Source organism: Mesorhizobium sp. M0306 (assembly GCF_040321655.1).
Taxonomy (GTDB): Bacteria; Pseudomonadota; Alphaproteobacteria; order Rhizobiales; family Rhizobiaceae; genus Mesorhizobium.
In genome coordinates this window covers 115344-213532 of sequence record NZ_JAMYRY010000010.1, presented here as the reverse complement: position 1 = coordinate 213532, position 98189 = coordinate 115344, and the positions used below count along the sequence as shown (strand labels likewise).

Annotated in this window: 101 protein-coding genes (1 of these 101 only partly in view); 52 read left to right on the top strand and 49 right to left on the bottom strand. The window is 63.1% G+C overall.

Translation table 11 applies throughout. The features are described 5' to 3' along the window. Nucleotides 1–263 precede the first annotated feature (263 nt). Nucleotides 264–569, bottom strand: coding sequence for a hypothetical protein (locus NKI95_RS17185; protein WP_352718268.1), 306 nt, complete (start codon nucleotides 567–569; stop codon nucleotides 264–266). Between the two features lie 236 nt (nucleotides 570–805). Between NKI95_RS17185 and NKI95_RS17180 the strand changes: the two genes are divergently transcribed. The 10 genes from NKI95_RS17180 (at nucleotide 806) to NKI95_RS17130 (ending at nucleotide 8839) form a co-directional block, all read left to right on the top strand. Next, nucleotides 806–2098 (top strand): Nramp family divalent metal transporter, encoded by a 1293-nt coding sequence (locus NKI95_RS17180; RefSeq protein ID WP_352718267.1) that lies wholly within the window; start codon nucleotides 806–808, stop codon nucleotides 2096–2098. Nucleotides 2099–2354: 256 nt separating this feature from the next. Continuing rightward, entirely contained in the window at nucleotides 2355–2597 is a 243-nt protein-coding gene (locus tag NKI95_RS17170) for a hypothetical protein (RefSeq protein WP_352718265.1), read from the top strand. 79 nt (nucleotides 2598–2676) lie between these two features. Beyond that, complete coding sequence (gene msuE, locus NKI95_RS17165) at nucleotides 2677–3234, top strand: FMN reductase (protein WP_352718263.1); 558 nt, start codon at nucleotides 2677–2679, stop codon at nucleotides 3232–3234. 53 nt (nucleotides 3235–3287) lie between these two features. Then, nucleotides 3288–4652 (top strand): LLM class flavin-dependent oxidoreductase, encoded by a 1365-nt coding sequence (locus NKI95_RS17160; RefSeq protein WP_352718261.1) that lies wholly within the window; start codon nucleotides 3288–3290, stop codon nucleotides 4650–4652. A 40-nt stretch (nucleotides 4653–4692) separates the two neighbouring features. After that, nucleotides 4693–5541, top strand: coding sequence for an ABC transporter permease (locus NKI95_RS17155; RefSeq protein WP_352718260.1), 849 nt, complete (start codon nucleotides 4693–4695; stop codon nucleotides 5539–5541). 58 nt (nucleotides 5542–5599) lie between these two features. Next, nucleotides 5600–6598, top strand: coding sequence for an ABC transporter substrate-binding protein (locus tag NKI95_RS17150; protein ID WP_352718258.1), 999 nt, complete (start codon nucleotides 5600–5602; stop codon nucleotides 6596–6598). Between the two features lie 41 nt (nucleotides 6599–6639). Beyond that, nucleotides 6640–7401 carry an ABC transporter ATP-binding protein gene (locus NKI95_RS17145; RefSeq protein WP_352718256.1) on the top strand — a complete coding sequence of 254 codons (762 nt, stop codon included), beginning with the start codon at nucleotides 6640–6642 and terminating at the stop codon, nucleotides 7399–7401. A gap of 170 nt (nucleotides 7402–7571) precedes the next feature. Beyond that, complete coding sequence (locus NKI95_RS17140) at nucleotides 7572–8207, top strand: BA14K family protein (RefSeq protein ID WP_352718254.1); 636 nt, start codon at nucleotides 7572–7574, stop codon at nucleotides 8205–8207. A gap of 149 nt (nucleotides 8208–8356) precedes the next feature. Next, on the top strand, nucleotides 8357–8686 hold the full coding sequence (locus NKI95_RS17135; protein ID WP_352718252.1) for a DUF2934 domain-containing protein: 330 nt from the start codon (nucleotides 8357–8359) through the stop codon (nucleotides 8684–8686). Between the two features lie 3 nt (nucleotides 8687–8689). Continuing rightward, a complete protein-coding gene (locus NKI95_RS17130) occupies nucleotides 8690–8839 on the top strand; it encodes a hypothetical protein (RefSeq protein ID WP_023677295.1) in 150 nt (49 codons plus the stop codon). 101 nt (nucleotides 8840–8940) lie between these two features. Here the strand turns inward: NKI95_RS17130 and NKI95_RS17125 are convergent, their stop codons facing one another. Continuing rightward, on the bottom strand, nucleotides 8941–9102 hold the full coding sequence (locus tag NKI95_RS17125; protein ID WP_352718250.1) for a hypothetical protein: 162 nt from the start codon (nucleotides 9100–9102) through the stop codon (nucleotides 8941–8943). Between the two features lie 213 nt (nucleotides 9103–9315). Here NKI95_RS17125 and NKI95_RS17120 point away from each other — a divergent pair, with 213 nt between their 5' ends. Next, entirely contained in the window at nucleotides 9316–10113 is a 798-nt protein-coding gene (locus NKI95_RS17120) for a helix-turn-helix domain-containing protein (RefSeq protein ID WP_352451460.1), read from the top strand. Then, the gene (locus NKI95_RS17115) at nucleotides 10088–11623 is read left to right on the top strand and encodes a GNAT family N-acetyltransferase (protein ID WP_352718248.1); all 1536 of its coding nucleotides are present in this window, start codon (nucleotides 10088–10090) and stop codon (nucleotides 11621–11623) included. Before NKI95_RS17120 ends, NKI95_RS17115 begins: the two co-directional genes overlap by 26 nt. 144 nt (nucleotides 11624–11767) lie before the next feature. Here the strand turns inward: NKI95_RS17115 and NKI95_RS17110 are convergent, their stop codons facing one another. Next, a complete protein-coding gene (locus NKI95_RS17110; RefSeq protein WP_352718246.1) occupies nucleotides 11768–11947 on the bottom strand; it encodes a hypothetical protein in 180 nt (59 codons plus the stop codon). Between the two features lie 135 nt (nucleotides 11948–12082). Here NKI95_RS17110 and NKI95_RS17105 point away from each other — a divergent pair, with 135 nt between their 5' ends. After that, the gene (locus tag NKI95_RS17105) at nucleotides 12083–12343 is read left to right on the top strand and encodes a hypothetical protein (RefSeq protein WP_352718244.1); all 261 of its coding nucleotides are present in this window, start codon (nucleotides 12083–12085) and stop codon (nucleotides 12341–12343) included. Between the two features lie 3 nt (nucleotides 12344–12346). Further along, nucleotides 12347–12607 carry a hypothetical protein gene (locus NKI95_RS17100; RefSeq protein WP_352718242.1) on the top strand — a complete coding sequence of 87 codons (261 nt, stop codon included), beginning with the start codon at nucleotides 12347–12349 and terminating at the stop codon, nucleotides 12605–12607. On the opposite strand, the gene NKI95_RS17095 is transcribed toward NKI95_RS17100, so the two are convergent. The 6 genes from NKI95_RS17095 to NKI95_RS17070 all read right to left on the bottom strand — a co-directional run bounded on the left by NKI95_RS17095 (nucleotide 12604) and on the right by NKI95_RS17070 (nucleotide 19845). Continuing rightward, nucleotides 12604–13308: an SOS response-associated peptidase gene (locus NKI95_RS17095; RefSeq protein WP_352718240.1), complete on the bottom strand. Its 705-nt coding sequence runs from the start codon at nucleotides 13306–13308 to the stop codon at nucleotides 12604–12606. The two genes, NKI95_RS17100 and NKI95_RS17095, sit on opposite strands and share 4 nt — an antisense overlap. Before the next feature lie 110 nt (nucleotides 13309–13418). Then, complete coding sequence (locus tag NKI95_RS17090; RefSeq protein WP_352718238.1) at nucleotides 13419–13637, bottom strand: hypothetical protein; 219 nt, start codon at nucleotides 13635–13637, stop codon at nucleotides 13419–13421. A gap of 1079 nt (nucleotides 13638–14716) precedes the next feature. Continuing rightward, complete coding sequence (locus NKI95_RS17085) at nucleotides 14717–16501, bottom strand: ABC transporter ATP-binding protein (protein WP_502908341.1); 1785 nt, start codon at nucleotides 16499–16501, stop codon at nucleotides 14717–14719. A 9-nt stretch (nucleotides 16502–16510) separates the two neighbouring features. After that, complete coding sequence (locus NKI95_RS17080; RefSeq protein WP_502908340.1) at nucleotides 16511–17539, bottom strand: glycosyltransferase family 2 protein; 1029 nt, start codon at nucleotides 17537–17539, stop codon at nucleotides 16511–16513. A gap of 6 nt (nucleotides 17540–17545) precedes the next feature. After that, on the bottom strand, nucleotides 17546–18649 hold the full coding sequence (locus tag NKI95_RS17075; RefSeq protein WP_352718236.1) for a glycosyltransferase family 2 protein: 1104 nt from the start codon (nucleotides 18647–18649) through the stop codon (nucleotides 17546–17548). A 2-nt stretch (nucleotides 18650–18651) separates the two neighbouring features. Then, the gene (locus NKI95_RS17070) at nucleotides 18652–19845 is read right to left on the bottom strand and encodes an acyltransferase family protein (RefSeq protein WP_352718234.1); all 1194 of its coding nucleotides are present in this window, start codon (nucleotides 19843–19845) and stop codon (nucleotides 18652–18654) included. Between the two features lie 300 nt (nucleotides 19846–20145). Between NKI95_RS17070 and NKI95_RS17065 the strand changes: the two genes are divergently transcribed. Next, nucleotides 20146–20349, top strand: a complete 204-nt coding sequence (locus NKI95_RS17065) for an ATP-binding cassette domain-containing protein (protein ID WP_352718232.1) — start codon at nucleotides 20146–20148, stop codon at nucleotides 20347–20349. Nucleotides 20350–20404: 55 nt separating this feature from the next. Here NKI95_RS17065 and NKI95_RS17060 read toward each other — a convergent pair whose 3' ends face one another. Continuing rightward, complete coding sequence (locus NKI95_RS17060) at nucleotides 20405–21811, bottom strand: MFS transporter (RefSeq protein WP_352718230.1); 1407 nt, start codon at nucleotides 21809–21811, stop codon at nucleotides 20405–20407. Between the two features lie 206 nt (nucleotides 21812–22017). Here NKI95_RS17060 and NKI95_RS17055 point away from each other — a divergent pair, with 206 nt between their 5' ends. Beyond that, entirely contained in the window at nucleotides 22018–22920 is a 903-nt protein-coding gene (locus NKI95_RS17055; protein ID WP_352718228.1) for a sigma-70 family RNA polymerase sigma factor, read from the top strand. A gap of 138 nt (nucleotides 22921–23058) precedes the next feature. On the opposite strand, the gene NKI95_RS17050 is transcribed toward NKI95_RS17055, so the two are convergent. Further along, the gene (locus NKI95_RS17050; protein ID WP_352718226.1) at nucleotides 23059–24261 is read right to left on the bottom strand and encodes an MFS transporter; all 1203 of its coding nucleotides are present in this window, start codon (nucleotides 24259–24261) and stop codon (nucleotides 23059–23061) included. A 217-nt stretch (nucleotides 24262–24478) separates the two neighbouring features. On the opposite strand from NKI95_RS17050, the gene NKI95_RS17045 reads away from it, so the two are divergent. Next, nucleotides 24479–24901, top strand: a complete 423-nt coding sequence (locus tag NKI95_RS17045; RefSeq protein WP_352718224.1) for a VOC family protein — start codon at nucleotides 24479–24481, stop codon at nucleotides 24899–24901. A gap of 19 nt (nucleotides 24902–24920) precedes the next feature. Here NKI95_RS17045 and NKI95_RS17040 read toward each other — a convergent pair whose 3' ends face one another. Further along, entirely contained in the window at nucleotides 24921–25964 is a 1044-nt protein-coding gene (locus NKI95_RS17040; RefSeq protein ID WP_352718222.1) for a hypothetical protein, read from the bottom strand. Between the two features lie 172 nt (nucleotides 25965–26136). Next, complete coding sequence (locus NKI95_RS17035; protein ID WP_352718220.1) at nucleotides 26137–27030, bottom strand: LysR family transcriptional regulator; 894 nt, start codon at nucleotides 27028–27030, stop codon at nucleotides 26137–26139. A 95-nt stretch (nucleotides 27031–27125) separates the two neighbouring features. On the opposite strand from NKI95_RS17035, the gene NKI95_RS17030 reads away from it, so the two are divergent. Both NKI95_RS17030 and NKI95_RS17025 read left to right on the top strand, forming a co-directional pair. Then, a complete protein-coding gene (locus tag NKI95_RS17030; RefSeq protein ID WP_352718218.1) occupies nucleotides 27126–27875 on the top strand; it encodes an SDR family NAD(P)-dependent oxidoreductase in 750 nt (249 codons plus the stop codon). 150 nt (nucleotides 27876–28025) lie between these two features. Continuing rightward, nucleotides 28026–28409, top strand: coding sequence for a YybH family protein (locus NKI95_RS17025; protein WP_352718216.1), 384 nt, complete (start codon nucleotides 28026–28028; stop codon nucleotides 28407–28409). A gap of 106 nt (nucleotides 28410–28515) precedes the next feature. Here the strand turns inward: NKI95_RS17025 and NKI95_RS17020 are convergent, their stop codons facing one another. Then, nucleotides 28516–28977 (bottom strand): Lrp/AsnC family transcriptional regulator, encoded by a 462-nt coding sequence (locus NKI95_RS17020; RefSeq protein WP_352718214.1) that lies wholly within the window; start codon nucleotides 28975–28977, stop codon nucleotides 28516–28518. A gap of 159 nt (nucleotides 28978–29136) precedes the next feature. Between NKI95_RS17020 and NKI95_RS17015 the strand changes: the two genes are divergently transcribed. Continuing rightward, nucleotides 29137–30144 carry an ornithine cyclodeaminase family protein gene (locus tag NKI95_RS17015; protein WP_352718212.1) on the top strand — a complete coding sequence of 336 codons (1008 nt, stop codon included), beginning with the start codon at nucleotides 29137–29139 and terminating at the stop codon, nucleotides 30142–30144. An 80-nt stretch (nucleotides 30145–30224) separates the two neighbouring features. Here the strand turns inward: NKI95_RS17015 and NKI95_RS17010 are convergent, their stop codons facing one another. Together NKI95_RS17010 and NKI95_RS17005 are read right to left on the bottom strand one after the other, a co-directional pair. Then, nucleotides 30225–31157, bottom strand: coding sequence for a dimethylarginine dimethylaminohydrolase family protein (locus NKI95_RS17010; RefSeq protein ID WP_352718210.1), 933 nt, complete (start codon nucleotides 31155–31157; stop codon nucleotides 30225–30227). A 34-nt stretch (nucleotides 31158–31191) separates the two neighbouring features. Further along, nucleotides 31192–32784 carry a zinc-binding metallopeptidase family protein gene (locus NKI95_RS17005; protein ID WP_352718286.1) on the bottom strand — a complete coding sequence of 531 codons (1593 nt, stop codon included), beginning with the start codon at nucleotides 32782–32784 and terminating at the stop codon, nucleotides 31192–31194. A gap of 75 nt (nucleotides 32785–32859) precedes the next feature. On the opposite strand from NKI95_RS17005, the gene NKI95_RS17000 reads away from it, so the two are divergent. From NKI95_RS17000 to NKI95_RS16975, 6 genes are all read left to right on the top strand, one after another. Continuing rightward, nucleotides 32860–33747: a LysR substrate-binding domain-containing protein gene (locus NKI95_RS17000; protein WP_254819437.1), complete on the top strand. Its 888-nt coding sequence runs from the start codon at nucleotides 32860–32862 to the stop codon at nucleotides 33745–33747. Between the two features lie 251 nt (nucleotides 33748–33998). Then, nucleotides 33999–35093, top strand: a complete 1095-nt coding sequence (locus NKI95_RS16995; RefSeq protein ID WP_352718208.1) for an ABC transporter ATP-binding protein — start codon at nucleotides 33999–34001, stop codon at nucleotides 35091–35093. Nucleotides 35094–35160: 67 nt separating this feature from the next. Further along, entirely contained in the window at nucleotides 35161–36276 is a 1116-nt protein-coding gene (locus tag NKI95_RS16990; RefSeq protein ID WP_352718206.1) for an ABC transporter substrate-binding protein, read from the top strand. 17 nt (nucleotides 36277–36293) lie between these two features. Beyond that, a complete protein-coding gene (locus NKI95_RS16985; RefSeq protein WP_352718204.1) occupies nucleotides 36294–37127 on the top strand; it encodes an ABC transporter permease in 834 nt (277 codons plus the stop codon). 5 nt (nucleotides 37128–37132) lie between these two features. Then, entirely contained in the window at nucleotides 37133–37939 is an 807-nt protein-coding gene (locus NKI95_RS16980) for an ABC transporter permease (RefSeq protein WP_352718202.1), read from the top strand. 89 nt (nucleotides 37940–38028) lie between these two features. Next, nucleotides 38029–38316 (top strand): DUF982 domain-containing protein, encoded by a 288-nt coding sequence (locus NKI95_RS16975; protein WP_352718200.1) that lies wholly within the window; start codon nucleotides 38029–38031, stop codon nucleotides 38314–38316. Between the two features lie 43 nt (nucleotides 38317–38359). On the opposite strand, the gene NKI95_RS16970 is transcribed toward NKI95_RS16975, so the two are convergent. The 4 genes from NKI95_RS16970 to NKI95_RS16955 form a co-directional block, all read right to left on the bottom strand. After that, nucleotides 38360–38668, bottom strand: a complete 309-nt coding sequence (locus tag NKI95_RS16970; protein WP_352718199.1) for a HigA family addiction module antitoxin — start codon at nucleotides 38666–38668, stop codon at nucleotides 38360–38362. 108 nt (nucleotides 38669–38776) lie between these two features. Next, nucleotides 38777–39844: a glycosyltransferase family 2 protein gene (locus tag NKI95_RS16965; RefSeq protein WP_352718197.1), complete on the bottom strand. Its 1068-nt coding sequence runs from the start codon at nucleotides 39842–39844 to the stop codon at nucleotides 38777–38779. A gap of 127 nt (nucleotides 39845–39971) precedes the next feature. After that, the gene (locus NKI95_RS16960; RefSeq protein ID WP_352718195.1) at nucleotides 39972–40214 is read right to left on the bottom strand and encodes a hypothetical protein; all 243 of its coding nucleotides are present in this window, start codon (nucleotides 40212–40214) and stop codon (nucleotides 39972–39974) included. Between the two features lie 96 nt (nucleotides 40215–40310). Next, nucleotides 40311–41642, bottom strand: a complete 1332-nt coding sequence (locus tag NKI95_RS16955; RefSeq protein WP_352718193.1) for a dicarboxylate/amino acid:cation symporter — start codon at nucleotides 41640–41642, stop codon at nucleotides 40311–40313. A gap of 234 nt (nucleotides 41643–41876) precedes the next feature. On the opposite strand from NKI95_RS16955, the gene NKI95_RS16950 reads away from it, so the two are divergent. Both NKI95_RS16950 and NKI95_RS16945 read left to right on the top strand, forming a co-directional pair. Continuing rightward, nucleotides 41877–43736, top strand: a complete 1860-nt coding sequence (locus tag NKI95_RS16950; RefSeq protein ID WP_352718191.1) for a sensor histidine kinase — start codon at nucleotides 41877–41879, stop codon at nucleotides 43734–43736. Nucleotides 43737–43742: 6 nt separating this feature from the next. After that, nucleotides 43743–45098, top strand: coding sequence for a sigma-54-dependent transcriptional regulator (locus NKI95_RS16945; protein WP_352718189.1), 1356 nt, complete (start codon nucleotides 43743–43745; stop codon nucleotides 45096–45098). A gap of 24 nt (nucleotides 45099–45122) precedes the next feature. Here the strand turns inward: NKI95_RS16945 and NKI95_RS16940 are convergent, their stop codons facing one another. After that, on the bottom strand, nucleotides 45123–45866 hold the full coding sequence (locus NKI95_RS16940; RefSeq protein WP_352718187.1) for a 2OG-Fe(II) oxygenase: 744 nt from the start codon (nucleotides 45864–45866) through the stop codon (nucleotides 45123–45125). Nucleotides 45867–46101: 235 nt separating this feature from the next. On the opposite strand from NKI95_RS16940, the gene NKI95_RS16935 reads away from it, so the two are divergent. The 10 genes from NKI95_RS16935 to NKI95_RS16890 all read left to right on the top strand — a co-directional run bounded on the left by NKI95_RS16935 (nucleotide 46102) and on the right by NKI95_RS16890 (nucleotide 57163). Further along, nucleotides 46102–48093, top strand: a complete 1992-nt coding sequence (locus tag NKI95_RS16935) for a tetratricopeptide repeat protein (RefSeq protein ID WP_352718185.1) — start codon at nucleotides 46102–46104, stop codon at nucleotides 48091–48093. A 39-nt stretch (nucleotides 48094–48132) separates the two neighbouring features. Next, nucleotides 48133–49905 (top strand): tetratricopeptide repeat protein, encoded by a 1773-nt coding sequence (locus NKI95_RS16930; RefSeq protein WP_352718183.1) that lies wholly within the window; start codon nucleotides 48133–48135, stop codon nucleotides 49903–49905. Between the two features lie 180 nt (nucleotides 49906–50085). Continuing rightward, complete coding sequence (locus NKI95_RS16925) at nucleotides 50086–50811, top strand: 3-keto-5-aminohexanoate cleavage protein (RefSeq protein WP_352718181.1); 726 nt, start codon at nucleotides 50086–50088, stop codon at nucleotides 50809–50811. Between the two features lie 217 nt (nucleotides 50812–51028). Further along, nucleotides 51029–51886 (top strand): acyltransferase family protein, encoded by an 858-nt coding sequence (locus tag NKI95_RS16920; protein ID WP_352718179.1) that lies wholly within the window; start codon nucleotides 51029–51031, stop codon nucleotides 51884–51886. A gap of 505 nt (nucleotides 51887–52391) precedes the next feature. Further along, nucleotides 52392–52895, top strand: coding sequence for an Lrp/AsnC family transcriptional regulator (locus NKI95_RS16915; protein ID WP_352467630.1), 504 nt, complete (start codon nucleotides 52392–52394; stop codon nucleotides 52893–52895). Then, nucleotides 52892–54055 (top strand): saccharopine dehydrogenase family protein, encoded by a 1164-nt coding sequence (locus NKI95_RS16910; protein ID WP_352718177.1) that lies wholly within the window; start codon nucleotides 52892–52894, stop codon nucleotides 54053–54055. The genes NKI95_RS16915 and NKI95_RS16910 overlap by 4 nt, the downstream gene beginning before the upstream one ends. Nucleotides 54056–54166: 111 nt before the next feature. Beyond that, complete coding sequence (locus tag NKI95_RS16905; RefSeq protein WP_023720608.1) at nucleotides 54167–54955, top strand: ABC transporter substrate-binding protein; 789 nt, start codon at nucleotides 54167–54169, stop codon at nucleotides 54953–54955. A gap of 107 nt (nucleotides 54956–55062) precedes the next feature. Further along, entirely contained in the window at nucleotides 55063–55734 is a 672-nt protein-coding gene (locus NKI95_RS16900) for an amino acid ABC transporter permease (protein WP_023720609.1), read from the top strand. Further along, a complete protein-coding gene (locus NKI95_RS16895) occupies nucleotides 55731–56405 on the top strand; it encodes an amino acid ABC transporter permease (protein ID WP_352718175.1) in 675 nt (224 codons plus the stop codon). The genes NKI95_RS16900 and NKI95_RS16895 overlap by 4 nt, the downstream gene beginning before the upstream one ends. A 29-nt stretch (nucleotides 56406–56434) precedes the next feature. Then, nucleotides 56435–57163 carry an amino acid ABC transporter ATP-binding protein gene (locus NKI95_RS16890; protein WP_376703691.1) on the top strand — a complete coding sequence of 243 codons (729 nt, stop codon included), beginning with the start codon at nucleotides 56435–56437 and terminating at the stop codon, nucleotides 57161–57163. 143 nt (nucleotides 57164–57306) lie between these two features. On the opposite strand, the gene NKI95_RS16885 is transcribed toward NKI95_RS16890, so the two are convergent. From NKI95_RS16885 to NKI95_RS16865, 5 genes are all read right to left on the bottom strand, one after another. Beyond that, a complete protein-coding gene (locus NKI95_RS16885) occupies nucleotides 57307–57729 on the bottom strand; it encodes a hypothetical protein (RefSeq protein WP_352475654.1) in 423 nt (140 codons plus the stop codon). A gap of 299 nt (nucleotides 57730–58028) precedes the next feature. After that, complete coding sequence (locus NKI95_RS16880) at nucleotides 58029–59087, bottom strand: Gfo/Idh/MocA family protein (protein ID WP_352718173.1); 1059 nt, start codon at nucleotides 59085–59087, stop codon at nucleotides 58029–58031. 78 nt (nucleotides 59088–59165) lie between these two features. Beyond that, nucleotides 59166–59951, bottom strand: coding sequence for a ThuA domain-containing protein (locus NKI95_RS16875; RefSeq protein WP_352718171.1), 786 nt, complete (start codon nucleotides 59949–59951; stop codon nucleotides 59166–59168). A 364-nt stretch (nucleotides 59952–60315) separates the two neighbouring features. Continuing rightward, nucleotides 60316–60693, bottom strand: a complete 378-nt coding sequence (locus tag NKI95_RS34445; protein WP_502908345.1) for a DUF2778 domain-containing protein — start codon at nucleotides 60691–60693, stop codon at nucleotides 60316–60318. A gap of 1729 nt (nucleotides 60694–62422) precedes the next feature. Further along, on the bottom strand, nucleotides 62423–63235 hold the full coding sequence (locus tag NKI95_RS16865; protein WP_352718167.1) for a class I SAM-dependent methyltransferase: 813 nt from the start codon (nucleotides 63233–63235) through the stop codon (nucleotides 62423–62425). A 181-nt stretch (nucleotides 63236–63416) separates the two neighbouring features. Between NKI95_RS16865 and NKI95_RS16860 the strand changes: the two genes are divergently transcribed. Then, the gene (locus NKI95_RS16860) at nucleotides 63417–63839 is read left to right on the top strand and encodes a hypothetical protein (protein WP_352718165.1); all 423 of its coding nucleotides are present in this window, start codon (nucleotides 63417–63419) and stop codon (nucleotides 63837–63839) included. A gap of 218 nt (nucleotides 63840–64057) precedes the next feature. Here NKI95_RS16860 and NKI95_RS16855 read toward each other — a convergent pair whose 3' ends face one another. Both NKI95_RS16855 and NKI95_RS16850 read right to left on the bottom strand, forming a co-directional pair. Next, on the bottom strand, nucleotides 64058–64654 hold the full coding sequence (locus tag NKI95_RS16855) for a cation efflux transmembrane domain-containing protein (RefSeq protein WP_023720625.1): 597 nt from the start codon (nucleotides 64652–64654) through the stop codon (nucleotides 64058–64060). Nucleotides 64655–64685: 31 nt separating this feature from the next. Further along, nucleotides 64686–66884 (bottom strand): heavy metal translocating P-type ATPase, encoded by a 2199-nt coding sequence (locus NKI95_RS16850; protein ID WP_352718163.1) that lies wholly within the window; start codon nucleotides 66882–66884, stop codon nucleotides 64686–64688. Nucleotides 66885–66950: 66 nt separating this feature from the next. On the opposite strand from NKI95_RS16850, the gene NKI95_RS16845 reads away from it, so the two are divergent. The 8 genes from NKI95_RS16845 (at nucleotide 66951) to NKI95_RS16810 (ending at nucleotide 72581) form a co-directional block, all read left to right on the top strand. Next, entirely contained in the window at nucleotides 66951–67376 is a 426-nt protein-coding gene (locus NKI95_RS16845) for a MerR family transcriptional regulator (protein ID WP_352718284.1), read from the top strand. 87 nt (nucleotides 67377–67463) lie between these two features. Next, nucleotides 67464–67871, top strand: a complete 408-nt coding sequence (locus NKI95_RS16840) for a hypothetical protein (RefSeq protein ID WP_352718161.1) — start codon at nucleotides 67464–67466, stop codon at nucleotides 67869–67871. A 130-nt stretch (nucleotides 67872–68001) separates the two neighbouring features. Then, on the top strand, nucleotides 68002–69432 hold the full coding sequence (locus NKI95_RS16835) for a multicopper oxidase family protein (protein WP_352718159.1): 1431 nt from the start codon (nucleotides 68002–68004) through the stop codon (nucleotides 69430–69432). 28 nt (nucleotides 69433–69460) lie between these two features. Continuing rightward, complete coding sequence (locus tag NKI95_RS16830; RefSeq protein ID WP_023720628.1) at nucleotides 69461–69901, top strand: DUF411 domain-containing protein; 441 nt, start codon at nucleotides 69461–69463, stop codon at nucleotides 69899–69901. Between the two features lie 7 nt (nucleotides 69902–69908). Continuing rightward, a complete protein-coding gene (locus tag NKI95_RS16825; RefSeq protein ID WP_352718156.1) occupies nucleotides 69909–70436 on the top strand; it encodes a TlpA family protein disulfide reductase in 528 nt (175 codons plus the stop codon). A 67-nt stretch (nucleotides 70437–70503) separates the two neighbouring features. Further along, complete coding sequence (locus NKI95_RS16820; RefSeq protein ID WP_352718154.1) at nucleotides 70504–71187, top strand: SCO family protein; 684 nt, start codon at nucleotides 70504–70506, stop codon at nucleotides 71185–71187. A 51-nt stretch (nucleotides 71188–71238) separates the two neighbouring features. Continuing rightward, the gene (locus NKI95_RS16815; RefSeq protein ID WP_352718152.1) at nucleotides 71239–72018 is read left to right on the top strand and encodes a DsbA family protein; all 780 of its coding nucleotides are present in this window, start codon (nucleotides 71239–71241) and stop codon (nucleotides 72016–72018) included. Next, a complete protein-coding gene (locus tag NKI95_RS16810; RefSeq protein ID WP_352718150.1) occupies nucleotides 72015–72581 on the top strand; it encodes a hypothetical protein in 567 nt (188 codons plus the stop codon). Before NKI95_RS16815 ends, NKI95_RS16810 begins: the two co-directional genes overlap by 4 nt. A gap of 396 nt (nucleotides 72582–72977) precedes the next feature. On the opposite strand, the gene NKI95_RS16805 is transcribed toward NKI95_RS16810, so the two are convergent. The 3 genes from NKI95_RS16805 to NKI95_RS16795 are packed head-to-tail and all read right to left on the bottom strand — an operon-like array spanning nucleotide 72978 to nucleotide 75972. After that, nucleotides 72978–74198 (bottom strand): NAD(P)/FAD-dependent oxidoreductase, encoded by a 1221-nt coding sequence (locus tag NKI95_RS16805; RefSeq protein WP_352718148.1) that lies wholly within the window; start codon nucleotides 74196–74198, stop codon nucleotides 72978–72980. After that, nucleotides 74195–74908: a methyltransferase domain-containing protein gene (locus NKI95_RS16800; protein WP_352718146.1), complete on the bottom strand. Its 714-nt coding sequence runs from the start codon at nucleotides 74906–74908 to the stop codon at nucleotides 74195–74197. Before NKI95_RS16800 ends, NKI95_RS16805 begins: the two co-directional genes overlap by 4 nt. Next, nucleotides 74905–75972 (bottom strand): type III polyketide synthase, encoded by a 1068-nt coding sequence (locus tag NKI95_RS16795; protein WP_352718144.1) that lies wholly within the window; start codon nucleotides 75970–75972, stop codon nucleotides 74905–74907. Before NKI95_RS16795 ends, NKI95_RS16800 begins: the two co-directional genes overlap by 4 nt. A 263-nt stretch (nucleotides 75973–76235) precedes the next feature. Between NKI95_RS16795 and cueR the strand changes: the two genes are divergently transcribed. Next, a complete protein-coding gene (gene cueR, locus NKI95_RS16790) occupies nucleotides 76236–76634 on the top strand; it encodes a Cu(I)-responsive transcriptional regulator (RefSeq protein WP_254819466.1) in 399 nt (132 codons plus the stop codon). Then, complete coding sequence (locus NKI95_RS16785) at nucleotides 76631–77188, top strand: cytochrome c (protein ID WP_352718142.1); 558 nt, start codon at nucleotides 76631–76633, stop codon at nucleotides 77186–77188. The genes cueR and NKI95_RS16785 overlap by 4 nt, the downstream gene beginning before the upstream one ends. Before the next feature lie 5 nt (nucleotides 77189–77193). Here the strand turns inward: NKI95_RS16785 and atzF are convergent, their stop codons facing one another. Genes atzF through NKI95_RS16745 form a run of 8 tightly spaced genes read right to left on the bottom strand, consistent with a single transcriptional unit; the run spans nucleotide 77194 to nucleotide 85467 of the window. Further along, complete coding sequence (gene atzF, locus NKI95_RS16780) at nucleotides 77194–79002, bottom strand: allophanate hydrolase (RefSeq protein WP_352718140.1); 1809 nt, start codon at nucleotides 79000–79002, stop codon at nucleotides 77194–77196. After that, entirely contained in the window at nucleotides 78999–79349 is a 351-nt protein-coding gene (locus NKI95_RS16775) for a cupin domain-containing protein (RefSeq protein WP_352718138.1), read from the bottom strand. Before NKI95_RS16775 ends, atzF begins: the two co-directional genes overlap by 4 nt. Further along, entirely contained in the window at nucleotides 79342–80010 is a 669-nt protein-coding gene (locus tag NKI95_RS16770; protein ID WP_352718136.1) for a cysteine hydrolase family protein, read from the bottom strand. The genes NKI95_RS16775 and NKI95_RS16770 overlap by 8 nt, the downstream gene beginning before the upstream one ends. After that, nucleotides 80010–81548, bottom strand: coding sequence for an ABC transporter ATP-binding protein (locus tag NKI95_RS16765; RefSeq protein ID WP_352718134.1), 1539 nt, complete (start codon nucleotides 81546–81548; stop codon nucleotides 80010–80012). The genes NKI95_RS16770 and NKI95_RS16765 overlap by 1 nt, the downstream gene beginning before the upstream one ends. Nucleotides 81549–81552: 4 nt before the next feature. Next, entirely contained in the window at nucleotides 81553–82254 is a 702-nt protein-coding gene (gene biuH / locus NKI95_RS16760) for a biuret amidohydrolase (RefSeq protein ID WP_352718132.1), read from the bottom strand. A 14-nt stretch (nucleotides 82255–82268) separates the two neighbouring features. Continuing rightward, nucleotides 82269–83195 (bottom strand): ABC transporter permease, encoded by a 927-nt coding sequence (locus NKI95_RS16755; protein ID WP_352718130.1) that lies wholly within the window; start codon nucleotides 83193–83195, stop codon nucleotides 82269–82271. Then, nucleotides 83195–84319, bottom strand: a complete 1125-nt coding sequence (locus NKI95_RS16750) for an ABC transporter permease (protein WP_352718128.1) — start codon at nucleotides 84317–84319, stop codon at nucleotides 83195–83197. The genes NKI95_RS16755 and NKI95_RS16750 overlap by 1 nt, the downstream gene beginning before the upstream one ends. A gap of 20 nt (nucleotides 84320–84339) precedes the next feature. Next, on the bottom strand, nucleotides 84340–85467 hold the full coding sequence (locus tag NKI95_RS16745) for a BMP family ABC transporter substrate-binding protein (protein ID WP_352718126.1): 1128 nt from the start codon (nucleotides 85465–85467) through the stop codon (nucleotides 84340–84342). A gap of 322 nt (nucleotides 85468–85789) precedes the next feature. Between NKI95_RS16745 and NKI95_RS16740 the strand changes: the two genes are divergently transcribed. After that, entirely contained in the window at nucleotides 85790–86449 is a 660-nt protein-coding gene (locus NKI95_RS16740; RefSeq protein ID WP_352718283.1) for a GntR family transcriptional regulator, read from the top strand. Between the two features lie 3 nt (nucleotides 86450–86452). Here the strand turns inward: NKI95_RS16740 and doeB are convergent, their stop codons facing one another. The 10 genes from doeB to ehuR all read right to left on the bottom strand — a co-directional run bounded on the left by doeB (nucleotide 86453) and on the right by ehuR (nucleotide 96173). Next, nucleotides 86453–87454, bottom strand: a complete 1002-nt coding sequence (gene doeB / locus NKI95_RS16735; protein ID WP_352718124.1) for a N(2)-acetyl-L-2,4-diaminobutanoate deacetylase DoeB — start codon at nucleotides 87452–87454, stop codon at nucleotides 86453–86455. 5 nt (nucleotides 87455–87459) lie between these two features. After that, nucleotides 87460–88638, bottom strand: a complete 1179-nt coding sequence (gene doeA / locus NKI95_RS16730; RefSeq protein ID WP_352718122.1) for an ectoine hydrolase DoeA — start codon at nucleotides 88636–88638, stop codon at nucleotides 87460–87462. Between the two features lie 39 nt (nucleotides 88639–88677). Next, nucleotides 88678–89670, bottom strand: coding sequence for a cyclodeaminase (locus NKI95_RS16725; protein WP_352718120.1), 993 nt, complete (start codon nucleotides 89668–89670; stop codon nucleotides 88678–88680). After that, nucleotides 89667–90659, bottom strand: a complete 993-nt coding sequence (eutB, locus tag NKI95_RS16720) for a hydroxyectoine utilization dehydratase EutB (RefSeq protein ID WP_352718118.1) — start codon at nucleotides 90657–90659, stop codon at nucleotides 89667–89669. The genes NKI95_RS16725 and eutB overlap by 4 nt, the downstream gene beginning before the upstream one ends. A 10-nt stretch (nucleotides 90660–90669) precedes the next feature. Next, nucleotides 90670–91443: an ectoine utilization protein EutA gene (gene eutA, locus NKI95_RS16715; RefSeq protein WP_352718115.1), complete on the bottom strand. Its 774-nt coding sequence runs from the start codon at nucleotides 91441–91443 to the stop codon at nucleotides 90670–90672. Then, on the bottom strand, nucleotides 91440–92099 hold the full coding sequence (ehuD, locus tag NKI95_RS16710) for an ectoine/hydroxyectoine ABC transporter permease subunit EhuD (RefSeq protein WP_352718113.1): 660 nt from the start codon (nucleotides 92097–92099) through the stop codon (nucleotides 91440–91442). Before ehuD ends, eutA begins: the two co-directional genes overlap by 4 nt. 16 nt (nucleotides 92100–92115) lie before the next feature. Beyond that, nucleotides 92116–92775, bottom strand: a complete 660-nt coding sequence (gene ehuC / locus NKI95_RS16705; RefSeq protein WP_023720654.1) for an ectoine/hydroxyectoine ABC transporter permease subunit EhuC — start codon at nucleotides 92773–92775, stop codon at nucleotides 92116–92118. 187 nt (nucleotides 92776–92962) lie between these two features. Beyond that, on the bottom strand, nucleotides 92963–93814 hold the full coding sequence (gene ehuB / locus NKI95_RS16700) for an ectoine/hydroxyectoine ABC transporter substrate-binding protein EhuB (RefSeq protein WP_352587308.1): 852 nt from the start codon (nucleotides 93812–93814) through the stop codon (nucleotides 92963–92965). A 65-nt stretch (nucleotides 93815–93879) separates the two neighbouring features. After that, complete coding sequence (gene ehuA / locus NKI95_RS16695; RefSeq protein ID WP_352718111.1) at nucleotides 93880–94665, bottom strand: ectoine/hydroxyectoine ABC transporter ATP-binding protein EhuA; 786 nt, start codon at nucleotides 94663–94665, stop codon at nucleotides 93880–93882. A gap of 122 nt (nucleotides 94666–94787) precedes the next feature. Next, the gene (gene ehuR / locus NKI95_RS16690) at nucleotides 94788–96173 is read right to left on the bottom strand and encodes a MocR-like ectoine utilization transcription factor EhuR (protein WP_352718110.1); all 1386 of its coding nucleotides are present in this window, start codon (nucleotides 96171–96173) and stop codon (nucleotides 94788–94790) included. An 82-nt stretch (nucleotides 96174–96255) separates the two neighbouring features. Here ehuR and NKI95_RS16685 point away from each other — a divergent pair, with 82 nt between their 5' ends. Next, nucleotides 96256–96747: an Lrp/AsnC family transcriptional regulator gene (locus NKI95_RS16685; RefSeq protein ID WP_352718108.1), complete on the top strand. Its 492-nt coding sequence runs from the start codon at nucleotides 96256–96258 to the stop codon at nucleotides 96745–96747. A 127-nt stretch (nucleotides 96748–96874) separates the two neighbouring features. After that, nucleotides 96875–98189, top strand: partial view of an NAD-dependent succinate-semialdehyde dehydrogenase gene (locus tag NKI95_RS16680; protein ID WP_352718106.1) — the 5' portion only. The gene runs 179 nt beyond the window's last position; 1315 of the gene's 1494 nt are visible here — the first part of the coding sequence; it begins with the start codon at nucleotides 96875–96877; the stop codon falls past the right edge of the window.

Here is a 98189-nt window from a genome sequence, read left to right as displayed (position 1 = left end):
CGGCCCGAACCCCGCCACGGCCGCATTCCTGTTCTGAGGGCCGACCGGGACGTTGGCATTCCTTCACACCCCCCTCTGTCCTGCCGGACATCTCCCCCTCAAGGGGGGAGATCGGCAGCTTCAATAGCCGCGCCCTTCTTGCAGCGTCGGAGATTAGCGAAGGCCGCGATGCGGGCCAATCTCCCCCCTTGAGGGGGAGATGTCCGGCAGGACAGAGGGGGGTGCTGTCCCGCCAGCGATCAAGACTACCCTTCTCGCTAGCCTCATATCCCCGAGCCATCCACCAGCGGCACATCTTCCCCTTCCCAGGGGCTCGGCATCGATCCCTTGCTGAGATTGGCCGACGGCAGCGGCATCCAGCACTTCAGTTCGGGTTCGGCATATTCGACGATGCGTCCTGGCGACGAATCGGAAGCGCGCCAGCCTTCGCTGCCGAACTGATCGGCGCGGGCCCAGTAAGCCATGTCGACCTCGGCCGGCCCCTGCTCGGATGGCCGAACCGTGACAAGGATTCTGCTGCCGTCCCTTGGCGCGCTCGACATGTGGCGCCACTGAGCGGGCTCGTCCATTGCATTTCCTCCTGCGATCTTCGCCTCGCACGGATAGTCGCTTCGCGTTCGGAAGCGGTCAACCCGAACTTTTTTGCCTGAGACAAAACCCCTGCCCCGTCGTCGCGGAACAAGTCATGGCGCGCCGGGTTTGGGCAAGTTGTTGAAGGAAGCAAAATGAGACCAGCGCCGCGACCGATCCTTATCATTGTTGCATGGCAGCCCGCGCCTTTCGTTCGCAACCCGGTCCGGTCGCAATGAGGCAGGCCGGTTCCGATCGTTCCATCCCACCTGAGGAGAGGAAAGGCGGCATAGGCCGAGCGCTCGGCCTCGGCCTGATAACAGGGGCGGCCGACGACGATTGCTCCGCGATAGGCACCTACGCCAGTGCCGGCGCCCGCTTCGGACCCGACCTGCTTTGGACGGCTCCGGTGACGTTGCCGATGATGTATGTGGTCGTCTATCTGTCGTCGAAGCTCGGCCAGGTATCCGGGCGCGGATTGTTCCACGTCATCAAGGACTTCTATCCGCGGTGGCTGCTCTGGGCCGTGCTTTTGGGTGTGCTTATCGGAAACACCATCGAGGCAGCGGCGGATCTTGGTGGAATGGCGGCCGCGATCAACATATTCGTACCGCTTCCCATTCCGCTGATCGTGCTGTTCGTCGCCGCCATCATCTTCGCCCTCCAGGTCTTCGGCTCCTATACTTTGATCCGCAACATCTTTCGCTGGCTGGCGCTGGCGCTGCTCGCTTATGTCGGAGCCGCCATTCTGGCCAAGCCGGACGCCGCGGCAGTACTGCGCGGAACGCTGCTTCCCAGGATCGAATTCAACCGTGAGTTCCTGTCGATCCTGGTCGCCATCATCGGTACGACGCTGTCCGCCTATCTCTACACGTGGCAGTCCAATGAGGAGGTCGAGGAGGAGATTGCCCAGGGGCGAACGACGCTCAGCGAAAGAAAGGGCGCCACCGACAGCGAACTCCGTCGCTCTCGCCGGGACATCCTCATCGGCATGATGTTTTCAAATCTCATCATGTATTTTATCATCCTGTCGACGGGTGCTACGCTCTACAAGGCGGGCCACCACGATATCGACACGGCAGCGCAAGCGGCGGAGGCGCTGCGACCGCTCGCCGGCCAAGCCGCAAGCGTCCTGTTCGCAGCAGGCGTGATCGGCGTCGGTTTCCTCGCGGTTCCTGTCATGACCACCGGCGCTGCCTACGACGTGGCACAAGCCATCGGCTGGAAAAACAGCCTGCACGCCCGGGCTCGAGAGGCGCCCAAATTTTATCTCGCCATCGGATTTTTTACGGCGATCGCCGCTGGCCTGAACTTTCTCGGCTTCAATCCGATGAAGGCGCTGGTTTGGTCCGGCATCGTTCAAGGCTTCTCGACGCCGCCCTTGCTGTTGCTCATCATGCTGATGACGAACAGCCGCAGGATCATGGGCGACCAGGTGAACAGCCGAAGCACCAACATACTCGGTTGGGCAACGACCGCCGCCATCTTCTCGGCGACGACCGGCCTGGTGGCAACCTGGTTCATGTGATCAGGCGGAAGCAAAGGGACGCCGCCGGTTGGATTACCCGTTCCCGCTTGCGGATTGTCCCAGCTTTGCCGGTCTTGGAAATTCCACAACGTCGCCTGTGGGCCGCTTGTATTGCGCCGCGACAATTGCATCGATCAGGAGATCCAGTGCCGCACGAGCCGTGCGGCTCGTCTCATCGTCGCCGCTCAAATAATGGCAGGCCCGTTCGAGGTGGAGGTGTGCGGCGGCAAAGTCGCTTGTCATAGGCTTCTCCCTGTTGCCCGCCGGCCGGCAAGATGACCGCCTCGATTTACCCAAAAGCAAATATCCACAGCCGGATTTGAATCAAATTGACCTGACTCACCGCAGCCCGAGGGACAAGGTGCTGGCAGGTCTTTGCATCGCTGGTCGATGCGCTGCGCCGGTGCAGTACGCCGCATGGAATGAACCAATTGCGGGCGATGTGCCGCAAACTCAGTTCGCTCACCGCCCTGCTTTTGAAATTTTCTCGCTCTTTTAATTCTACAAACTCTCTAGACTTAAAATAGATCGCTAGACCCAAGATCTTAAAAAATTGAGCGCTTGAGAGGGAGCCAGGAATGTCGAAGAAGCTCGTTGTGGGGCTGTCGGGCAACTTGACCCGGCCATCGAAGACCAAGGCGTTCGTCAGCCACATTGTCGGGCAGGCCGCGGAAAGCATCGGCGCGGCCTCGGCCGTCTTCGACATCGAGGATCTTGGCGCGTCCCTACCGCAGGCAAGGCGCCTCGGCGACCTCGACCCGGCGGCGCGCAACATCGTCGAACGGCTGCTGGGCGCCGACATCCTGGTGGCCGGCTCGCCGACTTTCAAAGGCAGCTATACCGGGCTTTTCAAGCATTTCTTCGACCTGCTCGATCCGTCGTCGCTGAGGGGCAAGCCCGTCATCCTCGCCGCGACCGGCGGCGGCGAGCGCCATTCGCTGATCGTCGAGCACCAGTTGCGGCCGTTGTTCGGCTTCTTCGAGGCGCTGACCGTGCCGACCGCGATCTACGCCTCCGACAAGGATTTTGCCAATGGCGTGCTGGTGTCGGAAGCCATCCACGCCCGCGCCCGGCAGGCGGTCGCCGAGGCATGCCGGGTAACCGGAGTGCCCTACAGCGTCGGCCTCGCCGCCTGAACGCACCACCGATCCGAGATCCCCTCCCCGGCCAAATCCAGGAGCACGCCGCGATGACCAGATCCACCAAATCCAGGCAAATCAAACTGGGCGCTTTCCTGCCCGGCGGCGGACAGCATATCGCCGCCTGGCGTCACCCCGATGCGCCGGCCGACGGCGCCACCAATTTCGAGTTCCACAAGCAGCTTGCCCTGACCGCCGAGCGCGGCCTGTTCGATGCCTATTTCCTCGCCGACAATCTGACGGTCGGGCTCGGCGCCCGCGAAGGCGGCAATGCCAAGATCGCCGGCTTCGAGCCGGTGACACTGTTTGCAGCGCTGGCGCCGCTCACCACGCATCTCGGCTTCATTGCCACCGCCTCGACCACCTATGAGGAGCCCTACACGCTCGCCCGCAAATTCGCCTCGCTCGATCATCTGTCGAATGGCCGGGCCGGCTGGAACGTCGTCACTTCGGCCGGCGACGAAACCGCGCGCAATTTCAATCGCGAGACGCAGCCTGCCCACGCCGAGCGCTATGCCCGCGCGCATGAGCATGTCGAGACGGTCAAGGCGCTGTGGGACAGCTGGGAGGACGATGCTTTCGTCCGCGACAAGAAATCGGGGCGCTTCTACGACAAGGACAAGCTCCACGACATCGACCACAAGGGCCTGCATTTCAGCGTCAAAGGGCCGCTCAACGTGCCGCGCCCCGTGCAGGGGCACCCGGTGGTGGTGCAGGCGGGGCAATCGGAGGACGGCCGCAAGCTCGCCGCCCACTCGGCGGAAGTCATCTTCACCGCCCATCAGAACCTGGCGTCGGCGCAGGAATTCTATCGCGATATCAAGGCCCGCGTGACGGCCGTCGGCCGCGATCCCGAGCAGGTGCTGATCATGCCGGGCGTAGCACCCTTCGTCGGCCGCACCGAAGAAGAAGCGCGCGCCAAATACCAGCAGCTGAACGATCTCATCTTGCCGGAGGACGGCGTCGCCCTGCTCAACGGGCTGGCCGGCCAGACGCTCGACATCAGGGGCTATCCGCTCGACGGACCGCTACCGCCGAGCAAGGAAACCGAAGGCATGAAGAGCCGCCAGGCGCTGATCCGCCAGATTGCCGACGAGCACAACTTTACCATCCGCCAGCTCTATCAATGGGTGGCGACGGCGCGCGGCCATTACACCGTCATCGGCAGTGCAGTGCAGGTCGCCGACCAGCTGGAGGAATGGTTCGGCAACGAAGCCGCCGACGGCTTCAACATCCTGCCGCCCTGGCTGCCCGGCGGGCTCGACGACTTCGTCGAGCTGGTTATCCCCGAACTGCAGCGCCGCGGCCTTTTCCGCACGGCCTATGAAGGCAGGACGCTGCGCGAGAACCTCGGCCTCAGGCGGCCTGAAAACCCGTGGACCGCCGCTCGCTCGGCCGTGCTGGCTGCCGAATAGTCCCGAGAAGCCCGATACTTTCCAAGCAAGAGGCAAGACGATGACTTTGCAGCACATCGAACAGGCCGCCAGCCTCGGCACGCGTGACAGCACGACAAGCCTCGGCTCGGACTTCCTGCGCCTCGGCGGCCGGGCGGGAATTCGCTTCCTGTCGCGCTACGGCGTCCTCATTGCTTTCCTCGCAATCTGGCAAGTGTCGAGCAGCGCCGGCTGGGTCAACACGGCCGTGCTGCCCCCGATCGACATGATTGTCGCGGCACTTTGGAAGGGGCTGGCCGGCGGCACTCTGCTCGGCGACATCGCCATCAGCCTGCAGCGCGCCGGTCTCGCCTTCGCAGCCGCCGTGCTGGTCGCCATCCCGCTTGGCCTGTTCATGGGCCAGGTGCGCGCGGTCGAGACCGCGCTCGATCCCATCCTGCAGGTCTTCCGCCAGACCTCGGCGCTGGCGCTCTACCCGGTGTTCATCCTGCTGCTTGGGCTCGGCGAGGCCTCCAAGGTGTTCGTCATCTTCTGGGCGACGCTGTTTCCGCTGCTGCTCAACACCATCGGCGGCGTCAAGCAAGTCGATCCGAAACTGCTGGAGATGGCCCGCGTCTATGGTGCCAGGCAGCTCACCGTGTTCCGCCGCGTTGTGCTGCCCGGCGCCGTGCCCTCGATCTTCGTTGGGCTGAGGCTCAGTGCCACCACGGCGCTGCTGCTGTTGATCGCCTCCGAAATGATCGGCGCCAACAAGGGCATCGGCTTCCAGGTGATGAACGCGCAATACAACTTCCAGATCCCGCTGATGTTTGCGGCAATCGTCATCCTCGCCGGCCTCGGCCTGATCGCCAACCAGGCGCTGGTCAGCCTGCAGCGGCGGCTCTGCCGCTGGAGCAATGCCGTCGACTGACCACCCGCCCTTACCAATCTCAACCAGGCCAGAACTCAAACCAGGAAAGACCCGGACCATGAAAATCACCCGCCGTTCCCTGCTTGCCGGCGCGCCCTTCGCCGCCGGCCTTCTCGCCGCCGGCCTGCCGCGCATCGCCCTTGCCGAAGCGGCACCTGTCAAGTTCCGCTCCCTCGCCAGCCGTGGCAGCATCTCTCCGCATGAGCTTGCCGGCGAGCTCGGCTATTTCAAAGGCCTCGGTATCGAACTCGAGAATGTCGGCTACGCCAGCGGCGGCCCGGAATCATTGTTTGCGCTCGCCTCCGGCAGCGTCGATATTGGCTCGGCCGCAACCGCCGCCGTGATCAACTCGATCTCCGGCGGCAACGACTTCGTCGCCGCCTATCCGAGCAACGGCATCAACAGCAAGGTGCGCAGCGTCTTCTACGTGCTGGACGACAGCCCGATCAAATCGATTGCCGACATTGCCGGCAAGACCATCGCCGTCAATACGCTCGGCGCCCATCTTGACTACACCGTGCGCGAGGCGCTGCACAGCGTCGGCCTGTCGCCGGATGCCGCCAATCTCGTCGTCGTGCCCGGACCGCAGCTCGAGCAGACCTTGCGCTCCCGCCAGGTCGACATCGCGGCGCTCGGCTACTGGCAGGCGACGTTTGCCGGGGCCCTCGTCGACAATGGCGGCGTGCGTGGCGTGTTCAACGACACCGACGTGCTGGGCGAGCTGGCCGGCGGCTTCGTCGTGCTCAGGCGAGACTTCATCGCCGCGCATCCCGACGCCGCCCGCAATTTCGTCGAGCAATCGGCCCGCGCCTCCGACTGGTCGCTGCAGAACCCCGACGAAGCGCGCAAGGTGCTCGCGACAATCCTCGACAAGCGCGGCGAAAACGGCGAGCTGGCCCGCTACTGGACCGGCTTTGGGCTGCGCCAGGGGGCCAAGGCAACAGACCGCGACATCGACTTCTGGGTCAGCGTGCTCGAGCGCGACGGCCGCCTGGCAAAGGGTAAGCTGAAGGCAGCGGACATCCTCTACCGGCCCGGCGAAACCAAGACCAACTGACAAGGCCAACCGGCAAGACAATCAGCTGGGAGACTAGCGCGATGAGCAGCACAAGCGGCGGTGAGGTCAGCATCCGCGACCTGTCCAAATCGTTCAGCATCGGTGGGCGTTCGCTTGCCGTGCTGAGAACCCTCAACCTGGACATCCGCTCGGGTGAATGCCTTGTCATCGTCGGCGCCAGCGGGTCGGGCAAGACCACGCTGCTGCGCATCCTTGCCGGGCTGGAGGCCGCCGACAGCGGCGGCGTCGCCATCGACGGCAAGCCGGTGCACGGCGTCGGCGCCGAGCGCGCGGTGATTTTCCAGGAACCGCGCCTGCTGCCCTGGCTGACCGTGCTCGGCAATGTCGCCTTCGGCCTCGAAGTGCGCGTCGTGCCGAAGGCCGAGGCCGAGGAACGGGCGCGCTTCTATATCGCGCTCGTCGGCCTCGCCGAATTCAGCGATGCTTACCCAAGGCAGCTGTCGGGCGGCATGGCGCAGCGCGTCGGCATCGCCCGCGCCCTGACCGTGCAGCCCGAAATCCTGCTGCTCGACGAGCCGCTGGGCGCGCTCGACGCCATGACCAAGATCGGCATGCAGGAGGAACTGGCCCGCATCTGGAGCGAGGAGAACGTCACCATGGTGATGGTGACCCACGACCTCGAGGAAGCGATCTACCTCGCCGACAGGGTGCTGATCCTGCCCAAGGAGAAAGGCGGCGCGGCGCGGCTGATCGACATCGACCTGCCCCGCCCGCGCGAGCGCAGCGAAAGCCGCTTCGTACGCTACCGCGAAGAACTGCTGCGCGAATTCGGCCTGCACTGAAAGCTATCAAAAGGCCTTGGGGTTCCTCGCCCCGCAAAGCGGGGAGAGGTGTCTCGGCAAAGCCGAGACGGAGAGGGGCCCTCTTTTGAGTGCCCCCGCCTCGACGCTCTTTCCTGGAACCAGATTCCCCGCCCCGGCATTTCTTTAACCGGGAGGCGAAGGAGCGCGGCATGAAAGCTTTGTTCGCAATCTTTGGCGGCTTCGCGCTGACGCTCGCCGTATTCGCCAGCGGGCTGGCCTTCGCCACCTGGCTTCTGATAGCCAAGCCGGTGCAGCCGATTGCCCCGGTCTCCAGCGTCGCCGAACTGTGGACCAAGGATCCGCGCCCGGTAAACCCGGCCTCGCAGCGCCTCGAGCGCCTTCCCGCTCGCGCGGTCCCCGTTCGCACCTCGGAAGTTGATCGCACCTCGAAACCCGCCGACACCGCCGCAGCTTCGACACCCGACACCACCGCCACCGGCTCTATCAAACCGGCGGTGGCAGAGCAGCAGACGCTGCCCGCCGCCCATGTCGAATGGTGCGCCAGCCGCTATCGCTCCTACAGGCCGGACGACAACCGCTACACATCCTACAGCGGCCAACAGCGCCCCTGCATCTCGCCCTATCTCGACGCCGGCGATGACGGCAGCTACGTCGAGGCGAGCGATACGTCGTCGGTGGAGGGCTACGCGCCATCGGATGAACCCGGCGCCGCCGAGCTCTTATCCGACCACATGCAATACTGCTTCAGCCGCTACCGCTCATATCGACCGGAGGACAATAGCTATCAGCCCTATTCCGGGGGGCCGCGCCGGCAGTGCGAGTAGGCTGGCGCGCCGGATGGCGGGCTAGCGGACCGAAGGGCATGGTGTCTTGTGCGATCCCACCCTCGAGCGGCTAACCAGCGATCACGCAAATTTTTTTGGATCGTTCGGGTTGGCGCGGCGTTCATCCGATACCCAAAGGAGAAATCAACATGGGCGACGACCGGGACGACAAGATTCGTGAGCGCGCATACCAGATCTGGGAACGCGAAGGCGGGATCCATGGCGATCCCGAGCGGCACTGGCACCGGGCCGAGGCCGAGATCGACAGGGAGGCAGCCCTGCCGTTGACGGCAGGCGATGCCCTGCCGGAAACCCGCGAGGTCGCGAGCTCCGACATCTTGACGGTGGAGGCCCTGGCGGTGCGCACCGGCATATCGGGCGAACAGGCACAAGACCTCATCGACAGGCTGGGCAACGACCGGGCGGCGATCGAACAAGCCGCGCGCAACCTCAAGGGGAAGCAGCGGCTCGGGGAGTGACAGATGATCAGAAAACTCAAAGACGGAAAATACCGCCTCTATTCGCGCAAGAAGGACGAAAAGACCGGCAAACGCCGCAATCTCGGCACCTTCGATACCCGCGAGGCCGCCGAGAAGCACGAACGCGAGGTGCAGTATTTCAAGAGGCATTGAGGGGCGTTGGTGGCCGGTGCCCGCCAGCCAGTCGCGCGGCCTGCCTGGCGGAACCTGAATTCCAGCCCCTAACAAGCCGTCGCGAAGCCGCTTCAGCGTTATCAGGCGATCGGCTGGCCTATCAGGTCGATGCCGTGCAGTGGGCAAAGTTCGGCCTGCGTGGGCTGCGATTGCGACGTCGGCGCCTTAAGGCTTGGCTGTTCTGCCTTGGCAACGGCAACGCTGTTCCCCTTCGCCAGCCAGCTTATCGCTCTGTCGCTCAACGCAGTCGCTCCGACGATCACGACAGTGGCCGAAAGCTGATGCTCGAACCACACTCATTTAAGTTGCGGCATGCCTCCCAGTTTTGATCTCGAGGCATTTCGACTTGGTCCATGTGCATGACCTCAGTCTGGTCAGGCGGGACTATGCCGGCGCGCATGTCCGGCGATATACAATAATTCCTTATAGGGAATATACCTGCTATCATTATACCCATGAATCAGAGAGACAATATTGCATCGAAAGATGGCACCTTCGTCGATGCAGTTCGCGTCGGCAGCGGCGAGGCTGGCCGTGTAGTTGGCATATCACTGAAAACCTTGCGGCAGGCTCTCGGACTGACCCAATTGGAGCTTGCACAACGGTTGGGCGTAGGCCAAGCCGCCGTCTCGAAAATCGAACAGCGGGGCGATGTTCAGATTTCTTCCCTTCAGCGATATGTCGAAGCATTGGGCGCGCGCTTGCGTATCGATGCTGTCTTCCCAGCTGTGTCCGACGCTCTCGCCGATACCTTAAGAGCATATCAAGATGATCATGACCAATATGTATTGCCGATCTTCGACGATGACCTCAGGTCGCGTCGCGATCTTGTTCTAAGTATTAAACCAGAGTACTCCAAAAAGATTCTGGTCGGCAAGAAAACAGTCGAACTTCGGCGCAGGTTTCCATTAGCTACCCCTCGAGGAACTGTCGCTTATATCTATTCGACGTCGCCAGTGCGCGCGCTTGTTGGCGCCGCTGAAATCCGTGGTATCGAACGGTTGCCGATCAAAACCCTGTGGCAACGCCATGGCAGGTCGGCCTCGATTCGTAAGGCCGATTTCGACTCCTATTTTGGGGGGCTGGATGAAGGCTACGCTCTGACGATGGTGAAGCCACGGCTGTTTTCTCGGCCCCTCGATTTAGCGGAATTGAGGGAGCGATTTGGGTTTAAGGCACCGCAGTCATTTTTGTACGCAAAGCCCAGTCTTCAAAGAGCGCTCCAGAATGAGCCGTCAAACTTATCTAATTGATACTAATGTCATAATTTTTCTAGAAGATAACAGAACGGTCGAACCGGCCTTCGCTGCGTTCACTAGTCTCGCCGCCAAGCATAAAGTGGACATATTTGTCCATGAGGCCGCGCGAGATGATATCGGCCGGGACACTGATGCAACGCGCCGCCGTATCTCCCTAAGCAAGCTCGACAAGTTCCAGACGCTAGTTAAGGTTCGCGGTCTGACAGCCGCACAGCTTCAAGCCGAATTCGGCTCTTTGCCGCGCCCGAATGACGTGGTCGATGCAACGCTGCTACATGCCCTAGCCATTAGGGCTGCCGACTTTGTTGTTACGCAGGACCGTGGGTTCCATGATCGTGCGCGTCGTCATTCGCCCGAGCTCGGACGTCGAGTACTCTTTGTGGCAGATGCCGTGCAGCTGCTCCGTACAACCTTCGAGCCTGTCGAGGCTCCAGTCCGATATGTCGAAGAGGTTTCAGCCCATTCCATCCCGCTCACTGACACGATTTTCGATAGCCTGCGCGAAGACTATAAAGACTTCGATGCTTGGTGGACCGAGAAATGCGTCAAACAGCACCGTCCATGCTGGATCGTAGACGATGGCGGCGTGGCCGGCATTCTCGTACGGAAAGATGAAATCGGCGCGGATACAGATGCAACCCAAAAAGCTGCGAAGATCCTGAAGATTTGCACGTTCAAAGTCCGGCCGGAGAAACGCGGCTTCAAGATCGGTGAGCTGTTGCTCAAAAAGGCTTTCTGGTTCGCCCAGCGGAATCGTTACAATCTCATCTATGTCACGACCTTTGAGACCCAACCCACTCTGATCGATCTCCTGGAATATTTTGGGTTCCAGCATACCGCAACAAAGGAAGATGAGGAGCGGATCTATGAGAAAATGCTGTCGCCTGCCGCACTCCCACCCGTTCCCAGCCAAAGCAGCTTTGACACACACCGCCTGAACTATCCTCGTTTTGTGGTTACTGAGGAGACCGAGGCCTTCGGGATCCCGATACAGGAAGCCTACCATGACGTTCTTTATCCGGACCTTCGCCAGCTTGTGCAGTTTGAATTGTTCGATCCACAGGGCCGCGGTGGAGGCCCCAAAAGACCTGGAAACACCATCCGCAAGGTCTATCTTTGCCGCGCGCCGTCCAACCTGGGTGCCCCTGGGGCACTGCTAATGTTCTACAAGGGAAAATCCGACCTCAAGCCATCACAGGCGATTACGGCAATTGGCATTTTGGAAGATATGAAGCTCGCGGAATCGACCCGGGATCTTTTATTGATGACTGGTGGTCGCTCCGTCTACAGCGAGAAGGACCTTGAGGCTTGGCAGGCGACGCCAACGCGTCCCGTTAAGGTGATTAATTATCTCCTAGCCGCATACATGGAGCCCGCAATCCCAATCGCTCGGCTCAGACAGATGGGAGTCTTTGGTGCCCATCCTCCACAGTCGATCTTTCGGATCACGACAGCAAAGTTACGACAGCTGTTGGCCGGTCGTGATCTCGGATTCACGCCATGACAAACCGACGCGTTGTCATCGCTTTGCGGCTAGGGACGCATCATGCGCAAAACCGGTACAGCTTAAACGGCCTGGCCGGCGGCTAGGATACCGCCTCTTGATAGGAGTCTAACGGCGCTTGGGTTCTGGCCCACTCTCCACTCCTCAGCGCACCGCCCGGCGCCGGCTCGCCACCGCATCCAGCCGTTCCTGCAGATGCCCATTCAGCACAATCATCTCCTTCAGCGCCTTCACCGCATCACCCTTGTGCTGGGCAATGAACCTGTCGGCGATGGCCTGCAGCGCAGCCTCCTGGCGGCTGTCCAGTGTCACGATGTGGTCCATGACGGTGCCTCCAGTGTTCCTGTTGAAATTGAACAAAACGGGAACAAAAATGTCAACGGCGAATTGACTCCGCGAGGAATGCCTTCCTATTTGTCAGCAGGCGGGGCGGTTGCTCACAAATCGAGGAGAGCCGCGATGGGCAGACGAAAAAGCCGGTTCGACAGGCTGTCGGCGAGGGATGCGGAGGCGATCATCAGGGACGCTTTGAGCCTGCGCCGGACGGTGCTGTCGTCGCAGCTGCATCTGAAGGCGCATGGCGAGCTGTTCTGGCAGCTTTGCGGGCTTGTCGAGAAATTGCACGAGGTGCTGGCCAGCGTCGCGGAGCAGGAGCCCGATTATCGGATGGCAGAGCTTGGCCTGCTTCCCCTCCCCGAGGATTACTCGACCCGGAAATGAGCCATGGCCGGGCCGATGGACAGCGTTGGACGTGCCGCCAAGGCCAACATGCTGCTTATCGTGGAATGCGGCCATTGCTACCATGTCGGACGGTTCAGGGCGAATGACGTCGCCCAGGTGGTGGGCTGGAACAAGCCGCTGGAAGCCATCAGGTTCAGGTGCAAGCGATGCAGCCGCACGGACACGACGGTGAAGACGCAGTTCATCGACCAGGATCATCCGCCCAAGGGCTACATCTGGGTGCTGCAGAAATTCAAGCGCTAAAACAATGAGCCTTGCGCCGGCGCCTGCTGCGGAAACTTGATCTGTGTCGCCGGTTTTTCGACGATCACCAGCGCATCATCGGGCGCCGTGCGCTGCAGGTGTCTTGCCTCCGACCATGGCGCGGTGAGCCAGGTCTGGGTTTCTTCCGGCGTGGTCAGGATCACCGGCATTGCCTTCTCGTGGATCGGCGCGACCAGCGCGTTGGGCCTGGTCGTCATGAAGCCATAGACCTGGTGCTCGGCGGGGCCGTCCTTGACCTTGCGAATGCCCTGCCAGCGCGTCCACAGGCCGGCAAAGAAGAACAGTGGGCGGTCCTCGCCGAGTGCAAACCAGTAGTTGCGCTGGATGCCGGTCTCGGGGTCCTTGTCGCCGGGCGTCGGGCTGGGCTCGGCGAAGCTGGTGACGGGCACCACGCAGCGGTTCTCGATGCCGAGATATTGCTGCCAATGGCCGTATTGCGGATTGCGGATGTTGGTGGTGCCGTAGTCGGCCTTGCCCTTCACCCGCTCCAGTGGCGTCGGCATGCCCCACAGCAGATTGGCCAATTCGCGTTCGCCGTCCGGCGCGTTGCGCACCACCGGGCCTGGCTGGTTGGGATAGATGTCGATGGAGGGTTCGAGATTGCCAAGGATGTCACGCAGGGCGCGTGTCCACTGGCGGATGGCCTCCTGGCTGGTCGTGATATTGTAAAGATTGCACATTTCAGGCCGTTCCCGGATGCTTAGGCATCTTGTTGGAAACGGCCCGGAATTTCCAGCGCTGTCCGTTGGGTTGCTGACACGGCAGGCCGTGTCAGCAATGTTTGTGAGACCTACCGCGCCGATTGTCTCATGGCTTGTGCGGCTACCGCCGCCAGAAAAGCCCTCGCCGCGGCATCGCAGGCCGCTCGAGACGGGCCTTTGGCGAAAAGAAGAAGCTCGGCGGCTCGAATGTTGAGCCCGTGCTTCCTTGCGAATGTGGCTAGATCGTAAGGCTTGTTGTCGTAAGGCTGGTCGTCATAGTCGATCGTCAGATCGTAGTTTTCTTTCATTTTCTTCCTCCCGTTAGCGATCTCCCCCCTCCTGTCGCTAACGCAAAATTAACGTCGATGGCGGCGGGCGAGTCCACCAATCAGAGATTGTGTAAAAAACGTACGAGCTCGGATGCTCGCCCTTGCAACGGGGCGCGAGCGATCGCCGCGGACCGGACCGGTCGAAAGAGCCGATTATGATGGCAACGTTGGAAAAGGCTGCCACGGCCTGGTGCTACGGGGAGTGTCCGCGACGCCTAGCGCGCCTTGGCCGTCGTTTTCGTCTTCCAGGCCTGGTCCGCCAAGCCGGCCTCGTTGGTTCAGCTAAAGAATAAATCCGGCTAATAACACCGTAAAGAGCAGTGACAGCGGAACGGCCGCAAGACACCAGATCTCCAACGTGTTGTTTTGCAGCGGGTCCATCGTCAGCCTCACTTTTTGGTTCGTCATTGTGACATTAACGGTTGGTCGGAGGTAGGGGTTCCAACCGACGCTGTTCATAGAGCGCTGCCTGTGCGGTATATTAGCAACAGCTTGACGACCGCTGAGCCCCTAACGCTTGGGACAGCTTCATTTGGCGCCGGATTGGATGCGTATTCCGCAGGAATGCAAGCGCCCCTCCGCAGCAGCCGTGGGGGGCGCGGGCCCCGCCCCTGATCAGCGCCGAGCCGGTCATGCCGGAACCAATAACTGCGTCGACCCTCCGGCCGGAGTTTCGCTACCACCGAGCCGATCCGATGTTCACTCCAGCCAGCGATGCGCGTTTATAGGACCTAAGTCTGACCTGCCTGCGCAATGGTCTTGCGTACGGCCGGCGTCGGGAACAACTGCGCCGGTCTTCAGTTGATGGCGTCACCTCCTCGAGGAGACATCGGCGCAGAATCAGTCCCTTCATGCGCTGATTAGGGTCTGCCTGCCATTGCTGGATTTGGCAGGCGGACCCTTGGTTCTGTACGCTCCAGATCGATGCGGGGTAAGCTCGGGATCACTCATCATCCCAGAAATCCTCCAGAGAAGCATGGCGGAGGTCTTCCTCGCTCCTGAGAGGCTTGGCCTCGCTTGACGACCTCCCAGTGCGCGCACGCAGCGGGGGGTCGGCCTCAGCCCTCCAGCGCCTCGTGCTGGTAAAGCTCATCCATGCTGAGCGTCGCCAGGGCCGCGAACGGCGCCTGCTTCTTCACGCGGCCGTTGCTCAGGATCACGACGTCGTCGCAGAACGAGATGGTGCTGCGGTGATGGCTGATGACGATGGTGGTGCGGCGGCCGGCCCGCGACTTCAGCGTCTCGACGATCGCCGCTTCCGACAGTCCGTCCACTGCATTGGTGGCTTCGTCGAGGATGAGGATATCGGGATCACGCACCAGGGCCCTGGCCAGCGCGATCCGCTGCCGCTGTCCCGCCGAGAGATTGACGCCCCGGTAGCCGACGACGGTCCTGTAGCCCTGCGGCAGCTGCTCGATGAAATCATGCGCTTCGGCCAGTTTTGCCGCGCGCTCGGCGTCGTCGGCCGAGGCCGCGTCCTGGCCGTAGATGATGTTGTCGAAAATGGTGCCGTCGACCAGCTCCAACTCCTGGCTGGCGAGCGCGATGTGCTTTCGCCATTGGCTGGGGTCGATACGGTCGAGCGGCAATCCATCGACGAGGATCCTGCCGCTGTCCGGTTCGACGAAGCGGCACAGGAGATTGACGATCGTTGTCTTACCGGCGCCCGAGCGGCCGATCAGCGCCGTCGAGCGGCCGCTGCGGAGGTCGAAACTCGCCGCATGCAGCACCACCGCGCGCTGTTCCGAACCGGAATAGGTAAAGGTGACGTCCTCGAACTTGATGCCCTGGCTGAGCCCGGGGAACGCCGCGTCACCTTGCGGCGGCGCGGGCTTGTCGGACGGGTCCAGCATCCACGTCACCTCTTCCAGCGACCCGCTCAGGCCTTGCAGCTGGCTCCAGGCCATTTGCAACGACCGCATATAGGGCTGCAGCCGGTAGAGCAGGATGACGAAGGCGACGATCAGCGGGAAGCTGACATCGGCGAACCAGGCGCCGATCACCACCGCCAGGAACAGCATGGCGTGCAGAACTTCGGTCAGCGGCGGCAATGCTCCCTGACGCGTCAAAAGCACGAACGCCGCCCGGCGCACTGCATCCGATGCACGGTCGAATGCCGCCTTCTCGCGTTGCTCCTGGCCAAAAATGCGGATCAGCCGCCCGGCATGCACCAGATGCAGCATCTGCGATGCGAGCTGGCTGTTGCGGGAGGCGACGCTGCGGCTCGGCGCCTTCAGATTTGCCGACAGCATGGCGTGCGCGACCTGCACCAGCGCCAGCCCCAGCGTGACCAGCAACGTCATCTGCCACGATAGAAGCAGCAGGAAGGTCAGGAGGATGATTGCGGCCGACGCGTTAACGATTGCCCCAAGCGTGATCTGGATGGCATCCGAGGCCCGCCAGGATTCGTTGGAGATGATGTTGAGCAGCCGTCCAGGGCTTTGCTGCAGGAAGAACGGGTAGCCTACCCTAAGCAACTGCTCCGACAGCGCGCTGCGGATCGAATGGCTGGCCTTGCCATAGATGAAGGTGGTCAGCAGCGTGTTGGCGAAGGCGAACAGATTCTTCAGAACGATCGAGCCGAGGATGGCGACCGATATGACGATCAGCCGGTCGCGCTCGCTCAGGCTCGCTCCGACATGCTGGAAGACGGCGGAAAAGCCGGCCATGCCGGTCTGCCCCTGCCCCATGATTATGTTCAGCAACGGGATGATCAGGCCGATACCAAAACCTTCGAGCGCGGCGCTGAGCAGCCCGAGCACCACCACGGCCGGAAGCAGGCGCAACTGCTTTTGCCCGAGCGCGCGGCGCAGCATCGGCAGGCTGGGCGGCATCAGTCGCATGATAGCGGATCACCTCGCCTCGGCATTTGCCTGTTGCTCCTGTCGCACTTCCGTTGTCTTTGGCGATTTCGCCAGCAAAAGCACCGCGAACTTGGCCGCGCCGAGCAGATTCATGCCGATGATCGGCCAGTGCGACAGCTTGAGTTCGCGGTCGAACAGCGGGCCTTTCCTCAGTTCGCGTAAGGCCGCCCTCATAGACCAGTAGAAATGGCGAAGCAGCCACGGCGCGTACCGGATATGTTTCAGGCAAAGCCCGCCATTGCCCATGCTGTAGTCGCGATGCAGCTTTTCGATGGCTTTGCGGTCGCGCCGGCCGTGATGGTGATAGATGGTCATGTCGGGCACATATTCGACCGGAATCCCAAGCAGCACCGCCCGCACCAGATAGTCCGTATCCTCCGCCGAGCGCAGCGGGCCGCCGGCGCCGAAGCGTTCGTCGAAACGGCCGATGCGGGCGGCAACATCGCGGTGCATCGTCATGTTGCAGCCGAGTACGAAGCCGCCGGGATGGACATCCGGCGTAAGCCGCGCGCGCACCGGCGACCGCTTGATCGTGAACGGCAGGTCGCGGAGATCGCCGATCTCGACGCGGCCGCCACGGATGACCCGTTCGCCGGCCGCATAGTGCCGCTGCAGATCGCGCAGATAATCCTTGTGGACCGCACAATCATCGTCGACGAAGACCAGCACGCGGCCCCGCGCCCGCTCCAGCCCGGCATTGCGGGCGGCCGCCAGTCCAGGTCGTGGTTCGCGAATAGCCGTGAACGGAATGTCCGAAAGTTCGGCGATGCTGGCCAGCCGTTTGGCCGTGCTGTCGGTCGAGCCGTTGTCGACAACCACCAGTTCGGCAGAGAAGGCAGGGTAGGCGCGGCACGCGGCCTGGATCGACTTTATGCAAGGCTCGAGCACGCTGACACGGTCGCGTGTGCAGACGATGAAGCTGACCGCCGGCGCCGGTCCTTGCTGCGGCTGCGGCGACATGGCCGCCGGCACCGTCGAGCGGCCGCGCTGCTGGAGCTGGTGCGATTTGACGAACATGCGTTGCTAGCTCAACTCAGGGGAAGGCAAAACCGCCGCGGCCGGCACGGACTGCAGATACCGCGACAGGGCATCCACCTGCCTGGTGACCGACATCGAGGCGAGACTGAAGCGCGGCGCGAAGGCACCGGTGCGAAACACGTACTGCTCGCGGCGCCGGATGAGCTTCCATTTCGCCGTCCGTGTCAGGAATTCGTGCATCAGCAGCGGCTGTCTTTCCCCCGATATCAACTGATAGAGGAAATAGAACAGGTTCAGCGTGCCAGCCTGGTAGCTCGGCCTCGTCTCGGCCGGCAGCCCGGCAATCCTTTCTTCCAGCGCAAGGATCCATTCGGCGGCACGGCGAACCGTGCCCATCGACAGGACCTCACCGATGTCGCGGAGGCCTTGCGTCCCTTGTGCGAGCCCTTCGCGCTCTAGGTTCTCGGCGACGATCTTCAAATGCGTCCTGCGCATTTCGCGCTTGTGCCTGTTGGTCACGCTGTCGTCATGGATACGATAGGCGATCAGACTTTCGGGGATCATGGCCGCCGGGTAGCGGTCGGTCAGCCGCCTGAACAGGTCGAAATCCTCGGCATGCTTGTAGGTCGTGTCATAATATAGAACGTCTTCTTCTATGACATTCCTGTTGTATACCACCGTGGAATGCATGAAGATCGTGAAGAACATCGACAATATCCGCAGGCTATTGTCCTGGAATATCGGATCGGGCGACCCCCTGACGACGCGGTTGCCGAGCAAGGTGTCGAAGCCTGCACCGCACAGCGCAAGGTCAGGCTGCTGGTTAAACAGCGCGACCTGTCGCGACAGGCGCCGGGGATAGGCGATGTCGTCGGCATCCATCCTGGCGACCAGATCGCCGCGGGCCACCGCCAAGCCTTCATTGAGCGTTGCGATCAGGCCACGGTTTTCGCGTGAGATGATCGAGATGCGGCTGTCGGCCTGGCGATATTTCTGCAGGATCTGCAGCGAGTTGTCCGTCGAGCCGTCATTGATGGCGATGACCTCCACACGCTCGTAATCCTGCCGCAGGACGCTGCCCAGCGCGGCGGCGAGGTAAGGTCCCGCATTGTAGATCGGCAGCAGAACTGACACCAAGGGAGCAGCCATGATCAGCTCCGATCGGTTCGTTGCAGCTTGCGTGGCAAGCGTGATGCGCCATCAAGCGGCTTGCCCAGATACGCTCCAGCCGCGAGCCATCCGGCATTGGTCGTGTCGATGCCTGCCGGGAAGCCGGCGCGGTCTCTCCGGGCAACATAGGGGAAGTGGCGTTTGAGGCTGTTGAGCGGCTTCTCGAAAAGCAGCCACGAGACCGAGGCCAGCATGAGCGTCGCCGTTCCCGCCACCAGGAACCGTCCCGGCCCTTGTTCCGAGACGTTGAGCGGGATCCAGGGCTGCGACTTGACGACCAACGCCAGCACTATCGGATGGTAGAGATAGACGCCGTAGCTGATGCGGCCAAGGCCAAGCAGCGGCGGCAGTTCGAGACCTTTTCCGATATAGCCGCCAACGCCTGTCGAACAGCTTGCAACGATGACCACCAGCGGTACGAGAGGCAGGATCTGCAACAGCAGCCAGAGGCCCCATTCCTGCACCGGATTTGCCGGCGCCGGCGCAAACCACTGCAGAACGAAAAACGCCACCGCGAGCCCCGGCCAGCCAGCTCGAAGCCATTGCGGCAAGCCGGCAGCTCTTGACCGATAGGCGGCAAGCAGCGCACCGGACGCCAATGCGTCCATTGACGCCGGCGGCAGCAGGTCGCGTGCCAAACCGGGCGTTCCAGCGATCGGCCAATAAAACCGATAGGCCAGCGACAGCACGATAACGCCAATGCAGATCGATTCCAGGCGCCGGCGCGGCGCCAGCAGGACGATCAGCGGCCAGGCGATGTAGAACTGCTCCTCGATGCTCAGGCTCCAGAAATGGCAGAGCAGCCAGGGCGTCCATTCATTCTGCGCTGCGTACCAGAAATTCGACAGATAGAGCGCATGCCAGACCAGCGATCCTCTGGACTGCTCCAGGTCCACCAGCCAGACAAAACCCAGCACGGCGAAATAGGGCGGGAATATCCGCAGCGCTCGCCTGATATAGAAGGATTTCAGCGCCGGTCCGGTTTCGAATTCGGCGGCCGCTCTGGCTTCCAGCAGCAGTCGCGTGATCAGAAAGCCGCTCAGCACGAAGAACAGACGCACGCCGATATGGCCCCAGAACGAGGACCCGCCGACCGCGAAGAAGTGGGCGTACAGCACCATCGTCACGGCGATGGCCCTCAGCGCGTCCAATTGGGTGTCGCGCGCATTTCCCATTAGCGGCGTACGCCGGCGGGACGGCGAAACTGCCAATCGGTCAACATGGCGGCGTCGTTCACGGCGCATTTCCAATCGGAAGCGCCCCCCTCACGCAGAATAGGGCCACCATTGTGCAACGCAACACAAAAAGTTGACACATTTGAAACAGGAACGTGAGGCGCGGCTAATAGAGGCTCAAAAACTGCAGGAAACAGCCTGAATTGTCCATTTCTGACGGTTTTTGGCGCCCTACCTTGGCCTGCCGATATCAGGTCGAATGTGCTGCGATGCAGCAAGCTTGCCGTCATCACAGAACGCGTGAAGCTCATCCGTTCGATCGCCGCCAGCGGCACCGGCGTCATCCTCGTCACACACGATCTCTCCACGGTGCGGGCGCTGGCCGACAGGATCGTGGTTCTCAGCCTTGGACGCGTGGCCTATGACGGATCCGCCAGGCACCTTAGCGCCGACCAGCTGTGGAGCCTCATGGCGAGCGGCGCCCTCGCGTCCGCCGGGCAGTAGAAGGCGTGGACCCGCTTCGCGGCACCCACTCACACGCAAGCTTCCCGCCTCTGAGCTACGCCTCCTTGCTGGCATTCGCGAGCCCCACTGTGCGACGCTCCGGGAGCCCCATTCCGACGAGTGCACCGGCGAGCGAGAACAGGGCGGAGACGTCGATTGCCGAGGTGAAACCATCGCTGAAGGCATGTGTAGACGCGAAGCTTCCGGTCCCGGCGAACACCGCACCGGCGATCGCGATCCCCGACACACCGCCCAGAAAGCGGAATGTGTTGAATGTGCCGGCAGCCTTACCGACTTCCGGCCGCGCGACCGCATTGAGAACCGCATTCTGCGCGGCAGGCATGGCCATCGATACGCCGGCACCGGTAATGATCAGCGGGGCGACTAGCTGGATATAGGGCAGATCAGGTGCTGCGATCTGCGCCAGCCAAGCCATTCCGGCTGCCTGCAGGATCAATCCGGCCACGACAAGCCAGCGCTCGCCGACGCGATTGATCAGGCTGCCGGCGATCGGTGCAACTACAAAAAGCGTGGCGGTCCAGGGCAGCAATCCCATGCCGGCGCCGAGCGGCCCACGGCTCTGGGAAAACTGCAGAAACTGCGGCAACAGGAATACGAGGCCGTACATGGCGGCGCAGAGCAGGAAGTTCGCACCTACGCCCGAGGAGAATGCGCGCGCCCGAAAGAACCGCAAAGGCAGCATGGGCTCACGGGTACGCAGCTGCCAAAGGACGAATGCGATGGCGAGAAGCAGCCCGGCCGCCAGCGCCGTCAGCACTTCAGAGCTGCTCCAGCCCACGATGTTGCCGCGCATCAGACCCCAGACCACTCCAAATGCCGCCGCAGTTACCAGCACGACGCCGAGGACATCGATTGCCGTGCCCGGCCCGTGGCTCTCCGGAATCCGACGCATCACCAGCGGGATGAGAACGATGCCGACCGGAACATTGAGCCAGAAGATCCAGTGCCAGGAGAGGCCTTCGGAGATCGCACCGCCCGCCATCGGACCGATGATCAGGGCCAGGCCGGTGATGCTGCTGAATATCCCCAGCGCCTTGCCTCGTTCCTCCGGAGGAAAGGCGACGCTCAGAAGCGCCATTGCCAACGGCATGACCATTGCGGCACCCGCGCCCTGAACCGCGCGGGCGGCGATCAGCAATCCGGCATTTCCAGCGAGCGCGCAGGCAACGGACGCTGCGACGAACAGCGCCAATCCGGCGATGAAGATGCGGCGTCGGCCAAACCTGTCACCGAGCGCCGCCCCGGTCATGAGCAGGACGGCAAAACTCAAATTGTAGGCGTTCATCGTCCATTGCAGCGTCTCCAGCGAGGCATCGAGTTCGACCCTCATCGTACTCAATGCGGTCGCCACGACCATCGCATCGAGAACGACCATTAAGGATCCTATCGACGTGAGGGCGAGAACCCAGACCTTCGTTGATGCCGCACTTTGCTTGCTCATGACTATGGATGCCTCCGGCTTGAACAGAGGGCCCGCCAGGGTTCGCGGGCCCACGATGCAGAGACGCGGAGGCACCACCAAAGGATTCCAGCTAAGGAAAGTTTTTTCGACCGAATCCTTTTGCCATCGTCGAGCGTCTATAGGACGCTGCGCCCGATGGCGGGCGCCTCTGCCTGGGAGATACGTATGAAGTCGACCCTTGTGCGATGACCGGATCCGCACCCGGCACGCCAGAAGGACGGGAGCCATTTGACCGGCTGCTCGGCGAATTGCGGCCGAAACTGCACCGCTATTGCGCCCGCATGACCGGTTCGGTGATCGATGCCGAGGATGTCGTCCAGGAAGCTACGGTCAAGGCGCTCGAGGCGTTCCCCGGGACCGGGCCGATAGCCAATGTCGAGGGCTGGCTGTTCCGCATCGCGCACAATGCAGCGCTCGACCACCTACGCCGTCGCGCCAGGATGGATGCCGCGCATGCCATCGAGGATATCAACATGATACCTGACCCCGGCATGTCGGCCGAGGGTCGACACACTGCAGCCGCAAGCCTGCAGACCTTCATGCGCCTGCCCGCGGCGCAGCGTAGCAGCGTCATCCTCATGGATGTGCTCGGCTATACGATCGAAGAAATCGGCAACATTATCGACAGCAGCGTTCCGGCGGTGAAGGCCGCACTTCATCGCGGCCGTCTGCGCCTGCGCGAGGTCGCCGGCGAGCCTGACGATAGGCCAGTGCCGTTGTTGGCCGAGCCCGAGCGGGCGCGTCTGGCAGCCTATGTAGAGCGGTTCAACGCCCGCGACTTCGATGCGATCCGCGACATGCTGGCCGAGGACGTGCGGCTTGACCTCGTCAACCGGCTGCGGGCGAGCGGCCGCACGAAAGTGGGCCGGTACTTCCACAATTGCGCGGGTATCCACGATTGGCGGCTGCTTCCAGGCCTGGTGGATCGGCGCCCAGCCATTCTGGTGATCGACCCGGACGACTCGGCCGGAGGGCCAAGATACTTTATCCTGCTGGAATGGGCGGGCGACAGATTGGCGAGAATTCGCGATTTCCGCTACGCGCGCTACACGCTTGATGGCGCCGAGGTGGTGGCCCTGCAAGCATAGCAATTCTCTTTCCAGAATATCGAACCGAGCACGGGCCAGCCAGCTTCCTTGGAAACGCACCAGCTATTTTGGATCGCGGCCGCTTGCCATTCAAGCGGCCGCCCTTTTCCGCCGATCCAGCTTTCCGCCGATCCAGCTTTAGGCCGGTTGCAACTCCCTGCGCGGCAGCGGCGGGAAGGCGATCGCAATCGCCATCGCGCCAAGCCCGACAAGGGCCGAGCCGATGAACAACCAGGAATAGCTGGCATAGGCATCGAACACCATGCCGCCGGCGAGCGGGCCGAAAGCCATGCCGAGGCTGGACAGCATGGTTACCGCACCGAACACCGTGCCGAGGATGCGCTGGCCGAAATATTCGCGCGCCAGCACCGCATAGAGCGGCATGACGCCGCCATAGGTGGCGCCGAAGATGACGGCGAGCGTGTAGAATTGACCAAGCTCGCTGACTGCAAGATAGGCTGCGATGACCACGGCCTGTATGGCCAGCCCGGTGATCAGCACCGGCTTGACGCCCAGCCGATCGGCAAGCACGCCGTAAAGCAGCCGGCCACCCAGCCCTGCCAGGCCCTCGATGCTGTAGATGCTGACCGCCGCCATCGGCGCTATGCCGCACAGCATGGCATAGCTCACCATGTGGAAGATCGGCCCGGAATGCGCTGCGCAGCAGGCAAAGAAGGTCAGTCCCAACACGATGAATTGCGGCGAGCGCAGCGCCTGCGGAACCGTCATGCCGGCACCCCCGGCGGCAACGCTTGGGGCAGCGCCGTCGGCAGCGGGCTTGGGCGGCTGGCGCACCAGAAGCGCGGCCGGCAGTAGCAGCACCCACGCCGTGATGCCGATGTCGAACATTGCGGTGCGCCAGTCGTAGGCCGAAATCAGCCAGCGGGCGAAGGGCGAGATGGTCATTGGCGCCACGCCCATGCCGGCCGAGACCAGCGAGACCGCAAGGCTGCGGTTCGTGTCGAACCAGGCGGAGGTCAGCGCGATCATCGGCGCGAAGAAGGCGCTTGCCGCGAGGCCGACGAGCACGCCGTAGGCCAACTGGAAAACGAGCAGCGAACCGGTGCGGCTGGCCAGCACCAGCGCCAGGCCGAGCAGCACGGCGCCGGTCATGACGACGATGCGGGCGCCGAAACGGTCGTAAATGGCGCCCCAGGCGAAGCCGCCGAGGCCCATCACCAGGAAGTTCAGCGTCATCGCGCTCGATATGCCGGCGCGCGACCATTGTGTGTCGAGCGCCATCGGTTCGAGGAAGATCGCCAGCGAGAACATCGCCCCGAGGGCGACACAGGTCATCAGCGCGCCAGCCGCGACGATAACCCAACGATAGGGAAGGCTCATTTCAATTTTCTCCCATGCCGGAAGCGTTGATACGGCACGACCTTTTCGAGCTTCGCCGAGCCGCTTGCGTCCGAAGGACGTTGGACAACTTTTGAATCCGACAATCCGGTTGCATTTTTTATCCAGTCAGGAAATTGCGCCGCTCAATTGTTCCATTCCATTGACCGTGCATCGACCTGAGCTAGATTTCCAGCCTGGCGATCAGGAGCTATCGGGCATGGAACTTCATCGCGGCCGTCTCATCGACCACATCCAGTTGGTGGTCAGGGATCTTCCGGCCAGCCGGCGCTTTTACGAGGCGGTTCTCAACGTGCTCGGCGTACCGATCGGTGGCGCCGGCAATGATTATTTCTGGGCCGACGAGCTGTTCATCTCCAGCCCCGACAGCCCGGCAGCCCAGGGAAAGCTGACCGGCCGCCATCACCTTGCCTTCCAGGCAAAGGACCGTGCGATGGTCGATGCCTTCTACAAGGCCGGGCTTGAGGCCGACGGCACCGACAATGGTGCGCCGGGCGAGCGGCAGCACTATCACCCCGGTTACTATGCCGCCTTCCTGCTCGATCCCGACGGCAACAATATCGAGGCCGTCCACCACGGCCCGGCCAGCCGCAGCGCCGAGTCGGTGAAGATCACGTTCTAGTCTGCGCGGCAGGGCTCAATTATGGTGTGCTGACGAGAGTTGTGGGTTCCGGTGCAGCAGGGAGGGTTTGTGCGGGATTGTAATCGTAAAGGTCGACGGCGACAGGAAAGGGGAACTCCCAGCCGGTGTCAGGGTAGTGTCGGACCAGCTTCATCAGCCTGTGATTGTGCTGAGTGACCCAGAGCTCTGCCGCGGCAGTATAGGGGAAGCTGTGCCACGTCGCCGAATAGTGAAGGAGCTTTCCCAAGACGGATGAGTCTTCGCCCATCAACTTGCAGGATGTGAATTTCGGGCCCATGCGGTCCATGATCGAAAAGTACGGCTGACCGTGCGCCAGCCATTTGTCCGAGAAAGAATATTTCGTGTAAGAATTATCTTTGACGACACGAAATGCATAGAAGGGCTTCAGCGATCCGTCGTCCTTCACCTGGTATGTCATGGTTGAATAATGCGGCGGGCGATTTCGTTGTCGATAGGCATTGTTAACGTCAAGGCATGACGGATCAGGCCGTGGCCTTTCGCCGGCTGACGGCGCTGAAGCACCGACATTTGTTGCGTTGTAGTCGTAAATCTCGAGGGCCACGGCAAAGGGAAGCTCCCAGAGACTGTCCGGGTAGCGTCGAAGCATTTTCATCAGCCGGCGATTGTCTTTGGCGACCCATAGCTCCGTCGCGGCGGTATAGGGGAATTTGTGCCATGTAGCCGAATAGTGAAGGAGCTTTCCTTTCTTCCCCAGCAATTTGCAAGACGTGAATTTTGGGCCCATGCGGTCCATAATCGAAAAGTACGGTTTGCCGTGTAGGAGCCATGTGTCGGACAAGGAATATTTCGTGTAGTAATTGTCGTCGACGACACGCAAAGCCTGGTAAGGCTTCAGCGATCCATCGTCCTTCACCTGGTATGTCGTGATTGAATATTGCGCGGGCCGATTGCTTTGGCTGTATGCTTTATTCACTTCAGAGCACGTGGGATCCGGCCGTGGCTTTTCGTCGGCCCGCGCCGCCGAAACACAGACAATGATCGCGAGCGAAATTGCGATGACGTAGCCAGGAAGTCTCATCATTGTCGGCCCACGCAGATAAAGATGTTTGGAGCTGTAACTTGCTATTTACACGGTCGCCTGTCTGCGCACTAGCGGTGCATTCAACCCGTCGCTTCGAACACCAACAGATAACGGCTCGGTTGCATCCATCGACCCGCTGCGTGAACCCGAAATATCCTACGGATGCCCTGCGCTATCGCGCCAACGCCGTCATCCGCCCCGCCAGGAAGTCGACGAACAGCCGCGCCCGGACCGGCAGCTGCCGCCCGTAGGCATGGACGATGTGCACCGGCATGGTCGGCATCGCCACCTCGGGCAGGATGCGCACAAGGCGGCCCGTGTCGAGATCGTCCTGCACGGCAAACCGCATCAGATGCGCGATGCCGGCGCCGGCAAGTGCCGCATTGCGGATGGCACCGCCGTCGTCGGTGTCTAACCGGCCAACCGGCACGATCACCGCGCCGTCGGCAAACGTGACCGGATAAGGCCGGCCGGCCATCTGGTGGCGGACGAAATCATGATCCCGTAGGTCCTCGACCGATGCCGGACGGCCGCGCCGCTCGACATAGGCCGGCGAGGCCACCAGCACGATCGGCAGATTGGCGATCTTGCGGGCAACCAGCCCGGTGTCCGACAGCGCCCCCATGCGCACGGCAACATCATAGCCTTCGCGGATCAGATCGGCGTGGCGGTCGGTGACGCTGAGCTCGAGTTTCACTTCGCCATGCTGCGCAAGGAACGCCTGCGCCCATGTCGCGATCAGGCCGCGACCGAGTTCGACCGGCGCTGTAACGCGCAGCAGGCCGCGCGCCGTATCGGCCATCTGGACGATGTCTTCGGCATCGTCCAGCGCCCTGAGCAGCGGCGCCACCCGCTCGTAATAGGCGAGGCCTTCGCTGGTGAGCCCGAGCCGACGCGTCGAGCGCTGGATCAGCCTGACGCCGAGCCGGCGCTCGAGCCGCGCCACGCTTTTCGACACCGCCGACGGGCTGGAGCCGACCAGCCGGCTGGCGGCATGGAAAGAGCCGGCATCGACGGTTCGGACAAAGGCGACGAGACCGGCGGTCTTTTCGAGGATAGTGGTCATTCCGGAATTCCAGGCACGAAAGAACGGAGCGTAGGCATCCTAATACGCTTTTTGATCACCATTAGATACCGCTCATCGTCCCAAAGGAGAGATTGATGAGCAAGCTGAACGGCAAGGTCGCCATCGTCACCGGCGCATCCAAGGGTATCGGCGCCGCCATTGCCAAGAGATTTGCCACGGCCGGCGCCGCGGTGATCGTCAACTACGCCTCGTCGCGAGAAGGCGCCGAGCGGATCGTCGCCGAGATCGAGAACCGTGGCGGCCGCGCCGTCGCCGTCCAGGGCGACGTATCGCAATCGGCCCACGTACGCCGCCTGTTCGAGGCGGCAATATCGGCGTTTGGCGGGCTCGATATACTGGTCAACAATGCCGGCGTCTTCGCATTCGAGCCGCTGGAAGCGGTGACGGAGGCCGAGTTTCACCGTGAGTTCGACACCAATGTGTTGGGCATCATTCTGACCACGCAAGAAGCAGTGAGCCATTTTGGCCCGGGCGGCGGCAGCATCATCAACATAAGCTCGGTCGCCAGCCGCAATCCGCAGCCGAACTCGCTCGTCTATGCCGCCACCAAGGGTGCGGTGGACACGATCACTTTATCGATGTCGCAGGAGCTCGGCGCCCGCAACATCCGCGTCAACGCCATCGCGCCCGGCGGCGTCGATACCGAAGGCCTCGCGCGCATCGGCATCGTCGGCAGCCAATTCGAGAAGCAGATTATTGCCATGACGCCGCTCGGCCGCTTCGGCCTGCCCGACGACGTCGCCCGCGTCGCGGTGTTCCTCGCTTCCGACGAAGCGTCATGGCTGACCGGCGAGCGCATCACCGCCTCGGGCGGCTGGCGGTAGGCATGGACGCGCGAACCTGCCGCTTCGCGGACCATGCCCACGCCGCGCGACTCACTGCAATCGATGACGGGAGCGATCCAAGCCCTATGTTTCGGCGAGGGAGGAGCGCCGTGCGCTATCGATGACGACGCAATGCCAGGGAGGTAACGGATGACGGGCGACGAAAAAGCAATCCGAAAGCTGGTCGAGACGTGGATGGATGCGAGCAAGCGTGGAGACATCGCGACCGTCCTCAGCTTGATGACGGACGACGCGATCTTCATGGTTCCCGGCAGGGAACCCTTCGACAAGGAGATCTTCGCGGCCGCCGCGCAGGAGACGGCCGGCGTTCATATCGACGGCACGAGCGATATCGTGGAACTACAGATTCTCGGCAATTGGGCCTTCATCCGCAGCCGCATCGACATGACCGCGACCCCGCCGAATGGGGAGCCGGTCCATCGATCGGGATATGCGCTGACGCTTCTGCGCAAGGAGGCGGACGGTGAGTGGCGGCTCGCGCGCGACGCAAACTTGCTGACCGCGCAAGGCTAGAGCCGGTCTCCGGCATCTCTGCACCGGAAGGCGCGCCAGGGGGAGCGATAAGGTGGCGAAGATGCGTTCAAGGTCGCCCTGAACAGCATTCCCCTCCTCCATCTGATCACACCGGCAAGAGGGCATTCGGCTTGACATCTGCGATGGAGGCGAAAGTGTGTGTTTCGCGCACGCCGGGCAGAGGCAGAATAACCCGCTGCAGGAAATCCTGGAACACCGCCATTTCAGCGATCCGCGCCTTGACCAGATAATCGAAACCGCCAACCACCATATGGCACTCCAGAACCTCCGGAGCTTTCGCCACGGCTTCGGCGAAGCGGTCAAAGACATGCGGCGCCGTGTGGTCAAGCCTGACCTCGATGAACACCAGCGTTCCCCTGCCGACCTTGCGCGGATCGAGCACAGCCCTGACAGCGGTGATGAACCCGTCGCGGAACAGGCGCTTAACCCGCTGGCTGGTTCCGGTCGGAGACAGCCCGACACGCCCGGCCAGATCAAGCGTCGTCCGGCGTCCGTCTTCCTGGAGCAACCTGAGCAGGCTGCGGTCTATCTGGTCGAGATCGCTCATTTCACAATCCACGCTATCTCAGAGGTTTTTATGCTGGTTTAACGCAGAGACGCCGAAATCAACGTATTTTATCACATAAAATCTCGCAATAGCCTGCGTTTCCGGCACCCACTCAAAGCAGATGTGGTGAGCCGATTTCGACGAACACAGGAGTGCAGGATGACCAAGGAAGCGTTCAGCCCAGCCGGCAAGAGTGCGGCGGAAATCAGCAAGGGAGCGACCGAGATCCTGGTGCTGAGCGAAGCCGACGTGATGGCGTGCATCGACCTCAGCCAGCTTCTCGATGTTCTGGAAGACGGCTTCAAGGCGCTGTCACAAGGTAAGGTCGTCAATCCACCCCGACCACAGCTCGACATCCCCGGAGCCGGCTATAGCCTCGCCATGCCGGCCTGGATGGAGGACATGAACCTGACCGTCAAGATCGTCAATGTCTTCGAAGGCAACCTGGCCAAGAACCTGCCCAGCCATCTCGCCACCATCAGCCTGTTCGATCCGCTGTCCGGCCTGCCGGTCTGCATCATGGACGGCACCTTCATAACCGCGGTGCGAACCTCCGGCTCCGCCGTGCTGTCGGTGCGCGCGCTTGCCCGCCGGGATGCCAGGATAGCGACAGTGATCGGCGCCGGCGTGCAGGCCAACCAGCACCTGCATCTGTTGCCGCTGGTGCGCGACTTTGCCGAAATCCGGGTCGCTTCGAAGAGCTTCGACGATGCGGCAGCACTTGCCCGGCTGCATCCGTCGGTGGTGGCGGTCGCCGACCTCGAGGCGGCGGTGCGCAGTTCCGACGTGGTGTGCCTGGCGACCCACTCCTACCAGCCGGTGATCGACGCAGGCTGGGTCCAGCCGGGCACGCATGTCTCGTCGGTCGGGGTGGCGCCGCCCGGCGGAGAAATGCCGATCGAGCTCATCGGCAAATCCAGTCTTTTTGTCGAAACCAAGGATGCGTTCAAACCGACCCCGGTCGGTTCTTGCGAGCTTGCCGGCTTCGACCCGGATTTCGGCACCGAGCTTGGCGCCATGCTGCTCGACCGCGCGCCGGGTCGCGTTTCGAATCAACAAATCACCACCTACAAGGCGATGGGCATTGCGATGGAAGACATGGTCGCCGCCGATCTCGCCTATCGTTGCGCCAAGCGTCTGCGCAAGGGAAAGCTCATCGTGCTGTAGGCGCGTGCCGCGAGCCGGGCGGGATCGACCTTCCTGACAATGGCCCCCTTCGCGGAAGCGGCCGGGCTAAAGGCGGCCTCTCAGGCCGGCTCGCGCTTCAGCGCTTGCGCCAAGCAGTGGATGCCGCCGCCGGTCTTCGAGATCTCGCTCATATCGACCGCCGCGACCTCGAAGCCGCGCGCCTTGAGCTGACCGATCAGCGTCTGGCTGGACGTCGGCGCGATCACCCGGTCCTTGCCCAGCGACATGAAGTTGCAGCCGAGCGCCATCGTGTCCTGGAACGGCACGTCGATGATCTCGTGGCCCTTGCCCTTCAGCCAATCGACGATGCCCGGCTCCGTGCAGGCAAGGCAGACGGCGGTCAGCTTTTCGGCGATCGGCACCACCATGAGGTCGATATGGACGTAATATTCGTCGATGAAGGCGATGCGGGTCTCCCAGCCCTCCTTGTCGAACCAGGCCTGCACCTGGCGCGCACCCTCCTCCTGCGTGCGGGCGCCGCCGCAGCCGATCAGCACCACGCCGTCCTCGATGACATTGAAGTCGCCGCCTTCGAAGGTGCCGGCGGTGACCATGTCGTAGATCGGGATGCCGAGCTTCTCATAGGTGCGGATCGCCGCGTAGTTCTCGCCGCGCCGCCACCACTGGGCCATGGCGGTGATGATGGCGCCGTAGGGCGTCATGACGCTGGAATCGCGCGAATAGACCTGCATCGGCAGCTCCGGCGTCGGCTCGTGCCAGTGGATGTTGACGCCGAAATGCTCATAGGCGGCGGCCAGGTCCTTGTGCTGCGCCTGCGCGATCTGGACGTTGCAAGGCGCCTCGCGCAGATGTTTTCGCGACAGCGAGCTGGTCGAGAGATGGCGCAGGAAATTCGGCGAGCCGAGCAGCACGTCGGTCAGCACATCGGTCTCGTTGGCGAAGCCCCAGGCGGTCAGCGGCTTGGTGCCGCCGGCCGGGTTGCGGCGCTGCAGCGAAAACGGCTCGGCGACGATGCGGTCATGGACGGTCATGGGGTTCTCCTCGTGAAGGGGGCGGCTTGGTTAATCATGCGGCTTGGTTGCTTGGTATCCACCAATCCCGTCCGCGCGGGGTGGTGACATATTCCGGCCAGCGAAATCCAATCGGCGGCTCGTAGTCGCAGAGCGGCGCAATCCAGCTCGTGCCGCTGATCCCCCCGCCGGTGCGGGCGACGAATTCGTCCATCGCCGCCTCGCGCGCAGCCTCGTCTTCCAACAGGCGAAGTGTTGCCAGCGCGACCGTCTTTGCGGCGCAGATGACCATCGGGTCGATGGTCGCGGGAATGCCGCCCAGCGCGTTCATCGCCCAGGCCGGATAGGCGTGACCATTCTCCGAGCGCAGCGCCGGCCGGGCGACGTAGACCCTTGCCGTCGGCGTATGCCACGAAATGTCGGTGTAGTCGTCTGAAGTCGAATTGAGCTGCGATGGCGGCAGGTCGCGACGCAGCAGCGCCTCGGCCGCCTGCGGCGCAATCAGCCGCTCCAGTTCATCGATGAATGGTTCCTCGGTCGCCTCGCCGCCGGCATTGACCTGGATTTCTCGGGCGATCGCCTTGGCCGTCTCGTCCCAGCGCGGCGGCCCGACAGCCGCCAGCGCGTCGAAGGCAATGCCGGCCATGACATGATTGGCCAGCCCCGGCCGCGACTTCGACACCCAGTGCCGCTCATGGCGGCAGCCGCTCATCCTGGCGGCGGCCTCCGCATTGCGGTCGAGCATGGCGGTCACCTGCTCGGCCATCGCAACCGTCGGCACGCGGATCATATACTGGATCTCGGCCAGCCCGGCCGGCAGATTGTCGGCGGTCGCCTGCCCGGCGGTCAGGATCGCCTCGCTGATCGACCAGCCGCCCTGATGCGGCAGCATGGAATCGCGCAGCGCCTTGGACGCCATGTACATCATCATGAGCGCGTCATTGGCGCCGGGCGCCCTGACCGCCGAATGCGCCTGCGGGATGGGCGCTGCGTTGCCTGCCGCCCTCGCCCAGTGTTCCGGCTCGTCGCAGATGAAGCGGTAGATCATCGCATAGGCCGCCCCGCAATGCGTGTCCCAGCGCGCCGTGTTGCACAGCGGCAGCATGTAGAAGGGATGGAAGGAGATCATGCCCGCCTGCCCATCGTAATAGCCCTTCGCGGCATGGATCGGCTTCGATCCCCTCACCTTCTCCGCCGGCTCGCCGGTGAAGCGCAGCGTGCCTGATATGCCGTGGCGCTGCATTGCCGCCTTGGTCGCCAGCAGCCCGCCGAGGCTGGCAATGCCGAGGCCGGAATGCGGATCGGTGTGGCCGCCGGCCTGTTCGCCGAGGCCCGGACGCGGTCGCTTCACCGTCGCCGCATCCTGGCAATTGCCTGGCACCGCGTCGTACTCGGCATACATGCCGATCGTCGGGCCGGTCCCATTGGTCCAGTGGGCGCAGAAGGCGGTCGGCATGCCGCCCGAGCCTTCCTCGACCGAAAAGCCTTCGTGCTTCAACTGCTCCACATACCAGGCCGCCGACTGGTATTCGCGCCAGGCGGTCTCGCCGAAGTCGAAGATGGTCCGCGTCCACGCCGACAGCGACGGCTGGATGTCGTCCAGACAGGCAAGCGCGGTCGCTTGCGCCGAGGTCACCGGTTTCTCCATGGCGGAAAGAAAGCAGTGAAGCGCCCCGCCAAAAAGTGATATGTTTTCCCGGCTCATGCAAATTCGGTTCACCTCTTGCGAATTCCCTCCACTCAAGCGCTGCGCGCCCTCGACAGTTTTGCCCGCCATGGCAGCGTCTGGCGCGCCGCCGACGAACTGCATCTGACCCGCAGTGCCGTCAGTCATCAATTGCGCCTGCTCGAGCGCGATCTCGGCTTCGACCTGCTCGAGCGCATCGGTAAGGGCGTGGCGCTCACCCCGCGCGGCCAGCGCTATGCCAGCGATGTGCGCAAGGCGCTGACGGTGCTGGGTGACGCGGTGACGCGCCATGCCGGCACCGGCGTCGGCGGCTCGTTCAGTGTCAGCTGCACGCCGGGTTTCGCCTCGCTGTTCCTGTGCACCCATATCGGCGAGTTCCGGCAGATGTACCCCGATGTCGCGCTGCGCATCCTGACGCCGCGGCGTCTCGATGATGTCAGCAACGCCGAGGCCGACGCCTTCATCGCCTTCGGTGTCGGCAACTGGCCGAACCGCGCGGTCGAGCTGTTGTGCGAAATCTCGTTCACGCCGCTGTGCAGCCCCACCCTGCTCAACAAGATCGGCGGCTTCTCCAAGCCGGCAGACGTGCTGCGCGCCAATCTCCTGCATCTCGGTGACACCGAGGACTGGGCGCGCTGGCTGGCCCTGTCCAAGGTCGAGAACCCCGACCCGGAAGGCGGCATCTTCTTTTCCGACATGAACCTGGTCTTTTCGGCGGCGATCGCCGGCCAGGGTATCGCCATGGGCGACGAGCTGACCAGCGGCCGGGCACTGAGCGAAGGCCGGCTGGTCCGCCCCTTCGACATAGCGATCAATTCCCCGCGCTCGTATTTTCTGGTTTCCGAGCACGCCAAGGCGGCGCATCCGGTGCTGGAGGCGTTTGGGCGGTGGCTGAGGTCGAAGCTGTCGGAGAACCAGCGTTAATCTCCCCCTCGAGGGGGAGATGGCCGCGAAGCGGCCAGAGGGGGTCGGTCCAACTGGGCTCGGCCTGCTGCTGCAGAGGAGGTTGGCACTTCAAGCGAAGCGACCCCCTCTGTCGCCTTCGGCGACATCTCCCCCTCGAGGGGGGAGATTGGCGCATAGATGAATCAAATTTGCCGGTCAGGCGAAAACTATTCGGTTGCGGTGAGCCGCCGCCCTGCCTACGATTTCGCCTACGCTAAGGAAAGGGCAGGATGCAGCAACCCGGCCGGGCCGCAGAGATCAAGGCAATCGGGATCGGCAAGAGCTTCGGCTCGTTCCGTGCGTTGGACGATCTGACGCTCGAAATCGGCCGTGGCGAGTTCCTCACCCTGCTCGGCCCCTCCGGTTCCGGCAAGACCACCTTCCTGATGATCCTTGCCGGCTTCATTCAGCCGACCGACGGTCGCCTTTACAGCGACGGCGTCGATATCACAGAGCGGCCGGCCGAGCAGCGCGCCGCCGGCATGGTGTTCCAGGGCTACGCGCTGTTCCCGCATATGAGCGTCGAGGCCAACATTGCCTTCCCACTCAAGGTGCGCAAGAAATCGGCGGCCGAGATCAAGCGCCGCGTCGGCGAAATGATCGAGCGCGTCGGGCTCAAGGGCCACGAGAAGAAACTGCCGTCGCAATTGTCCGGTGGCCAGCAGCAGCGGGTCGCGCTGGCGCGGGCGCTGGTGTTCGAGCCTGGTGTGCTTTTGCTCGACGAGCCGTTTTCGGCGCTCGACAAGGGCCTGCGCGGGCAGATGCAGGCCGAGATGAAGCGGCTGCACCAGGAGACCGGCACCACCTTCGTCTTCGTCACCCATGACCAGAACGAGGCGCTGGCGTTGTCGTCGCGCGTCGCCATCTTCAACCATGGCAAATTGCTGCAGGTCGGCGCACCGGACGAGGTCTACGACCGGCCGGACAACCGCTTCGTCGCCGAGTTCCTCGGCGAGATCAACATGCTGCCGCTGAAGGGCGTGCGCCCGGCCGACAATGGCTCGACGGGCGTCTGCGAAGACCGCGCCATCAGCATGCGCTGCAAGGCCGAGAAGGTCCGTGGCGACGCCATCCTGGCGATCCGGCCCGAATACATGTCGATCGCGCCGGAAGCGGCAGCGGGCGAGAACGGCATTGCCGCAACTGCCGTCGCCTCGACCTATCTTGGCGCTGCGACGCGGCTCGATCTGACGACGCGCCAGGGCGCCAAGGTGACGGTGTCGGTGCCGAACGAGGTCGCCGCCTCCGCACTCAGCAAGGGCAATTCCGTCTGGCTGACATGGCCGGCGGAAAAGGGTTTCCTCCTTCCGGACGGAGGACAATGACGATCAGCGTGGCGAATTCGCCACGCTGACTTTCGGGAAATATCAACGACAAAAAAGGGGAACTGACATGACAAACCAAACCAAGAAAAATTCCATCGAGGCGCTATCCGCCAGGGCAGTGCGCGGCGAGATCTCGCGCCGGCAGTTCACGCAGCTGGCAGGGCTGGTGCTGGCCGGCACGCCGATGCTGCTGCGCTCGACCGGCGCCTTTGCCGCGGCGAAGGAACTGGTGCTGGTCAACTGGGGCGGCGACGCCATCACCGCCTATGATGCGGCTTACGGCCAGGCCTTCACCAAGGAGACCGGCATTGTCGTCAAGATGGACGGCTCCGGCCCGACCGAAGGTGCGATCGCAGCGCAGTTCAAGAGCGGCGCGCCGACCTGGGACCTGGTCGACGTCGATCCGTTCTCGGCCATCACGCTCGGCGCCCAAGGCATGCTCGAGCCGATCGATTATGCGATCGTCGACAAGAAGAAGATGCGCGAGGGCTTCGGCTGGGAATACGCCGCCTCGACCTATTTCTTCTCCTACGTCATCGCCTACGATGCCGAGAAATACGGCAGCCAGGCACCGACCGGCATGGCCGATTTCTTCGACGTGGCAAAATTCCCCGGCAAGCGCTCGCTCTACAAATGGGGCGTGTCGAGCTGGGAAGCGGCACTGCTTGCCGACGGCATCGCGCCGGCCTCGCTCTACCCGCTCGACCTCAAGCGCGCGCATGACAAGATCGCCGCCTTCAAGGAGAACGTCGTCGCCTATTGGGGTGGCGGCGCCGAAAGCCAGAGCGTGCTGCTCAATGGCGAGGCGTCGATGGCCGTCGTCTGGTCGACCCGGGCTTCGCTGATCGAGCAGGATTCCGGCGGCAAAATCAAGTTCATCTGGGACCAGGGCCTGATCTCGCCCGGCGCGCTCGCCGTGCTCAAGGGCAATCCCGGCGGCAAGGACGCGGCAATGAAGTTCATCGCCAGCACCCAGGACCCGGAGAAGGAACTCATCATGTTCGAAAAGCTCGGCCAGGGTCCGGCCAACCCGGCCGCCGACGCGCTGATCCCCGCCGACAAGAAGCGCATCAACCCCGTCGATCCCGAGAACATGAAGAAGCAGATCCCGCTCGACATGGATTGGTACGCCAAGAACTACGGGGCGGCACTCGACGAATACACGAAGATCATCTCCGCCTGACAAGCCGGGATAACCGGATGAGAGCATACCTCTCCGACAGGATGGGCGCGGCGCTGTTGATGACGCCGCTGCTCCTCTTTCTTGTGCTGGCTTACGCCTGGCCATTCCTCGGCGTGGTCAAATGGAGTTTTACGCTGCCCACGCCGGGGCTGGGGCAGTACAATGCGGTGCTCACGGATCAGTTGGTGCAGTCGGTCTTCATCCGCACGCTGCGTATCGCCGCGATCGTGACGATCGTTTCGGTTGCCGCCGCCTACGCCATCACCGTTGTCTGGGTGCGCGGCACGCCGGTGCAGCGCGTCGTGGCCGAGTTCTGCATCCTGGTGCCGTTCTGGATCTCGGTGCTGACCCGCGCCTTCGGCTGGGTGGCGCTTTTGTCCAATCGCGGCCTGATCAACACCTGGCTGCAGGCGGTCGGCTTCATCTCGGAGCCGCTGGCGCTGGTGCGCAACGAGTTCGGCGTTATCGTCGGCATGACGCATTTCCTCATCCCCTTCGCCGTGTTTCCGCTGGCCTCATCGATGCGCAGCCTCGACGACCGCGTGCTGCTTGCCGCGCGCGGCCTCGGCTCCAGCCGCATGCGCACCTTCTGGTCGGTATTCGTGCCGATGACCCGCTCCGGCATCATCGGCTCGGCGCTGATCGTCTTCGTCTTTTCGCTCGGCTTCTTCGTCACGCCGGCAATCCTCGGCGGCGGCCGCAGCGTGATGATCGCCGAGTTGATCTATCTCCGCATCTTCCAGAGCCCAGACTGGGGCCTGGGCGCCGCGATCAGCGTTGTGCTGGTGCTGTTCGTCGGCGCGCTGATGGCGCTGCTTTTCCGCTATATCAGACCAAAGCAGTTGGTGTAGCGCGAATGCCGACCTACCGCCCCGGTCCCGTCTCGCTGATCCTCGCCGCCCTGGTCGCGCTGTTCCTGCTGTTGCCGCTGCTCGCCGTCATCCCGGTATCGCTGACCCCGAGCCGCATGCTGGCGATGCCGTCCGGCGAATTGTCGCTGCGCCATTACCGGGCGCTGATCGAGGATCCGCGCTGGATCAATTCGATCCTGCTCTCGATCAGGATCGGCGTCGCCAGCAGCGCCTTTTCCACGGTGCTGGCGCTGTGCTTCAGCCTCGGCGTCTGGATGTTCCAGCCGCGCTTCACCGCAGCATTGGTCGGCTTCGTGCTGCTGCCGATGGTGGTACCGCCGGTGGTCTCGGCGATCACGCTCTACTTCCTGCTGACCTCGATCTCGGGTGTCTCGTCGTTCTTCGGCTATGACACCTGGCTGGGTGTCGCCATGGCGCATGCGGTGATGACTGTGCCCTTCGCCACGGTGCTGATCCTGGTGTCGCTCAGCCAGCTCGACCGCCGCATCGATCTTGCCGCGCGCGGCCTCGGCGCCACCGTGTGGGAGCGTGCCACCCGCATCATCATGCCCAACATCAAGTTCGGCATCGTCACCGCGGCACTGCTCTCCTTCGTGCTGTCCTGGGAAGAGATCGGCGTCACCCTGTTCATCACCTCGGTCAACGCCATCACGCTGCCGCGCTTGATGTGGATGGGCCTGCGCGACAACATCGACCCGGCGATCGCCGCACTCTCGGTGATCCTGATCGTCATCACGGTGCTGGTGCTTGTGGCGCGCAGCGTCGTGGTCAGGCTGCGCGAGGCGCAGTGAGGGCCGCCTCACGCCGTGGTGACTGGCACAAATGAAACCTTGCGCTACGATTTTCGTTATAGGTAGTTCAACACGTCGAAGGCTCCGCCATGAACCAAGGATGGTTTTCCAAGCCGGTTGCGGTTGCGGTCGGCATCGTGGGAGATATCCGCAACATTTCCAACGCACGGCAGGCTGTCGAATTACTGGAAGCCCACTGGCGTGACGCCGGCAGCGCCAAACACGGCTTGGCACTGCGCACATGCCGTCGCGCCATGAGCGACGACCGCTGGACCGAAGCCGCCAGGGACGCGTTCGTCGAGGCCGCGCGGGAGGCGCACGTCCTGGTCGAGCGAGCCGTCGAACCGGAGGGCCGATCCCGGCAGCAGGGGCCGTGATCGATTTGTGAGAGCCTCGGTGGTTCGGCCGATCTATTCCATCTCAGGCAGCATGCAGCCTTGGAATGGAACTGACGTCGACCTCGCGCTCCGCGTGCCACGCATCGTAAGCGGCCTGCATCCTGAGCCAGATCGCGGCGCCGTCGCCGAACATCTTTCCAAGGCGCGCCGCGACGGCCGGCGACACCGGCTTCTTTTCGCGGGTGATATCGTAAAGCTGCTGGCGCGAGATTCCGAGCAGATTGGCGATTTCCACCTTGGTCTTGCCGGTTGCCGGGATAATGTCGTCGAGCAACGCCCCGGGGTGGGATGGACAGCGCTCCATCGGACGCATCGGCTCGTAACAGGTCATGGGCTGGTTGTCCTTTGGTTTGGATCACCATGTTCCACAATGATATTGTTCGCAATCCAGCCGGGTTGCAGACTTGGCAGAATACCTGGCGGAGTCGCTTCGTAGCGCCTATCCCATCGCATGGCGGATTCTCTTGGACAGGCGGCTCAAAAATGCCGGCCTCGACGACGCGTCAAGCTTCCACGTCAGCACCGCCGTGGCCATTTTCCGCGGCAACACCCCGACCGACAGGAACCAGGCGGCAAGGATTGCGCGCCGCCGCAGGGATGCGGTCATTTCGAGGCTGGCGACGGCACCGGCCGCCCCGAGCGCCAGCCGGGAATCGTCGGCTACGGGGTGTCGGTCTCTGTCCGCGCAAAGCGACGCCAGCCGCTCTTCCAGGTGGACCGGATCGTGGCGGACGGCATCCGACGGCACGATGGTCAGGCCGATCCCGGAGGCCTGGTCGGACAGCGCCTGCATGCGGCGGAAATCGTGGGTTACCCGCCAGCGTGCCCGCTCGGCGAGCTTTTCACCGAAGACCGAATGGTTGGCGCCATGGATCCGGTAGGCGCCGAGGCATTCGTCGATCGATTGGACGTGCCCGTACATAGGCGCCAGCGTTGCAAGATAGCCGTCGGCGCCCTGGCGGAACTCCGGCTCCGGGATGGGCATGATCGATTCCAGCGTTGCGCGGTCGAACGCCAACCCGCTGGTCACGGTCGTCTGATAGCGGCCTTTGTGCAGCAATTTCGGCATCACGTCGCCGCTGTCGAAAGGCAGTTCGGGCGGCGGAAAGACATCTTTGATGCGTTGCCCCTCGTCGACAATATGCAGTCTGGACTGGACCTGAGCGGTTGCCTCGTCCCAGGTGTCGACAATGGTGGAGACGGCGGTTGGATAAAGATAATCGTCGGCGTCGAGGAACAGGACGATCTTGCCCGAGCTCGCCGCAAAGCCGGTGTTGAACGCCGCCGCGTGTCCGCCATTTTGTGCTCGCGGGCATGCGAGTATCTCGTCGCGATAGGATTCCATGATCGTCGTGGAATTGTCCTGCGATGCATCGTCGACGACGATGACCTCGACATCCGCGTAGTCCTGATCGAGGGCGCTGTCGATGCTGCGTTTGAGGAACCGCGCATAGTTGTAGTTCGGGATGATGATGGATACCGGAATCCTGTTTTGGACAGACTGCATCGCGTTTGACCTCGCATCTTGCTTTGGTTCGGCAAAGGCCCTCATGGCCTGCCCCCTCTTCAAGCGCCCTCTTGGCGCGCAACGAGTTCCCCGGGGAAAAAGCTTGCGCTTTCCACGAGGAGACGGGTCACGTTTCGCTTTGCGACTTCGTATTGAGGCCGCCATTGCCTTCGAGGCCTGCTGCCATGGTCAGGGTCGGCGGCAGCAAAAGCTCCGACGATTTCGGCAAGGATGAGTCGCAACCGAGCCCGACGGAAATGTCTCGCCTCGCGATCAGGTCGGGAGCGAAGCGGACGGGTGCCATGAAGGCATGGCGGATACTGGCCTTCAAATGCGGCTGGAACAAGCCCCGCGTCGAAAACAGGGCCACTTCAGGTTGCGTTCAGGCGGCATGCCGCGACCGCCGGTGCTTTTGCCCCGGAGCCGGCGAACCGGCTCCGGGCTTACAGTCATGTGGCCTAAACAGTCAGGCGGCCTGCAACCCCGGCATCGACAGGTCGACTTCCTCCGGCAAGTCGCCAGCCATGGCGGCGGCAAACTTCGTCTGGTCGAGTTCTCCCTCCCAGCGCGCCACCACCACCGTCGCCACCGCATTGCCGATGAAGTTGGTCAGCGCCCGGCACTCCGACATGAAGCGGTCGACGCCGAGGATCAGCGCCATGCCGGCGACCGGCACGGTGGGTACGACCGAGAGCGTCGCCGCCAGGGTGATGAAGCCGGCGCCGGTGATGCCGGCGGCACCCTTGGAGCTCAGCATGGCGACGGCGAGCAGCAAGATCTGGTCGCCGTAGGTGAGCGGCGTGTCGGTCGCCTGCGCGATGAACAGCGCCGCCAGCGTCATGTAGATGTTGGTGCCGTCGAGATTGAAGGAATAGCCGGTCGGGATGACCAGGCCGACCACCGAGCGGTTGCAGCCGGCGCGCTCCATCTTGGCCATCAGGCCCGGCAATGCCGCTTCCGAGGACGAAGTGCCGAGCACCAGCAGCAGTTCTTCCTTGATGTAGCGGATCAGCGCCAGGATCGAGAAGCCGTTGTAGCGGGCGACCGCGCCGAGCACCACCAGCACGAACAGCAGCGCGGTCAGGTAGAACGTGCCGATCAGCATGGCGAGATTGGCGATCGAGCCGATGCCGTATTTGCCGATGGTGAAGGCCATGGCGCCGAAGGCGCCGATCGGCGCGGCCTTCATCAGGATGGCGACGAGGCGGAAGATCGGCGTGGTCAGCGCCTGCAGGAAATCGACGACCGGACGGCCGCGATCGCCGACCAGCGCCAGGGCGACACCGAACAGCACCGAGAAGAACAGCACCTGCAGGATGTCGCCCTGCGCGAAGGCGCCGGTGATGGTGTCGGGGATGATGTTCATCAGGAAGCCGACGATGGTTGTGTCGTGCGCCTTCTCGGCATAGGCCGTCACCTTGGTGGTATCGAGCGTGACCGGATTGATGTGCATGCCGGCGCCGGGCTGGACGACATTGGAGACGACCAGGCCGACGACCAGCGCCAGCGTCGAGAACACCAGGAAATAGATCATCGCCTTGCCGGCGACGCGGCCGACCTTCTGCAAGTCGGAAACGCCGGCGATACCGGTCGCCACCGTCAGGAAGATCACCGGCGCGATCACCATCTTCACCAGCTTGATGAAGGCGTCGCCGAACGGCTTCATCGCCTCGCCGGTTTCCGGATAGAAATGGCCGAGCAGCACGCCGGCGGCGATCGCCGCCAGCACCTGCACATAAAGATGCCGGTATAAGGGAAGTTTGCCGCGCGGCTCGGCGGCAGCGATTGCTGTCTGCATGACGTCCTCCATGGCGCCCCGATCGAAAGCTCGACTCCCCGGGGCAGTTGTTTGACCAGCAGCCTCGCGACTGCTGAATTCGTTTCTGCAACAGCCGTGCCAGATACGCAGAAGAGTTTTCATCATTGATTTTGTTGAGCATTCGCAAACGTCCGCACTGCTGGACACCTGGCCAAGTGCGACTCTCCGCATAGGTCGAATTGTGTTTTGTGCGAGTTCATGCACAAATGGGCGATGCTGCAACGCCCCGCCGGTGCCTTGTCTTCGACGCCCGAGCAACTCGCCAGGCGCGCGCGCCGAGCCTGGTTGCTGTTTGCGGCCGTCGCCCTGCTGATGGTCACGGCAGCGCTCCACGGCGCCGGCCTTTACGGCCGCACCGCCGAGGTCGGAACCCTGGCGGCGCAGGGGCGTACCGACGCCAATCTGAAGGTCGCGCTGCTGCGCGCCGTGCTCGAAAGCCCGCGCGCCCTACCCCTGCTTTTGTCCGCAGACCAGCAAGTGCGTGACGCGCTGTCGCAGGAAAATGCCGCGGCAATCGATGTGCTGAACCGCAAGCTCGAGGGGCTGGTCTCCGGCACCAAGGCGTCGGTGCTCTATGTCATCGGCACCGACGGACTGGCGATCGCCTCCAGCAACTGGCGCGAGCCGATCAGCTTCGTCGGCAATGACTACCGTTTTCGCGATTATTTCTCCGGCGCAATGCAGGCCGGAACCGCCGAATATTTTGCACTCGGCAATGTCAGCAAGCGTCCCGGCCTCTACATTTCGCGGCGCGTCGGCGACACAGGCGCACCGCTCGGCGTCGTCGTCGTCAAGATGGAGTTCGACCAGCTCGAAGCCGACTGGCGCGAGGCGAACCGCCCGGCTTATGTCAGCGACGAGAATGGTGTCGTGCTGATCACCAGCGTGCCGTCCTGGCGCTTCATGACAACCGCACAGCTGGCCGCTCCCAAGCAGGCCGCAATTCGCGACAGCCAACAGTTCGGCGACGCGCCGCTTGTGCCGTTGCCGATCATGCACCCGCAGGCGCTCAGCCCGGATGTGTCCATCGTCCACGCGGTGACGCCGGGCGGCAGCGACGCGGAGTATCTCAGCCTTTCCACGCCGGTCCCTTCGACCCCATGGCGGCTCGACTATCTCGTCCCGGTCGAAGCGCCGATCGCCGCCGCCGTCCGCGAAATGCGTCTCCTTGCGCTCGGCGTCGTCGTCCCGCTGCTCGGCTTGGCCGCCTATCTGTTGTGGCGCCGGCAGTCGGCGCAGATGCGGATTGCCGCCGAACAGGCGGCGCGCACCGAGCTCGAACGCCGCGTCGTCGAACGCACCGAGGATCTGAGCCAAGCCCGCGACCGGTTGCAGGCCGAGATCACCGGCCACCGCAACACGGAGGCAAAACTCCAAGTGGTGCAGCAGGATCTGGTCCAGGCCAACCGCCTCGCCATCCTCGGCCAGGTCGCCGCCGGCGTCGCCCACGAGATCAACCAGCCGGTCGCCACCATCCGTGCCTATGCCGACAACGCCCGCACCTTCCTCGACCGCAAGCAGACCGGGCCGGCCGAGGAAAACCTCGGTGCCATCGCAGCCCTTACCGAACGCATCGGCTCGATCACCGAGGAGTTGAAGGCATTTGCCCGCAAGGGCCGCACAGCCGCCGAGCCTGTCGAATTGCGCGGTGTCATCGAGGGCGCCGTCATGCTGTTGAGAAGCCGCTTTGCCGGCCGGCTCGACGCATTGGCCATCGACCTGCCGCCGCCGAGCCTCAAGGTCATGGGCAATCGGGTCCGGCTCGAACAGGTGCTGATCAACCTCTTCCAGAACGCGCTCGAAGCCCTCGACGGCCGCAACGACGCTCATGTGCAGGTATCGGTCGAAGAGACCGCGGACGGCGTGACGGTCGCCGTGTCCGACAACGGACCGGGCATTCCGCCAGGGATCCTCAAATCGCTGTTCACGCCGTTCAACACTTCCAAGGAAAAAGGCCTTGGCCTTGGCCTCGTCATCTCGAAGGACATCGTCGCCGATTATGGCGGCCGCGTCGACGTTTCGAGCGACGACAGCGGCACCCGCTTCACCATTCATCTCCAGACAGCAGCGTAAGCCATCATGACGAACGACAATGCCGCGCCGGTGATCCTGATCGACGACGACCGCGATCTCCTCAAGGCCACCGCGCAGACGCTGGAGCTTGCCGGCTTCTCGGTCTCGGCCTTTGCGGTGGCGGCCGAGGCGCTGGCCGGGCTCGACGCCGGTTTTGCCGGCGTCGTGGTGTCCGATATCCGCATGCCTCAGATCGACGGCTTGCAGCTTTTCAACCGTGTCCTGCGGCTGGATGCGGACATTCCGGTCATCCTCGTCACCGGCCACGGCGACATCGCCATGGCCGTCAAGGCGATCAAGGACGGCGCCTACGACTTCATCACAAAGCCCTTCGCCGCCGACCGGCTGGTGCAGAGCGTGCGTCGCGCGGCGGAAAAGCGCCGCCTGGTGATGGAGAACCGGGCCCTGCGCGACGCGGCCGGAGAGGCGCAGGACGGCCTGCCGCTGATCGGCCAGACACCGGCGATGGAAAGGTTGCGCCGCACGCTACGCCAGATCGCCGACACCGATGTCGATGTGCTGGTGACTGGTGAGACCGGCTCCGGCAAGGAGGTGGTAGCCAGTCTTCTGCATCGCTGGAGCCGCCGCGCCAGGGGCAATTTCGTTGCGCTGAATTGCGGTACGCTGCCGGAGACGGTCATCGAAAGCGAATTGTTCGGCCACGAGGCCGGCGCCTTCACCGGCGCGCAGAAGAAACGGATCGGCCGCATCGAGCATGCCAGCGGCGGCACGCTGTTCCTCGACGAGATCGAAAGCATGCCGGTCTCGACACAGGTGCAGATGCTGCGCGTCTTGGAAATGCGCGAGGTCACTCCGCTCGGCACCAACGAGGTGCGGCCGGTCGATCTGCGTGTTGTCGCCGCCGCCAAGGTCGATCTCGGCGATCCGCGCCAGCGCGGCGCTTTCCGCGAGGATCTCTATTACCGGCTCAACGTGGTGACGATCTCGATCCCGCCGCTGCGCGAACGCCGCGAAGATGTCGCCCTGCTGTTCTTCTATTTCGCCGAGCGCGCCGCCGCCCGCTTCCACCGCCCTGTGCCGGCAGTGCCGGCGACGGTGCATCGCCATCTCAGCGACCATGACTGGCCGGGCAATGTGCGCGAACTGGCGCATTTCGCCGAGCGGTTTGTGCTTGGATTGGAGGAAGGCGCCGAAGCACAACCCCCTGCCCCGGCCCAATCGAACACCGCCATGAAGCTGCCGGAGCGGCTGGAGCGTTACGAGGCCGACATCATCCGCGAGACGCTTGGCCGCAACGAGGGCGACGTCAGGCGCACGATCGAAGCGCTGGGGATTCCGCGCAAGACTTTCTACGACAAGCTCCAGCGCCACGGCATCGTGCGCAGCGATTTTTCCAGGTAATAGCCGCCGGGCCGAGCGGCTCGGCTATTTGGCGTCGTGGAAGATGATGCCGACGGTGTGGCGCATGCCGGAGCGAAGCCGGCTGACGCCGTGCCTGAGATTGACGCGGTAATTGCCCTTGCTGCCCTGGACCGGACGATTGTGGACCGCGAAGGCGACCGCATCGCCCTGGCGCAGCGGCACCACCTCGGCGCGGCTTTGCATGCGCGGACGTTGCTCGGTCAGCACGAACTCGCCGCCGGTGAAATCCTTGCCGGGTTCGGACAACAGGATCGCCACCTGCAGCGGGAACGCCAGATCGCCATAGAGATCCTGATGCAGGCAATTGAAGTCGCCGGCAACGTATTGCAGCAGGAGCGGCGTCGGCCGCGTCTGGCCCTGCTCGTGGCATTGCTTGAGGAACGCGGCGTGTTCGTCGGGGTAGCGCTGCGCGATACCCATGCGCGCGTTCCAGTCGTTGGCGACCGCGGCCAGGCGCGGATAGAGCGCGGTGCGCAAGCCGCCGATCAAGTCGGGCAAGGGATAGCGGAAATAGCGGTACTCGCCCTTGCCGAAGCCGTGCCGCGCCATGTGGACATGGCTGCGGAAATGGCTCTCGTCCGAATAAAGTCCGGCAATCTGCCGGCACTCCTGCGGCGTCAGCAGCTTTTCCATCACCGCGCAGCCATAGCCGCTCAGCTCATCGGCCAGCTTCCGCCAGTCATATCCGGCAACGCGCGCCTCCGCGGATTTCACCGCCGCTTTCGAACCGATCGAGTGGATGGTCATGGCTTCGCCTCCTGTGGCTTCTCTGTCATTGAGATGGGTGAAACGGCGCGCGCGGACCACCCGTTTCTTGCCGGGTGAGCTCGTTAGCGATTGTCTCGGGGATTTCGTTGAATACAATGCAGCTGGGCTTGCCGCGATGGGGGGCGAATTGATCGGATGGGTTCGACAAAGGGACGGGTCAGTCCGGCAATTCCTCGTTTGCCTCGTCGCGATGCTGATCTCGGCGCTCCCGGCCTTGTCCGCCAGCAGCGACTGCGTCAGCGATGACGAGGTCGAGGCAAGCACGCGGATCGCCGCCTGCACGCGCATGATCGAGGATGCGACAGAGCCTGTCGAAAACCGCGCGACTGCCTACTACAAGCGCGGCGAGGCACGGGCGTCACAAGGCGACTACGACCGTGCGATTGCAGATTTGGGCCAGGCGATCGACCTCGATTCGAAATTCGCCGGTGCTTACTATGTCAGAGGCACCACAATGGTCGAAGAGGGCGAAAATGATCGCGCCATCGCCGATTTTGGCCAGGTGATCAGCCTCGATCCGACAAACCCCGAGGCGTACAACAGCCGAGGTGTCGCCTGGGAGCACAAGGGCGACTACGACCGCGCCATTGCAGACTATGATCAGGCCATCAGCCTCGATCCGAAGCATTCCGATGCCCATAGCAACCGGGGCAACGCCTGGGCAGACAAGGGCGACTATGATCGTGCCATCGTCGACTACGACCAGGCAATCAGCCTCGATCCTAAAAATGCGGGAGCCTACAACAACCGTGGCGTTGCCTGGAAACAGAAGGGTGAATACGACCGAGCCATCGCCGACTACGAACAGGCGATCAGTCTGAATGCGAAAGACGCCAAAGCCTACAGCAATCGTGGTGCTGTCTGGGTACTAAAAGGCGACTATGACCGCGCCATTGCAGACTATGATCGTGCGATCAGCCTCGACCCGAAACATGCCGACACTTATGGAGATCGTGGCATCGCTTGGGCACGCAAGGGCGATAATGATCGCGCCCTTGCCGACTACGATCAGGCAATCGGCCTAGGTCTGAAAGAGGCCAGCACCTACTACAACAGAGGCCTGGCCTGGGCACGCAAGGGCGACTACGACCGCGCCATCGCGGATTATGACCAAGCGATCGGCCTCAATCCTCAGGACGCTAGTGCTTACAACAATCGAGGCGTTGCCTGGAAACACAAGGGCGATTACGACCGCGCTATCGCGGATTATGACCAAGCGATCGGCCTCGATTCCCAGGACGCCACCGCTTACAACAACCGTGGCATTGCCTGGAAGAAGAAGGGTGACGACGACCGCGCTGTCGCCGACTACACGCAGGCAATCAGCCTCGACCCAAAAAACGTTGATGCCTGGTACAACCGGGGCCTCGTCTGGTCTGACAAGGGCGACTATGACGGCGCCATCGCCGACTTCAGCCAGGCGATCACGCTCGATCCTAAAGACCCAACTGCCTACGACAACAGAGGCAATGCCTGGGCACACAAGGGCGACGATGACCGTGCCATCGCCGACTACAGCCAGGCGATCATGCTCGATCCAGTACATGCCAAAGCCTTCAGGTACCGAGGCCGTATCTGGCACAAGAAGGGCGACGATGACCGCGCCCTTGCCGACTACGACAAGGCGATCAGCCTCGATCCGAAAGACGCCCGTGCTTACAATGGCCGGGGCGTTGTCTGGTCTGCAAAGGGTGACTACGCCCGCGCGACCGCCGACTACGATCGAGCAATCAGCCTCGATCCGAAATATGCCTATGCCTATTTTGGCCGCGGCATTCTCTCCTTCTATTCGAGCGCTCTGGCCAAGGCGCAAGCCGATTTCGAACACGCGGCCACGCTCAAGCCCGACGATGCCTATTTTGCGATCTGGCTGGAGATGACCGAGCGGCGCAACGGTGCGGTGGGCCACTTGCAGGAAGCGACTGAAAAGCTCGATATGACCAAATGGCCGGCGCCAGCGGTTCGCATGCTGCTTGGAGAACTAACGCCGGCCGAGGTATCGGCGGCAGCCGACGACGCCGACCCGGCCAAGAAGCGTGGCAATTCGTGCGAGGCGAACCTGTTCATCGCCGAACTCGATCGGCTGCAACGCCATGACGACGAAGCCTTACGGCTCTACCGGGTCGCTGCCAGCGATTGCCCTGGGGACTATTACGAATGCGTTGCGGCCAAGGCCGCTCTGCACGAGTTGGGCGCGGTTCCGTGAAGACAATTTCCAAGAATTTTTGATGACCCGAGGAGCGATTTGACCGGACCGGTTCGAGAACGGCACAGGTTTTTCTGGCGCACGCTGGCTGGTCTCATCCTCCTGCCTGTCACGGGGCTTCCGGCGCTGGCTGCCAGCAGCGACTGCGTCAGCGATGACGAGGTCGAGGCAAGCACGCGGATCGCCGCCTGCACGCGCATGATCGAGGATGCGACAGAGCCCGTCGAAAACCGTGGTATTGCCTATTTCAAGCGCGGCAATACCTTAACGGAACGAGGCGACTATGACCGCGCCATTGCCGACTATAGCGCGTTCATCGGCATCGCCCCGACCGTCGCCAGCGGCTACTATAACCGGGGCATCAGCTGGGTCTTCAAGGGCGACTACGACAAGGGCATCGCCGATCTGGACAAGGCGATCAGCCTGGATCCAAAATATGGCGATGCCTACTACAACCGCGGCGTCGCCTGGACCTTCAAGGGTGAGAACGACCGGGCTTTGGCCGACTATGACAGGGCAATCAGCCTCAATCCCGGAGACGGCAGAAACTACCACAATCGCGGGCTGATCTGGTCAAGCAAAGGCGACGACGATCGCGCGATAGTCGACTTCGATCAGGCCATCAGGCTCAACCCGAATGACGTCGGTTCCCTGAATGGCCGCGCCGATGCGTTGACCAGCAAGGGCGAAGAGGAGCGCGCGCTGGCCGACTATGACAAGGTAATCAGCCTCGATCCGAAAAACGCGCATGCCTACTACCGGCGCGGCAACGCCCGGCTGACGGACGGCGATTTTGACGGCGCCATCACCGACTACAACCAAGTGATCAGCCTCGATCCGAACGATGAGAGCATCTGGTACAACAGAGGGGTGGCCTGGTCAGGCAAGAGCGACAATGACCACGCCATCGCCGACTACGACAAGGCGATCAGCCTCGATCCGAAAGACCCCAAAGCGTACTTCAATCGAGGTATCGCCTGGGCTAGCAAGGGAGACAATGATCGCGCCATCGCCAACTACGACCAGGTGATCAAGCTCGACCCGAAACAAGCCCTCGCATATAATAATCGGGGCTTGGCCTGGGTGGCAAAGGAGAACGATGTTCGCGCCTTCGCGGACTACAGCCACGCAATCGATATCGACCCAACACTTGCCATCGCCTACAGCAACCGAGGCTTTCTCTGGAACAAGCGAGGTGAGTACGATCAGGCCATCGCCGAATACGACCGGGCGATTGGTCTCGATCCGAAAAATGCAAGAATTTACCACAACCGCGGCATTGCCTGGATGGGAAAGACCGGCGACGGTCGAGCCATTGCTGACTTCGACCAAGCGATCCTGCTCGATCCGAACTATCCGTACAGCTACTCAAACAGGGGTGTTCTCTATTTCTATTCTGGCTCGCTGGCCAAGGCGCAGGCTGACTTTGAAAAGGCGGCTGCGCTCAAGCCCGACTACGCCTATTTTGCCATCTGGCTGGATATTGTTGAACGACGCAACGGTGCGGCGGGCCATTTGCGGGAGGCAGCTTCTAAGCTCGACATGACGAAGTGGCCGGCGCCTATGGTTCGAATGCTGCTTGGCGAAAAGACGCCGACCGCGACATTGAACGACGTCGATGACTCGGATCCAACCAAGAAACACGGCAAATTTTGCGAGATCAGTTTCTATAACGCGGAACTCAGCCGGCTCAAAGGGCACCGCGATCACGCCCTATGGCTTTACAGGCATACGGTCAGCCATTGTCCAAAGAGTTTTATCGAATACCGTGCCGCCAACGCTGCATTACGCGAGTTGGGTGTTTCGCCGTAACTCTGCCCGACGGATGTTCGTTTGCTAAGAAGACTAAGCCGAACAACACGATAGAGGTGCATTCTGCCAGACTGATTCGGGCTGTGCCGCGTCCAGATGTCAGGAGCCTTCACCAGCGCGATTCCGGTTTTCACTGGCCCGCGCTAGACTGGCAGCAACCGCAACCGGACTGCCCCTGGCATGATCGTCCAGACCTGCATCAATGGTGCGCGCAGCGCCGATTTCCACCCGCGACTGCCGCTTGATCCCGAAGCCATGGCGCGCGACGGTGCGACCTGCGTCGCCGCCGGTGCCGCCGAACTGCATGTTCATGCCCGCGGGCTGGACGGCCGCGAAAGTCTTGCGCCGGCGACGATGGACCAGACTGTGCTAGCGCTTCGTCGCGCCTGCCCTGGAACGCTGATGGGCGTGTCGACCGGCGCCTGGATCGAGAATGACGACGAGCGGACACTGGCCGCGATCGCCGGTTGGAGCGAGCTGCCCGACTACGCCTCGGTCAATCTCAGCGAAGACGCCGCGCCCGCAGTCATGGACCGTCTGCGCCAGCGCGGCATTGGCATCGAGGCCGGGCTTGCCTCCGTCGCCGACGCCGAACGCCTAGTGAGCCTCGACCATGGCAATCGCGTGCTGCGCATTCTGATCGAAATCTCCGAGCAGGAGCCGGACGCGGCGCTGGAGATCAGCGATGATATCGCCACCGTGCTCGACGGCGCCGGGATGCGCCGGGCGATCCTGCTGCACGGCGCCGACGCCACGGTCTGGCCGTTCGTGCACCGGGCGGCGGCGCGTGGCTGGTCGACGCGTGTCGGACTGGAAGACGGCAAGGTGCTTCCTGATGGAACGGTCGCACCCGGTAACGCCGCGCTGACAGCGGCAGCCGTCGCCATCTTCGAGGCCAGCCGTTAGCGCGGGGAACATGTTGATGACGGCCAATCTCCTCTTCACGGGGAGATGCCAAGTTTTTGGCAACGAGGCAGGACAAAGTCGGGCGAGCCCAAGTGTGGCCGCGCGCTAATTTCAGTAAAACTTATCTAAAACTTTATGTATTAATTAAACCAGCAGTTAATCAGCACACCAACGATCACGTGTGTTAAAGCTCTCCCGCACCGGGGAACCATTTTTGATGAACATCATTCCACAGAATGATCACGCTGCGCCGCGTCGGGTTCAACAATATACATCGATACAGGTCCTGCGCGGGCTTGCAGCCCTCATGGTTGTTATCTATCATCTTCCGGCCGCACTGGGCATGCTCGATCTGCGTATTCCCGTTCTAAACAGTGGCGTCGACCTGTTTTTCGTCATCAGTGGTTTTGTCATGATTCTCTCGACGGAGAACAGACGTCGCGACCACCGAGCATTTTTGATGCAGCGGTTCACGCGCGTCGTTCCGTTCTATTGGGTCATGACCTTCCTCATGCTCGCCGCACTTTGGTTGTTTGCCGGTCGTGCAGTGTCTCTTGAGCAGATCAGCAATAGCCTGCTTTTCATACCCTATCTCGATACGGTCACAGGCTATGTCCAACCGGTGCTTGGGGTGGGTTGGACGCTCAATCTGGAAATCCTGTTTTACATTCTGTTCGCGGCGACTATGCGTTTTGGCAGGTTGACGCAAATGGCCGCGGTCGGCGTTGTCTTTGCAATCGCCGTGGCGGCGCGCATCATCTTCAAACCCGCCGCCGACACTGTGCTGTTTTTCTATACCACGCCAATCCTGTTTGAGTTCCTTGCCGGCATGGCTCTCGGCCACCTGGTCGGCAGACTGGCGCGTTTGCCTGCCGTCCCGGGTGTCTCGGCAATCGTGTTCGCCATCGTGTCCATGCTGGTGATGGTACTTGGCTTCAACTTGCCGCGAACCCTTGCTCAGGGAATCCCGGCGTTGATCCTTGTCGCGGGTTGCATCAGCCTGGAAAGCTACTTCCGTTTTTTGCTCCTCGCGTGCTGGCAAGGTTGGGTGATGCTTCCTACTCTCTCTATCTGACCCATCCTATCGTGCTGCTTGCGACCGCTCCTGTCGTTGCAAGCGTCAGCGTATCACCATGGCTTGCAGGCCTGGTTATTGTCGCAGCCTGCATTGCCGTCTCCCTGGCCAGCTACGGTTTTGTTGAAAAGCCGCTTTTGGCCATTTCGCGGATGAGCCTTTCCGCCCGTCACGTGAAGGCATGAGTTGCGGCTGCGCCCCGCAGAACGACGCTGTCCCGCCAACCTTAACCCGGCGGCGCTGAACCTTCAAAAAAAGATCCGGAAACAAAAACCCGCCTCGGGAGGACGAGTCGTTGGAGCCAATTGGCACCATACCTGAATTAGTAGCATAGCTGCCGGCACAAAGCAAGAACAAAATGTGGCGCCCGCGACGAAACTCCCGACAGGGCGCAGAGCCATGGCGGATGACATGGCTCTTGCCGTTGTTAAAAATCTCTCATAAGGTATTTTCATATCTGAAAGAAAATCCAATCGTTTCTTTCCCTTTATGAAAGCCTGAGCGTTTGCGGGAACATCTCGATCAGACCGACCGGCGACTGGTCAAGCTGCTGTCGCAGGACGCGCAGCTTGGCGTCAACCGCCTTGCCGAGAAGATGGCGATCTCGGTGCCGACGGTCCGCATGCGGCTGCGCAATCTGCTCGACCGCAACCTGCTCAAGATCGTCGGGCTGCTCAACCTGACCGAACGCCCCGAGCTGATCTCGGCGATCGTCGGCATCAATGCGCAAGGGCGCGGCCGGGCGCGAGAACTGGCGCAGCGCATCTCGGAATTGCCTTTCGTGAACTCGGCCGCCGTCGTCACCGGGCGCTTCGACATCATCGTCGATGTAACCGTGGCTGGTGATGTCGCCGATCTCTACCGCGTCACCAGCGAGCTGATCCCCGGCGCCGGCGAGCCGGGCGAAGTCGTGCGCAGCGAGACCTTCGTCGTCATGGCGTCCTGCAACAAATGGGTCAGCCTGCCGGAAGGCTGCTGGTCGGACGATACGCGGAAGGAAATGGCATGAAGATCGCGGTTCTCGGCGGCCTCGGCCTGCAAGGCCGGGCGGCGATCGCTGACCTCGTTGCCAGCGACGGCGTCGAGCAAGTGGTCTGCGTCGACACTGCAACCGACGGCGCTGCGCGGCTTGGCGGCCTGACCGACCTTGCCCGGGTGCGTTTCGTCGTGCCGGAGGGCGCGATCGGCCCAGCATTGGCCGATGTGATGAAGGACGTCGACGCGGTCATCGACCTCTTGCCGCAACCGCTGATGCGCGAGGCGGTGTTAGCCGCGATCGCGACGCGCACGCCGCTGGTCACCACCAATTACGGCAAGGCCATCGCCGATCTCGCTCCCGAGGCCGAAAAGGCCGGCGTTTCGATCGTCACCGAATGCGGGCTCGACCCCGGCATCGACCTTGTGCTCTACGCACGCGCCGCAAGCCAGTTCGACACCATCATCGCCATCGATTCCTACTGCGGCGGCATTCCCGAGCCGAAGGCGGTGGTCGAGCCGCTGCGCTACAAGGTGAGCTGGAATTTCGACATGGTTCTGGTCAGCCAGAACCGCGACAGCGTGCTGGTCGAGGACGGCAAACGGGTCGATGTGCCGGCCGCCCGCCAGCACGACAATCGTTTCATCCACGACATCGAGATCGCCGGGCTGGGCAGGCTGGAAGCCTTCCCCAATGGCGACGCGCCGCATTATGCCGGCATGCTCGCCGCCGCCAAGGGGCTGCAGCGCTCCGGCCGCTATTCGCTGCGCTGGCCGGGCTGGTCGGCGTTCTGGGCGCCGCTGAAGCAGCTCGGCTTCCTGTCCGAGGACAAGGTGCCCGGCACCGGCGTCAGCCCACGCGAATTTCTCGGCCGGCTGCTTGGCCCGCAACTGCAATATGGCGCCGATGAGAAGGACCTTTGCGTCATGCGCAACGTCTTTGTCGGCAGCGAAGGCGGCCGCCGCAAGACGGTGACCTCGGAGCTGGTCATCGAACGCGACCTCGCCTCCGGCCTGTTCGGCATGAGCCTCGGCGTCGGCTATCCCGCCAGCATCGTGGCGCAGATGCTGGCACGGCGCGAGATCGCCGCGCCCGGCCTGCTCAATCCGCTGCTGCATGTGCCCGATGGCCGCTTCCTCGATGAACTGGCAAGGCGCGGCATCAAGGTCGCCGAAACGGTGAGCTGGGACTGAAGGATTTTCGAACGGTGGTCGCCGCCGGCAACGGCGCTGCCGCTCAAAAAGCACCTCGATGGGGTGAAACAACAAGTGGAACAACAAACGACAACAAGGAGGAATGCCCAAATGAAGATTGCCAAGCTTTTCATCGCCGGACTTGCGCTCGCCGGCCTCACCGCCGCCGCCAGTGCCGGAACCCTCGACGAGATCACCAAGCGCGGCGAGTTGCGCGTTGCGGTGCAGACGCAAGGACCGCCCTTCTCGCTGGTCGGCGCCGCCGGCGAGCGCACCGGCAGTTCGGTCGAACTCGCCGAACTGATGGCCAAGGAAATGGGCGTCAAGATCACCTTCCTCGACTTCGACTGGGATGGCCTGATCCCGGCGCTGCTGTCGGGCAAGGCCGATCTTCTGGTCGCCGACATGACGCCGACGCTGGCGCGTGGCATGAAGGTCGCCTTCACCAAGCCTTACATGTACACGGGCAGCACCGTCTTCACCAAGGCTGGGACCGCCTTCAAGTCCACCGAGGACTGCAAGGCCAAGGGCACCAAGATCGCGGTGCTGCTCGGCGCCACCGGCGAGAAGGAAGCCAAGGCCGCCTTCCCCGATGCCGACATCAAGAGCTACAAGGGCGGCGGCCCGCTGCTGCTCGACGCAGTCAACAACGGCCAGGCCGATTGCGGCGTCAACGACGTCTCGGCGGTCAAGGGCCAGTCGACCGCTTATCCGGCCGGCAGCTTCATCATCATGCCGGACATGCTGTCGAAGGAGCCGTTGGCCTTCGCCACGCGCTATGACGAGCAGGACCTGCTGACCTGGATGAACCTGTTCCTCGACCAGGTCAGCCTAGACGGCCGCCTGCAGAAGAACCTCGACTACTGGGTCAATTCCGACGCCTGGAAGAAGGATCACTGAGTAGAGGGAATAGTGAATAGTGAATAGTGAGTAGGGATCAGTAAGCGCTATTCGCTATTCGCTACTCACTACTCACCATTCACCATTCACCATTCACCGCCCCACCCATGCTCGAAAACTTCAGCTTCCGCACCATCGTCGAATATCTGCCCCTGTTCGGGCAGGGCCTCGTCACGACCGTGTGGCTTTCTGTCCTCTCCTTTGCCGGCGCGCTCGCCGTCGGCATCGTGCTCGCCGCCATGAACCTGCAGCGCGGCCGGCTGTTCCGCGTCCCGGCCAAGGCCTATATCGACGCGGTGCGCGCCACGCCGCTGCTGGCGCAGCTTTACTTCCTCTATTTCGGCCTGCCGCGGCTCGGCTTCGTCCTGCCCGAACTCGTCGTCGGCATCCTGGCCCTGTCGCTGAACAGCGGCGCCTACGTCGCCGAGATCATCCGCGCCGGCATCCTGTCGATCCCGCGCGGCCAGGTCGAGGCCGGCGTCGCTTCGGGCATGACCTATGTCCAGCGCATGCGCCTCGTCATCCTGCCGCAGGCGTTCAAGGTGACGATCCCGCCGCTGCTCGGCCAGGCGATCGTGCTGGTCAAGGATTCCGCGCTGCTGTCGCTGATCTCGGTCGCCGAACTCACGCGCGCCGGACAATTGCTCGCCTCCGACCGCTTCATGCCGGCGGAAGGTTTCATCACCATCGCCGCCTTCTACCTCCTGCTCTATTACGGGCTGAAGGGGCTGGCGGCGCTGTCCGGGCGCTGGCTCGGCCTGGCGGGGGCACGGACATGATCTGGCAGCAGCTGCAAAGCATCGCCGGCAGCTATCCCCTCGCGCTGCGCGGCCTCGGCATGACCGTGGTGCTGTCGCTGATCAGCCTGGTGCTGGGAACGCTGCTCGGCTTCGGCCTCGGCATCCTGCGCACCGGCGGCAACCGGCTGATCAGCAGCGCGATCGGCGCCTGGGTCGACCTGATCCGCGGCACGCCGTTCCTGGTGCAGATCTTCCTGATCTTCTTCATCCTGCCGGAACTCGGCATCGAGCTCGACGCCTTCACCGCCGGCATCATCGCGCTGACCAACCTGGCCGCCTGCTTCATATGCGAGATCGTCGTCGCCGGCATCCGCTCGGTGCCGACCGGCCAGGTAGAGGCGGCGCTGGCATCCGGCCTGTCGCGCTGGCAGCGCATGCGCCAGGTCGTGCTGCCGCAGGCGATGCGCATCGTGCTGCCGCCGCTGGTCGGGCAATATGTGCTGCTGATCAAGGATTCCTCGGTGGTCTCGGCGATCGGGCTGACCGACCTTACCCGCGTCGGCTGGCTGATTGTGCAGCGTGTGCCGAACGGTCTGCTGGTCTTCTTCCTCGTCGGCCTCGGTTATTTCATCGTCTGCTACCCCCTGATCATGCTGGCCCGACGGCTGGAACAGCGCATGGGTGCGGCCCATGGCGAGGTGGAGATATGACGAACCTCAGCAGCAAGAATGGTGCCGGCATGATCGAATTTCGCGGCGTCAACAAATGGTTCGGCCAGCTCAACGTCCTCAGGGATATCACGCTGAGCGTCGAGCCGCGCGAAGTGGTCGTCGTCTGCGGCCCGAGCGGCTCGGGCAAGAGCACCTTGATCCGCTGCATCAACGGGCTCGAGACAATCCGCGACGGCGACCTGACGGTCGACGGCCAGCGCCTCGGCGACCCCGCCACCAACATGACGCGGCTGCGCACCGAGATCGGCTTCGTCTTCCAGTCGTTCAACCTCTACCCGCACAAGACGGCGCTCGAGAACGTCACCCTGGCGCCGATCCATGTCCGCAAGATCCCGCGCACCGAAGCCGAGAAGGCCGGGCGCGAGCTGCTCGCCAAGGTCGGCCTCGCCGACAAGGTCGACGCCTATCCGGCGCAGCTCTCAGGCGGCCAGCAGCAGCGCGTGGCGATCGCGCGCTGCCTCGGCATGCGCCCCAAAATCATGCTGTTCGACGAGCCGACATCGGCGCTCGATCCCGAGATGATCTCGGAAGTGCTCGACGTCATGGTCGCGGTGGCCGAGGAAGGCATGACCATGATGGTGGTGACGCACGAGATGGGCTTTGCCCGCAAGGTCGCCCAGCGCGTCGTGTTCATGGACGCCGGCGCCATCGTCGAGAGCGGTACCCCGGACGAGTTCTTCTCCAACCCGAAGACCGACCGCAGCCGCGCTTTTCTGAGCAAGATCCTGAGGCATTAGGGTTCTGACTTAACTCAGCTGGTTGTCGTCGATGGCCGAGATGGATGGAAAGCGGCCCTTCGCTGGACGTTCCCTAATACGACAGATGCGCGCCGGGCTTCCTCTTAGGGCGGCCATTGCCGCACTTCCACCAGCCGCTTCCCTTATGCTGGCATCAAATCGATGACCCGCATGATCGCGACCGCACTGCTCGTGTTCTGGGTGCCTTCTGTCGTAGCGCCATTAGCGCAGGCCCAAACATCGCCCTTCTTGACTGTGAACTTTTGTTTGTTGTGAACGACCGAAAGTTCTCCCTCAGTCATGTGGCAGAGCATGTCGTTCTTCATCATGTTGTCAGTCGTCTTCGCTCCGGGCTGAATGACAACATCGCGCAGCTTCACCGTTGCATAGGCTGGTATGACCGACTTGCGCTCACCAAGCGCTACAACTCTGACGCCGGGTGAGACCTCCTTGCCCTCATCGGGGCCGTAAGTCTGGGCGGCTGCTGGTGTCCCCCAAGCGATCAGAGGCGTTGCGGCCAGTGTAAGACCGAGTGCAATTGTGGATCTACGATTGACGGCTTCCATTGTTTCCTCCCTGTTCAAAAGTTGGTCGGAAAGGTAGGCCAACAATCAACGATGGGCCGTTGCGGCGAAGAGTCAACTGACCTTCCGAGTTAGTTCAGTCTCGCTCGCGGCTAGCGAGTTTCACAAACCACTCGGGTCGCCGAGACGGAGAGGGGGAATTGCGCTGACCATGTCATTGCGTGCGACCTTGTCCCGACATCAAAGACATTTCGTTCTTGCGAAGGCCCTCGCTGCCAAAGACCCCTCTCCGGCCGCTTTGCGGCCACCTCTCCCTCGCCCTACGGCGCAGGAACCCAAGTCTATCGCGTATCCGCGTGCGTGCTCAATTCAGCCCTCTTCTCATCCGAGACGACGGCGAGGTCGAGGACCTTCTGCAATTCGGCAGCATGCCGGAACGACGGTTCGGCCTGGACGCCGTTGCGCACTGCATCGACGAAGCGCTGGTAGTTGGTCTGCACCGTTCCGGCGTCCAGAACCTGCCATTTGGCGTTCTCGACGTCTTCGCCGATGCACACTTTCAGCTCCGAGCCGGTCAGATTGTGCACGACTTCGATGCCGCCCTTGTCGCCGTAGATGCGCAGGCGGAGTTCGTTCAAATGGCCGGTCGCCCAGCGGCTGGCATGGACGACGCCGAAGGCGCCATTGCTGAAATCCAGCGACATGGTGAAACTGTCATTGGCGTCGAGCCCGTACTCGCCGATCCGGTTGCCGGGCGCCTTGTCGAAGGATCTCAGCCGGCAGAACACATGGTCGATGTCGAGCGCCGCGCCATAGCTGGCGAAATCGAGGATATGGATGCCGACGTCGCCCAGCACGCCATTGGAGCCGTGGCCGCGCGACAGCCGCCACAGCCATTTCGGATCGGTGCGCCAGTCGCCCCAGAACTTGGACACCAGCCAGCTCTGCAGATAGGACGCCTCGACATGCCTGACCGTGCCGATCTCGCCGGCCAGCACCATGGCGCGCGCTCTCTGCAGCGGCGCGACATTGCGATAGGTCAGGTTGACCATGTTGATGATGCCGGCCCGCTCGGCGGCATCGGCCATTTCACTGGCCCTCTGGTAATTTTCGGCCAGCGGTTTCTCGCACAGCACCGGCTTGCCCGCCGCGATCAGCATCATGGTGGTCGGATGGTGGATGCGATCGGGCGTCACGTTCGCCACCGCGTCGAACTTGCCCCATGCCAGCGCCTCGTCCAGCGACGCGAACCGGTTGGGGATACCGTAGATGTCCGAAAACTTGTCGACACGCGTACGGTCGAGATCGACGGCGCCGATCAGTTCGACGCCCTCGATCTTGCCGAACTGCCTGGCATGCTCCTCCGCCATCCAGCCGGTACCGAGTATCAACAGACGCATGATTCTTTATCCTTAGGACAGGGCTTTATCTTCTTGTTTGATCTTGGATTTCCCGAACCAACGGTTCGGGATCGTAGCCTAGCGAAAGCCGGCTTCGCCCGCGGAATGAAGTTTTCCGCCGCGCTCGACGATCGGCTCGAGCGCCTTTTCCACCGGCACGTTCGGCGCATCGAGAATGGCCGGATTGGAGCCTTGCGGGTTATGCGCCCATTTCACCGCATTGCGCAGCACCTTCTGGACATTGGCGTCGTGATAGGTCGGATAGGTCTCGTGGCCGGGCCTGAAATAGAAGATGTTGCCGGCGCCGCGGCGATAGGTCAGCCCCGACCGGAACACTTCGCCGCCCTGGAACCAGGAGATGAAGACGGTCTCGAGCGGCTCCGGCACGGCGAACTGCTCGCCATACATCTCCTCGTTCTCGAGCTCGAAATACTCGCCGATCCCGGCAGCAATCGGATGGTTGGGGCTGGTCACCCAGAGCCGTTCGCGCTCGCCCGCCTCGCGCCATTTCAGCGTGCAGGGCGTGCCCATCAGCTTCTTGAAAATCTTCGAGAAATGGCCGGAATGGAGAACGATCAGCCCCATGCCCTCCCAGACGCGGCGCGCCACGCGCTCGACGATCTCGTCGGCGACGGCGCCATGGTCCTTGTGCCCCCACCACAGCAAGACATCGGTTTCGGCCAGACGGTCGGCCGGCAGCCCATGCTCCTTCTGCTCCAGCGTTGCCCAGGATACTGATATCTCCGGGTCGAGCTTCAGCGCATTGGCGATCGTCGCATGCATGCCCTCGGGATAGATGCCCGCGACCACCTCGTTGGTCCGCTCATGAATATTCTCGCCCCAGACGACAGCGCGTATTGTCATGATGTCCTCTTGATTGTTTGAAGCTGGAGCCGCCCCTACGGGTCAGTCATAATATCCTCGGCCGGGAATGAAAACCGTCTCGCGGCCGGCTGCTGACAATCTGTTGGAAATCGGGCGGGAAAGTCCACGCGGCAAAACCAGCGATGCCGGCGGGACAGCGCCCCCCTCTGTCCTGCCGGACATCTCCCCCACTTGTGGGGAGATTGGCTGTTATCCGCGATTTCGCCAATCGCCAGCGTTGCAGGATGACGGCAGACAAACGCGAAGTCCGATCTCCCCCCTTTTGGGGGAGATGTCCGGCAGGACAGAGGGGGGCGCGAAGGATCGCGACAAAACGGCTTTCGTAGTGCGTCGCCGCAACCGTCTAAGCGCCGCGGCCCTCTTGGGCGACGCGTGTCAGCGGCTTCGACAGGCGCGGCACCACGACGAGCCGCTTGATCTTGCCCTTCTTGTAGGCGGCGAGGAAGCGGGCATAGTCCTTGAAGACGACACAGCCATTGGATTCGGCGCGGCCGCCGCGCAGCATGTAGGTGTGGGCGAGCAGGCCGTCGCGGCCATATTTGTTGCTGCCGCTGGTAGGGGTGAGACGCAGTGCCTCGACGCCGTGGAAGCGCGATTCCCGCAGCGTCAGATTGTAGGTGTCGGGCGGCGTCGGACCGACATTCTTCTTGTGAACGTAGCGCGGCTGGTCGACCATCGAACCGTATCCCGAATGTGCCTCCAGCCGCGAACCGTCGGGCATATAGACAGTCTTGGCCGAGATGTCGTAGACGGCGACGCCGCTGCCCATGCCGGGCGTGGTGAACAGGTTCCTGAAGGCCCCGCCGAGACTGCCGGAAGGCATGTCGGGCTTGGCATAGGCCAGCATGTCGCCGCCCTGCGTCTTCGACCGTTTGCCCGGCTTGCCCGACACCGCCGGCACTGCCGCTTGTGACGAATTGCGAGGCGACAGGCTGCCGGGTTGCGTCTCGGCCGGCGGAGCGTCGGCCGTCTGCACCTTGTTCGCCCTGGCTGCCTGGGTCTTGGATGCCTGGGCCTTGGATGCCTGGGGCGGCTCCGTTTTTGCTGCCTGGGCCTTTGAGGCCTGATCCTTGGGCGCCCGGTCTTTCGGCGCTTGGGCCTGCGGCGCCTCGGCCGGCTGATCGATGACCGCCCGCGGACGCAGCGTCGGCAGCGGAATGCTGTCGGGCATGTCGTCTTGCGGCGGCAGCGAGGCCAACTGGACCTCAGGTTCTTGCGGCTCTTGTGAAACTGCGGGCTCGCTTGCCGCGACGGCTGCCGGGAGCACGTCGATCATCTGCTCCGGCAATGTATTGGCCAACGCCAGCGCCAGGCGCGACGAACGTTCGATCTCCGCCACCGCCGGCCCGAAGCGCACCGATGCCGGGCCGTTCGGGTCGGGTATGCGTACCGGCTCGGCGAACCGGGCGTCGGCCGGCAGGCTGGCGAGCATGACGGGTGAGCCGGAGGAGGAACGGGCAAAGGCGGCGGCAAGCTTTTGCGGCGACAGCGCGGCTTTGGCCACCACGTCGTCGAAGCTTGGTTGCCGCGACGCATTGGCGACAAGCGGCACGCTATTGCGCTTGAGGCGCGCCGATTTTCCCTGGTGAACGAAGTTCGACGCCGACCGCAGGCAGTTGGCATCGCATCCGTGCTGCAGCAGCTGGGCCGACAGCGCTGCGTTTGCCGCGGCCCATGTCGGGGCCTGCGCCTTTGCAAGGCTGCGGCGAGGATCGGCGAGCGCGATGGTGCGCGGCGCGAGCAGGCTTTGCGGAAGACCGTTGGAAGCGGCGGTGAGCGAGGTTCCCATCGAATAGAGGCCGGCCAAGGTCGCCACCGACCATAAAGCAATGGCTGCGCCGACGGCCGGAACCGCGACCCAGCGCAGGCCGGGCCTCATCGAAGTCAATCCAGTTGCAGGACTGTCACCCCGGGTTTTCGCACTTACAAACGCCATTCAACCACTCTCAATCGGCCGATGCCGGCTAGCGGATTTCGCAGCCGTGACATTCACAGTTCGCCTGGTGCCCCCAGCACACTTCGCGTCTGTTGCCGATTGATTCAAAAGATGAACAAAGTTGGTTAACCAATCCCTCTACCGACCGCCGATTGGGCGACGGTCACACCGAAAAACGCCCTCCAAAACCTGCATAGTTGGCAAAACTGCCCTCCAATGACGACTTTGCTGCCCGTTTTTGTCGGCCGAGTCAAGAAAGCGAAATGACTAGACCTTGCTGGGCGGAGTCGGCCATGGCTGCGAAAGTGAAGCCACGCCGCCCAGAATCGCGCGGCCGGCAGCCGCCGCCATCAGGCCCCGGCGATCGGTCAAACTGGCGATTGTCGACTTGGCATTTGTCGACCTGCCACTCGGGCGAACGAACGGTCATCATCTCGGAATTCGCGATAGCGGCAAGACGTTTGCTGCATGGCAGCTGAATGTTCGCGAAGTGCCGGAACGGGATATCCAACACCTAGACCACAGCCACCACTATGTGAGCCTGGATTTTGGCAGCAACCTCGCCGCTGCCATGCCTGTCTGCAATCGCGGCTGCGGCGTAGTCGGTTGCAGCGTCCAGTTTTCCTGCCTCTCTGGCCTCGATTTCGTTGCGAAGGAGAGTGCCCTGGCAATAAGCAACGGCCGGAAGGCGCGGCGAGGAGGCACGGCTTTGTTCGGCCCTCGTCTCGATCACCACACCGGAAAACCCTGCGTCCTCCAGCTCGCTACGGATCAGTGCCGTATCGTGGTAGCCATGCGGCGTGCGTGCCAGAAAGCGCGGCGGATCGTTCGGAAAAATCCTCGCCAGAGCATTCGTCACATCGTCCGCGAATACATTCTCTTCGATGCGATCCCATACGCTGAATAGAAAATGTCCTCCGGGTTTCAGGACTCGCCGGGCTTCGCGGTAGGCAGATGAGCGGTTGGGAAAGAACATCGCGCCGAACTGACAACAAACGAGATCGAAGGCCGCATTTTCGAACGGTAGCGCCAGAGCATCAGCCTGACGCCATTTGATGCGATCGTCGGGAGCTTGCCGCGAAGCGGCGTAGTCGAGCATCGGCTGGTTGAGGTCGGTTACGACATAGCTTGCATCGGGGGACAGCTTTGGCGCCAATGCGCGGGTGACAACCCCGGTGCCCGCGGCGGTTTCCAGAACGGCGCTTGGCGACAAGGACGCTGCTCGTTGTGCAAGATCAGCGGCGAACGGCTCGAAAATCAACGGCACCATATAGCGGTCGTAGTTTTCCGGAATCGAGCCAGCGAACACCTTGTCCGTTTCCAACATTGCTATCCCCCGTCGCCCGTTTGATGGCTCGCCAGCATAGCATGGAATTGTTCGGCCGCATTCGACCGGGAGGCGGTTCCCTCCCGGAAGCTCCCAAACGCCGTGCTGCAATTATCTGCATATGTGCTAATATATTGCAACCATGCGCATTGGTGCGTGGCCAATATAATGGGAGGATGCGATGAAAACCATAAATCGCAGGTCTGCAATCGCGCTCGGCGTGACGGCGGCCGCGGTAACGCCTTTGTTCACGCTGGCGGCAGCTGCAAAGGTCAAGAAATACGGCCCGAAGGAAGGCAAGGAAATAGCCCCCGGCGTCAGGGTGGTTGAGGTCGGCACCGGCAATTCCGATATCCCCGCCTACAAGAGCATCTCAATTGTCGATGTGGTCTTTCAGCCGGGAGCAGCTGCTCCTGCAATGGTGATGGACAACGACATGGTGTGCACCATTACCGCCGGTGAATTCACGATCAAGAAAGCCGACAAGCAATTCAAGCTCAAGGAAGGTGATATGTATACCTGCTCCAAGGGCAAGACCGACGAGGCAGCCAACACCAGCAAGGTGGTCGGCATCCACCGCATGGCCGTCTTGATACCTGCCTAGCACGTGCCAACGAAAACCGGCCCGCGTCCTCGTCCGGGACGCGGGCCTTTTGATGAGGTGCGTGCTTGTGGGCTGCTTCTCCCTCGGTCCGCTTTGCAAGTGTGCGTTTATATTAGAGATCACGCAAGTTTCTGGATGACTGCCGGCCGGTATGGGGGCCCACATTGGCGCTCTGCATTGGCAGATTGGCAATCCGGCAGCGCGCTGAGCGTTTGGATTCACGAAACGGCTCGGTGCTCCTCCCGAGCTGCCTCCCAGACCTCGCGCGCCGCGTCTGCATTCAGTGCCGCAATTCCCAGGCCAACGATCAGATCCGGCCATGCCGAGCGCCATAGGAAGGCGGTCACCAACCCGGCCAGTATGATCGCAATGTTGGCGACCGCATCGTTGCGGGCCGAGAGGAATGCCGCCCTGGTAAGACTGCCGCTGTGATGGCGGTAGCGCGCCAGCATGTAGGCGCATGACAGGTTGACCGCCAAGGCGCCCAACCCCGCCAGCGTCAGGGCCGTTGGCTGCGGCGGCACCGGCATGTTGAACTTTTCCCACGCGGTCCACAGCGTCGCCAGGCCCGGCACCAGCAGGATAAGCGCCAGCGCCATGCCAACGCGCGAGCGAGCACGCAGCGACCATCCCATGGCGAGCAGTATGAGGAGATTGACCGAGGCATCTTCCAGAAAATCGACGCTGTCGGCGAACAGCGATACCGAGCCGATCGCCAGCGCCACGGCGAATTCAATGCCGAAATAACCGAGGTTCAGCAGTGCGACGACAAGCACCACCCGGCGAAGGCCGTCCGACGTAATAGCTTGCTGCATTGCCTGTCCTGATGTGATGCCGTTGATGCTCTTACCAGCTGCTCTTCCAGCGCAACAGCCGCATGGCATTGGCTGTCACCAGGACCGTCGCCCCGGTGTCGGCGAGGATGGCGGGCCACAGGCCGGTGATGCCGGCGATCGTCGTCACCAGGAACACTGCCTTCAGCCCCAATGCCATGGTGATGTTCTGTTTGATGTTGGCCATGGTTGCTTGGGACAGCCTGATCATGGCGGCGACGTCGCCGACGCGTCCATGCAGCACTGCTGCGTCAGCCGTTTCAAGAGCCACATCGGTGCCGCCACCCATGGCGATGCCGAGATCGGCCGCCGCAAGTGCCGGCGCGTCGTTGATGCCATCTCCGACCTTGGCGACCCTGAGCCCCTGCCCGTTCAACTCGACAACGATGCGCTGCTTGTCCTCCGGCAACAATCCGGCGAGCACCTCGATGCCGAGTTGCTTGCCGATGGCAGCGGCGGTGCGCTTGTTGTCACCGGTCAACATGACTGTTTTGATACCAGCGTCACTCAGCGCCTTCAGCCCGGCGAACGCGTCCGGCCGGGGTTCGTCGCGCATGGCGATGAAGCCGGCAAGAGCGTCGTCGATGAGCAGCACCGACACCGATTTTCCTTCATCGTTCAGTGCCGTGATGCGTGCGGCCAGGTCGGCTGGCAGCGGCGCCTTTTCGCCGGCAGCGGCCGGCGAGCCCAGAAACAGGCTCTTGCCGCCGACGCGACCGACGACGCCCTTGCCGCCAATCGCCCTGGCCTCGGCAGCAGGTGGCACCGGAACCTTGTCAGCATTGGCCCTTTGCAGAATGGCCAGGGCCATCGGATGGCTGGAGCCGGTCTCGAGCGCTGCCGCCAGGGAAAGTACCTCGCGTTCACTGGCGCCGACTGCAACCACGTCGGTTACCTGCGGCTTGCCGAGCGTCAGCGTGCCGGTCTTGTCGAGCGCCACGGCAGTGATGGTGCCGAGCCCTTCCAGCACCGCGCCGCCCTTCATCAAAAGGCCGCGCCTGGCGCCCGCCGAGAGCGACGCCGCGATCGCCGCGGGCACTGAAATGACCAGCGCGCACGGACAGCCGATGAGCAGCAGCGCCAGACCTTTGTAGATCCACTCGTTCCAATCGCCGCCAAGGAGCAGGGGTGGCGTGATCGCCACGAGCTCCGCGACGGCGACCACGCCGGGCATGTACCAGCGCGAGAAACGGTCGATGAAGCGCTCGGTGGGCGCCTTGCTTTCCTGCGCCTCCTCGACCAGCTTGACGACCCGTGCAATCGTGTTGTCGGCGGCGGCCGCCGTCACCTTGACGCGCAGCACGCCGTCGCCGTTGATAGTGCCGGCAAAAACCGTGTCGCCAACTACTTTACGAACCGGGACGCTTTCACCCGACACAGGCGATTCATCAATGGCGCTGTCACCCTCGGTGATCTCGCCATCAGCCGGAATCCGATCACCGGGCCGCACCAGAATGATGTCCGCTACGGACAGACTTTCGGCCGGCACCTCGCGGCTCGTCCCATCCACTTCGACTAGCGCCGTCTTGGGAACCAGTGTGGTGAGCGCCTGGATGCTAGAACGTGCCTTCCCAGCGGCCACCCCTTCCAGTAATTCGCCGATTAGGAACAGGAGGACCACCGTCGCCGCTTCCTCGCCGGCGCCGATGATTACGGCGCCGGCGGCCGCCACGGTCATCAGCATTTCGATTGTGAACGGAATGCCGGCGACTGCGGCCATGACCGCTCGGCGCGCGATCGGCACCAGGCCGAGCAGCATGGCGGCGATGAAGGCCCATGGGCCGGTCGCGGGCCAGGCGTCATGAACCGCGAAAGCCACCGCCAGTGCGACGCCGCTGGCGATGGTCAGGCGGCCCTTGGCGCTGTTCCACCATGGCCCCGACATCGGCGCATCATTGTTGCCATGCAATCCCGCTAATTTCTTGTCGTGACTGTGCGTTCTGTGGTCATGGTCGGCCAATTGATCGGAGGCCGGCGCTCCAGACTTGGCGGTCAGCGGAGCAACAGCGTAGCCGAGGCCGGTGACTTTCCTCGCGATCGCGTCAAGATTGCTTTCGGGAGTATGAATGACCGTCAGAGTGCCTACCGAAACGGATACGCTAACATCCTGCACACCAGGCATCCGCCGCACGAGGGTATCGATTTTGCTGGCACAGCTGGCGCAATCCATGCCTTCCACGCGGTAGCGGGTCTGTTGTTTGGTCGCAGCCATGGTGAACCTCTTGCGTCTTCGATCGCGACGCTACATCCTCTAGTGACTAGAGGAGCAAGCGAAAAAATGTCAGCAGGTGTGACCATCGGTGAAGCAGCCCGACGCAGCGGCGTGAAGGTTCCAACCATCCGCTACTATGAGCAGATCGATTTGCTTCCAGCGCCTGCCCGCAGCGAAGCCAATCGCCGGCATTATGAAGCGGCCGACTTGCGCCGGCTCGCCTTCATCAGGCACGCGCGCGAGCTTGGGTTCGAGATCGAGGCTATCAGGACGCTGCTGACGTTGCAGGATAATCCCAATCAGCCATGTGGAACCGCCGACGCCATCGCCCAAGCCCGTCTGGCCGAGGTCGTCCAGCGAATACGCAGCCTTACCGCATTGAAGATTGAGCTGGAGCTGATGGTTGAGGGCTGCCGGCAAGGGAAAGTCTGCGAATGCCGTGTTATCGAGGTGCTGTCAGACCACGATCAATGGGAGGGTCCTCACCATTGATTTGCCGGACCAGAACTCGCACCAGCGCCGATGTCGCGGCATGCGGAGCTTGCAAAAGCCGCACTTTGCAGTCAACCTGAGCGGATGATGGCACGCCTGTCGCCAAAACGCCTCCTGGTCATGCTGCTCGCGTTCCTCGTGACCGCCGGGTTCAGCCTGTCCGCCGCTCAGGCTGCCGTCATGTCGGCGAGGATGGCGATCGACAGCCGCATGATCATGGCCACAGATACCGGCACCACCGACGCCGATATGGCCAAGATGGCCGATGCCAAGGGCGGCGACTGCAACGCGTGCCTCAAGAACTCGGCCGACAATGACAAATCGATGCAATGTGCGCCGACCTGCGTCGCACCGGTTCTGGCGGTGCTGCCGGAAGCTCTCCCCATGACGGGACTGCTGCGGGCCGAGCTGCCGCCGGCGCTTCCCGCCGCGTTCCTGCACGGGCGAAGTCTACTGCCCGAGCCATTCCCTCCAAGACCCAGCGCTCTCGTCTGACGCCGTTTCTGCCGTTCCGCGGCTGATTGGCGGCGTTTGATCGCCCGGTTGCGCGTACTGCGCAACGGGCGCGGCAGCAATGCAATCGATGTCGCGATGTTCGCCGTCGGTTACCGCAAGGGTCACAAGGGTGAATTCCGTTTCAAGTCCGTTCATAACGCGCCGCAAATTCCTGTTTGCGGCGGCGAGCATTGCCGCCTCCGCAGCGATCCGCCCTGCACTGGCGCTGGCTACCGGCGAACACCGGATCAGGGTGGCGCCAGGCCAGGCACGGCTCACCGGCCCCGATGGTCCGCGCACTCCGGTATGGGCCTATGATGGCACGGTCCCAGGCCCGACACTGCGCTTGCGCCAGGGGCAGCCCGCTCGCATCATCGTCGAGAACGGACTGGACGAGGACACCACGGTTCACTGGCATGGCATCCGCTTGGCAAACGCCATGGATGGCGTGCCGGGATTGACCCAACCGCCGATCAGGCCGGGCGAAAATTTCGTGTACGAGTTCACCCCGCCCGATGCCGGCACCTTCTGGTACCATCCGCATGCCGACAGCCTCGTGCAGCTCGGCCGCGGGCTGGCCGGCGTACTCATCGTCGAGGAAGCCGAACCGGTCGCGGTCGACCGCGAGCTTCTATGGCTGCTGCAGGACTGGCGGCTCACCAAGGATGGGCAAATCGCTGCCGGCTTCGGCAACATGATGGATGCGGCGATGTCGGGCCGTGTCGGCAATGTCGTCACCGTCAACGGTGCACCGCCGGCCGACCTGACCGTGAAGGCCGGCGAGCGCGTCAGGTTGCGGCTGGCCAATGCGTCACTCGCTCGCATCATGGCTTTGCGTTTCGAAGGCCACCGTCCGATCATCGTCGCCATCGACGGCCAGCCCTGCGACCCGCATGAGCCGGAGGGCGGACGCTTGGTGCTTGCGCCCGCCATGCGCATTGATGTCGTACTCGACCTGCAGGGCGACCCAGGCAGCCGGCATGCGGTGATCGACGATTACTACGATGGCCTCGCCTACACCCTGACCACGCTCGCCTATGACGCCGGAGCGCTGCGCGACCATCCTCTCGATGCGCCGCTTCGCCTGCCGGCCAATCCGCTGCCGGCCCCCGACCTGGCCAAGGCCGAACGGCATGAAATCGTCCTGCAGGGTGGCATGATGGGCGGCGGCAAGCTGGCCGGCGTCGGCGGCATGATGGGCATGGCGATGCCCGGCATGAACGGCGCCGCCTGGGCAATCAACGGCATGTCGATGACCGGCGACGGCCACGCTGGAATGGCGCCGCAGTTCACGCTGTCGCGCGGCGCCACCTGCCGTCTCACCATCCGCAACGAAACCGCCTGGTGGCATCCCATGCACGTCCACGGCTTCAGCCTGTCGGTGCTTTCGCGCAACGGCTCGCCGGTACCGCACCGGCAATGGCAGGACACGGTGCTGCTCGCCCCCAAGGACACGATCGAATGCGCCTTCGTTGCCGACAATCCCGGTGACTGGATGCTGCACTGCCATGTCGCCGATCACCAGATGGCCGGCCTGATGACAGTGTTCCGCGTGACCTGAAAGCTTTATCCAACCAAGGAGAACTGCAATGAAACTGACCTACCGCCTAGCCGCACTGTCCCTGCTGATCGCAACGCCGCTGCCCGCCTTCGCCGCCACGATCAACGCCGTGATGTACAAGAACCCGCAATGCAGCTGCTGCGAATCCTATGCCAACTATCTCGAGCACAACGGCTTCAAGGTCGACATCAAGCCGGTCAACAATCTCTCTCAGATCAGCAGCGATGCCGGCGTGCCGGCCGACCTCGAAGGCTGCCACACGCTGATGGTCGACGGCTATGTCGTCGATGGCCTGGTGCCGGTCGAGATCGTCAAGAAGCTTTTGACCGAACGCCCGGCCATCACCGGCATAACGCTGGCCGGCATGCCGACGGGCGCTCCAGGCATGGGTGGTGAGAAGCAAGGCCCCTTTGTCGTCTACGCCTTCACCAAGGACGGCAAGGCACCCACCGTCTACGCGACCGAGTGAGGCTGTTGTGAGCAAACTGGCCATGGTCCTGATTGGCATGCTGCTGGCATTTTCGCTGCCGGTATCAGCCGCTGAGCCGCCGCAGAACTTTGTCGTTCACGAGGCGCCTGTCCCCGTGCCGGAAATCAGCTTCAAGGACGGCAATGGCAAGCCGAAAACGCTTGCGGATTTCCACGGCAAGGTCGTGCTGCTCAACGTCTGGGCGACATGGTGCGCGCCCTGCCGCAAGGAGATGCCGACGCTCGATCGGCTGCAGGCCAAACTCGGCGGTCCGGATTTCGAGGTCGTCGCGCTGTCCATGGACCGTGCCGGTCCTGAGATTGTGAAGAAGTTCTTTGCCGAGATCGGCATCAAGCACCTCGCCCTCAACATCGATGCCTCGGGCAAGGCCATGTTCGCCATCGGCTCCGTCGGTCTTCCGGCAACCCTGCTGATCAATCGCGATGGCAAGGAGATCGGCCGGCTGATTGGGCCGGCCGAATGGGACGCGCCCGACATGGTCGACTTCATCCGCAGCCGCATCGCCGCCGAGTGAGAAAGGAACAGATATGTCCGGGTTGAAGGCTCGCTGCGTCGCAACGGCTTTGAACGAGTGGAGGTGTTTGCTGCTGGGCGTAATTGCCATTGCGGCGCTGGCCGTGGGCTTTTCGTATCAGGCCCAAGCCCACTCACTCGAGGAAATCGAGACTACGCTTGAGGGCGACGAGAAATATTTCCAAACGATCGACAAGCCAGCGCCCGATTTCACGCTGCGCACCGCCGATGGGCGTATCGTGCGAACGGCAGATCTGCGCGGCAAGGTGGTCGTCCTCCACTTCATCTACACATCGTGCCCGGATGTGTGCCCCCTGCACGCCGAGAAGATCGCCGAAGTCCAGAAAATGGTGAACGGCACGCCGATGAAAGGCCAGGTCACCTTTGTGACCATCACCACCGACCCTGCCAGGGACACGCCGGACGTGCTCAGCAAATACGGGCCGGCGCACGGGCTCGACCCCCTCAATTGGCTGTTCCTGACCACGACGGCAGATCAGCCGGAGGATGCGACCCGCAGACTGGCGGAGGCCTTCGGCCACAAATTCACGCTTACGGATGATGGTTATCAAATGCACGGCACCGTCACCCATGTGATCGACAAGGAGGGCCGCTGGCGGGCGAATTTTCATGGCCTGAATTTCGCTGCGGTCAATCTCGTCACCTTCGTCAATGCGCTCACCAACAATGTCGAGCGCCCGCACCATGAGCCCGAAACGGGATGGTGGGCGAAGATCAAGGGCATATTCTGAGGCATCATTCACATGCCGGCGGTCCGGCGAAACAGAGGGAAGGAGAACCCTGTGATCCACAAGTCCAATCCATTGAGCGGAGCCATCGGCAAAATGGCCCGTGCCTTCATGGTGGCCGGCGCGACGGTCTGGCTCGCGCTCGGTCTCCACAACCAGGCGATCGCGGCGGGCGAGATGTCCCAAGACCAGTTCGACCAGCACATCCACGATTATATCCTCGCGCATCCCGAGGTCGTCATGGAGGCGCTGCAGAGCCTCGATGCCCGCCAGCGCGAGGCTGCGGCAAAAGAGGCGAAAGCCGCCCTGGTGGCGAAGGCCGACGATATCTTCCGGGACCCGGCGAGCCCAGTCGGCGGCAACGCCGAAGGCGACGTCACCATGGTCGAGTTCTTTGACTACAACTGCCCCTATTGCCGGCAGGTTGCGCCGATCATGGCGCAAGCCGTGGCCGACGATCCGCAGCTCAAGATCGTCTACAAGGAATTCCCGATCCTCAGCACGGATTCCGTATTTGCTTCCAAGGCGGCTCTCGCCGCAATGCGCCAGGGCAAATACATGGCATTCCACAAGGCCTTGTATGCGGTGAAGACGCGGGTGACCGAAGCGGTCGTGCTGAAGGTGGCTGCCGACGTCGGGCTCGACGTGGCTAAACTGAAGACCGACATGCAGCGGCCCGATATCCAGGCGTCGATCGACCGGAATACGCAACTGGCCCAGGCGCTGAAGATCAGCGGAACGCCAAGCTTCGTCGTTGGCGAGCAGATTTTCCCCGGCGCGACCGACCTCGCAACGATGAAGAAACTGATCGAGCAGGCGAGGAAAAGCAAATGAGCCGGATATGCTATCCAACCCGCCGGACGGTTGTTCTGGGCAGCGCCTTTGGCGTCGCTGCGGTCGTCGGCTTGCTCAAGGGGCCGGATTTGGCGATCGCCGCGGAGGATTCCGATCTGGTGCGCCGTTTCAAATATCTCAGCCAGAACGGCAACAGCACGTGTTCGGCCAAGTTCACGGAGTCGATTGCGACCATGCCGGCGATGTCGCGGATCACGGGCTCGTGCTGCAGCCCTATGGAGACGAAGCGCTATGCCGAGCAGGTGAGCGGCCTGGCCAGGTACCGCGAGATCGCGATGATTCCAAGCGATCCGTACGATATTCCGGCCGGCATCGCACAGAAGATGATGCCCTACTACGATGTGAAACTCTCCGGCGACGAGCAGCAGGCCTATGACTATGCGATGGCTAATTCCAACGAGAAAGGCCCTTGCTGCTGCCAATGCTGGCGCTGGAAAGTGTATGGCGGATTGGCGAAGTTCCTGATCCGCGAGCACGGTTTCACCGGCAAGCAGGTCGTCGACGTCTGGGATCTCTCGGACGGCTGCGGCGGAGGTATGTGAGACGGCAAGGACAGGACACTTCCGGTTAGCGGGACAAGGCGACGGGCGGCCGATCGGTTTCCTGGTCGTCTTGACCGAATTCCACGGCGAGCTAATTGCCTTCGCAGTCGCCGATGCTTACCGACGAAGGCGGGCCTTCACTGACCGTAAAGGTGATTGCAATGATGAATGGTCCAATGGGTACGTGGATGATGGGCGGCATGGCGCTCGTCTGGGTCCTGGTGTTCGTCGCCCTCTTGCTCGCGATTGCAGCGCTGGTCAAATACCTGCGAACCTGAAGCCCGTAGGGCGCCTACGACCATACGGTAGCAAATTCCCAACAGAAGGGCCCATGTTGCCGCCGGTTGCCGCCGTGGCATGTAAGGCGACCAGGGCAGCACGACGCCCCACCCCTCGTCAGGCAAAGCCGGGAACCGGCTTGGTCTTGCCGCTCAGTTGCGCGCCCAGTGTCAGTGCCTGCGGGAAATTCCGGACGATCGCCGCCATCACGGTGGCGCTGCCCGGGCGAAGGGCAATTCCGGCGAGGGCCGCGGCAGCGTAGACCCGTGTCGAGAACAGTCTTTTCCAGGCCGCCTCATAGCGTCTGGCGGCGGCCTCGCGCCCTGCCCGGCCACTTGGCGCGGATGCGAGTTCGCAGGCCAGCAGCCAGCCGGACTGCAGCGCCATCGAGATGCCCTCGGCGATGACAGGATGAGACTCTCCGGCTGCATTGCCGACGCGGAAGATGTCCCCTTCGTAGCAGGAGCGAATTCCCGGCCGGATCGGACCTGCGGCAAGCCACGGACCGTCGAGAAGCGCCGGTTCCAGGGCGTCTCTCACGCCCCGGCATGAGTCCACGAGATGGCGGGAGACCGCATCGGCGGCCGACACATGGCTCCGGCGTTTGGAGCCACGTTGTTTGCGTAACCGCGCGAGCATATCGCGGCGAATGCAGCACGAGACCGACAACCGGCCCTGATCCGCCGAGACCATGCCACCATAGCCGCCGGGGAAGGCCAGCAGAGGCATCAAATCCGGCGCGAGCGACGACCCGGTGAAATGCGCCTTGAAGCCGAGCAGGTCCGACGGGCAATTGGCCTTTCCGAGCTGGCTGGGCAATGGTCCCGGCTCCCACGAGCCGTGCGCGGCGACAATCACCGGCGCGCGCAACGCCGTTGTTTCATCTCCGGCTTGAATTTGCACCCGTTGCATCTGGCCGTCCCGGTCGATGGCGACGGCGCGGCAGGGCTGGAAGATTTCGACACCCGCCGATCGCGCCGTCTGCAAAAGCAGGGAATCGAGAATGTCCCGGCCGAGCGCCCGGCCGAAGCCATCTTTTGCACGTGGCCCAGCTCCTGCACCTGGCATTGCCGCCTCGACGCAGGTGTCGCCGGAAAACAAGCCGACGCGGCGGATTTCGGGGCCGGCATTGGCACGCCAGGCGTCGCCGATCTCCAGCTGGTCCAGAAGCGCAAGATTGCTTGCCGAGATGTATTCGCCGCAGACCTTGCGACGCGGAAAAGCACTTTTTTCCACAATGGCCACGGCCCAACCGCGCCGCGCCAGCGTGAGCGCGACGGAGGTACCCGCCGGGCCGGCGCCTATGATGATCGCGTCATGGGTCGACAATCGCGTCATGGGTCGTCAGTGGCGCTGGCGCCGACGAAGATGTGGGAAAACAGGCTGGCGCGCCGCTCTTCGACCGGCTTGCCGCTGGCCGCAAGCCAGAGGCCGGACAGCTCGCTGCCGCGAAAGCCGGCACGCACGCTTTGCGCCGCGTCGTTCCGTGTGACGTCGTTGGCGCCGATTGCCGGGAGAAGATGGGTCGCGGTCAGCGCCAGTTTCGCCCGCAACGGCTCTGTCGCCAGCAGCAACGGGGCTTTCGGCCTGATCAGCGAAAACAGGCGCACGAGCTGCGCGTCATCGAGGTGATGCAGGAACAGATTGACGGTGACGGCGTCGAACCGTGTGCCCTCGATCTTTCCTGCCCAGTCGAAGACATCGGCGGTGATCCCTTCAGCCTTCCATCCCAGCCTGTCAAAATCACCGCGCAATTGCGCGGTGACGAGGTCGACGCGGTCGAGCATTGCCAGTTCGACCCCAGGCCAATGCCTGGCCATGCGCCGCGCCACCGCGAGCATGAAGGAGCCATCGCCGGCGCCGATCTCCAGGATGCGGCGTGGCGATTTTGGCACAAACCTCTTCAGCAACGACGTCATGATCGGCACCTGAAACATCAGCATGTTGATGCGCCGAAGGTCGCGACGCGCGGTCAGGGCTCGCGGATCGTCGGCCGCAAGTCCGTCGAGGATTTCCGGCGCAAGCTGCCGATGCTCCAGGCCGCTCATGACACCGTTCGAAAGAGCATGGTTTCGGCCGTCAATCCCGGCCCGAACGACATGCCGCAGCCGAGCAGGCCGGGTGGCGCCTTCAGCATCTCTTTCATCACGAACATGACGGTCGCAGACGACATGTTCCCATACCGGCGCAACACCTCGCGCGATGGTTCCAGCGCGGTGGGTTCCAGTTTCAAGGCCCTTTCGACGGCGTCGAGAACCGAACGTCCACCCGGGTGCACGGCCCATAGGTCGATCGCCTCGGTCGGCCGGCTGCCGAGGATGGCGGCCTGGTTGTTCCGCAACGCTTCATGAATCGCCGCCGGCACCTGGCCGGAAAGAACCATTTCGAAGCCGTGGTCGCGAATATTCCAGCGCATCAGATCCCGCCGCTCCCTCGCCACTAGACAGTGAAAGCTGTCGAGCTCGATGCCGGCTGGCTCGGCGGTGACGAGCGTGGCCGCACAGCCATCGCCCCAGAGGCAGAACGACAGCAGCTTTTCCAACTCGGTGGTTTGGCGCAGATGCATCGTGCAGAGTTCGATATTGACCAGCAGGACCTTGGCTTGCGGGTCCGAGCGGACGATGTGGTGCGCCAGCTTGAGACCGTTGATCGCCGCGTAGCAACCCATGAAGCCGATCATCGTGCGTTCAACCGTATCCGGCAGCCCGCAACGCGCAACCAGCTCGAGGTCGATGCCCGGCGCCGAAAAACCGGTGCAGGTGGTGACGATGAGATGGGTGATGCGGGAAGCGTCGTCGCCAAGCTGCAATCCGTCGATGCCCTTTTGCGCCAGAACAGGTGCGGCATCGTCGAACATCGCCATTCTCATCGCCGTTCCGGGAAACGCGCCCCGGATAAAAGTCCCGGCCAGGTCGGCGGATGGTCCTTCGGGATCGGATGCCGGCGCAAAGCAGGAATAGCGGTGCTCGATACCGGCAAGATCGGCCATGCGTTCGAAGATCCTCCGGCGATCGGCCGCGAGCATGGAGGCCGCGAAACGCAGGTAGAATTGATGAACCTCGTGCTCCGGCACCGCCGTCGCGATCCGGTTGATATAGGCTTTGACCGGCATATTCTGTCTCCTCGGCGTATGCACGGTGTAGCGTGCCGCCGGAGGGTCCTTGCTCATCGGCACCCGGTGTCGGACGCCGGGTTTTGAGCGCTGTTCGATAAACGTTTTCGAAAACGGATTTCTTCCCGAAGGTTCAGTATGGCTGTTGGCAGGCAAACGGTTGGAGCCGACGGGCGGTTGCATCGGGCATCCAAAATCGCCACATCATGTTGACCTTCCATCTACTGGAAGGTCTATATCATCCGACAAAGGAGATTTCCGCCATGAACATCGGCGTCGCATCCGAGAAATCCGGCCTGCCGGCCAAGACGATCCGCTACTATGAGGATATCGGGCTCTTGCACCCGGCCCGGACAGACAATGGCTATCGCGATTACTCGACGGCCGATATTCACCGGCTGCGCTTCCTGCAGCGCTCGCGAAGCCTGGGGTTTTCGGTCGACGAATGCCGCCAGTTGCTCTCGCTGTACCAAGATAGGGAACGTGACAGCGCCGACGTGAAGGCGATCGCGAAAGCCAAACTGGTGGAGATCGACAGGAAGATCGCCGAACTGGTCGGATTGCGCGGCTTGCTTCACCATCTGGTCAGTCACTGCCACGGCGACGAGCGGCCGGATTGCCCGATCATCGACGAGTTGGCAGGACAAGGCGTGGCCCAGTGAGGCTCGCAGCCGCTGTAACGGTGCTGTCGCTTGCCTGCGTCTCTGTCGTGCTCGCTGCCGCCCATTCGAGCCGTGATGCGGTCATCCAGGCGCGCCAGGCCTCGATGAAGGACATGGCCGTGGCGGCAAAGACGATCGCCGGGATGTTCGACGGCAAGCGGGCGTACGACGCCGCGGCCTTCAAGGCGGCGGCCGAGACCATCCGCGCCCGCACCGGCCCTGCCCTGATTGCCGAATTCCCCAGCGCGACGTTGGGTGCGCCTTCAGGCGCCAAGCCGGATATCGACCCCGCCCGCGCGGAGTTCGAAGCACTGGCCAATCATATCGGGACGCTGGCCAGCGCTCTGGTCGCTGACGCCGAGCGGGCGCCACCCCGTATCACCAACGACATGAGAATGGGTCCCGGCCTGGCAATGGGCGGTGGCAGCCTGCTTGGCAAGCGGCCGGGGCTGGCGGAAGCCGATCCTGCCAAATTGCCGGCGGAGCACCTCCTGCATCTCATCTTGCAGGATTGCTCGAGCTGCCATTCGAAGTTCCGGCAAAAGGTCGAGTGATAGCGTCAGCTCCGCAGCTGCTGAGCCGCTATGAAATTGCGCCAGCCGCCGAAATGCGAAATCTCCTCTGCATTGGTAAGGCCGGCACTTTCGACGAGGAAGCCTTTCGGCGACGTTCCGTCATCAAGCAGAAGCGTCCCGATGCCGAGCGGCGGCGGGATCGCGGCAACAAAGCGGCCGAACGCTTGTGGCGAGAGCCGCCAGACTTCGACCTCGATCGCTGCCCCCTTGCCATTGCAGCTCCGTTCGAGCCCCGGTCGCGACACCGACTGGCCGGCGAGCGCGTAAAGCCGGTAGAGCGGCGCCGTTCTCGCAGCCCGGGCGAAAATCGCGTCGAGCTGCTGCAACTGGCCGTTCAGCGCCATCCCCGATAGATGGGCGCCGACCACGGCCAGCTCGATCGTGCCTTCATCCACGTCCACACGAACATCGCCACGCGGCGGCAGCGGCCAGCCTGTAGCGCCCAGAGAAAGGCGGCTTGCCGCATGGATGTCGCGGGCAAGCGACGCCGTCAGGTGGTCCTTGCCCGCCGCCGCAAGCAAGGTGACGCTCATCGGCAAACCGTCGCTACGAATTCCGGCCGGCACGGCTATGCCGCACATGTCGAGCAGATTGACGAAGTTGGTGTAGGTGCCAAGCCGGCTGTTGGTGACGATGGGGTCAGCCAACACCGCTTCGACCGTGTAATGCGTCGGCGCGGTCGGCACACAGAAAAGATCGACCGAGGCGATGACCGGCGCAAGCTTGGCCTTATAGCCTTGCAAGGCATAGAGCCCCTTAAAAGCGTCCGCTGCGGAAAGTTTTCGCGCACCGCCGATGATCTGCCGCGTCACCGGATGCATGGCGGCCTCGTTGGCATCCATGAAGTCCCTGATCGCGGCGTAACGCTCGGCTACCCAGGCGCCTTCGTAAAGCAGATTGGCCGTGGCGTAGAAATCGCCGAAGGGGATTTCGACCAGCCTGCAGCCCAGCGTCTCCAGCGAGGCAAGAGCGGCCTCGAAACCCGCCTGCATCGCCTGATCGCCGAAGAAGGTCCAGTCGGCCCTCGCCGGAACGCCAACCGTCAGCACCGGCGGGCGCGCGGCAAAGGCCTGGACGCCGAGATCGCGCGAATAGGGATCGGCGTCGTCCCTTGCCGCCGCGACCTCGAACACGCTGTAGGCGTCGTCGACGGTGAGCGCGAAGACCGAGACGCAGTCGAGTGTCCGGCAGGCCGGCACGACGCCGGCGGCTGATAGCGCGCCGACGCTTGGCTTGAGCCCGACGATGTTGTTGAGGCCGGCGGGAATGCGCCCCGAACCGGCGGTGTCGGTGCCGAGCGCGAACGAGACGATGCCACGCGCCGTCGCCACGGCCGAGCCGCACGATGAGCCGCCAGGCACCAGTTTCGGGTCGATCGCATTCCTCGGAATTGGATAGGGCGTGCGCACGCCGACCAGGCCGGTGGCGAACTGGTCGAGATTGGTCTTGCCGACGACCAGTGCGCCGGCGGCCTTGAGCCGCGCGACGACGGTGGCGTCTTTCGCCGGCAAGTAGGCATATTCGGCGCAGCCGGCCGTGGTCGGCATGCCGGCAACATCGATGTTGTCCTTGACCGCGAATGGCATGCCCCACAGTGGCTTTGCCACCGGATCGAACGGGCCGAGCTTTTCTGCCTCGGCAAGCATATCCGCTCTGCTCGCCAGATGGATGAAGATGCCCGGGTCATCGGCCGCCGCAAGCCGCGCATGGACCGCGTCGATCATCTCGCCGATGCTGACGCCGGCCTGATAGGCAGCGTGCAAGCTCGCTATATCGAAGCGGATGTCGCTCATTCGGCCTCGCCCAGAATGACTACCGGCAGGTTCCACTGGATGAGCACGACGCAGCCGTCTTTTGTCCACACCGAATGCTCGGTTCCGACCGGGTTCAGGATCACGCTGCCCGCGGCATAATCGCCGTTCTCGTCGCTCTGCGTGCCTTCCAGCACGATGATCGTTTCCAGCCCGGCGTGGCGGTGACGCGGCACGCTGGCGCCCGGCCGGTAGTTCAGGATCGCGACCGACGGTTCTGTCGGTCCGCCCTTGAGCAGCCAGTGCGCCGTAATGCCATCGCGGAAATGCTCGAACGGCAGATCGCGCCAGCCACCATTGAGGAGGCCGGCAAAGGGAAGGTTAGGCATTGGCAATCCCCTCGAGCACCTGATCGGTCGTTGCCGTCCAGCCAACGATGGCGCCCTGCGCCCTGATCATCGCCAGCGCGGCCGCCTTGAACTCCGGAAAATAGCTCTCCGTCGCATCCTCGGCGAGCAGGCATTCATAACCGCGGTCGTTGGCCTCGCGCATCGTCGTCTGCACGCAGACCTCCGTCGTCACTCCCGCAAAGACCAGTTGCTGTGCGCCGAGCCGCTTCAGGTCGTCGCCGAAGCTGGTGGCATAGAACGCGCCCTTGCCCGGCTTTTCGATGACGATCTCGCCGGGCAAAGGGGCAAGTTCATCGAGGATCGCCGTTCCCGCCTCGCCGACGATCAGCACGCGACCCATCGGCCCGACATCGCCGATCCGGATTGACGGATTGCCGCGGTTGCGCTTGGCCGGCGGCAGATCCGAAAGGTCTGCTTTGTGGCACTCCATCGTGTGGATCACCGGCAGGCCGGCGGTGCGAAATCCCTCGATCAGCCTTTTCACCGTCGGCACAATCGCCACTACCCGGCTGACGTCATTGCCGAGGCTGGCGCCGAAGCCGCCGGGTTCAGCGAAATCGCGCTGCATGTCGATGACGACCAGCGCCATCGCCTCAGGCTTGAAAGCGAACGGAAACGGCAGCGCCTCGATCTCCGCCATCAGTGATGTCCCGCCATGTGCTCGCCGATCGTCTGCACGCTCGCCTGCGCGATCGGCGTCTCATAGACCAGCGCGCCGTCCGACATGACGAAGATGCGGTCCGAAAGCTCAAGCAGCTCGTCGAGGTCTTCCGACATAAGGAGCACCGCGGCGCCGGCATTCCGCGCCTTCATGATGCGGGCGCGTATTTCGGCGACGGCGGAGAAGTCGAGGCCGAAGCAGGGATTCGACACGATGAGAAGATCGACCTCGCCGGTCAGTTCCCGCGCCAGCACCGCGCGCTGCACATTGCCGCCCGAGAGTGACGAAATCGGCGAAGCGAGAGATGCCGTCTTGACCTTGAACTGTTCGACCAGGCGGGCCGCGTAGTCCCTGATCGCACTCATGCTGATCCAGTTGACCGGCTTGCCGGCCTCATTGAGATCGAAGGTGCGGAAGGCCATGTTTTCCGCCACCGTCATCTTCGGTGCGCAGGCATTGCGCAACGGCTCCTCCGGAATGAAGCGGACATTGAGCGTGCGTGCCTCGCTGCGGCTGGCGCCATACGGCGAGCCTTTCACCAGAACGTCGCCGCCATTGCGCGCCCGCTGTCCGGCAAGGACTTCGAGAAATTCCTTCTGGCCGTTGCCGGAGATGCCGGCGACGCCGACGATCTCACCGGATTTCACATCGAGCTCGCCGATGTCGATGGTTTTCAAGCCGGTGCGGTCGGGCGCCTTCAGCGACTTTACCGTCAGCACCTGCCTGGCGCCGGCCGGCACCGGAGCGCGGCTGTCGAGTGCTGCAATCGGCTGGTCACCGATCATCATCGCCGCCATCTGCTTGTGCGAAAGCTCCGAGACTTTGCCGGTTCCGGTCAGCCTGCCCTTGCGCAGCACAGTGATGTCGTCGGCAAACGCCGTCACCTCGTGGAATTTATGCGAGATCATCAGCACGGTGAGGTCGCTTGTCCTGGTCATGTCGCGCGCCAGCCCAAGCACTTCCTGTGCCTCGCCGGGAGTGAGCACCGAAGTCGGCTCGTCGAGCACCAGGAAACTGCGGCCGAGATAGAGCTGCTTGATGATTTCGAGCTTCTGCTTCTCGCCGGCCGCAAGTTCCGCCACCTTGACGTCGAGCGGCAGCTTGAACGGCATACGCTGCATGAATTGCGCAAGCGCGGCGCGCTCCTTGCGCCAGTCGATGACGCCAGGCACCTTCTCGCGCGAAATGACCAGGTTCTCCGCACCGGTCAGCGACGGGACGAGCGTGAAATGCTGGTAGACCATGCCGAGCCCGAGCGCCGAGGCGTCCTTCGGACTGGCGATCGCGACCTCGCGGCCGTCGACCAGCATGTCGCCGGAAGTCGGGTGGTAAAAACCCATCATGCATTTGACCAGCGTCGACTTGCCGGCACCGTTTTCGCCGAGCAGCGCATGGAACGATCCCGCCGGCACCTTGATCGAGACGTCGTCCAGCGCGGTGAAGGCGCCGAAGCGCATGGTCATGCCGATGGTCTCGACGCCGACGGCCTTCTTGCCGATGCTCCCGCTCAAGATCATGTCCTCACGGCAGTTGCGCGACGAAGGACGCCGAGCTCGACACCGCGCCGAACACCCCGCCCTGCATCTTGATCATCTTGATTGCGGCAAGTTGGTTGCCGTAGTCGGTTGCGCCGCAGCAATCCTCCAGCATGACGCATTCGAAGCCGCGATCATTGGCCTCGCGCATCGTCGTGTGGACGCAGACATCGGTGGTGATGCCGGTCAGCACGATGTTTTCGATGCCGCGCTGGCGCAGGATCAGTTCCAGGTCGGTGGCGCAGAACGAGCCCTTGCCCGGCTTGTCGATGATCGGTTCGCCCGCCGCCGGATAGAGGTCGGGGATGATGTCCCAGCCGGGTTCGCCGCGCACCAGGATGCGACCGCAAGGTCCGGGGTCGCCGATGCCGGCATTGATGCGGCGCGAGCGCCAGCGCTTGTTGGCCGGCAGGTCGGCGAGATCGGGCCGGTGGCCCTCGCGCGTGTGGATGATGGTGTAGCCCTTGGCACGCATGGCTGCGAGCACCGACTTGATCGGCCCGATCGGCGCCCGCACCAGCGAAAGATCGTAGCCCATATGATCGACATAGCCGCCCGGCCCGCAGAAATCGGTCTGCATGTCGATGATGATCAGCGCCGTATTGTCGGGCCGTAGCTCGCCATTATAGGGCCATGGATAGGGATCGGCATCGATGTAGCGCTGGGTGATCTCGGCTCTGGCGTTCATCGGGAAAACTCCAGTCATTTGGTAATCGACAATTCGCCCGGCGCGCCGGCAAGCGAGCGGCTCGGGGACGAGGTGGCGATCATGATGATGAGCGTGAGGATGTAAGGTGCGGCGTAAAAGAGATAGTAGCCCTGCGTCACCCCGACCGATTGCAGTGCCGGGCCTAGCGCGCCGGCACCGCCGAACAACAGAGCCGCGGCAAAGCAGCCGAGCGGGTTCCAGCGCGCGAAGATGACCAGCGCCACCGCCATGAGCCCCTGCCCCGATGAGATGCGTTCGGTCCAGCTGCCGGGATAATAGAGCGACAGATAGGCGCCGCCGATGCCGGCGAGCGCACCGCCGACGCCCGTCGCAAGCAGGCGCACGGTGTTCGGATTGAGGCCCATGGCGCGCGCCGCATCGGAGCTGTCGCCGACGACGCGCACGATCAGCCCGGCGCGGGTGTTGCGGAAAGCCCACCACAGGAACACGGCAAGTGCCGCCCCGATGAGGAACAGCACATTGACGTTGAGCGCTGCCTGCACCTGCGGAATGTTCGACCAGCCACCGAAGGCGATGGCCGGCAGGTCTGGCGCCGAGGGCTGGATGAACGGCTTGCCGAAGAAGAAGGCGAGACCCGAGCCGAACAGCATCAGCGCGATACCGATGGCGATGTCGTTAACGCCATGGAATTTGCAGATCCAGCCATGGAACAGGCCGAAGCAAAGACCGGCACCGGCGGCGGCCAGCAGGCCGAGCCATGGCGAGCCGGTCATCACAGCGACGGCATAGGCGGTCATTGCGCCGAAGACCAGCGTGCCTTCGAGGCCGAGATTGATGCGGCCGGAACGTTCGGTAATGGCTTCGCCGAGCGAGACGAAGATGAACGGCGTCGAAACGCGGATGGCGCCGCCGAGAATGGCGAGCGGCACGCCCCACAGGCCGATCTCGGTCGCGTCCATCAGGAGCCCCTCTTCCACAGATCGGGATTGAAGACCTTGAAGCGGCCGTAAAAGGTTTCGCTGAACAGGATGACCACGAAGAGCATGCCTTGCAGCACCAGCACTGTGGCGTCGGGCAGATCCATGCGGCGCTGGATCAGCCCGCCCGAAGCGCCGATGCCGCCGAGCAGGAAAGCGACCGGGATGATGGCGAGCGGATTGTGGCGGGCGAGGAAGGCGACGAGGATGCCGGTATAGCCGTAACCGGCGGCGAGCGAGGCGTTAGCGCTGCCTTGCACGGCGCCGACCTCCAGCATGCCGGCCAGCCCGGCAAAGCCGCCGGCCAGCCCGGTGAAGCCGACGATCAGCGGCCCGACGGCAAGCCCTTGCACCTGGGCCGCCCTGACATTGCCGCCGGCGATGCGGGCGGCAAACCCCCAACGCGTCTTTTCGATCAGCAGCCAGGACAGGACGCAGGCGAGAATACCGACGACGAGGCCCCAGTGCACGTCCATGCCGGGAATGTTGCCGATTCGGTAGGCATCCGCCAGCGGCTCGGTCGAGGGTTTGTTGAGCGAGGCCGGATCGCGCAGCGGCCCTTCGACAAGATGGTTCATCAGCGCGATGGCGATATAGGCCATCAGCAGGCTGGAGATGGTTTCGTTGACGGCGCGGTAGTGGCGGAGTGCGCCGACGGCACCGATCCAGATGCCGCCGGCGACCACGCCCGCCGCGCCCATCAGCAGGATGACCAGAAAAGCCGGCGCGCCATTCGCCGCGACGCCGATGGCGGCGGCGGCAACGCCGCCCAGCACGATGGCGCCTTCGCCGCCGATCACGACGAGCCCGAGCCGTGCCGGCAGCGCCACGCAGAGCGCTGCCAGTAAAAGCGGTGCTGCCCGCGACAGCGAGTTCTGGATCGAGAACCACGAGCCGAAGCCGCCGCGCCACATCGTCTCGTAGAGTTGCACCGGCGATTTGCCGACCAGCGCGATGAACACGCTGAACAGCGCCATGCCGACGATCAGCGCCGCGAGCGGTATGACGAAGGCTTCCGCGCGCCGCGCCGCCCATTCGAGCGCCGCCGGATAATTCCTGGCGCCAAACAGCGCCGGTGCGCCCGCAGTGCTGACCGTGTCTGCCATGGCCCCGTCTCCGATCCGGTTCAGGCGGTCGAACCGACGACGCCCTCGACCAGGTAGTCCATGCTTTCGAGTTCGAGCGCGGTCTCGACGAAGGCCTGGCCCTCGGTCGCGACGACGACGCCCTTGTTGCTCTTCAGCGGACCCTTGATGACCGAAAATCCGCCTTTCATCATTTCGGCCAGCGTGCCGTCGAACTGCTTGCGGGCGGCCTCGCCGACGGCGGGGCCGAGCGGGCTCATCTTGACGAAGCCGTCGGCCAGGCCGCCGCGCGTGAAATTGGGCAGCGGCGTGCCGGCCACCAGATCGTCGACGAACATCTTGTAGACCTTGGCCCAGTTCCATTCCGCGCCGGTCAGGTATTTTTCCGGCGCCAGCGGGCTCTGGTTGGCATGATAGCCGCAGACGAAGGCGCCACGCCCGGCCGCCGTCTCGACCACCACCTTGGGGCTGTCGACATGGCAGGTGATGACGTCGGCACCCTGGTCGACCAGCGCATTGGTGGCCTCCGCCTCCTTGACCGCCAGCGACCACTCGCCGGTGAAGATCACCTGGCAGGTGATGGTCGGGTCTACCGAGCGCGCGCCGAGCAGGAAGGAATTGATGTTGAGCAACACCTGCGGGATCGGCTTTGCCGCGACGAAGCCAAGCTTCTTGGTCTTGCTGGTGTGGCCGGCGACGACGCCGTTCAGATACTGGCCCATGCCGATATAGCCGAAATAGGAACCGGCATTCATCGGATGCTTGTCCTTGTTCCACATGCCGCCGCAATGGCGGAACTGCACGTCGGGGAATTTCGCGCACATGGCCAGCATGTGCGGATCGAAATAGCCGAACGAGGTCGGGAAGATCAGCGACGCACCGTCGAGATTGATCATCGATTCCATCGTCTTTTGGACGTCGACCGTCTCCGGCACGTTCTCCTCCTCGACGACGGAGATGCCTTCCATGCCCTTCAGCGTGGCGGCGCCTTCGGCGTGCGCCTGGTTGTAGCCGTAATCGTCCTTTGGCCCGACATAGATGAAGCCGACGGTGGCCGTCGCGGCGAAGGCCCTGCTGATCGGAAACGATGCGGACGCAAGGCCGAGCGCCGCTCCGGCGGCGGAGGTCTTGAGCAGGTCGCGGCGGCTAAGCATGAATCTCTCGGACATTGAATGCTCCCTCTGTGGGGCCTTTGGGGCCGGTTAACACCTCAATGAAAGAAGTGTATGCAATCAGCGTGCCAGTTTCAGGAATTGGATTTATTCAGCAATATCAATGAGTGTGCCGATGTGAGCTGCACAAAGCCGGAGCAATTGCATACACTTTTTGCCTCCAAAATCGTCAATTTGACATGAAGGCTAAAAGATAGGCATACAGAGCTGCGGAGGAATCGAAGCCGGTGCGTGGCTTACGGCTCTAGCGAAAAGACTGGACGGAGGAGACGTGTCTGGAAAGCGCAATTTGATCAGGTCGGGCACGACCGTCGATCAGATGGTGAGGGCGATCAGCGACCGGATCGTCACCGGCTTCCTGCGTCCCGGCGAAAAGCTCGACGAGGCCTCGCTCGCCGCCCGCTTCGACGTCTCACGCACGCCGATCAGGGAAGCGCTCAGCCGGCTCAGCGCCATGGGACTGGTCGAAAGACGGCCCAACCGCGGCGCCACCGTCGCCGTGGTGACGCAGGAGCACCTCGCCTCGATGTTCGAAAGCATGGCCGAGCTTGAAGCGATCTGCGCGCGGTTCTCGGCCGAGCGCATGACCGCCGGCGAGCGCCGCACGCTGGAGGCCGAGCATCAGGCCTCGGCGCGCTTTGTCCAACTCGGTGCCGAAGAAGAGTATGAGCTTTTCAACACCGAGTTCCACACCCGGCTCTATCGCGGCGCCCACAGCAAGCACATTTATGAACTGACCGTCATGACCCGTGGCCGCCTGGCGCCGTTCCGGCGCGCGCAATTCATGCTGCCCGGCCGGCTGGCCCAGTCCTGGCAGGAGCATGACGCCATCGTCACGGCAATCATGCGCGGCGACAGTGCGGCGGCCGGAACAGCCGCCAAGGACCATGTCTCGATCGTCAGCGAGGCGAGCGCCGTCTTCGCCATCGGCGATCGTCCCAAAGGCAAGGCGGAGCCGTTTCCTACATCGGCCTCCTAACCCTCAATCGACCAGCATGGCCACCACGGCGGCACAGTCACCGGCCTTGACCAGCCCCGGAAAATGCCGCGCCGCCAACAGACCGGACATTTTGGCCCTGATCTCCTGCGGAGCGCCGCCGGTGCGGCCTATGGAATGGATGCGTGCCAGCACCTGGTTTTCTGCCACCGGCTCGCCGAGATCGATCATCGTTTCGATCATCCCGTCGTCCTCGGCGAACGAGAAGCAATCGCCCGACGGCATGTCGAGCCAGCGGGTCGGCTGCATCTCGACCGCGCCGGCGACGATGCCGGCATGGCGCAGCACATTGAACACGCCGCGACGCGCGATCCTCACCGTCTCCGCGCGCGAAGTCCCGCCGCCGCCGAGCTCGGTTGTGATGAACAGCTTGCCCATCTCTTCGGCGGCAGTGTCGAACATGCCGACCGCGTCGATCTCCAGCATCTTCATCGACCAGGGCGCCGAGAACGCTTCGACCGCAGCGAACCCCTTCGCTTCCAGCACCTTGTCGGGCCGGATATGGGCGGCGCAGAACGGCACGAAGTCGAGCGTCTTGCCGCCGGAATGGAAATCGAGCGCGATGTCGGTGCGTGGCAGAAGTTCGCGCTGGAAATAATCGGCGATCTTCTCGGTCACCGTGCCGTCGGGCCGGCCGGGAAAGCTGCGGTTGAGATTGCCCTTGTCGATGGGAGAGGTGCGCGTGCCGGCGCGGAACGCCGGATAGTTCATCGCCGGCACGATGATGACCGTGCCGCTGACTTGCTTCGGGTCGAGCGTACGGGCGAGATCGTAGAGCGCCAGCGGCCCCTCATACTCGTCGCCATGATTGCCGCCGGTGAGCAACGCGCTCGGCCCCTTGCCGTTGCGGATGACGCAGATCGGGATCATCACCGATCCCCAGGCGGAATCGTCGCGGCTGTAAGGCAGGCGCAGGAAACCGTCCTGCACGCCGTCGCGCTCGAAATCGACGGTCGGCATGATCGACGATGGGCGAAGACTGGACATCGGGCTCAATTCTTCACCACCAGCTTGCGCGGCACATTGGCCAGGCACTCGACGCCTGTCTCGGTGATCAAAATGGATTCGGTGATCTCGAGCCCCATCGTCTCCAGCCACAGGCCGGTCATGAAATGGAAGGTCATACCGGGCTTGAGTTCGGTGCGGTCGCCTGGACGCAGGCTCATCGTGCGCTCGCCCCAGTCCGGCGGATATGAAAGCCCGATCGGGTAGCCGGTGCGGTTGTCCTTGACGATGCCGTATCTCTTCAGCACCGCGAAGAAGGCGTTGGCGATGTCCTCGCATGTGTTGCCGGGTTTGGCGGCGGCAAGCCCGGCCTCCATGCCTTCCAGAGTCGCCTTTTCGGCATCGAGGAATTCCTGCGTCGGTTTGCCGAGGAAGACGGTGCGCGACAGCGGGCAGTGATAGCGGTTGTAGCAGCCGGCAATCTCGAAGAAGGTGCCCTCGCCCGATTTCATCGGCCGGTCGTCCCAGGTCAGATGCGGCGCCGACGCGTCGGCGCCCGACGGCAGCAGCGGCACGATCGCCGGATAGTCGCCGCCGATGCCGTCGACGCCGCGCGTGCCGGCATCGTAGATCTCGGCGACCAGGTCGCATTTGCGCATGCCGACTTCGATCTTGTCGACGATGCGCTGGTGCATCGCTTCGACGATGCGGGCGGCTTTGCGCATGTAATCGATTTCGGTCGGGCTCTTCACCGCGCGCTGCCAGTTGACCAGTGCCGTAGCATCGACGAAGCGGGCATTGGGCAGATGCTTCTGCAGCGATGCGAATGCAGCGGCCGAAAACCAGTAATTGTCCATCTCGACGCCGATGCTGAGCTTCCCCCAGCCGCGATCGGAGAGCACGCTGGACAGAAAATCCATCGGATGGCGCTCGGTCGACTGCACATAATGGTCGGCATAGCCGACGATGTTGTCATGCGCGAGATAGGCGGTGCGCTTGGCGCCGTTGGCGTCCTGGCCGCGGCCGTACCACACCGGCTCGCCCGACGGCGGCACGATGACGGCCTGGTGCACATAGAACGACCAGCCGTCATAGCCGGTCAGCCAGGCCATGTTGGACGGATCGCTGACGATCAATAGATCGACGCCCTTGGCCTCCATCGCCTTCCGCGTCTTGGCGAGGCGCTCCGCATATTCGCCGCGCGAGAATTTCAAATTGGGCTGCATTGTTCTTGGTCCTCGTTTTGTTGGGCCTTGCGGCCGGTATCAGCTTTCGAAAATCGTACCGCTCTTGGCCGCACGCGCACGGTCGCGGGCGAGCGTGGCGATTGCCGTGTCCTGCACGCCGGTGCCCGTCAGATCGGCAATGGTGATGTCGCTGTCCGAACGCCGGCCATGCCTTTCGCCGGCGATGATGTGGCCAAGCTCGGTGATCTCGGCATCGGCCGCCATCACGCCCGCCGCGATGGCATGGTGCAGTTCGCCCAGCCGCCGCGTCTGCTTGGCGCTATCGGCGACGTAGAGATCGGCCATGCGCAGGATCGCCGGCGCGATCTCGTTCTTGTGCTCGGCATCCGAGCCCATCGCGGTGATGTGCTGGCCGGCGGAGACGAAGCCGGCCTTGATCAGCGGCTCGGTCGACGGCGTCGTGGTGACGATGATGTCGGCATCGGCCGCAGCCTTTGCCGCATCGGGCTCGGCGTGAACGGCGATGCCCAGTCTTTCGGACAATGCGTCCGCCGCGGCTTCGGCCTTGGCGGCATCCCTTGCCCAGATGCGAGCCTCGGTGATCGGCCGCACCAGCATCAGCGCCTCGAGCTGCAGTCCGGCCTGAACACCGGCGCCGAAGATCGCGGCAACGGAGGAGTCCGCCCGCGACAGATGTTTGGCGGCGACCGCGCCGGCGGCGGCCGTGCGGATGTCGGTGAGATAGCCATTGTCGAGCAGCAGCGCCTCGACCAGCCCGGTTTTCGAAGACAGCAGCACCATCATGCCGTTGACACTTGGCAGGCCGAGTTTCGGATTGTCGAAAAAGCCGGGACTGATCTTGATCGCAAAACCGTCGATACCCGGCACATAGGCGGTCTTGACGTCGACCTCGCCGCGATGCTCTGGGATATCGAGCCGCAGGATTGGCGGCATCGCCACCGGCAAGGTAGCGAGCGCCCGAAACGCGTTCTCGACGCAGGCGACGGCGTCGCTATCGAGCTTCACGATCTTGCGCAATTCGGCTTCGGTTAGGATCGTCATACGGCTCATGCTGCGCTCTCCGCAATGGCTTCGCCGCAGATGATCTTGCGGTGCAGTGTCATATCGATGTTGCGGCCGGACAGCACGAGCACCGTCGGGCCGCTCGCCCTGACCTTGCCGGCAAGCACGGCTGCGATGCCGACCGCGCCGGCGCCTTCGACGATCTCGCGCTCCTGTTCATAGGCATGGCGGATGCCGGTGGCGATCTCGTCCTCGCTGAGCAGGATCACATCGTCGAGCAGGTCGCGGCACATGGAAAAGGTCAGCCGGTTGTCGAGGCCTATGCCGCCGCCGAGGGAATCGGCCAGCGTCGGCAGTTCCTCAACCAACACCGGATGCCCGGCGTCGAGGCTCGCCTTCATCGCCGCACCGCGCGCCATCGAAACGCCGACGACCTTCGTCGCCGGGCTGACGCCCTTGACGGCAGCTGCGACGCCAGCCGCCAGCCCGCCGCCGGAAAGCGGCACCAACACCAAGGCGGCATCCGGAACCTGCTCGATGATCTCCAGCCCAAGCGTGCCTTGTCCCGCGACGATGGCGGGGTGGTCGAAAGGCGGCAGCATAATCAGCCCCTCTTCCGCGACCAGCCGTTCGACCTCCCGCTGCGCATCGTCCTGGCTGTTGCCGACGATGCGGATCTCGGCGCCGAGCCGACGGATCTCCTCGAGCTTGTTCTCCGGCACCAGCCGCGACATGCAGATCGTCGCGTGGATGCCTTGCAGTCGAGCAGCATAGGCAAGCGCCCGGCCGTGGTTGCCGGTCGAGGCAGCGACGACGCCACGCGCGCGCTCCCCTTTTGTCAGCGAGGCGATAGCGTTCGAGGCACCACGCAACTTGAAGGCGCCGGTGGTCTGCCGATGTTCGAGCTTGAGATAAACAGGAGCGTCCAAGTGCTGGGAAAGACTCCGGGACGTGACGGTCGGCGTGCGCTCGACCTTGCCTGCGATGCGCTCGCGCGCGGCGCGGATATCGGAGAGGCTTATCCTGGACGTGGTCATGGCTCTGCAATCAGTTCAACGGCAGCGTCATCAGACGGCCGAATTCAGGGCGCGGCTCGTCGTCGCCGCAAAGCCGCAGGCAATTCCAGGCCGTCGCCTGGTTGCTGGTGACGACGGGACGGCCGATGGCTTCTTCCATACCGACAACTGCCGCCGCCGACCGCAGCGCCGTGCAGGAGACGAACAGCGCGTCCGAGTGTTCGGCCGTCGCTTCGCGGGCCAGATCGACCAACGATTTCGGCGCAATCCGCGCCATCTCACGGTCGTCCTCGAAGCCGAGGCAAGTAAAGCTGACGATTTCGAATCCATGCTCGGTGAAATAGGCCGTCATCGGCCGGCTGGTCTCGACCGTATAGGGAGTGAGGATGCTGATCGTTCTGGCGCCTAGCGCCTTCAGGCCGCGCACCCCGGCCATCGGCGGCGTGACCACCGGCACGCCGGGCTTGGCCGCCTGCACCGCCGCCTCGATTTCGGCATCGCCGATCACGACGGAGGCCGAGGTGCAGGAATAGCAGATCGCATCGAGCGGCTCGTCGGGCAGGATCAGGGCCGCGGCCGCCGTCAGTGACGGCTGCATCTTGCGCAAATTGTCCGGCGTCGTCGGGTTGGCGTAGGGAATACGCGCGACATAGATGCCGATACGATCGCTTGCCACCATGCGGTGAAAATCCGGTTCGCTCGTATGGTCGGTTGCGAGGATGATCAGGCCGACCCGCTTTTCCAGCGGACGCGCATCGAGCGCCGGCCGGGCCGAGTGCAGGCGGATATCGGGTGCAGCGCTCATCGTTCGATCCGCCCATAACGGTGTTCCAGCCAGCGCAGCAGCACCACCGAGAACAGGCTGATGGCGAGGAAGAAGGCGCCGACCAAGGTGATCGGTTCGATATACCGGTAATAGGTATTGGCGACGCTCTTGGCCTGGTTCATCAGTTCCAGCACGGTGATCGCCGACAGCAGCGGCGTCTCCTTGAACATGGCGATGAAATAATTGGCAAGCGCCGGGATCATCGGCGGGATCGCCTGCGGAATGATGATGTGCGTCCAGGTCTCTGTGGCGTTCAGGTTGCAGGCCTTGGCCGCTTCCCATTGGCCGCGCGGCACATTGTCTATACCGGCGCGGTAGACCTCGGCCGTATAGGTGCCGTAGTGCAGCCCGAGGCCGATGACGCCCGCCACCAGCGGCGGCAAGAGGACGCCGAAATCCGGCAGCACGTAGAAGATGAAATAGAGCTGCACCAACAGCGGCGTGCCACGGATGAACTCGGCAAGGAAACCGACGGTGCGCGACAGAGCCCTGTTCGGCGACCGGCGCGCCAACGCGATGCCCAGCCCAACGATGGCCGCCAGCACCGAGCCGAGCAGCGTCGCCAGGATGGTGATCTTCACCCCCTCGATCAGCGTCGGCAGGATCTGCCGGACAAAATCCCAATCCCATTCCATTATCAGGTCCGCTCCATCAGACGCGCACCCCGTCGAGGCCGCGCGCCATGCGGCGTTCCAGCGACCGCACGCCCCAGGAGATGAGCAGCGCCAGGACGAAATAGATGACGAGGATGGTGCTGAACGGCACCAGTGTATTGCCGGTCTGCGAGCGCACCACCTGCGCCTGGAAGGTCAGGTCGGCAAGTGAGATCAGCGAAACGACGGCGGTGGCCTTGAGCAGCTCGATGGCGTTGTTGCCGAAGGTCGGCAGCATCACCAGAAGCGCCTGCGGCAGGATGATGTGGCGCATGGCTTGCCAGCGGCCGAGATTGAGCGCGGTGCAGGCCTCATATTGTTCGCGGCCGATAGACTTGATGGCGCCACGCACCACTTCCGCTGCATAGGCCCCGACATTGAGGCCCAGCGCCAGCACCCCGGCCTGCAGCGGCGTCAGCGAAATGCCGGCAAAAGGCAGCACGAAATAGGCCCAGAACAGCTGCACGAAAATCGAGGTGCCGCGGAAGAACTCGATATAGGCGGTCGCCAGCGCGCGTAGCACGAAAAACCGCGACAGCCGCCCCAGCCCGGCAAGAAAGGCCATAATCAAGGCCAGCACCGACCCCATCAGCGTCAACTCGATGGTGACAAGCGCTCCTTGCAAAATCAGGCCGAAATAGCCGGACCATTGGGTCATTGGTCGAAAGGGCTCCGCATTGAATATTTGGCGAGGCGATCACTTCAGCGTCCTTCTCCCCGTCCACGGGGAGAAGATGCCGGCAGGCAGATGAGGGGCAGAGCCAATCTGTCAAAAGCTGGCGCCGCCCCTCATCCGGTCCTTCGGGCCACCTTCTCCCCATCAACGGGGAAAAGGAAGAACGCGCCTACTTCGCCGAGCAGAGCTTGTCGCGGCTCGTCGACATCGCCGCCGCCGCCGAGAAGCCGTAGGGTTCGATGATCTTGGCGAACTCGCCGGACTTCTTCAGTTTCGCCAGCTCGACATCATAGGCGTCGCGCAGCGCTTCGTCGCCCTTCTTGAAGGCCGCACCGTCGCAATAGACCGGCGCACCGACCACCGGCGCGATGACTTCGAGGTTCGGATCATTGGCCTTCTTGACCAGGTCGTTGATCGACAGCACGGGCAGCGAATAGGCATCGATGCGGCCGTCCTGCAGCATCTTCAGGCCGCTCTGGCCGTCCGGCACGACGATGACGCGCTCGCGCGGCACACCTGCGGTGAGCGCCAGCTTTTCCTCGGTGCCGCCACCCGGTGCGCCGATCGTCGCGCTGGTGTCCTTGGCGACGTCCTCGTAGCTCTTGAAGCCCTTCGGGTTGCCCTTCTTCACCAGCATCGCCTCGGCATCGCACAGCACCGGTTCCGAATAGGCGACCGCAGCACAACGTTCCGGCTTCATGAACAGGCCGGCGGTGACGACGTCGAAACGGCCGGCCTGCAGGCCGGGGATCATGGCACCATATTCCGAGATCGAGGCGACGATGTCGTTGACGCCAAGGCGTTTGAAGATTTCACGGGCAACGTCAGGCGCCGCACCCGAAACCTTGCCATCGGCAGCGACCGCCGTATAGGGCGGCTCGTTGGCGATGGCGACGCGGGCAAAGCCTTGCGCCTTGAGCTCTTCGAGCTTGCTGTCATCGGCCGAGCCGGCCGTCGAGGCGGCCAGCACCGCCGTCAGGGCAATACCGGCGACGCCGGCCAAAATGGCAAATTTCTTCATCGTTCCCAACTCCTTGTTTGTCTGTCTTCTTGGCTTGCTTGAGGCGTCGCCGCCTCGCATGGCAGTCAGACCCGATGTCCGGCCGCAATGATCTTCTTCAGGAAACCTTGCGTGCGCTCCTGTTTGGGATGGCGGAAAATCTCGTCGGGCTTGCCTTCCTCGACTATTCTGCCGCGATCGAAGAACAGCACCCGGTCGGCGAAGTCATGGGCGAAACCCATCTCGTGGGTGACCAGCAGCATGGTCATGTCGGTCTCGGCGGCGAGCTTGCGCATGACGTTGAGCACCTCGTCGACTAGTTCCGGGTCGAGCGCGGAGGTGACCTCGTCGAACAGCATGATCTTCGGCGACAGCGCCAGCGCCCGGGCAATCGCGACGCGCTGCTTCTGTCCGCCGGAAAGCTGCGCCGGCATCGCTTTGGCCTTGTCGACCATGCCGACCATGTCGAGCAGCTCCATCGCCCGCTTCTCGGCGGCGGCCCGCGGAACGCCTTTGGTCAGCATCGGTGCGAGCGTCACATTGTCGATGACGCATTTGTGCGGAAACAGATTGAACAATTGGAAGACCATGCCGATCTTCTGGCGCATTTTTGCCAAATGTCGTTCATCGGCCGTCAGCAGCCGGCCGTTACGCTCCATGTGGTACAGCTGTTCGCCGTCGACCTGGATGTGGCCACTGTCGATACGCTCTAGCGTCATCAAGATGCGCAGGATCGTCGTCTTGCCCGAACCTGAAGGACCAATCAGCGCCAGCTTCTCGCCGGGCATGACTTGCATCGAGAGGCCGTCCAGCACCTTGAAGTTGCCGAAGCTTTTTGAAATGCCGTCGATCTTGATGATGGGCGCCGACAATGAATTTCCCGTGCTGGAGAAGCGATGCCTTTAACGATGCGGATCGCGGCAAATCATGTCAATCAAGAAAATAATATCATGACAATATTTCGGACTCCGCACAATTCCCCGCCATTTGTTGCCTAGATCGCAAGCAGGAGATGCTCGGGATCGCCGAGCAGAAGCTTGGTGACAACGCCGAGACCGGCACGCAGTTCCCCCTCCGTGGTCGAGCCAAGCGAAATCCGCACAGCTGGATGCCAAGGCGTCTGCGAAATGCGAAACGACGTACCGGGCGCAATCGCCACGCCCTGCAGGCGGGCCTGGGAAACAAAGCTTTCCTCCCCGCGGTCATCCGGCAGTTGCAGCCAAACATGCAGCCCGTCGCGATGAGCCCGATAGTCCACTCCGGCGAGCACCTCGGCGGCGATGTCCAGACGCCGCCGCAAAGCCACGCGCTGCCATCGCACGAGTTCCATCGCGGTGCCGTCGGTCACCCATTTGGTGGCGATCTCGGCCACCAGCGGCGTCGCCATCCAGTTCGAGACGAGGTGGCGGTTGGCAACCGCGGCGACATAACGATCGGGTGCCGCGAGATAGCCGATGCGCAGGCCCGGCACCACGATCTTGGTGAAGGAGGTGACGTAGAGCGTGCGCTCGGGTGCAAACGCCGCGACCGGCGGCGGCCGGTCCTCGACCAGCGGGCCGAGGACGTCGTTTTCGATAATGGCGATGTCATGCCTGCGCGCAACGGCGGCAATCTGTTCGCGCCGGGCGGCGTCCATCAGCGTCGCCGTAGGGTTGATCACCGAGGGCTGCACGAACACGGCGCGGATGTCCGACAGCCGGCAGGCCTCGTCCAGCGCTTCCGGGATCAGCCCATTGTCGTCGATCGGCAAACCCTCGAGGTTGAAACCGAGATAACGCGCCAGCGGGATCAGCGTGTGATGGCCGATCGCCTCGGTGGCGACGGTCGAACCGGGCGGCGCCACGCTCATCAGCGCTACCGTCATACCGGCCGTGGCGCCGTTGGTCAGGCTGATGTTCTGCGGCGACACGTCGAGGCCGCAGAGGCGCAGCCACTCGACACCCACGGCGCGGTGGCGCGGGAACACCATGTTCGGCCTGAACGACAGTGCCGAGCTCGACGGCAGGTTTTCCGCGAGCCAGCCCAGCGCCTGCCTCAGCCGCTCCAGATGCATCGGTTCGCAGACCGGCTTCAGGATGGAGAGGTCGATGACCTCGCCCAGCCGCTCCGGCAGATAGGGCGGCTCCGGCTCGCGGCGCTGTGTTTGCACGAAGCTGCCGCGGCCGACCTCGCCGGACACCAGCCCGCGGCGGATCAGCTCCTCATAGGCGCGGCTGACCGTCTGCACGGAAAGTTGCAGATCGTCAGCCAACTGCCGGTGCGTCGGCAATCGCGCGCCGTTGGCCAGGCGCCCGTCATGGATGGCCCGCGCGAACTGGTCGGCGAGCGATTGGTAGGCCGGCCGCCGGATAAGAGCGGGATCTGGTCGCCATAATGTCATGACTTATTAGAGATCGAAATCAGTGCAATTGACAATCGAAATAATGCGCCATCATGGTGTCCGGCACTGGAAGTGGACGATCATGGCTGCAGCGAAACTCGATCCGATCGACCTGAAAATCCTCGACGCCATCCAGCGCGACGGGCGCATCACCAAGCTGGCGCTGGCCGAGAAGGTCGGCCTGTCGCCGACGCCTTGCTGGATGCGGCTGCGCAAGCTGGAAAAGGCCGGCATCGTCTCGGGCTACCATGCCAGGATCGCCATGCGCGCCATCGCGCCGGTCGCCACCGTGCTGATGGAGGTGACGCTTGCCAGCCACCGCCAGGCCGATTTCGACCGTTTCGAGCGCGTCATCCGCGACATCCCCGAGATCGTCGCATGCTGGTCTGTCGGCGGCGGCGTCGACTATCTGCTGAAGGTGATGGCGCGCGACATCGACGCCTATCAGCGGCTGGTCGACACTCTGCTCGAACGCGAGATCGGCATAGACCGCTATTTCACCTACATCGTCACCAAGACGGTGAAGGAGGACAGTGTGCTGCCGGTGGCGGATCTGTTGCCGGCATCTTCCTGATACCGGAGAGATCGTCTGCCCGGGCGATGCAATAGAGACAATCTCTCTACGTGCAGGCACGCAAACAGCCTCTCTGTTTGCGCGGCAGAGATAGTCTTGCGGCATCACCCGAACCGGGAGCCCGATGATGTCCGCACATTTTGCCCGCTCGCAGCGCCATGAAGCACTTGATCGCCTCGTCGACCGACGGCTGCTGCGCGAACTCGCCTATGTCGCTGGCCACTGGACGGCGAGTGAGACCGCGGAGAGCTTCGAGGTGACCGATCCGGCCACCGGATCCACCGTCGCTTTTGTTGCCGCGCTCGATGCCCGGCAGACCACATTGGCGATCGATGCGGCATCGCGCGCGTTTCCCGCCTGGCGCGCATTGCTGCCGCAGGAACGGTCGAAAATCTTGCGAAAATGGTTCGATCTGATCGTCGCCGTCAAAAATGACCTGGCCCTGCTGATGACGCTAGAACAAGGCAAGCCGCTGAAGGAATCGCTCGGCGAGATCGATTACGCAGCCTCCTTCGTCGAGTGGTATGCCGAGGAGGCCAAACGCCTCAACGCCGAAAGCGTCACCAGCCATCTGCCAAACGCTGAGATGATGGTGCGGCGCGAACCGCTTGGTGTCGTCGGCGTCGTCACGCCGTGGAATTTTCCTGCGGCGATGCTGACCCGCAAGGCGGCGGCCGCCCTCGCCGCCGGCTGCACCATCGTCGCGCACCCCTCGTCGGAAACGCCGCTGTCGGCACTGGCGCTAGCCGAACTTGGCGAGCGCGCTGGCGTGCCGGCTGGCGTCTTCAACGTTCTCACCGGCAAGGCCTCGACCATCGTTGGGCGGATGTGCGAAGACCCGCGCGTTCGCGCCATGAGCTTCACCGGCTCGACCGAGATCGGCAGGTTGATCGCCGCGCAGAGTGCGCCGACGATGAAGCGTCTTGTGATGGAACTCGGCGGTCATGCGCCGCTGGTCGTCTTCGCCGACGCCGATCTCGACAAGGCTGTGACCATCGCCGTCGACGCCAAATTCGCCACCTCCGGCCAGGACTGCCTCGCCGCCAACCGCATCTATGTCCAGCGTCCGCTATACGATCCGTTCTGCGCTGCTTTCGCCAGACGCGTCGAGGCATTGCGGACCGGCAATGGCCTCGCTGACGACACCGAAATCGGACCCTTGATGCACGAACGCGCCGTCAAAAAGGTCGAGGAGCAGGTGGCCGATGCGCTCGCCAAAGGCGCGCGCTGCCTGACCGGCGGCAAGCGCCATCCGGCCGGGCCGCTGTTCTACCAGCCGACCCTGCTGGCCGGTGTTGACGACGACGCCCTGATCATGCGCGAGGAGACCTTCGGTCCGGTCGCCGCCGTGACGCCCTTCGACAGCGAAGACGAAGTCGTCGCCCGCGCCAATGCCACCGAATACGGCCTCGTCGCCTATGTCGTGACTGAGAATGGCGGTA

Bases quoted from the DNA above. Each gene is read 5' to 3' on its own strand.
- NKI95_RS16910 (WP_352718177.1), top strand. From the start codon at position 52,892: ATGAAGATCGCGGTTCTCGGCGGCCTCGGCCTGCAAGGCCGGGCGGCG.
- NKI95_RS16845 (WP_352718284.1), top strand. From the start codon at position 66,951: ATGTCAGCAGGTGTGACCATCGGTGAAGCAGCCCGACGCAGCGGCGTG.
- NKI95_RS16895 (WP_352718175.1), top strand. From the start codon at position 55,731: ATGATCTGGCAGCAGCTGCAAAGCATCGCCGGCAGCTATCCCCTCGCG.
- NKI95_RS16875 (WP_352718171.1), bottom strand. From the start codon at position 59,951: ATGACAATACGCGCTGTCGTCTGGGGCGAGAATATTCATGAGCGGACC.
- NKI95_RS17115 (WP_352718248.1), top strand. From the start codon at position 10,088: ATGAGCCGTCAAACTTATCTAATTGATACTAATGTCATAATTTTTCTA.
- NKI95_RS17130 (WP_023677295.1), top strand. From the start codon at position 8,690: ATGATCAGAAAACTCAAAGACGGAAAATACCGCCTCTATTCGCGCAAG.
- NKI95_RS17110 (WP_352718246.1), bottom strand. From the start codon at position 11,947: ATGGACCACATCGTGACACTGGACAGCCGCCAGGAGGCTGCGCTGCAG.
- NKI95_RS16830 (WP_023720628.1), top strand. From the start codon at position 69,461: ATGAAACTGACCTACCGCCTAGCCGCACTGTCCCTGCTGATCGCAACG.
- NKI95_RS16945 (WP_352718189.1), top strand. From the start codon at position 43,743: ATGACGAACGACAATGCCGCGCCGGTGATCCTGATCGACGACGACCGC.
- NKI95_RS16795 (WP_352718144.1), bottom strand. From the start codon at position 75,972: ATGCCGGTCAAAGCCTATATCAACCGGATCGCGACGGCGGTGCCGGAG.
- NKI95_RS16725 (WP_352718120.1), bottom strand. From the start codon at position 89,670: ATGAGCCGTATGACGATCCTAACCGAAGCCGAATTGCGCAAGATCGTG.
- NKI95_RS16770 (WP_352718136.1), bottom strand. From the start codon at position 80,010: ATGGCGGAGATCGAGGCGCTGCCGTTTCCGTTCGCTTTCAAGCCTGAG.
- NKI95_RS16685 (WP_352718108.1), top strand. From the start codon at position 96,256: ATGGCTGCAGCGAAACTCGATCCGATCGACCTGAAAATCCTCGACGCC.
- NKI95_RS17020 (WP_352718214.1), bottom strand. From the start codon at position 28,977: ATGAGCGATCTCGACCAGATAGACCGCAGCCTGCTCAGGTTGCTCCAG.
- NKI95_RS17135 (WP_352718252.1), top strand. From the start codon at position 8,357: ATGGGCGACGACCGGGACGACAAGATTCGTGAGCGCGCATACCAGATC.
- NKI95_RS16800 (WP_352718146.1), bottom strand. From the start codon at position 74,908: ATGAGCGGCCTGGAGCATCGGCAGCTTGCGCCGGAAATCCTCGACGGA.
- NKI95_RS16810 (WP_352718150.1), top strand. From the start codon at position 72,015: ATGAGCCGGATATGCTATCCAACCCGCCGGACGGTTGTTCTGGGCAGC.
- eutB (WP_352718118.1), bottom strand. From the start codon at position 90,659: ATGACCACGTCCAGGATAAGCCTCTCCGATATCCGCGCCGCGCGCGAG.
- NKI95_RS16860 (WP_352718165.1), top strand. From the start codon at position 63,417: ATGAAAACCATAAATCGCAGGTCTGCAATCGCGCTCGGCGTGACGGCG.
- ehuR (WP_352718110.1), bottom strand. From the start codon at position 96,173: ATGACATTATGGCGACCAGATCCCGCTCTTATCCGGCGGCCGGCCTAC.
- NKI95_RS16765 (WP_352718134.1), bottom strand. From the start codon at position 81,548: ATGATCTTGAGCGGGAGCATCGGCAAGAAGGCCGTCGGCGTCGAGACC.
- NKI95_RS17120 (WP_352451460.1), top strand. From the start codon at position 9,316: ATGAATCAGAGAGACAATATTGCATCGAAAGATGGCACCTTCGTCGAT.
- NKI95_RS17060 (WP_352718230.1), bottom strand. From the start codon at position 21,811: ATGAGCAAGCAAAGTGCGGCATCAACGAAGGTCTGGGTTCTCGCCCTC.
- ehuC (WP_023720654.1), bottom strand. From the start codon at position 92,775: ATGACCCAATGGTCCGGCTATTTCGGCCTGATTTTGCAAGGAGCGCTT.
- NKI95_RS17045 (WP_352718224.1), top strand. From the start codon at position 24,479: ATGGAACTTCATCGCGGCCGTCTCATCGACCACATCCAGTTGGTGGTC.
- msuE (WP_352718263.1), top strand. From the start codon at position 2,677: ATGTCGAAGAAGCTCGTTGTGGGGCTGTCGGGCAACTTGACCCGGCCA.
- ehuB (WP_352587308.1), bottom strand. From the start codon at position 93,814: ATGAAGAAATTTGCCATTTTGGCCGGCGTCGCCGGTATTGCCCTGACG.
- cueR (WP_254819466.1), top strand. From the start codon at position 76,236: ATGAACATCGGCGTCGCATCCGAGAAATCCGGCCTGCCGGCCAAGACG.
- NKI95_RS17005 (WP_352718286.1), bottom strand. From the start codon at position 32,784: ATGGAGAAACCGGTGACCTCGGCGCAAGCGACCGCGCTTGCCTGTCTG.
- NKI95_RS17070 (WP_352718234.1), bottom strand. From the start codon at position 19,845: ATGGGAAATGCGCGCGACACCCAATTGGACGCGCTGAGGGCCATCGCC.
- NKI95_RS17055 (WP_352718228.1), top strand. From the start codon at position 22,018: ATGACCGGATCCGCACCCGGCACGCCAGAAGGACGGGAGCCATTTGAC.
- NKI95_RS16750 (WP_352718128.1), bottom strand. From the start codon at position 84,319: ATGGCAGACACGGTCAGCACTGCGGGCGCACCGGCGCTGTTTGGCGCC.
- biuH (WP_352718132.1), bottom strand. From the start codon at position 82,254: ATGAACGCCAGAGCCGAGATCACCCAGCGCTACATCGATGCCGATCCC.
- NKI95_RS17040 (WP_352718222.1), bottom strand. From the start codon at position 25,964: ATGATGAGACTTCCTGGCTACGTCATCGCAATTTCGCTCGCGATCATT.
- NKI95_RS17085 (WP_502908341.1), bottom strand. From the start codon at position 16,501: ATGCGACTGATGCCGCCCAGCCTGCCGATGCTGCGCCGCGCGCTCGGG.
- atzF (WP_352718140.1), bottom strand. From the start codon at position 79,002: ATGAGCGACATCCGCTTCGATATAGCGAGCTTGCACGCTGCCTATCAG.
- doeA (WP_352718122.1), bottom strand. From the start codon at position 88,638: ATGCAGCCCAATTTGAAATTCTCGCGCGGCGAATATGCGGAGCGCCTC.
- NKI95_RS16755 (WP_352718130.1), bottom strand. From the start codon at position 83,195: ATGGACGCGACCGAGATCGGCCTGTGGGGCGTGCCGCTCGCCATTCTC.
- NKI95_RS17075 (WP_352718236.1), bottom strand. From the start codon at position 18,649: ATGGCTGCTCCCTTGGTGTCAGTTCTGCTGCCGATCTACAATGCGGGA.
- NKI95_RS17050 (WP_352718226.1), bottom strand. From the start codon at position 24,261: ATGAGCCTTCCCTATCGTTGGGTTATCGTCGCGGCTGGCGCGCTGATG.
- NKI95_RS16805 (WP_352718148.1), bottom strand. From the start codon at position 74,198: ATGACGCGATTGTCGACCCATGACGCGATCATCATAGGCGCCGGCCCG.
- NKI95_RS16925 (WP_352718181.1), top strand. From the start codon at position 50,086: ATGATCGTCCAGACCTGCATCAATGGTGCGCGCAGCGCCGATTTCCAC.
- NKI95_RS17140 (WP_352718254.1), top strand. From the start codon at position 7,572: ATGAAAGCTTTGTTCGCAATCTTTGGCGGCTTCGCGCTGACGCTCGCC.
- NKI95_RS16740 (WP_352718283.1), top strand. From the start codon at position 85,790: ATGGTGAGGGCGATCAGCGACCGGATCGTCACCGGCTTCCTGCGTCCC.
- NKI95_RS16855 (WP_023720625.1), bottom strand. From the start codon at position 64,654: ATGCAGCAAGCTATTACGTCGGACGGCCTTCGCCGGGTGGTGCTTGTC.
- NKI95_RS16965 (WP_352718197.1), bottom strand. From the start codon at position 39,844: ATGCAGTCTGTCCAAAACAGGATTCCGGTATCCATCATCATCCCGAAC.
- NKI95_RS17100 (WP_352718242.1), top strand. From the start codon at position 12,347: ATGGCCGGGCCGATGGACAGCGTTGGACGTGCCGCCAAGGCCAACATG.
- NKI95_RS17155 (WP_352718260.1), top strand. From the start codon at position 4,693: ATGACTTTGCAGCACATCGAACAGGCCGCCAGCCTCGGCACGCGTGAC.
- NKI95_RS17095 (WP_352718240.1), bottom strand. From the start codon at position 13,308: ATGTGCAATCTTTACAATATCACGACCAGCCAGGAGGCCATCCGCCAG.
- ehuD (WP_352718113.1), bottom strand. From the start codon at position 92,099: ATGGAATGGGATTGGGATTTTGTCCGGCAGATCCTGCCGACGCTGATC.
- NKI95_RS16955 (WP_352718193.1), bottom strand. From the start codon at position 41,642: ATGCAGACAGCAATCGCTGCCGCCGAGCCGCGCGGCAAACTTCCCTTA.
- NKI95_RS17035 (WP_352718220.1), bottom strand. From the start codon at position 27,030: ATGACCACTATCCTCGAAAAGACCGCCGGTCTCGTCGCCTTTGTCCGA.
- NKI95_RS16985 (WP_352718204.1), top strand. From the start codon at position 36,294: ATGAGAGCATACCTCTCCGACAGGATGGGCGCGGCGCTGTTGATGACG.
- NKI95_RS17015 (WP_352718212.1), top strand. From the start codon at position 29,137: ATGACCAAGGAAGCGTTCAGCCCAGCCGGCAAGAGTGCGGCGGAAATC.
- NKI95_RS16840 (WP_352718161.1), top strand. From the start codon at position 67,464: ATGGCACGCCTGTCGCCAAAACGCCTCCTGGTCATGCTGCTCGCGTTC.
- NKI95_RS16850 (WP_352718163.1), bottom strand. From the start codon at position 66,884: ATGGCTGCGACCAAACAACAGACCCGCTACCGCGTGGAAGGCATGGAT.
- NKI95_RS17185 (WP_352718268.1), bottom strand. From the start codon at position 569: ATGGACGAGCCCGCTCAGTGGCGCCACATGTCGAGCGCGCCAAGGGAC.
- NKI95_RS17090 (WP_352718238.1), bottom strand. From the start codon at position 13,637: ATGAAAGAAAACTACGATCTGACGATCGACTATGACGACCAGCCTTAC.
- NKI95_RS17150 (WP_352718258.1), top strand. From the start codon at position 5,600: ATGAAAATCACCCGCCGTTCCCTGCTTGCCGGCGCGCCCTTCGCCGCC.
- NKI95_RS16900 (WP_023720609.1), top strand. From the start codon at position 55,063: ATGCTCGAAAACTTCAGCTTCCGCACCATCGTCGAATATCTGCCCCTG.
- NKI95_RS17180 (WP_352718267.1), top strand. From the start codon at position 806: ATGAGGCAGGCCGGTTCCGATCGTTCCATCCCACCTGAGGAGAGGAAA.
- NKI95_RS17145 (WP_352718256.1), top strand. From the start codon at position 6,640: ATGAGCAGCACAAGCGGCGGTGAGGTCAGCATCCGCGACCTGTCCAAA.
- NKI95_RS16775 (WP_352718138.1), bottom strand. From the start codon at position 79,349: ATGCCTAACCTTCCCTTTGCCGGCCTCCTCAATGGTGGCTGGCGCGAT.
- NKI95_RS16890 (WP_376703691.1), top strand. From the start codon at position 56,435: ATGATCGAATTTCGCGGCGTCAACAAATGGTTCGGCCAGCTCAACGTC.
- NKI95_RS16885 (WP_352475654.1), bottom strand. From the start codon at position 57,729: ATGGAAGCCGTCAATCGTAGATCCACAATTGCACTCGGTCTTACACTG.
- NKI95_RS17080 (WP_502908340.1), bottom strand. From the start codon at position 17,539: ATGTTCGTCAAATCGCACCAGCTCCAGCAGCGCGGCCGCTCGACGGTG.
- NKI95_RS16975 (WP_352718200.1), top strand. From the start codon at position 38,029: ATGAACCAAGGATGGTTTTCCAAGCCGGTTGCGGTTGCGGTCGGCATC.
- NKI95_RS34445 (WP_502908345.1), bottom strand. From the start codon at position 60,693: ATGCCCGACGGTTCGCGGCTGGAGGCACATTCGGGATACGGTTCGATG.
- NKI95_RS16920 (WP_352718179.1), top strand. From the start codon at position 51,029: ATGAACATCATTCCACAGAATGATCACGCTGCGCCGCGTCGGGTTCAA.
- doeB (WP_352718124.1), bottom strand. From the start codon at position 87,454: ATGTCCAGTCTTCGCCCATCGTCGATCATGCCGACCGTCGATTTCGAG.
- NKI95_RS17025 (WP_352718216.1), top strand. From the start codon at position 28,026: ATGACGGGCGACGAAAAAGCAATCCGAAAGCTGGTCGAGACGTGGATG.
- NKI95_RS16865 (WP_352718167.1), bottom strand. From the start codon at position 63,235: ATGTTGGAAACGGACAAGGTGTTCGCTGGCTCGATTCCGGAAAACTAC.
- NKI95_RS16980 (WP_352718202.1), top strand. From the start codon at position 37,133: ATGCCGACCTACCGCCCCGGTCCCGTCTCGCTGATCCTCGCCGCCCTG.
- NKI95_RS16970 (WP_352718199.1), bottom strand. From the start codon at position 38,668: ATGACCTGTTACGAGCCGATGCGTCCGATGGAGCGCTGTCCATCCCAC.
- NKI95_RS16950 (WP_352718191.1), top strand. From the start codon at position 41,877: ATGCTGCAACGCCCCGCCGGTGCCTTGTCTTCGACGCCCGAGCAACTC.
- NKI95_RS16990 (WP_352718206.1), top strand. From the start codon at position 35,161: ATGACAAACCAAACCAAGAAAAATTCCATCGAGGCGCTATCCGCCAGG.
- NKI95_RS17030 (WP_352718218.1), top strand. From the start codon at position 27,126: ATGAGCAAGCTGAACGGCAAGGTCGCCATCGTCACCGGCGCATCCAAG.
- NKI95_RS17105 (WP_352718244.1), top strand. From the start codon at position 12,083: ATGGGCAGACGAAAAAGCCGGTTCGACAGGCTGTCGGCGAGGGATGCG.
- NKI95_RS16745 (WP_352718126.1), bottom strand. From the start codon at position 85,467: ATGTCCGAGAGATTCATGCTTAGCCGCCGCGACCTGCTCAAGACCTCC.
- NKI95_RS17160 (WP_352718261.1), top strand. From the start codon at position 3,288: ATGACCAGATCCACCAAATCCAGGCAAATCAAACTGGGCGCTTTCCTG.
- eutA (WP_352718115.1), bottom strand. From the start codon at position 91,443: ATGAGCGCTGCACCCGATATCCGCCTGCACTCGGCCCGGCCGGCGCTC.
- NKI95_RS16995 (WP_352718208.1), top strand. From the start codon at position 33,999: ATGCAGCAACCCGGCCGGGCCGCAGAGATCAAGGCAATCGGGATCGGC.
- NKI95_RS17010 (WP_352718210.1), bottom strand. From the start codon at position 31,157: ATGACCGTCCATGACCGCATCGTCGCCGAGCCGTTTTCGCTGCAGCGC.
- NKI95_RS16905 (WP_023720608.1), top strand. From the start codon at position 54,167: ATGAAGATTGCCAAGCTTTTCATCGCCGGACTTGCGCTCGCCGGCCTC.
- NKI95_RS16880 (WP_352718173.1), bottom strand. From the start codon at position 59,087: ATGCGTCTGTTGATACTCGGTACCGGCTGGATGGCGGAGGAGCATGCC.
- NKI95_RS16940 (WP_352718187.1), bottom strand. From the start codon at position 45,866: ATGACCATCCACTCGATCGGTTCGAAAGCGGCGGTGAAATCCGCGGAG.